Raw genomic sequence first — 113,318 nt, forward strand, 5'->3', positions numbered from 1 at the left:
CCAGTGGCTATTCCTTAGATCTGGGCATATTCCCACGCGTTACTAACCCGTCCGCCGCTCCCCCGAAAGGGCGCTCGACTTGCATGTGTTAGGCCTGCCGCCAGCGTTCGTTCTGAGCCAGGATCAAACTCTCAAGTTGAAATGATGTTGCCATCATATCCTTGACGTTCGAACCTCTGCACATCTTTAGTGCGCTACCGCCTATTCGGCTACTTGAGCGCGAATAAGCTTCCTCCAACCCGGCTAGGCCAGAGAACGCACCAAAAGTCATCTGTTTGATGTACACAGATTTCCTAAGAAATCAGTGAACCACTCAAACAGTGAAGCTGACACTCTATCATCGAGGCGAACCCCTAAGAGCGCGATATACAGACATTCAATCCGTCGAAACGAACCAAACCGCCCACATATCTCTTCAGTTATCCATCAATGTCAAAGAACAAAAACACCCAGAGCCAAAAATCAGACCGTTGCGCCAATAACCTCAGCGCGCCCGCCTAAACCCTAACCTCAGATGCCCCCGGTCTCTCCCGAGCGTCACCGCCGCTTCCGCAGCGTCCCAGCGCCTCAGCAGCGCCGGTGAAGGGGGTTCTAAGGTTTACTCCCAAAACCCGCAACCCAAAAAAACAAAAATCCAAAAGTTTTTTTAAACCAAACAAATAATAAAACAAAATCAAAAGGTTAGTCGATAATAAAGACAGAAGATGGGGCCGAAGCTCGCTTGCGACACCCCAAAACTCGCAGCACCGCACCCTTGTACAAACAGTTACCCACAGACTCGCTTCCGAGTCAGGCTGAATCGGCCGTCTTTGATCCGGAAACGAGTCGCGGCATCGGTAAGCGCAGGGCAAGAAGTGCGAGAATGATCGTCAGATAGACCAGCGGCTCGATCTGGAACCCTTTGGCCAACATCACGTAGTGCAAGGCACCCAATAGCGCGATTGGGTACACCAGACGGTGGAGCTTGCGCCAACGCGGCCCTAACCTGCGCACCGACCAATTGTTGGATGTCACCGCCAGCGGCACCAAAAGAAGGAAGGCCGCCATTCCAACCGTGATGTAGGGACGCTTGAGAATGTCCGCCCAGATCTGACTGGGAAGCTGTACATCCAAGATCAGCCAAACCAAAAGATGCAGGCTTACATAAGAAAATGTCAGCACTCCGATCGCACGCCGGAACTTCATAAGGTTCAAACCAGTGAACCGGCGCAGTGGCGTGATTGCCAGACCAGCGATCAGAAGTTGCAGGGCCAGTTCGCCATAGCGATGCTCCAACGCTTCGATCGGGTCGATGCCCAACCCCCCGGTCAGTCCCAGATAGAACAGCCAGGGCGCAGGTAGCGCCCCAAGCAGGTAAATGGCCCATACCGGAATACGGCGGAATATCTGGTTCACGGCCTGCATGGTCTTAGTAGTTTTTGGCCAGATCCAAGCCTTCATACAGGCTGGCGACCTCTTCCTCATAACCGTTGAACATCAGAGTGGGGATTCGCTTGGCAAACAGGCCGCCCCCAATGCGACGCTCGGACGCCTGAGACCAACGCGGGTGATCTACATTTGGATTCACATTGCTGTAAAATCCGTATTCACGCGGGTTGGACATGTTCCAGCTTGTGGGCGGCTCTACGTCGGTCAGAGTGATGCGTACAATCGACTTGATCGACTTGAACCCATATTTCCATGGAACCACCAAACGCAAAGGCGCGCCATTCTGGTTCGGAATTGTTTTCCCGTAAATTCCTGTGGCCATGATCGTCAGCGGGTGCATCGCCTCATCCAGGCGCAACCCCTCACGATACGGCCATTCGAGAATTGGGAAGCGGGTTCCGGGCATTTCATCAGGGCGGTATGCAGTTTCGAAAGCCACATATTTCGCGCCTTCCTGAACACCGGCCATATTCAGCAAGTCGGCAAGCTCGAACCCGTTCCACGGAATGACCATGGACCAGGCTTCGACGCATCGGAAACGGTATATCCGCTCTTCGACGGTCATCTCTGACAGAATGTCCTTGAAGTCATACTCGCCCGGGCGATCCACCAAACCGTCTATCTTGACGCTCCAGGGCTCAGTCACCAGAGATCCGGCATATTTGGCAGGATCGTCTTTACCGGTCCCGAACTCATAATAGTTGTTGTAGGTGGTGATCTCTTCCCATGTGTTCGGTTCCAGCGCGTCTTGCGCCGCAGCCGGGCGCGCCATCGCGGTCAGTCCGACACCCGCCAGCCCGGCCATTACCTGCCGCCGGTTCAGGAACGCCACCTGCGGGGTGACGTCGGCTTGTGTCAAAGTATTGGTCCAGCGATGCGCCATATGGGTCTCCGTTAGGTACTTATGTCTGTGTTGACGTAATGCGCTGATAGCATAGCGCCAGCGAAACAGGCGTAACGATTGAGCGAAGTGACTGTAACGTTCTCAAATCGGACACCTCGCAAAGACCGGAGTATTCTGCCTGTACAGCTGTTCTTAACGACTGCTTTGGCCGAACTGTTTTCCGGAAACCTTTACAAAAGCGCCTACCAGACTGCACTCTGTCACGCAGGTATCGCACGCGATCCTGCGCGTTGCTTGCCTGCCATTGCAGCCGTATCGCTGCAGAAAGGGAGGAAGAATTATGTGTGACATCTGTGTAATGAGCGCCGTCAAAGAGAGGATGCTGTCTCGGCGTGGGTTCTTCAAAGCTGCGGCTGCAACAAGCGTTGCCGCCGTCGCAACCGGTGGCACGGCCCCTGCAGCTCTGGCCGCAGGACATGGCAGTGTCCAGGACATGACCCACACGCTCAGCCCGGAGTTTCCGACATGGGGCGGGGATCCCGGTATTTCGGCTGAACAGCCTTTCAACTTTGCAGATCACGGTTTCAACCTGTTCAACCTTTCGATCAATGAACAAACCGGCACCCATATCGACGCTCCGCTTCACTTTTCGGCGGATGGCACCTCGGTTGATGAGATCCCTGTCAACGATCTGGTGGCCCCATTGTGCGTCGTGGATATCGCCGCCCGCGCGGCAGACGATGCAGACACACGTGTCACACCAGACGATCTGAAAGCGTGGATCGCAGCAAATGGAGACATCCCCGATGGGGCCTGCGTAGCGATGCATTCAGGTTGGGGCAGCAAGACCGCTACAGACGGATTCCGCAACTTCGATGGCGAAGCGCAGCACTATCCCGGCTTTCATGTCGAAGCGGCGCAGATGCTGATGGAGGACACCGGCGCGCGATCGATTGCTGTGGATACCCTGTCGCTGGATCATGGCATGTCAGCAGATTTTGCCACCCATTATGCGTGGCTGCCTTCAGGTCGGTTTGGGATTGAATGCCTGGCCAATCTGGATCGGGTGCCGGCATCCGGCGCGACACTTGTTATTGGCGCACCAAAACATGCAGGTGGCACAGGAGGCCCAGCGCGGATCTTTGCGTTGGTTTGAACTCACTGAATGATGACTGAAAGAACTCCACCATCCTGGTGGTGTTCTTGCCCTCATGGACGGCATTTGGACCTAACCGCACGCACGGTGACTGCGGATTGATACTGATCCTCAACAGAACCTGCTTCCAGATTAAACGCCCTCAGCTCTGCCAGCGCATCCGCCATTGGCGCCAAAGTCTCGCAGGGCTCCCCTAGCCAGGCTTCGTTAATCAGACGCACCTGCAACATTTTTTCCTGCATCAGAAACTGGCTGCCCGATCGTTCGATTTCTTCAACAAGCGGAACAGCCTCTCGCAGGTGCTGCCGCGCGGCTTCTATGTCCTGAGCAGGGCCTTGCGCAAATTGAATCCGCGCCTTGAGTATCTGTTGGTCAATCGCGTCGATCGGTTTCAAATCATCCACCGCGACTGTACTGGCAACCCGCAACGCGTCATCAGTCCGACTCTGCACCAACAATGCCTCTGCCAACGCATTGAGGTCGTGACGCTTCAGCATCTCGGGCTGTTCAACCCAGGTCAGATAAACAGTGTCGGTCAAACGCGCGATCTGACCGCGTTTCGCTTCGATCAGCGCAAAGGCGACATTTTCATCACCCTGAGTCTGAAGCTGATAAATCTCGCTGTTGATATCCTGTAGCTGGTCCAGTCGCGATATAGCCGTATTACGCTTTTCCTCGAGCCGGATGTTCTCGCGGCTGAGATAGAACTTGTCGAATTCCAGATAGGTTGTGAACAGCAGGGCCGGGATACCGATGATGTAGATGGCGTCTCGAATTTTGTCGGTGGAAAGCCGATCCCAAAAGGTCTTTGGTTTGGGCGTGGATAGTTTCGTAAGCAGGACGATTGCGTCTTCAATCTTGTCCAATCTCTGGTTCGCGTCTTCCTGAGACATAAGAAAATTCACTCGCAAAAAAGGTTCAAACAGTATTAGTTGCGCGCGCCCTAGCCGAATAATGCGGACGGCTAAGTCAGAATAACAAAAAACCCGCCGGAATGGCGGGTTTTCTGAGTTGGGAAATTAATGCACCACGGCATCATCAGGACGGGGTCGGTCTGACGTCCCAAGCCGGTCGCCTATGATCAGCCCGTCTGGACCCGCGGTGACGGGAACGGTCTCGCCATCCTTGATCTCACCAGCCAGCAGCGCTTCGGCCAGCGGGTTCTGAAGCGCGCGCTGGATCACGCGCTTCAACGGTCGGGCACCAAAGACCGGATCATAGCCTTCATTGGCCAGCCACTCCTTGGCACCGTCGTCCAGCACCAGCTCGATCTTGCGGGCGGCCAGACGTTTTTGCAGACGTGCCATCTGGATTTCGACGATGCCATCCATATCACCCCGCTTGAGGCGGTCGAAGATGATCGTCTCGTCCAGACGGTTCAGGAACTCGGGCCGGAAATGGGCCCGGACCGCATCCATCACATCCCGTCGTGCTTGCGCGCTGTCCGCACCTTCGGGCAACTGGCTGAGCGCCTGAGACCCAAGATTCGACGTTAGGATGATCAGCGTCTGCTTGAAATCCACGGTGCGGCCCTGACCATCGGTCAGCACGCCATCGTCGAGAACCTGCAAAAGGACGTTGAACACATCCGGGTGCGCTTTTTCGACCTCATCAAACAGCACAACCTGATAGGGCCTGCGCCGTACGGCTTCGGTCAGCACACCGCCTTCGTCATAGCCGACATAGCCCGGAGGGGCACCGATCAGACGGGCAACGGCATGCTTCTCCATGAACTCGGACATGTCGATACGGACCATCGCATTGTCGTCGTCGAACAGGAAGTTCGCTACGGCCTTGGTCAGCTCTGTCTTACCCACACCGGTCGGGCCGAGGAACAGGAACGAGCCCAGCGGGCGACCTTCGTCGTTCAGGCCCGCACGCGCGCGACGTACGGCATTGGCGACAGCGGTCACCGCAGCATCCTGACCGATCACGCGGGAATGCAGATCGTCTTCCATCCGCAGCAACTTTTCACGCTCACCTTCCAGCATTTTCGAGGTCGGAATACCCGTCCAGCGTTCGACCACAGCAGCGATCTGCGTCGGGCGCACCGTTTCCTCGGCCATCATCGCATTGCTTTCGGCGTTTTCGGCCTCGGTCAACTTCTTCTCAAGCTCTGGGATGACGCCATAGGACAGTTCCCCGGCTTTTGCGAGATTGCCTTCGCGCTTGGCGATTTCCAGATCAGCGCGCGCCTTGTCGAGCTGTTCCTTCAGATCACGGGCACCGGCCAGCTTGTCGCGTTCGGCCTGCCATTGGGCCGTCATCTCGGCGGATTTCTCCTGCAGATCGGCCAGATCCTTTTGCAAGGTTTCCAGGCGATCTTTCGATGCCGCGTCATCTTCAAGCTTCAGCGCCTCTTCCTCGATCTGCATCTGCAGGATCTGGCGATCCAGCTGATCGAGTTCCTCGGGCTTACTATCCACCTCCATCCGCAGTCGCGACGCTGCCTCATCAACAAGGTCGATGGCTTTATCTGGCAGGAATCGGTCAGTGATATAGCGATGCGAGAGCGTCGCCGCCGACACCAGCGCCGAGTCCGAGATGCGCACACCGTGGTGCAGCTCGTACTTTTCCTTGATTCCGCGCAGGATGCTGATCGTATCCTCGACGGTTGGCTCAGTCACCATTACAGGCTGGAATCGGCGCGCCAAGGCCGCGTCTTTTTCAACATATTTGCGGTACTCATCCAGCGTGGTCGCGCCGATACAATGCAACTCACCCCGGGCAAGCGCAGGCTTAATCAGGTTTGCAGCGTCCATCGCACCGTCGGACTTCCCGGCCCCAACCAGCGTGTGCATTTCGTCGATGAACAGGATGATCTCACCAGCGGCCTCGGTCACTTCGGTCAAAACGGCCTTGAGGCGTTCTTCGAACTCACCACGGTATTTTGCACCAGCGATCAGCGCGCCCATGTCGAGCGCCAGCAGCTTCTTGTCTTTCAGCGATTCCGGCACGTCACCGTTGACGATGCGCAGGGCCATGCCCTCGGCAATCGCGGTTTTACCCACGCCAGGTTCCCCGATCAGAACCGGGTTGTTCTTGGTACGGCGCGACAGAACCTGCATCGAGCGGCGGATTTCCTCATCCCGCCCGATGATCGGGTCAATCTTACCTTCAGCCGCAGCTTCAGTCAGATCGCGCGCGTATTTCTTGAGCGCGTCATAGCCCTCTTCCGCCGACGCTGTGTCAGCAGTGCGACCCTTGCGGATGTCATTGATCGCCTCATTGAGTTTCTGGGCGGATACAGCCCCGGCCTCCAAAGCGTCCTTGGCTTTGGATTTCACCATACACAGCGCCATCAGCACCCGTTCGACCGGCACAAAGCTGTCGCCCGCCTTGGTGGCAATCTTGGCAGCCTCGTCCAGAACTTTGGCGGTTTGGCCGTCCATGTAGATCTGGCTCGCGTCGCCGCTGACCTTCGGGATCTTACCCATGGCCGCGTCCAGCGCTTCAACCACGCGATTTGGCGCGCCGCCTGCGCGTGTGATCAGGTTGCTGGCCAGCCCCTGATCGTCATCCATTAATGCTTTGAGTATATGCGTGGGCTCCAGCCTCTGGTGCCCCTCACGCAGCGCAATGGTCTGCGCAGCCTGCACGAATCCCCGTGCCCGCTCGGTGAACTTGTTCAAGTCCATGATATTCTCCTTTTCCAAGCGCCCCGTTTTGACATGCCCGCTTGGCGGCACATATCGGTCGAAGCCTCACATTCAATCTGGGAAATATCTTTGCCGGTTCAAGAGGCTAAGACACAGAAATCACCGCTATTCGCGCTGTATGGTGTAAACGGTGTAACCCCCGGTCTCGGCGACTTGAACCGCACCCAGATCATCCACCAAAGACTGCGCCGCCGCACTTCCCGTCGGGCACGACACCAGATCGGCCGTGTGATCCAGGAAATTTCCAGTAAAGGCTGTTTCGCCCGTAAGCTGGCACCAATCATCCTCGGACCTGTAGCCACCCACAAGACGCAGATCATCATTCGTCGGTGCAGGAGCAGCCCCGGTTTCCGGTGTTTCGGGCGGGGTTTCGTCACATGCAGCCAGCGCAACCAATACGCCCAGCACAACCAGCTTTTTCATTTTCTGTCCCTTACTCTGAAATCAAGTGCTCAATGCCCGGCACGATAGCACAAAATGAACGTGTCCGCGCCCAGCTTCGAAGATGGACAGAACCGCCCGAACCCGTTAGGACGCAGACGTTTGCCAAAAAGGAGCGCCCCATGTCCGATGACCGTCTGATCGTAGCCCTCGATGTCCCCAATGCCCTGCAAGGTCTGGCCATGGCTGAACGGTTGGGCGACAGCGTGTCTTTTTATAAAATTGGTTTGGGTATGCTGACCGGTGGTGGTTTGGCTTTGGCCAACGAACTGAAACAAGACCACGGCAAACGCATCTTTCTGGACATGAAACTGTTCGACATCGGCAATACGGTGGAAAACGCCGTACGAGGGCTGGCGCAGTTCGATCTGGATTTTCTGACCGTGCATGGCGACCCGCATGTGGTGCGCGCCGCAAAAGAGGGTGCTTCGGGCAAGGACCTTAAAATCCTCGCTGTGACGATCCTGACTTCGCTGAACCGCGATGATCTGGACGCCAGCCTTCTGAAAGACGGCGACGTGCAGGATTTGGTTGTCGAACGCGCCGCCAAGGCGCTGGAAGCCGGAGCAGATGGCGTCATCGCCAGCCCGCAGGAGGCCGCCCTGATCCGCTCGCTACCCCAAGCCGAAGGTCGCCTGATTGTCACCCCCGGTGTGCGCCCCGCCGGTGCTGCGCTGGGTGATCAGAAACGTGTGGCTACGCCAGCCAGTGCGATTCTGGATGGTGCAGATCATATCGTCGTTGGCCGACCGATTTATCAGGCACAGGATCCAAAAGCGGCCGCCGAAGCCGTTCTGGCAGAGCTAAATTCTTTGAAAGTTCACTGACTGAACCAGATCAATTCGTCAGGTTTGCACGTTCGGTTTGCCAGATAACAAGTTGACCTTGCGTCACTTTGTGGGGAAACCGCGCCAAATCGTCCCTGTGCCGGAAAACACACATTCAAATTATGAGTTTTTGCGAAACCGTCATCGGCCTATCGAAACTTGGGAAATTCAGCGATTCTGAGGGCAATACTCCCCAACGAACCGCTTCTTCCTGAGGTTCGTTACTTCCCCCCGCCACGCAGCGGGGGGCTTCTTTTCAGAAAGCCCTGCCGCAAAACCGGAGCTTTGATCCAGCGCCGAAGCTGGTATAAGTGACGTCCTAGCCAACTGCGGAACGCATGAGGGCGCAGATGCCCGGTCTTTGCCGAGATTGCCTGACACCTTTGACAAACGAACGGCGCTGTCCGGCCTGCGGCAGCCCCAGGGTCAAGTTGCACCCCGAGCTCTTTGACCTGTCCATCGCTCATATGGATTGCGACGCCTTCTATGCATCGGTTGAAAAGCGCGACAATCCCGAGCTTGCGGACAAGCCTGTCGTCATTGGTGGCGGGAAACGGGGTGTGGTTTCAACGGCGTGTTACGTGGCCCGGATCCGGGGGGTGCGTTCCGCGATGCCCATGTTCAAAGCGCTGCAACTCTGCCCGGACGCGGTGGTAATCAAACCACGCATGTCCGTTTACGCCGAAGTGTCGCGCCACATCCGCGCCATGATGGATGAGTTGACGCCGGTCGTGGAACCACTGTCTCTGGACGAAGCGTTCATGGATCTGTCAGGCACTGAACGCCTGCACGGCGCGCCGCCCGCCGTCATGCTGGCGCGCCTGGTCAAACGCATGAAGGAGGAGCTGGGCGTGACAGGGTCCATCGGGCTGAGCCACAACAAGTTCCTCGCCAAGGTTGCGTCAGACCTCGACAAACCGCGTGGTTTTTCGGTGATCGGCAAGGCCGAGACGGCAACGTTCCTGAACGACAAACCCGTGCGGCTGATCTGGGGTATTGGCCCAGCGGCCCAAGAATCGCTGGACCGGGCGGGGATACGAACCTTCAACGATTTGCTGCGCTGGGATCAAGAGGCGCTGACGGAACGCTTCGGCGCGATGGGGTATCGCCTGTGGCATCTGGCCCGGGGGCAGGACAAACGGCGTGTCTCGGCTCATGAGCCTATGAAATCCATCAGCAACGAGACCACATTTTTTGAAGATACGGCCAACCCCGAGATCCTGGACGGGCATTTGTGGCGTATGGCACTGAAAGTTTCGGATCGGGCCAAGGCCAAAGATCTGGCCGGACGGGTTGTCACGCTCAAACTGAAGAAGGCCAATCACAAAACCCTGACCCGACGCGTGTCACTTCGCGATGCGACCCAGATCGCCGATAGGATCTATCGTACAGCAAAAGGGTTGTTTGATCAGGTGGGCGATCAGGGGCCTTACCGGCTTTTGGGATGTGGTTTGTCTGATCTGTGCTCGGCGGATCAGGCCGACATCTCGGGCGATCTGCTTGATCCGGGCGCTGCGCGCAGATCGCAGGCGGAACGGGCCACCGACGAGATCCGACAAAGGTTTGGCTCGGATGCCATCGTCAAAGGCCGCGCGCTGCGCTGAGGTTATTCGGCCGCCAAACGAACCGGTTCCGACCCGATGCTGGAGATTTCGCGCACCACCTGCCGCAAGAGCTTCGAAAATGCCATAAAATTGGCATTTGGCGTGATCTTCTCTTCGTTCATATAGAGTGCGCGGTCGATCTCAATCTGAATGGCGTGCTGATGGCGCCCCGGACGGCCATAGGTCTGGGTAACATAGGCCCCGGCAAACGGCGCGTTTCGCGCCACGTTCAATCCCGCCGCCGCAAAGGCCGATTCAACAAGGTCCACGATTTCCGAAGACGCAGACGCGCCAAACCGATCGCCAAGTACAATATCCGGACGTTTGCTGCGCGCCGTACCGGCCATTGAGACCGCCTCGTGCGGCATCGAATGGCAATCCACCAATATTGCCTGACCAAATTTCTCATGCGATTCGGCCAGCAGGGATTTCAATCGTGCGTGATAGGGACGCCAGTAGGTATCGATACGCAACCGTGCTTCATCCATAGTCAGCTTTCCGCTGTAGATTGCCCGACCGTTGGCCACGACGCGGGGAATCACCCCTAACCCAGAAGCGACTCGCGGGTTGTGCCCATGTCTACGCGCACCGCTGATCAGGGCGGGGTCCAGTTCATCCAGACTGCGATTCAAATCCAGATACGCACGCGGCATGGCAGCCTTGATCAAGGGTGCACCGTATTCAGCAGCAGGGGCAAACAGTTGATCCACAAAGGCATCTTCCGACGATCGAATCACGTTTTGATTCAGCACCGAACGTTTCAGAAAAGCCTCAGGATACTCTCGCCCGCTGTGAGGGGATGAAAAAACCACGCATGAACTGCGGTTTTCAGGCATATCCAATACAAAGGCTGCGTTCTGCATGATCACTCCATGTTCGTAATCAACATAGACTGGAAAATTGTTCTTCCAAACCCCTTGAACCCCTGAACGACTCCTTTTATAGACCCCGCTACCGGCGCGGTGATCCGCGCCCCATTTCGTTGTGGGGCTGGGCACGCAAAGGAAAAGTGGGCGGTTAGCTCAGCGGTAGAGCACTTCGTTGACATCGAAGGGGTCACAAGTTCGATCCTTGTACCGCCCACCATCTATTCACTGTTCCGGGCTTCCGGGGCACCCGACTAACCCAGGCGCTGGCCACGTCTTTGATGAAGGCGCCGCAGATTGGAGACAGACCATGAAGGTCAAGAACTCGCTCCGCTCGCTCAAGAACCGGCACCGTGATTGCCGTATTGTGCGTCGCAAAGGCCGCGTCTACGTGATCAACAAGACGCAGCGCAAGTTCAAAGCTCGTCAGGGCTAAGAACTGCTTAAATAGCTTTTAAAGAACCGCGCCTTTCAGCGCGGTTTTTTTGTGCCTGACAACAATCTGCGAATGGCGAGCCTGCCCAAACATGCGCTGCCGCTGTAATTCGCTCGCCAAAAGCGGCGAAGTCTTAACCTGACATTTCTCATTGTTATAAGTCGTTCTCGTGTTAACGTTTGATTGATTTATGATGTCAGGAGGTCTGATTTGGCCAACGATGACCCTCATGCAGTATTTGGTACAACTCTGACGGACATGGTTGCCGATATCGGCAAAAGCGTTGCCCAGGCCGCGGAACAACTGAGCAGAGACCAGTTGGAAGCACTTTAGAACTATCCGCAGGAACTGCGTGACATGGGCATACCGCCTGTCTTTTATCATATGCAAGATGTCGACGTTGAACTGAAAGTGGTCATGGAAATGTCCAGCGAGCAAGGGGAAGAAGACAGGCTGTTCAGCTTTCTTTGGGGGCCAAAGCTGACGCAGACCGATACGCTCGACTCAAAAAGCGCGTCCACCATGCGCATGCGTTTTGTCCCCGGACCCGTTCACGAGGATGAGAGCGGCAGGCCCGAAGATGGCTGATTCTGATCGAAAGCAACCGATAGAAGTTCGGGTTACCGAAATGCCCGAAGCGTTTACGCTTTTGCTCAAATCTCTTTCGGACAGGCTGACCGCCATGGAGACACGTGAAAACGAACTAAGGCAGACCATCTCGGACCTGGAAGACAGGATCGATGAGTTGGAGGATGGCGGTGAAATGATGGTCGGGGCCGGTTTGCCACCGGTGACGAACCCATTGGCCAGTGCTGCCGCCGAGGTGATGGCAGACGATAAAGACACGCAGATCGTCGACGCGCAGAAATTCTCGTAAGCACTGGGAGAACAGATTCTGGCCGGATCTAACGACAGCGACGATTTCACCATCGATAACGTAAAAGTCGAAGCCTTTGTTGGATTGGGCCAGGATGGTTAAACGGCCCAGATTGCGAACAACGCAAAGAAGCAAGTGATCAGCCAGAACGCTTCAAAAGTTACATTTTCCGTCAGGAGGCGGTCCCCCACTAAAATTATCAAGTAGACTGCATTTGGAACAGGAGTTCGAAGATGAGTATCGGGCAGGAATTGCTAAACGTCCCCTTTAGGGAAATGGTTCAAAAACTGGCCCTTTCCGTCGCCGAGTCGCAATCAGAACTGGATCGTCATTCGACCGATGTTGCCAAATACATGGCCGATCAGAAGATTATGCTGCCCGACCTTTCCAACCCAAGTGGACCCGGCAAAGAATTCAGCCTTGTTTCGATGGGTTTTCTTCCCGCGTTTTTTGCCGTTCAGGAAGCTGAGATCGAAGTGAAAATGGCGATCTCGATGACGAAACAAAAGGAAAAGTCAGGCAGTGCATCCGTCAAAGGCGGCTGGGGTCCGGTGGCCGCACAGGTCAATGCCAGTTATTCCTCTCGCTACGCATACAGCCAGGAAGGCGCGAGCAGGTTGACCATCAAACTGGCACCTGCGGCCCCCCCCCCTATTCTGCTTCAGAAATATATGGAGGCCGTGACGGCGGCGATGCTTGCCGAAAACCCGGTCATGGGTGAAGACCCCGACCCAGAGCCTGAGCCGGCCCCAAAGCCTCGCCAGGCTGGAAAACAGTCAAAGAAACGACAGTAACCTAGACGTGGACAGTTCAGATTGTCAGAAAGCGGGTGGCGCGTCGCAAAGGCGGCAATTTCGCGTCCGGCATGACACAGCGCCAGCTCCACGAACATCGGCGGCTAGACCCGAAAAAAGATGTAGGGAACTGCGCCGTTTGGCGGGGGTTACCTGCGCCCGGCGCTTTTTAGAACGTGACCCCGGCGTGAATCAGAATCCCGATCACCATCAAGATGTTCAGAACCATTGAGATTCCATTGCCGACATAGATCGGCAGCTTCCCAACAATCAAACCGTAAGCGAACCACAGGAACGAAACAGCAGCATAAAGCGACCATGACACCAAAGATTGGCCAGTCGCGTGTTCTGTATGCGTAAAATATAGCTTCATAAGTTGCGGCAGGGTCGCAAATGGTCCGACGACGCCTACAAAAACCATGAAGCTTTCGTAGCGCGCCATCCAATGTCCAAGGTTTGATTTTTCCAGTTTTTCCGCAAGTGTTTCGGGCATCAACTGATCCTTTTCGTGCACTACTCAATCCGACTCTGCCTGTCGCAGAAAAGCTGTAACCCCAAACTAACTCGCTCGGCCCCTGCGGCCAATACGTGCAAAAAAGTGTTTCAGGTTTCACCCAATACCTCTTTCTGACATTTACCCAACTATTTTCGTCGGATTTCCTTGCATCCCGCCGGGAATCGTATAATTGATCAAATCAGTCGGATTAATGTCCACTCTCTGAATTCAAAAATGGGACGCAACATGCTGAACTCCTCCACCTGCATCGTCGCCGCACTGTCGGCATTGATTGCCACCTCCGCCGTCGCTGAAGGGGAACTGAACCTTTATTCGTCGCGCCACTATGACACCGATGAGCGTCTGTATACCGATTTCGAAGACGCAACCGGTATCAAGATCAATCGCATCGAAGGCAAAGCCGACGAATTGATCGCGCGGATGGAAGCCGAAGGCGCAAACTCGCCCGCAGACGTGATGCTGACCGTTGATACTTCGCGCCTGGCTCGCGCCAAAGACGCAGGCATCTTGCAGGCCATCGAAAGCGCAACCCTGGAAGAACGTATCCCCGCGAATCTGCAAGACAGCGACAACCAATGGTTCGGCTTTTCGCAGCGCGGTCGGATTATCTTTTACAACAAAGAAAACGTCACCAACCCGCCGGCCACTTATGCCGATTTGGCCAAGCCAGAGTATAAGGGCCTGATCTGCATCCGCTCGTCGACCAACACGTACAACCAGACCCTGTTGGCCTCGATCATCACCCACGAGGGCGCCGACGCAGCGAAATCCTGGGCCGAAGGCATTGTCGCCAACATGGCGCGTGATCCACAGGGCGGCGACACCGACCAGCTGCGCGGCATCGTATCGGGTGAATGTGACATCGCAGTCTCGAACACCTATTACTTTGCGCGCGCGATCCGCAAAGATGTCAAAGGCCTGTCTGCTGACCGTGACATGATCGGCTGGGTCTTCCCGAACCAGGAAGGTTATGGAGCCCACATGAATCTGTCAGGCGGCGGCGTTGCGGCAAACGCGCCGAACAAAGAAAACGCGATCCTCTTCCTTGAGTATCTGGCAGGCGATCAGGCGCAGCAATATTTCTCGGCAGGTAATGACGAATACCCGGCTGTACCTAGTGTCGCGCTGGCCGAGTCTGTCGCTACCTTGGGCGAGTTCAAGGCTGACGAAGTGAACCTATCCGAAGTTGCCAAGAACATTCCCGAAGCGCAAAAGATCTTTAACGAGGTTGGCTGGAAGTAACCTTCCAATTCGACGCAAACCACAAAGGGTGCGAGGTTTCCGCACCCTTTTTTCATTTACAGTTTATTTGTTTTGGAATATCTTTCTCATATCTGGAATTTTTTCTATTATATGATTTATGCTCGACACGCTCTCGAACCGCCTTGCCAGCCGATTGAATGAACTCCGCCGCGGGCGTGGATGGTCTCTGGACCAATTGTCTGAGCACAGTGGCATCAGTCGCGCCACCTTGTCTCGGATGGAGAAGGGCGACGTCAGCCCTACGGCAGAAAACCTTGGTCGTTTATGTGCCGCATACGATTTACCGATGTCACGCCTGTTGATGATGGTCGAAGACAGTTTTGACCCCAAGGTTCCGTTTGAACATCAGACGGAATGGAGCGATCCCGAAACGGGATACACCCGCCGCGCCGTGTCTCCTCCTGCGAACGGTCTGAACGCTGAGGTCGTGGAGGGCCACCTGCCGCGTAACACCGTGATCACGTACGAGACGCCGCCCAAGTCGGGGCAAGAACATCACCTGATCCTGATCGATGGCGCGCTGACGTTGACGGTTGACGGAACGCCACACGATCTGAGCGCAGGGGATTGTCTGCGTTATCATCTATCTGGTCCGACCCGGTTTGAAACAGGCGCTGAACGAGGCGCACGGTATCTACTGGTGCTGGTATGATCACACGTCTGATTTGTTCAGAATTCGATGCCGCCTTAGATGATCTGGCAGAGATTTTGCACGCCTGTGTCCATGACGGGGCCAGTATTGGGTTTATCCTGCCCTTTGCGCAGGAAGACGCGCGAAACTATTGGCAGCAGAACGTGCGGCCGGGATTAAACGCGGGCGCTTTAGAGATCTTCGCGGCCTATGACGGCGCGCGCGTTTTAGGTACCGTGCAACTTGTCTCGGCAGCCATGCCCAACCAACCTCACCGTGCGGATGTCGCAAAGCTGCTGGTTCATCCAAACGCGCGGCGTCGCGGGTATGGCCGCGCTTTGATGGCGGCGCTTTTTCAACACGCCCGCAGCTTGCACCGCACGATGCTGGTGCTGGATACGCGCAGCAGCGATCCCTCACGGATGCTGTACCAAAGCCTCGGGTTTCAAATTGCAGGGGAAATACCGAATTATTGCCGCAATCCGTTCGAACCCAGTTTGGAACCGACCACGTACATGTACAAAGACCTGTCCGTCTGAAGATGGGCGACGCGGCTATTCTGCTGCCGTAACCTTTTCCGGAAACTTGTTTGGCAACAACCCCAGACGACGCGCGTGCCGGACATCGGCCAACAGGTCCCGCTCGGCAGCTTCGAACAAATCCTCTGGGTCGTCGAGCACAAAATACCCCATCTGGTGCATGTCGATCCGATAAGGCGTGCGCAGAATTGTCAGGATGTCAAACGCGTCGCGATCCGGGATGTCACTGGTTACGGCATAAACCAGTTCAGTCGGCGACGACGCCAGCCCCGATCCCAAAGCCTTGATCTGACCGTCCTGTCGGCGAAGCCCAAATTCGATGGAAAACCAGTATAGCCTGATCAGCCAGGCGTAATCTGCATCCGTCGCCTGCTGGCCTGCCTTGCCGATGGCGTGGCTGAACGCGGCAAAACGTGGGTCACTGAGCAGCGGGGTGTGGCCGAAGATCTCATGAAAAATATCCGGCTCTTCGATATAGTCGAAGTCCTCGCGCGACCGAATGAACGAGGCTGCCGGAAACACGCGATCCGCGAGCATACCAAAGAACGTCTTGAAGCCGATCAGGGCCGGAACCGGCTGCACCCGCCACCCCGTCAGGTCCAGAAGCCGATCCGAGATATCAGCGCAAGACGGCACCTTGGTCTTTGGCAACTCAAGACGCGCCAGCCCGTCCAGATATTCGCGTGCCATATAGCGCTGAACATTATCCTCCTGCGCTGCGTATAGATCGGCCCAAACGGCGTTTTCTTCATCCGTATAGGCGATATGGCCACGCGCGTCGGCGACTTTGGCGACGTATTTGGTCGATTTTGGCATCCGCTTCCTCCTGCTGAGGAACAGGATACCGCGTCACACGTGGGAGATTTGTTTTGATTACTGACTATTTCTCGCTAATTTGATTGAAATAGATCGGAAAACTTAAGTTTGCGAAACATATGCTTCATCCTGCTGACATCGATATCCTGCGCGAGCTTCAGATCAGTGGACGTCTGTCTATGCAGGAGCTGGCGGACCGAACCGGGTTATCGGCCTCGCAATGCTGGCGGCGTGTTCGCGATCTTGAAGCGTCCGGAGTTGTTACAGGCTATCGCGCGCAAGTGCCCGCCAAGGCCGTTGGGCTAAACGCCATCGCGTATGTCCATGTTGCGCTTAAGGATCACCAGGAAAAGAGCATTGCAGATTTCCTGCGTTTGGTCGAAACCGAACCGCAGATTGTTGAATGTGCATCGATCACCGGGGATCACGATTTCATACTGAAAGTCTATGCGAAAACGCCCGAAGATCTGGAGGTCTTCATCATGCAACGACTCTTGAAGTCCGGGCTGGTCCGCGACACGCGCAGCAATTTTGTACTTCGCCAAACCAAGACCCGTGGACCGTTGCCTATTCTTTGAATGCGGATCGCCTTTTCGGCAAACGCAACCGCAGCTTGAATTCAACGAATGAAAACGCCCGGTCACCTGCAGGGTGCCCGGGCGAAGTATTCTCAGCGTCGACGGCGGCGTTTAGAAGTGCGCTGACTTCGTGCCCGCTGGCTTTTCAGTCGAAGGCGCGAATTTGGTCAAGTCGATGCCTTCAACAGCGGTCTTGTACTCGTCGATATTTGGGGTGCGGCCCAAGATAGCCGACAGCACGACAACCGGGGTCGAGGCCAGCAGACTTTCACCCTTCTTGTCTGGCGCATCCGCCACGACACGGCCCTGGAACAGGCGGGTCGAGGTGGCCAGAACCGTATCCCCCTTGGCGGCTTTTTCCTGGTTGCCCATGCACAGGTTACAACCCGGACGTTCCAAGTAGAGGATGTTTTCGTACTCGGTGCGGGCATTCTGTTTCGGGAAAAGATCGTCGAATTCGAAGCCCGAGTATTTCTCAAGCACTTCCCAGTCACCCTCTTCTTTCAACTCGTCGATGATGTTGTAGGTTGGGGCCGCGACGACCAGCGGCGCCTTGAATTCGACCTTACCGGCTTCCTTCTCAAGGTTCTTCAACATCTGGGCGACAATCTTGATGTCCCCCTTATGCACCATGCACGAACCAACAAAGCCCAGATCGACATGCTTTTCGGCTTTGTAGTACGAGATCGGGCGGATCGTGTCGTGGGTATAGCGCTTGGAAACATCGGCATTGTGAACATCCGGGTCGGCGATCATCGGTTCAACAATCTGATCCAGATCGACGACGACTTCAGCGAAGTATTTCGCGTTGTCATCCGGCTGCAGCGCGGGTTTTTCACCCGATTTGATCTCGGCGATGCGCGCGTCCGCGATGTTGATCAGCTTTTGCAGCATGCCGTTTTCATGCTCCATGCCCTTGTCGATCATGATCTGGATGCGCGACTTGGCCAATTCCAGCGAACCGATCAGGGTCTCATCATTCGAGATACAGACCGATGCCTTGGCCTTCATCTCGGCTGTCCAGTCGGTGAAGGTGAAGGCCTGATCCGCCAGCAGCGTGCCAATATGCACTTCGATCACACGACCCTGGAACACGTTGTCGCCGTGCTGGTCCAGCATTTGCGCCTGGGTTGCATGCACCACATCGCGGAAGTCCATGTGATCGGCCATTTTGCCTTTGAAGGTCACCTTGACCGACTCCGGGATCGGCATCGAGGCTTCACCGGTCGCCAGTGCCAGCGCAACAGTGCCCGAGTCCGCGCCAAAGGCGACGCCTTTGGACATGCGGGTGTGGCTGTCACCGCCGATGATGACCGACCAGTCATCCACGGTGATGTCGTTCAGCACCTTGTGGATCACGTCGGTCATCGAATGATAGACGCCTTTGGGGTCACGTCCGGTGACAAGTCCGAAGTCATTCATGAACTTCATCAGGCGTGGCGTGTTGGCCTGCGCCTTGGCATCCCAGACCGATGCAGTGTGGCAGCCGGACTGATAAGCCCCATCAACGCTGGGCGCCACAACGGTCGCGGCCATCGCCTCAAGTTCCTGCATGGTCATCAGACCGGTGGTGTCTTGCGAGCCGACAATGTTGACCTTCACGCGAACGTCCGAACCCGCGTGCAGGGTTTTGCCCGGCGTGGTGCCCAATGCGTTCTTGTTAAAGATCTTCTCGACTGCGGTCAGGCCCTGGCCTTCGTGGCTGATTTCCTTGGACGGGGCAAAGACCAAAGGTGCTTCGACACCCAGCGTCTCGGCCGCAAATGTTTGCAGCTTCTTTCCAAAGACAATGGCGTAAGAGCCCCCGGCCTTCATGAATTCCACTTTTTGCGGGGTAAAGGACGAGGATACGTCGACCAACTCATCGCCATCTTCGCTCAGCAGTTTGTGGTCTTTGGTGTTGATCTTCAGAACCGTGCCTGTGGCGACCGAGTACTTCTCTTCCAAGATCGGGTTGCCGTCATTGTTCAGGATCGCATTGCCGTACTCGTCCACCTTTTTAACCCAGTTCTTCAGGTCCAGACCGATGCCACCGGTTACACCGACGGTGGTCAGGAAGATCGGAGAGATGCCATTCGTACCCGCGACGATTGGGGCAAAGTTGACAAACGGCACATAGGGGCTGGCTTGCTTACCGGTCCAAAGCGCCACATTGTTTACGCCGGACATACGTGAAGAACCAACACCCATGGTTCCTTTTTCAGCGATCAGCATGACACGTTTGCCGGGGTGCTGAAGCTTCAGATCCTGAATTTCCTGCTGCGCCTTTTCCGAGATCAGGCACTTGCCGTGCAGTTCGCGGTCGGCGCGCGAGTGTGCCTGATTGCCCGGCGACAGAAGGTCTGTGGAAATGTCACCTTCGGCAGCAACATATGTGACGATTTCGATTTCCTCGTCGATGTCGGGCAGCTTGGTGAAAAACTCGGCCTTGGCATAGCTTTCCAAGATATCCCGCGCGACGGTGTTGCCGCCCTTGAGCGCGGCCTTCAGTCGGTCGGTGTCGGCGTCGTACAGGAAGACTTGTGTTTTCAGCACTTCCGCCGCTTTGCCAGCAACTGCGGCGTCATCGCCCAGCGCAAGGTCCAGAAGAACCTCGACCGAGGGGCCACCTTTCATATGCGACAACAGATCGAACGCAAAGTCCTGCGAGATTTCTTCGACGTCAGCTTCGCCCAGAATGACCTCTTTCAGAAAGCTGGCCTTTTCGCCAGCCGCGCTGGTTGTGCCGGGCAGCGTATTGTAGATGAAATAGTTCAGCGAGTCTGCGCGATGTTCGTTCTGGGGATCACGGATCTGATCAATGATTTCCTTCGCCAAAGCCCCATCATCGATGGGTTTTGGGCTCAGGCCCTGCTCTTTGCGGGTTTCGATTTCATTCAGGTAATCAGTATAGAGGCTCATGACGGGTCCGACCATTTAGCTGGGTGTACCGGCAGTCAAAAGGCCGGCACTTTCAATTTGTATGCGGCGGTATACTAAAACTGCGCCACATGCAAGTCCCAGACCTGCGACCCGGTGTCCTGAGCCGGTTGCAGCCTGCCAAAGTCGCTACCCTTGCAGGAGCGGGATGAAGAGGTCAGTTAAGACGGATCGTCCCCAAAGGCTGTAATCAACGCTTGCGCCAACGGCAAGGAAGAGTAACCCAACCGAGACGGGGTCAATCCCATCCGCAAAACGATCATGTCATGAGACGGGAACACACCGATGAACTGGCCGTCATGCCCCTGTAGCCAGTATGCGTCTTCAAAGGGCGGAAAATCTCCTGGAGATTCCAGCCAAAGGTGCCCCTTGGCATAGCGCCCGTTTGAGGCAGCCACCGGTTCGACCATCCAGTCCACAAAGCCTTCCGGCAGGACCCGGGTATTGTTCCAAACACCCTTTTGCAACAAAAGCTGGCCAAACCGGGCCCAATCGCGGGCCGTGGCATACATATAACTGGACCCGATAAACGTATCGTTGGCATCCGTCTCAAGGATCGCTGAGGTCATGCCCAGCGGCTCAAACAGCGCAGTTTGCGGATAGGTCAGCCCGCCATCCGGCAACTGGTCCTGCCAAACACGGGACAAAACAGTGGTTGTTCCAGAAGAATAATTGAAATCCGTACCGGTTTCGGCTTCAGGCGCTCGATCCGCCGCAAAGCCAGCCATATCATTGCTGAGATACAGCATTCGGGTCACATCAGAGACATCGCCATATTCTTCATCCCAGTTCAATCCGCTGGTCATGGACAGCATTTCAGCCAAGGAAATGTCACGACGAGAGTCCTCGGCCCAGTCCGGAAAGCTATCTACCAGATTGTCCGTTATGCTCATCTGACCTGTTTCAACTAAAGTTCCAATCAACCCGGTCGTAACGGTTTTGGTCATGGACCACCCCAGCAAAGGGGTTTGCGCGTCAAACCCTTCAGCATAGCGTTCGGCAACAATGCGCCCGTTTCGAACCACCACGACCGCGCGGTATCCTTCACCAAGCAAGCTTTCATCAGACATGACGGTCTGAACCTTTGCATCCTGCGAAAGAGCTACATCGTTGCCTTTTGGCCAAAGGCCCGCAGGCAAAGGATCGAGCGCCATAAGCGTTTCTGCGCTTAGAGCAACGTCATGAACGTTGGTGCAACCAAGCCCGTCGCGGTACTGTGAGGTTGCGGGGGCAAAAAACCGAAAAAGCCGGGCGTGCACTGTTTGCGCCTCTTGATCGACCTCGATCGACACGTGTTTCAGCAGCGGATGTCCCGGCGCTTGAACGTCTGCGGCCAGCACCTCATCGGGATCACGTCCTACAATGAAAACGTTCGAACAGACAATTTTGGCCGAGTAATTTGTACCAACCTTCAGCAGATCGGGTGGCGCAATCAGCAGGTAACTTACCAGCCCCACGCCACCCACGATCACTAAACCGCCAATTGATTTCGCTACTTTCCCGAACATCCGACTGCACCGCCCCTATTGTCATTGTGCCCTGTGACGTTAGAGGCAACGTGGCTGAGTTTGCCACACTTCCGTTACGTAGAAGTCAGGTACTTAAAATCAGATCCAATGCGTTGCGCGTCACCCTAGGGGTGCCACTTCAGAACTGACCCAAGCGACTAAATCTCGCGGGACTTGGGGTTTCAATGACATGGCCATTCTGCCGGGTTAGGTAATCCTCAAAAACAAAGTCGCCATTACGCTCAATGCAAATCGAGTTTCACTTCAGCACGCGGCGACCAAAGAACGTCGCAAAGTGACGTGACCCGTTTGCTGGCACGTGTTAGTGGCCCCATGAAAGGGCACCTCATGACAGCAGACGTAAAGCTGCAAAACCCAACAGCAGGTATTGCATTCATTCTGATAGGAATTTTGGCGATTTCTATCAACGATATGCTGATCAAGTTCCTGTCTGGCGGTTACCCCCTGCATCAAATGGTATTCACCAGATCACTGATCGGAATCGGGTTCAGCCTGGCTTTGGTGCAGATGGAAGGCGGTTGGCGCATCTTGAAAACCGATCAACCCGGGCTTCATCTTTTGCGCGGCGTTCTCATCGTTGTTGCCAATCTGACATTCTTTACGGCATTGGCTGTCATGCCTCTGGCCGAAGCAACCGCAGTATTCTTCGTTGCGCCACTGATGATCACTTTGCTCAGCATTCCCTTGCTTGGGGAAAAAGTTGGCCCCATGCGCATCGGCGCGGTGATTGTGGGTTTCCTCGGCGTGGCAATTATGACCCGCCCATGGGAAGCTGGTGGCGCGCGCGACGTCAGTCTTTTGATGTATGCCCTGCCCGTAGTGGCAGCATTCACCTATGCCCTCAACAACGTGCTCACCCGCTTGCTTGGTGCCAAATCCAAAGCATCAGCGATGGCTGTCTATATTCAGGCGTGTTTTATCGTTGTCAGCTTGCTGTTCTGGTCTGTGGCAGGGGACGGGCGCTTTGCCGATGCATTCGAAAATGAAAGCTTGATCTTCTTGCTAAGGGCTTGGGTTTGGCCAGAAGGCACTGATCGATGGTTGTTTGTCGGGCTGGGGTTCAATTCGGCAATCATTGGGTATTGTCTGGGTCAGGCTTACCGTATGGCCGACGCCGCCACGGTGGCACCGTTCGAATATGTCGGTCTTCCTTTGGCAGTGTTTTGGGGATGGGCGATTTGGGGCGAACTGCCAAATCTGCCTGTCGCGACTGGTATCGTGCTGATCTTGGGATCTGGTTTGTTTGTCTTTTTGCGCGAGCGCCAGAAAGAGAAGAACGTGATTACTCGAAAAAGAGTGCATCGTCGTTATTAGGCATCACCACTGGCAGATACGGCGACGGTAGCCGCCCATGACGGGTTTTCTGCCTTTCTCTGACGACCCAGAAAAAAGCGTTTTCCCACAGAAATCGAGCTCACATCCGGTATGATCCCGGTGTCCGGTTTGTCCACTTTCGGAACGCTCTGTGGAAATTCGCAGGGGCCGAAAAGCCCGTGTCAAAGGCGATTTGATCGATACTGTCCGTGCTTTGCTGTAGTGCACGGATCGCGATGTCACGGCGCAGGGCATCCTTGATGTCCTGAAAGGATGTTCCTTCGACTTTCAAGCGTCTGTTCAATGTCCGAGGCGTCATTTTCAACGCTCGGGCTGCATCCGTAAGCTGGCAAGACTGCCATGTTGCTCCGTAAAGAAAAGCCCGGACGCGAAGGCTGTTTGTATGCACCCGGGAGCCCGTGAATATCCAATCCAGCGGCGCGCGCTCAAGAAACACCGACGCCTCCTCAGGGCTGCGGGTGATCGGGCGGGTGAATTGGCGAGGGTCAAAACGAATGCTGGTTTGCGGGGCGTCGAATTCGACAGGACACGGGAAGACAACCGAATAGTCCGCAGCGAATTCCGGGCGGGGAAAGGCAAAGCAAACCAATTGAACTGGCGTTTCCGACCCGCTGAGCCAGGACAACAAACCGTGCGCCAGTTTCAGAATCAACATGTGGCCAAAGCGCTGCGGCTGGGTTTCGCCCAAGTAAGGCACCAAAGCCAGTTTCACCTCATTTGGCCTGCTGCGCAGGTCAAAACAAAAGTCATCCAAAAGCAGATTCCAGAACGTCGAGAAACGATAAAGGGCCGAGGTCAGGCTGCTTGCTCCGCGCTGCACCGTCACAAGATGCTGCAGGGCGCGGGGCCGGATCGGGCGGCTCCAAAGCCCCATCATTTCGTCCCCGGTTTCAGGCGCAGCAAGCTGGTAAAGCTGCGCAATTTCATTGAGGGTAACACGATGATTTGGTGCCATTGGACCGGCCTGAAGACCAGCGCGCTCTAGCAGTGAAGTCATTTCTTCCGGGGTGCAACGGGACCTAAGTGCGTCCAGCCAATCCTGAATGAATTCTGCTGAGACGGTCGTCAGCGAGATAGGGTCATGACGGGTCACAGGAACCTCAGAGTGGCGTGATCGGATAGTATTTTGGCAAAATATGAGCTTATCGGCAAATCGGTCGACAGGTAAATGACGTAAACCCATAGTTTCCGACAGAGAGCCTGGAATGTCCTATCAGCCGCCCGTTCAGGATTTGATGTTTTGCGTCGAGCATTTGTCTCATTGGGAACAGGTGTCTTCCTTCGCAGTGTATTCAGACTATGACCTGGCCGATATTGGCGCTGTACTGGAAGGCTATGCCCGGTTCTGCAGCGAGCAGATCGCACCCTTGTCACATATCGGCGACACGCTGGGGGCCCGGTTTGACAACGGGCGCGTGACCATGCCTGAAGGCGATGCCCAGGCTTACGCTCAGTTTGTCGAAATGGGATGGCAAGCCCTGACTCACCCAGTGGAATATGGTGGCATGGGGTTGCCGAAGACCGTCGGCGCGGCCGCGGTCGAGATGCTGAATGCCGCCGATATGAGCTTTGGCCTCTGCCCTTTGCTGACCGACGGGGCCATTGAGGCATTGCTGCTGACCGGGTCTGACGAACAGAAAGCCACTTATCTTGAGCCGCTGATTGCAGGCCGTTGGTCTGGCACGATGAACCTGACTGAACCGCAAGCGGGCAGCGATCTGGGCCGGGTGGCAACAAAGGCGGTGCAGCGTGAGGATGGCAGCTATGACGTGTCGGGCACCAAGATTTTCATCACCTATGGTGCCCATAACCTGACCGAGAACATCATCCATTTGGTGTTGGCCCGCACGCCTGACGCACCTGCCGGGCCAAAAGGTTTGAGCCTGTTTATCGTACCGCAGAAACTGGTCGACGCAGATGGAACGGTCGGGACCGAAAACACAGTCAACTGCGTGAGCATTGAGCACAAGCTGGGCGTTCGCGCCAGCCCGACGGCTGTTTTGGAGTACAAACAGGCCACTGGATTCTTGATCGGCGAAGAAAATCGCGGGCTAGAATACATGTTCATCATGATGAACGCTGCGCGATTTTCCGTTGGTGTACAGGGTATTGCGACGTCAGAGCGGGCCTATCAACGTGCGCTTACCTATGCGCGTGAGCGCGTGCAAAGCCGCCCTGTCAACGGTCAGACCAAAGATGCTGTCGCCATCATCGAACACCCGGACGTGCGCCGCATGCTGATGCGGATGCGCGGCCTGACCGAAGGTGGGCGCGCAATGGCGGCGGCGACTGCGGGGTTGCTGGACATCGCACACCATCAGGACAATCCAGAGATGGCTGCTCTGGCCGAATTCATGGTTCCGCTGGTCAAAGGCTTTTGTTCAGAGCGCGCAGTCGAGGTTGCCTCGTTAGGTGTTCAGATCCACGGTGGTATGGGTTTTATCGAGGAAACCGGTGCCGCGCAGCACTATCGCGATGCCCGTATTCTACCGATTTACGAAGGCACCACCGCCATTCAAGCCAACGACCTTTTAGGGCGCAAGGTGATGCGCGACGGTGGCGAAACCGCCCGTCTCTTTGCTGCCCGGATTGCTGAAACCGAAGCACAACTGGCGAGAGGTGACGCAAATGCTCAAGCGATAGGTGCAAGCCTTGCGCAAGCACGCGAAGCGTTTGAATCGGCGCTGAACTGGTTGTTGGAAAACAGCCGCAAGGACATCGACGCAGCATTTGCCGGCTCTGTCCCCTTTCTTATGCTTGCAGGAACCCTGGCGGCAGGTTGGAAACTGGCAAAGGGCGCTTTGGCTGCGCAATCATCACTGGACGCCGAGCAGGACGCTCAATTCATGGCTCAGAAAATCGCGACTGCGCTTTTCTTTGCACAACACATTCTGCCCGAATGCACCACAGAACACAGCCGTATCCTGCTGGGCGCGCGCAGCCTGCTTGACGCGCATTTCCCCGAATAACTCCTCCAAAGGACCCGACCCATGAATCACGTCGTGAACCCCGACACATATGAGAACCTGGCGATTTCAGAGCGCGAGAACGGCTTGTATATCGTTACATTGAACCGTCCTTCAAAGCGCAACGCGCTGGATGTGGCCACTATCGAAGAGCTGATCCGCTTTTTCAGTGGTGCCCGTATGGCCGGTGTCAAAGCTGTGGTGCTTGCTGGTGAAGGTGACCACTTCTGCGCGGGTCTTGATCTGGTCGAGCATTGGAAGGCCGACCGCAGCCCGGATGACTTCATGCATGTTTGCCTGCGCTGGCATGAAGCGTTCAACAAGATGGAGTATGGCGGTGTGCCGATCATCGCTGCACTAAAAGGTGCGGTCGTGGGCGGAGGGCTGGAACTTGCCAGTGCGGCGCATATCCGGGTCATTGACCCCGGCACCTATTTCGCCTTGCCTGAAGGCCAACGTGGGATTTTCACCGGTGGTGGCGCGACAATCCGAGTGTCCGACATGATCGGCAAGTATCGCATGATCGACATGATCCTGACGGGTCGCGTTTACCAGGGGCAAGAGGCCGTCGATCTGGGGCTGGCGCAATACATCACCGAAGACGGCGGCAGCATGGCCAAGGCGATGGAGCTGGCAGAACAAATCGCGCAGAACCTGCCGCTGACCAATTTTGCAATCTGCTCGGCGATCAGCCACTTGAACAACATGTCAGGCATGGACGCAGCCTATGCCGAGGCTGTGGTAGGCGGAGTGGTCAACACCCAACCCGCCGCTCGGGCGCGCCTTGAAGCCTTTGCAAATAAAACTGCCGCCCGTGTGCGGCCAAACAGCTAAGTCAGGCGGAATCGGGATGCGCCATCATTTCGAGGCTCTTCAGAAGACGCGGGCGAACCATGTCCCCTTGTCACCATTGTCCTTCCTGAACCGCGCCGAAAGCTTACACGGTGCGCGAACAGCAGTGATTTATGGCGATATCCATAGAACATGGGCCGAAACTGCAAACCGCATTCGCGCAGTTGCCGGTGGGCTGGTCGAACTTGGCGTGCAGAAAGGCGACACTGTTTCGGTGCTCAGCCCGAACATCCCAGAGCTCTTTGAGTTGCACTTTGCCCTGCCTTTGACCGGCGCAGTGCTCAACACGCTGAACACGCGTCTGGAACCGGAAACCATCGCCTACATCCTGGATCACGCGGACACCAAGCTGGTGATCGTGGACCGGGAGCTTGTGCCGCTTCTGTCCAAAGCTTTCGACCTGCTCGGTCGAACTCTGCCGGTGGTCGAAATCGCTGATCCTGCTGTTACAGGAGAGAGCCTTGGTGGTCAGACCTATGAAGCGCTGACCAAAGCCGCGCCCCTGTCGATCGAATTACCGGAAGATGAGTGGGATGCCATTGCGTTGAACTACACGTCCGGCACATCCGGGCGCCCAAAAGGCGTGGTTTATCACCATCGCGGCGCTTATCTGATGGCTCTTGGCACCGGGACGGCATGGCAGATGCCCCCCTATCCCGTCTATCTGTCGGTGGTGCCGATGTTCCACTGCAATGGCTGGGGACACCCTTGGTTGATGGCTATGCTTGGGGCAAAAGTTGTGTTCACGCGCGCTCCAGCCGCTGACCGCATTCTGGGCGCGATCCGCACCCATGGCGTAACGCATTTCGGTGCCGCGCCTATCGTGCTGCAGATGCTGGCCGAAGCCGAAAGTTGCGCGACCCCATTTGATCCTGCAATCCGTGTGTTGACCGCGGGTGCACCACCACCACCTTCAGTGCTGGAAAAGACCAGTGCAATGGGGTTTGACGTCATGCAGGTTTATGGGCTGACAGAGACCTACGGCCACATCTCTCAGTGTCTTTGGCAGGACGACTGGGATGAACTCAGCCCGGCTGAACAAGCGGAATTGCAGGCACAGCAAGGTATTGCCTTTCCAATGGTCGAACAGGTCACAGTGATCGACCGCGAAACCGGAGAACCGGTTGCGCGTGACGGTTCGACCCAAGGCGAGATCGCCATTCGCGGCAACACGGTGATGGCAGGCTATTACAAGGACCCAGCGGCCACCACGACAGCTTTCGAAGACGGTTGGTTCTGGTCCGGCGACGGCGCGGTCATTCACCAAAACGGCTATATTCAAATACGCGACCGCCTGAAGGACGTGATCATTTCGGGCGGCGAGAATATCTCGTCCGTCGAGGTCGAAGCCGTATTGTACCGTCATGAAGCAGTTCAGGCCGCAGCGGTTGTGGCGATGCCCCACGAGAAGTGGGGAGAAGTCCCCTGCGCTTTTGTCGAACTGCGCGAAGGTTCCGAAACAACGTCTGACGAGATCATCGCCTTCTGCCGTGACCATCTGGCGGGGTTCAAAGCGCCCAAAGCCGTTGTCTTCGAGTCCCTTCTCAAAACTTCCACAGGCAAAATCCAGAAGTTCCAACTTCGGGACCGCGCCAAAGCAATGGACCTTTGAAATGCGTCTGCTGTCCCAATCCCGCCGCCTGCGCCAAACACCTTTTTCCGAAGGGGTCGAGGATAAAGGCGTTACTGCCTACACCGTCTATAACCGGATGCTGCTGCCCACAATGTTCGAGAGCGTCGAGGCCGATTACCGGCACCTCAAATCTCATGTGCAGGTCTGGGATGTGTCTTGTGAGCGGCAGATCGAGCTGAATGGGCCGGATGCAGGTCGTCTGATGCGGCGGTTGACCCCCCGCAACCTGGAAAAAATGCAGGAAGATCAATGTTACTACGTTCCAATTGTCGATGAAAACGGCGGCATGCTGAACGATCCGGTGGCGATCAAACACAGCGCGGATCGCTGGTGGATCTCAATCGCCGACAGCGACCTGTTGCTGTGGGTCAAGGGCCTTGCAGTCGGCGCGGACATGGATGTGCGGGTTTTTGAGCCAGACGTTTCACCGCTGGCCGTTCAAGGGCCAAAGTCGGATGATCTGATGGCCCACGTCTTTGGAGACGAAGTGCGCGACATTCGCTTTTTCCGTTACAAACGGATGGTTTTTCAGGACACGTCTTTTTTGGTCGCACGCTCTGGTTACTCGAAACAGGGTGGGTTTGAGATCTATGTCGAAAACGGTGCCTACGGGATGCCGCTGTGGAATGCGCTGTTCGAAGCCGGAATGGATCTGAACGTTCGTCCGGGATGTCCAAACCTGATCGAACGGATCGAAGGCGGGCTGTTGAGCTATGGTAACGATATGACCATGGAAAACTCCCCGCTGGAGTGTGGTTTGGGCAAATTCTGCAAACCGGGCGAAGACAGTGACCACATAGGCAAGCAAGCACTTGCGCGCGAGGCCGCATCCGGTCTGGCCCGACAGATCCGCGCAATTTCAATTCCCGGTGATCCCGTATCACCTGCCCGCTCAGCTTGGCCACTGCTCAAGGATGGAAAACGGGTTGGTCAGGTCACGTCCGCTGCCTGGTCACCGGATTTTAAAACCAATGTCGCTATTGGCATGGTCGATGCCGGACACTGGGATGCTGGTTCTGTTCTGACGGTCCTAACCCCAACCGGTGACCGACAGGCCACGGTCAAGGAAACGTTCTGGATATAACCCAGGCCAAGGCAACGCCCGCGTCCGGTGTTTTGGTTAAGCGACGCCGCTGTCATCAGGCACGCATTCCCCAGCGCTTCGACGCATTTGGGTTCTGCCGGGGAACGATTGAGACGGTGTTGCGTTAAGTCGCGAACCAATAACTTGGCAGTTGAGGGTTGTGCGAAACCAACGCTGACGACCCAAACAACCTCAGGCTTCAAAGAACACTCTTGCAATCGCGTGCGCTGGCATAGTCACCTAGGCCATAGGAGGTCGGAGGAAGCCTATGGCGCGTTGGAAGTTTGCGATTTGTGTTTGGAGCGCGCTGGTACTTGCCGCTTGTGCTCCTAAAACCCGCACTTACGAAAAGACGGTATCAGCTGCATTGCCCGCCTATTCGGGCACGGCTCTGAGTCAGTTGACCAATCGCCTGGGGGATCCCAAAGACGGCCGGTCAGGTGTCAAGCTGATCAGTGATGGCGAAGAAGCGCTTGCCTCACGGCTGTTGATGGCCGCCGCCGCCGAAAGAACGTTAGACGCTCAGTACTACCTTCTGCATGACGACCCGACAGGACATCTTTTTGCAGCCAGTCTGTTGCAGGCCGCAGATCGGGGGGTTCGTGTCCGGCTGTTGTTGGATGACATGGATACGTCCAGCTACGACGCGATGACCGCCGCATTGGACCATCACAAAAACATTGAGATCAGGCTGTTCAATCCGTTCTGGCGGGACCAAAGCCTGCTGGTCGCTGGACTGACGGACTTCAAGCGCATCAATCGCAGAATGCACAACAAATCCATGACAGCTGACAACGTGTTTACGATTGTGGGTGGAAGGAATATCGGTGCCGAGTATTTTCTTGCGCGGAAAGAAATGAACTACGCCGATCTGGACGTGTTGGCCGCTGGACCTGTTGTGCGTGAAGTTTCACAGAGCTTCGACGCATATTGGAACAGCGAATTCGCAGTCCCCGCCCGCGTGGTTGTGGGAGAGCCCGAAGATTTTGACCTGAGCGATGCGCGAAGCAGGTTGAATGAACTGGTCGAGGAAGCAAAGCAAACACAGTATGGCGTGGCCCTTAGAAAGTCAGCACAAGAGAACTTCGCAGATGGGGCCTTTTCACTGGATTGGCTGCCCGCGAAGCTTTATGCCGATCCGCCTTCAAAAGCGGCCGGACTTGAAGCTTCAGACCCCATTCTTGCATCGCAATTGCTTCCGTATTTTGAGAATGCCAGCAGTGAGGTGAATATCGTTTCTGCCTATTTCGTACCACGCAACAACGGTGTGAAATGGCTGACCGAACTTGAACGTCGTGGTGTCGAGGTAAAGGTGGTAACCAATTCGCTGGCCTCCAACGACGTTGCACCCGTTTACGCGCATTATGCCAAAAAACGCCGAGCGCTTTTGCGCGGAGGAGTGGAACTCTACGAGTTGCGACCCGACGCCTATCAAGTCCAGCGTCGTGGCATAAACTGGGCTCAGTCCAGATCCGGCTTACACTCCAAGGCATTCGCCGTTGATGACCGGTACTTGTTCGTGGGATCGTTCAATTGGGATCCGAGGTCAGTCAAAATCAACACAGAGATGGGAATTCTGATAGACTCGCCCGCATTGACCACACAAACCATGGGTGCGTTGGACGACGCGCTACCCGCATACACTTACAGTGTAACCCTTGAGCAAGCTGGTCAGCTTAAATGGACGACACGAAGCAATGATGGCGAAGTTCTTGAATATCAATCCGAGCCGACGGGATCAGCCTGGGACCACATAGTTGCCGGTTTTTTGAGTATTTTGCCAATCGGGTCTCAGCTTTAGGTTTATTGAGAAATAGTTCGACGACGTGTCGTGGGTAAGAGGGTTTTGGTGTCCTGCTCGCCCAATTGGGACGATGTATCTGCGGAAAGATCACCGTTTCGAACCTTACGCATCGCCACCGATTCCGGCGTGTTCTGCGAATGGCGTGGTGGGCTAGGGCGCTAGCAACTTTAAAGCGGACCTCTGACAGCAAGCTGTGCAACTTCAACTTTACGGACTGAAGCTTCCTCTTTAGACGACAACATTGATGGTCGCTTCAGTTCCAGTCGCGCCCAGAGAAAATTCCATAGACACTGCAGCGGCCTCTGCCCTGGACATGCGGTTGAATAACCCATCGCGGGAATTGTTCGGATGACCTTTAATGTAAAACTGCGTCGTCAACAGCTCGCGACTTCCGTCAAACACCTTTACATGAATATGTGGTGTACGTCCTGGGTAAATCGTGGGTTTTATCGTACGAAACACATAGTTCCCGCCGTTGTCGGTTACGTCATGGCCAAAGCCCTGGAAAGCCTGATCAAAATTGACACTGCGACGGTCGCGCGGATGCATATAGTTGCCATCCATGTCGCATTGCCAGATTTCGATGCGATGTCTGGCAAGGGGTTGTCCATTGGTCCGCATAAGCTTCCCACGCAGTGTAAAGACTTCGCCGCCGGCGTCTTCGACACGTCCTCTGATCTTAACGAGGTCATTGTCTGTATCGGGCGTCCGCATGGCTGGCGTTGGATAATACGGCCCTTCTGCGGCGCTTGGTGTTAGCACAGCCGCAGCGGCCCTTGCACCTATCGAACCGACACCCATTAATCCTACTATGCCGCCTAAAAGTTTACGGCGGGACTTGGTATTTTGTTTCATAGCATGTCCTTTCCCGCGGGGGATAGCGCCCTTAATCCATCAAAACTACCCACCTTGCAGCGCACGTCACGTTGAGGTCTACCTTCGCAACCAAAGACGCCGCTATGCATATGGATCTATAAACGCAACTTTTGGGTGGGCATTCAATTGTCTCTTGATTGAATCAATGTCACCCAAAACCCAGAGACTCCCGATTTTTTGTTCCCGTATTGTGAAGAACGCCGCCCCGGACCATTCGATCCGTTGCTGCGTTCCGTCTACCCCGAAGAATACACCATGGTGCGTGCCGACGAAGGATATTCGCGCAGCGGCTTTTTCTTCGGCATCGACGATTTCAACGATATTGCATTGAAAATCCGGAAGAGCCTCTCGAACTTCTTCCGTGTAACGAATGAACTCATCCGGACCCGAGCGTTTCGGCCCAAGGCTCCCACGAAAATCGAACTCCGGGTGTATGATTTCTCGGGCGCAGTCGGTGTCCGCCGCGTTCCATACTTCGTGGTAAAGTCGCTTAATTTGATCAGATAGCGTCATGAAGTTGTCTCGGCATTGATGATAGGCTCAACATATCACGGCGCGAGTTTGGGTGTTAAGGGTTCGGAGTGATCACTCGTAGCCTATGACATAAGCGGTAGAGGTGTTCCCAGACATTTAGGCCTGTGCCTTCGGAGATGCGTAACGCTGTGCTATGATTTCTGTGATCTAGCGACAGATGTACACTTATGATGCGACCTGAAACGCGCGATCGCATTTTGACGCTCGGTATTGCCATTGTTCTGACTGCTGCGAAGCCGAACGCTGCCCATGCTTCTTACGGAGAGTGTGGCGTGCCAGATGCGCCTTGCAAACTGGAAAGCGGTGAGTACTACGTGGCCATGCCAGAGGTTCTAGATGATCCGCCCGCTGTTATTTGGCTGCACGGTTATGGACGGTCTGGTAAGGCGATGATCCAGAATGCCGCCTATGTCGACCCTTTCATCCGGCGCGGCTACGCTGTGATTATGCCGAGCGGGCAGCCCAGTATTAATGTCAAAGACCTCGATTGGGGCGTAGCTGACGGGTATGACCTGGAGCGCGATGATGTCGCCTTCATCAACGCCGTGCGCGCCGACGCGGTGGAGCGCTTTGGTATTGACCCGTCGCGAATACTGATCGCAGGCTTCTCCCGCGGCGGCTCGATGGCCTGGGACATTGCATGCCAAGCGCCAGAGATGGCAAGAGGCTTTGCCGCTGCGGCTGGGGCGTTCTGGGAGCCTATGACCACTGAGTGCGATGCGCCAGTTCACCTGTTTCACGTACATGGCTTCAAAGACAGAATGGTGCCGTTCGAAGGCCGAGAGCTGACATGGGAGGGTGTCGATTTTCACCAGGGTAACGTCATGAAGGGCTTGGATGTCTGGCGCCGCGAAAACGCCTGCTTGGGAAGCGCGGAAAACAGCTTTGGCGACGATGGCTCGATGCAGAAGGATTGGATGGACTGCGCTGCCGGCTCCATCCGGTTTAAAGTCACCAAAGGTGGGCACGGAGTTCCAGAGGGCTGGCGAGACGCGGTGCTCGACTGGTTCGAAGCGCTTCCTTAGACGCTCATCCATAATCAAAAGTTCACTCCGGCCGAAAAATTTCATCCCTAGTCAGAGGTAAACAGTTCTAAGGCAATTTTGAGAGACCAGTTGTCCAAGATAACGTCGAGCGCCTTACCTGAACCGATCTTATTACCCTTGCTAGTACCGCATACTCATTGTCGAGCATCCGAAGTTGACGGCACCAAGGTAGGTTGTCTGCCATCGAAGCTGAAGCTTCGATTTCCCGCTCTTCCTTGTAGGAAGACGCAACTACGAATGAACAGCCGTTTTGGGTTTTAGCCATCACCGCAAACGCTGCCCGGCTCTGCTAACTCCTCAAGTCGTGCTGCGACATTGACACCGTCACCGTAAAGATCATCGCCGTCGATCATCACGTCGCCAAGATTTATGCCGATCCTCAGTTCAAGTCGCTTTTCGGGCGGCAGGTCCTCGTTTCGCTTCGCCAGCTTCGCTTAGATATCAGTCGCGAAATTCACTGAATCAATGACCGAAGCAAACTCAACGAGCGTTCCGTCACCCATTAGCTTAACGATGCGACCATGATGTTTCTCGACCTGCGGATCGAACAGCTCCGAACGAAGTGCTTTTAGAGCGTTCAAGACGCCAATCTCGTCTGCGCCCATCAAGCGTGAGTATCCGCATGAGAAGGGTCTTGGTAGCAGTTTGAGAACACTTGCTGTGGATCAAATCCAGGATAGGTTTCTTGAAGTTCCCGGACAGTTTTTTCTGCTTCTGACCTGTTTCCCAACTTGGCATAGGCAGCAGCGACAAAGACCAGAGTTGGCGCGCTTACCGCCTCCGCCTCCGAACCAGATGGTGCGTATGCGCCTGAGTGATTCCTGAGCGCCATCGACAGTCTACGAGCCCATCGTTGTAACTGGTCAAATCAGGATCGAGCCGACGCAGAAGGAAATGCTGGTTGTTGATGGTCCCGTCCTCATGAAGGCTGCGTTTACTTTAGAGGTCGATGACGTTCAGACTTTTGGACCAACCCAAACTTCCAAAGGGGCTACTACCAATAGGGCAAGCGTACTGATGGGAAGAATAAAAGCGACTGACGGGGCTATCAAAGACGAATAGTGACACGGCCCAGTTGCCTTAGCTATGGTTCAGAACCGGCGTTCGACTTGATAGGTTGGACATCTGCTTTTGAGAGACTGAACGGCGAAAGCGGCGATAGGGGAGCGCATGAGGGTTTGGCTATTTAGAATAATTGGGCTTGTCGCATTACTCGCATTCGCAGCAGTCGCTTTTGTTTGGTTGTTGCTTGCGTCTCCGATGTTCTCGGACATGCGCCGCAACCTTGTTGAAAGAGTTCTTTCGGAACAAATTGGTCGTCCCCTTTTGGTGAACGATGATGTAAGCGTCGCGCCTGGCCGCATTAGTCACATATATGTCGGTGGGGTGGTCATCCCGAGCCTGACAATGCCGGAGTCACCTCTTGTAGAATTGAACCTGTTGGAATTGGAGTTGGATATTGTCGCCTTGACCAACGGGCGTCTGCATTTTGACAATCTCGCCGTAGAAGGGCTCCAAGCAAATCTTCTGACAGCAGAAGACGGCACAACAAGCTGGCGAAAAGACGGGCCAACACCCGAGCCAGCTTCCGAGGAAACAGTATCGGCGGATGATCAAAAAGACGTCGCGAGCGCTGATAGTATCGATGAGATCGACACCGAAAGCAGTGGAATCCTGAACTTTCTGAGCGACAAGAACGTCAGCTTTAAGTCGATCGGGCTAAACATCGACGACAAGGTCTCAGGCTTCTCGTTTGTGTTTGACCTACAGTCACTCGCTCTTGAACAAGCGGATCATGGAAAAAGAACGAAGGTCTCTGGTTCCGGCTCCGTCAACGGTCAGGGTTTCCAAATCGAAGGCGATTACCCCCATGACGCGCCATTTACGACGCGGGCCAGTTTCGGAGAAATGACCGTAAGCTACGATGGTGAGCCTTTCTCGGAAGACGAAGGTGGCGGTTATCGCGCAATCTTGGAGATGGACACCGGGGAATTCGGTGATTTTCTAGATGTCATCGGGCTGGAACGCGTTTTAGAAGGCAATGGTCAGTTACAGGCTGAACTCGTGTCTCAGGACGTTCTGAAAATCGAAGCGTTTACAACCACCGTAAGCCTGGAGGATGGGCAGAAACTCGAAGCTGAAGGTTCAATAGATGACCTCTACACTGCCCAGGGCGTCGATCTGCTTTTCAACGCGCGGCTTCATCCGGAAGGACAGCCGCCGCCAGCAGCAAAAAGTATACAGGAACTGAAGTTCACGGGCTTTGAAATGCATATGGTTGGATCTTTGGTTTCCTTCGAATTCGAGAAGTTGCTGTTCCAAACCAATGCATTTGACCAGGGGTTGGACGTAATCGGCCCAGCATCCATCGAAAGTATTCGCCGCATGCCAGACGGACGGCTCGCCATGCTGGGCATTGCGCTGCAAGCCGGGCCAATTGAAGAGCCTGTCCTGAAAGCCGAAGGTGAAATCCTTGATCTGCTTCAGCTTCAGGACGTAACATTCGATGGTGTGCTGAACGGGCCCGCTAAGTTGATTTTGCCCAACCTCGATGACGACTATGTTGACCAATTCGGCGGCATCATGGCCGATTTCAACATATCCAATGCGGGCGGGCCGGTTTCACTCAACAGGTTTAACGCGGCTACTTACGACACTGATCTCTGGGCGCTTGATCTTGCGCTATCTGTCAACGAGCTAAAAGGGCTAGCCGGTCTCGATTTCGACGTGAAACTGGATGTCGACGAAGGTGCCCAGTTTCTGACCGCGCTCAAGCTGCAACCTGTCGAAATCGGAGCACTCGCTATCGATGCTGAAACCTCCAGGCAGGGTGAAGACTTTGATGCCGCAATCAAGTTCGAAGCCGGGTCTTCTGATCTTCTTGCTGCTTTGGATGCGCGGTTTCCCGAAGGTTCGCCCGTCGTCCGTGGCAACATTAACAGCGAGAGGCTCGATCTCAACGACCTGAAGAACCTGACTGCCGTGCTGGACCAACTGAAAAGCTTGGTAGGCGAGGCATCAAAAGAACCTGAAACCGAAGTTCAGCCTTTGGTTTTGCCGAAAGAGACAGACGTCCAGCCCTTGGTGTTGCCAAAGGAAAAAGGGAAGCCTGCCGATCTTCTGGATGTGCAGCGCGTGCTGCGAGAAGCTGACGTCGAGGTACAAATCGATTTCAAAGAGATTGTAGGCCAGCAAGGCGTAACTTCTGTTTCAAGCCAACTGTCTGCAAAAGACGGAACCGTGGATTTCGGCCCTCTCCAGATGGCTTATGGCGGCGGAAACTTCAGCCTGCGTGCGGTCATGGACCTGATTGACTCACCTGATTGGCTTTCATTGTCGGGATCAACTTCGGGATGGGAATTCGGTGAGATCCTTGATGAGTTGGGAATTGGTATTGATGCCTATGGACGTTTGAGCGGTAAGTTCAACGTTTCTGGCAGTACCGCCTCGGGCAAGGCCTTCATCAACTCCATGCGCGGTAATGCGTCTTTGTCGATGTCGCAGGGTTACATCAGTACCAGCCTATTGGAACTGGCGGGGCTGGGCATTTTCCCTTGGCTGTTTTCAGAAGAGTTCAGACAGGGCTACACCGACATCACTTGCGTGGTTGCTCCGGTTGAAATTCAGGCCGGGCGAGTCAGTTCAAACTCCATCGTCATTGAAACGGGGTCAGTTCAATTGGTGGCCAGAGGACAAGTGGACTGGCTGAACGATAGCATAGCGCTCAGAGCGGAGCCTCGGCGCGTTGGCAAACCCCTGTCCCGAAGCGCTTGGCCCTTTGATGTGACGGGCCAGCTTTCGTCGCCAAAGTTCAAGCTGGATGTGGGCGGGTCCAGAAACAAGGCCCCGGAAGGCGCTGATGCTATGCCTGCCGACAGGCAACCCTGTGTGCCGGACATCAATCAATTGCAGTAGTCGGACGCCACCTAGTTCTTCAGTGGTTCCGGCTGTTCGGCCTGACACGCCAGAACGGCTTCAATGGCTTTTGCAGACCCGCTTAGATCGAGTTCAACCTCAGCCCCGCTTTCGCCAATGATCGTAACACTCTGGCGTTTTCCAAACTCGGTTACAAACGCCGGGTTGTCGAAAAAGGCGTAGCCGCCGGGCACGCCATTCTTGAAGACTCCAACCGCCTCGCCTTCGAATCTTGCATCACCAAAATCGAACTGTACGATCCCGGTCGCCCCGTCCTCGATCTGCACCCAGGCCGGATTATAGGCTGCAAAAAAGCCGCCAGCCTGATTGGGTGCCGCGCCGATTTCAACAGTCATTTCATTTTCAAAAGGTTTCCAAGCAAGACAGCCATTTCCCTTTTCGGGATCAATCAGGATTGTCCAGTCCCCGGATTCACCCCACCGTTCCATCCCAGCGGCATGAAGAACGGTTGCACAACACAAAGCCAATGTTGTCAGCACATTCTTGTTCATTTTCGACTCCGGATTAGTTTTGAAGGATTACCCATCCTAACGATCAAGCAAAATCAATCAAACGATGCAGAAGAAGCTTCATCGGTACCCAAGTTGTCGGGGCGCAACCGTGAAATCCGCTTCCTGCTCATAGCCGCATAAGCTGCTATTGGAAGGAATGCCCGGTTTGAGCAGTCTGCTGCACTTTGCAAAGTCTGCTATCTGCGCGTCGCAGACCTTCGCGAGAATCCAAGGTTCCTTAGGGTGGCCCTTTGCGGGACAGAGCAACGCAAAGCGCCATAACCGCAACGACTAAGCCATATACTAATTGAATTCATCGCTAAGGCAGACAATCGCGCAGCGCAAAACTATGGGCGAACTACGCAAACTTATGGGGTGCGCGAAGTCTTATGCGCAAACCTACAACTCGATGTAGGTGCGCTCCTAGCGCAGCATTCCCAACATTGATTTCATTGAAGAAAATGTTGAAAGCTTGCGCATAACTTTGCACGATTTGCCCATAAGTTTGCGTCCCACAAGGAACCCATCGAACAAACCAGCTCCTATGGCTTATCTGCAATTCTCAAATGCAACTTATTCCCAATCGCCAGCAGACGAGCGCCACGTCTTAGCGTCCGCATCCCAAACACTGGCGGTGACGCAAGGCGTCGGGTTTATTCCGTCGCAATTGGATCCATGAATATCTGCCACAACAACGCGTTGACGCCCAAAATCAACGACCGTCCAGCCTTGGTTAAGCAAGGAGTGCACCTCTTCACTAATCCAAAAGTGCGACATGCATCCGCCAGTTCCGCAATAAAGAGATGCGGCGCTTGAACACGCGAAACCAGACTCATTCAGAACCCAGTCGCGTTGTAGATCTCCGTCGAGATCGACCCTCTCAACCGCACCCCAATCTAAGTCAAACTGACCGTCGTTGAACTCAGCGCAGGTTCGTGCCGCCAGATCAACCTTCGCCTGCAAACCGGGCGGAAGTTGCGAAACATCAGCCGCAACAGCCGGTGAGGTCCAAACAAGGCCCGAAGCAAGCACAATCCCGGCGACCAAACATTTCATCTGACGCGCTATTTGGGAAGCTGGTTGGTAGGAGGTATCAATTGCATTGATCATACCTGTAGTCCCCATATTCTAGCCAGTTTGCCGAACCTTCGCTAAAAATCAGAAACTCGGACCTGTCCTCCCCAAGCAGGGCGACGATAAATCCGGCGGGCGGCACAGAGTTTCCGAAGTAACTGTAGGCCGTCATGGCTCTGATCGACTCACCGTTGACTGTTACTCGCGCGTCCCACTCTCCCTCCGGGTTGTCCAATATTACGGGTTCGATCACGCGTGTTATCGCCCCGCCACCACAATAGACGATGCCATCGGGTGCTTCATATGAGGCCTCTTGGCTAGCATCCGAGTTGCACGCAGAACGAAGGGATCGAATTGCTGCGCTGGAACCTTTCAAGTCAAAGATCCCATAGCTGACATCTTGATCAATCATGGACAGATTAACCGATGCATCGGCTGCAAGCTGGTCCAGAACAAAATCATAGTCCTGCTGACTATTGAAACTGACCTCGACGGGATAGTTGTCGACGATCTGCACGGCAGCGTTTTCTGCGCCAACCTGAAATGCCCCAACTTCGGTGGTGCCGTTCTTTAAAAATCGAATGGAAAGCCCTTGCTTCTCCACAATGTCCTGGCTGTCCTCATATCCAGCCGGAGCGAAGCGGATACGGTTACACTGAAGTTCCAGGGTCATGTTTCCGGTCTGAATAAATGCATTGGGATTAGGCCCGGAGTTGAACGACCACTCCGCTGATGCTGTGGTCGCTCCTGCCATCAGTAGCATTCCAATGGAAATGGTTTTGAAGCTCATTTTTTCTCTCCATTGAGTTACGGTTCGCACTGTCGTTCAGCAGAAGTTCCAGCCAATTGCCCGGACAGCCAGATCAGGAAACAGGTTCGCCGTATTCGTTTGCGCCTTCTTGGGAAGGTCGTGTCAGCCACCAGATCATCAGAATGGACAGAACCAATTGAAGAATTGAGACAACAACAATGCCGGTCACGCCCAGGACGGCCGCAGGTCCTCGCAATGCATCGGGGTTTTCGGTCCCTTGCTCCAATACCGAGAAGAACGCCACCCCACCCAGCATAACAAAAAGAGTTACAATGCTGAGCGCCATCGGCAGTAGCAAGTACCAGCCAGGTCGTCCTGTATCGTGCAGCCTCCGCCAACCGGCGGCCAGCATAGGTATGAGAACGGCCAGTTGGAAAACAGAGGACAGAACCTGAGATCCCTGCCCCGTTTCAGGGTTGGTCCCGAATAGGATCGTATCCAGCACAGCTAAAGCCGCACTCACGAGAACCACAAACAAGAAGAACCACCAGTATTCTGAGCGTATAGCCCGACCGGAAAACTGGAAGTATTTCGAGAAACACGTTTTAACTGCTTCCACAAATCCCATTTTCAACCCTTTCTAAGTTTCTGTGTGGCCTCAGAACGCCTTGCTACCTAAAAGAACAAACTTGCCCTTCTGGGTTTTCCCACCTTCCTTTTGTGTTTGAACGCCAAAAAACTATCCTATGAAAAGGTAGCGAAGTTTACGCGCGGAAAAAATGTTGATTTTTTAAAAATTAGATTCAAACATGCGAATTCGACGCAACTTTCATTTTACCTCCGTTGTTGTCGTTGCTGCTCGCTTTGCCGAGCCCTTCCGGTCGCTGGAGTGAGTGCTGGCAGCCGGAAGGCACTTTACACGGATCAGTCTTTGGGAGAGCGCGATGCTTAGACTTAACGTACTCGCCCTCTTTCCAGAGTTTGCTCTAGCTTTTGCCAGTGATTTCATTCGGCCATCCCACGTTGTTGGAGGTCTTGGCAGTCAACGTAATAGTGATCTGCCCGCCAAGCCTCCCTTGGCAAGTTTTGGGAAAGGTCGTCACAGGAACGTTGTGTGTTCTGTCGGTGCCCAAACGCGAGAGCCTCAAACAAGCGTATCCAATTTCGTTAATTTCAACAGACTCAGAGGGAGAAGAAAATGACCAACAAGATGGTGATGATTGCGGGCGCAACTTGTTTCACACTGCTAGCGGCCTGCGACGACACGGGTACATCCAGTGCGTCCGCCGAACTCACACCCGCTCAGCAGGCGTGTTTGCGAGATGTAGCCAGCACGACGAACAATTCACAAGTCGTGGTGCTCTCATCCGCATTTAGCGAAGCTGGAACACAAGTCACTGTCGGTGTTGGTGAGGATCGTGCTCCTTGGAATTGCATTGCTTACACTGATGGCGCGACGGCTGGTATCGAGTTCCTGGGCGACGAAGGCGCACTGTGAGTAGTCTGCCGCGTAGCCGAAATCGGCTGCGCAGCACCGGCTTGATCTGCTGAGGCTCGACTTGGCCTGTCGTATACGCCTTTCAGAGCGCAGCGTGGGCATCCGTCTCGGATCACCGGATGCCCCAAAAACCGATTAGGATTTGCGAAAAAAGCGAAACCTCTACGAGAAGGAGTCCCCCATGAGTGCTAGACTAGTCCTTCTGCTTGCTGCCGTCGGCCTCGTGCCAATTGCGTTATCATATGGCCTGATGCCCGGCAGTTCGATCCCAGTTTTGCTAGGATTTCCGGTGGAAGGGACGAACCAAACCCACGTGTTCCGAGCAATTATGGGTCTTTACCTGGCAAACGCGTTGTTTTGGTTGGCGGCCGCTTCGAAACCAGAATTACAACGTCCCGCGCTGTGGGTTCTTTTTTTATTTATGTCGGGACTGGCCGTTGGACGCATACTAAGCATTCTTATCGATGGAGTTCCGAACGGGCTACTTCTGTTTTACCTAGCGGCCGAGATAGCTTTTGCGGCTCTGGCCGCGGTTTCCCTGAAAAAAAGTACGATAAAAACGGAAGTGGTAAAATGGTGAGGTTAGGCTTTGTTTTCTCGATGATTGCAACTATAACAGTTTCGACATCCGCTCTGGCACAATCGTCATCTGTCCAGACCGCGGTGGACGACAACCTCTTAGAGCTAGAGACTGCCGTTGACGAAGCGGGAGCTACTCCAATCGCATCGATAGATCATTCGCGTCTGGCCAAAGCCGAAGGCGTAGAAATGCCAGCGTCTCGTGTACTCATTTTCTCTGATCCGGAGATAAACACACCTGTACTGGAAGAGAACGTACGAGCAGGTCTGGACCTTCCGTTTCGCGTTCTTTCATTCGATCAGGATGGTCGCCCGCAGATCGTCTACACAGACTCTCAGTTTATCAAAGTTCGGCATGATCTGAATAACACCCAGGCGTTGAATTCGTTTCAGAGCAAGTTGCTCGAAGTTCTTAAGGACTCAGATGCAGCACCAGCGCCGACCAACGGATTGAATACTAACTATGGCATCATCGAACTGCGATCTCAGCTCAGCGTAACAGAGGCAGTGAAACGTCTCAGGGCGACCGTGATGGAGCAGAACGATACGGTCTGGTTTGGGGAGATTGATTTTGCGACCGAAGCGTCCCTACTAGGGGTGGAGCTGCCGGATACGGTTCTCTTGCTGTTCGGAGGCCCCGCGCCCGGTGGCGTAGCAATGGCGGGGTTTCCGGCAATTGGTTTGGATGCCTTTTGTCAAAAACTATTGGTTTACGCGCATGAAGAAGGTGGCTCGGTAGTCATTTTCAATGACATCGCTGCTTTGGCGGAGTTGCACTACGGTTCTTCAGCCGAACCCCATCACGGTTTGAACAAACGGCTGACCGCAACATTTCGCACGGCAATTGAGTAGCCGCTGTTTGGAAAACGCAATAGATACCAATTATCGATTGGCCATCTTTTCGTCGTCCGCTTTGGGCTCGGAGCAGCTGTTCTGCACTCTATCGCTTCGTCTGGAGTCGCTGAGACAATGCATGTGAAAACCACTGTGACCTACCGGGAGCGGATCGCTCTTCCACCTCATGCCGTATTGGAAGTTGAACTCCTGGATACTTCGCGTGCAGATACACCTTCGGTTCGGCTGTCTTCCCAGAGGTTCAAACTTGCGGGTGTCCCCAGAACAGTTGAAATTGCCTTCGACACAGATCTCATCGATGAGCGCCATAACTACACAGTGGCTGCCAGGATCATTTCCGACGATCACGTGATGTTTCGTTCAACGACAGCGACACCTGTGCTGACCCGTGGCGAACCAGATTCTGCTGAACTCGTTTTAGAGATGATGCCCAGGAGAGCCGCGGGCAACGACCCAGACCAATCGATCTACGATACCGCTTGGGAAATTTACGAGATCGCAGGGCGTATGCTCATTGCTGAGAACCCTCCTTCATTGACAGTTGAACAAGATGGCCAGTTTGGCCTGTACGGTGGGTGTAACCGGTTTACAGGAACCCTTGACGCAGCCAATGGTAAGTTCAGCATGCTGGACAACTTCGCAGGAACGAAGATGGCGTGCCCTGAGGAGCGGGAAAAGCTTGAGGCAGATACGATCAAAGCCTTGTCCGCGGCAGTGGGCTACGTGACAAACGGAACAAACCTGGCGCTCAGGAACGCATCGGATGTGACGGTTCTGCGCCTGCGCAAAAAAACAGAATAAGCACTGCGCCTATCGGAGCGAGCTGGGACAATCGTCCGACTTGTTCTACCGACGATCAACGAGAATCGAAGGTCGAAACTCCAAGTGGATCATAGATGTTAGACCGCGTCGTTTGCGAGTGATCGTGGTAGTGGGCCTTACTGCGTGCGTGGCGTAGTGACGCCATCAGTACACGTTCCGGATTATTGATGCGTTGGCTTGAATCGGCTTCGTCAAGGTCTGCATCTGCTGCGGGAGGAGCGGGCTGAAGACGGCCTTCAAGCACAGTGCCCCACACTTTGATATCGGCCAGCTTCAAAGGATCCACAGTTAGCGGGTTTTCCTCGAGGATTGTGAAGTTGGCTAGTTTGCCGGGCTCAATGGAACCGATCTCATCCTCCAATTGCAGGGAATAGGCTGCGCCGATGGTGATACCTTCCAAAGCGTCTTCGGCACTGATGCGCTGGTCCGGACCGACGACGCGACCGCTCGTGGATATCCGATTGACAGCAGCCCACATGTATTTCAACGGCTCCGCAGGAGCCATCGGCATGTCCGAGTGCATCGAGAAGGGGATACCTGCTCGAATGGCATCGCCTAAAGGCACCATGCGCTCTGTACGCTCGCTACCGACGCTGCCTGCGGCATAGCGATCTGCGAGCGTCGGCGTATAAACGGAATTGCCGCTGACAATCGCGCCAAGACGTTTAATGCGTGCGATCTGATCAGGTTGAGCGTAGCCAAAGTGCACGACGACGGTGCGATGGTCATATCGCGGATTGCGCTGCATGGCTGCTTCGAGGGCATCCAGAAGAATGTCTAGGCCGCCGTCTCCCAGATTGTGAACATGGACCTGAAAGCCTGCGTCCCAAAAAAGGTCGAAAACCTGTTTGAAGAAATCGGGCGTCATAATCCATTGACCTTCATGCCCGTCCAGGTAGCCGTCGCGCATGATCATTAATTCACTGAAGATCGCTCCATCCAACAGCAGCTTGACCTGCTTAGGTAGGAACTGGGTTCGGCCTTCGCTCCACGCCAGCATGGCTTCGGTTTCGGCTAGTACTTTTTCGGGGCCCTCTGTGTTCAGAAACAAACCGCCAAGCGTCCGACCGTCCGGAATAAAGTAAAAGTTGAAAGGTGTGTCGTCTGGCCCGAACGCTTCTGCTACGAGTGCTTGGGCGTTCTGATCCACAGGGCCAGCAGGCTCTGCAAGGGTCGTGATCCCGCTGCGATGATAATAGTCCTCTGTGAACTCCAGCGCCTCCATGACCCTGTCGATAGACGCATAGGCCGGAGCAAACTTCTCAAAGAACACATGCTCCCAGAATGCGGCTTCAAGGAAGAGGCCTTGTTCAAGGTTGGCTTGAGACCTAGCCAACTCGCTCGACCAGCTGGCAATGTATTCTTCGGTGATTTCCAGTTGTTCGAGGGCCACGGAGTTGAAGTACATCTCGTGGGTGGAGCGTTGCCATACAGCCAGCGGAATGTCGGGGGCTAGTTCGTCCAAAATCGCGCGACTCATGTCGCCATGCCATGACGCATGATACCCCCAGACCATCAACGGCCGCCCGCTGCTGGGATCATATGTGTTGATTACCTCGGACAGGCGCGCGCGAAATTCCTCTTCGCTATTGGCAAGAGGCGCAAATCCGGCCGGCGATTGCCAGTCCTCAATGGAAATGATGGCATCCGACATCATCGCAAGCGCGCCCAGAAGCGGGTGTAAATGCTGTTCAATGAACCCAGGCACAATGACTTTGTCTTCAAAACTGCGCTCAATTGCATAGCTACCTTCAGGTAGGCGGCCCTCGATTTCCTCCAGGGTTCCGACGTCAGTAATTCGACCGTTTCTGACAGCCACTGCCTCGGCCAACGGGGCGTCCGGGTTCATTGTGAGAACTTCTCCACCGACGTAGACAGTTGTGCCGGGAAACTCAGGAAAACGGTCGAAGGCGTCTTGCAATGAGGGGGACTGTGCAGCGCTATGAAGCGGCATGAATGCGAAAACGAATACTGTGAGAGACTTAAAGAACTTCATTGATGCCTCCGAATGGGATTACGGACATGAATAAATTGCTTCGATCAGAGCAGGCCGGTCTGTGATGTGTCAACCTAAGCCGTCAATCACTCAATACTGACTGAGCAACATAAACTTGAAGGCGACTTACGTTGCCCGCTGTAGTCTCGTGGCAGACGTTCGCCCAAATTCACAGAATGACTGTAATGCGAACAAAGTGTATATTTCACCAGGCAACGGAGAACGGCATTAATTGTCGAATTCCCGATAAATCGGACTATGCTTTGCCGGGCAAAACTACGGTGTTCAGTTCTTTGAAAATCAGATTTTGATAAGCCGTCCGCGGCCGTACTTCAGTTGCAACTCATTTGGAGCGATACTGCCATGCCAAACACTTCATTACTTTCAAAGTCCAATTTTCCAGTTTTTGCGCTTATTGGAGGTTTGATTATGCAAAGCCTTGGAACATCTCCTGCACATGCTGAAGACGACCCATACGCGACGCCGCGAGAAGACTTTTCCATCCGTAATCTGCGAAATGGTTACACAGCCGAGCAAGCCTACGACCTGAGTTCTGAATGGAATTTGCAGAAGTTTCTCGACATCACCGAAGCCGGGGCGTTTTCATACATGAACCTCGCCGAGTTCCTGCCGAGTTCGGTTATTCGCCGCGATGGGGCCGTCGCGATGCTTGCGACAAACCTTAACGATGCCATAGGCACGACGAGCGTCCCGGGCGCTGACGGCAATGCTGTCTCGCTCGACGAGATGATTAATGCCGACGATTCCACAGTGCAGGGCGTTATGGTTCTTCACAACGGCGAAATAGCTTACGAGGCCTACCCAGGAATGCGCCGGACGGACAACCACGTTTGGATGTCCAATGCAAAGATTCTCTCGAGCTTGCTGATCGGTCAATTGGAAGATGAGGGTAAAATCGACGTTCAGAAAACTGTTGGCGATTTTGTAGATGGCACCAAGGGAACAGCTTGGGAGAACATAAAGGTCATCGACGTCCTGAACATGCAGTCTGGTTTAGATCTGGAAGAGAACCCCCTCTCACGCAGAGGCGATACACCATATGGGCGCTTTGTCAGGGCTGAGGTTGGTGTTCCGAACGAAGAAGGCGTTCTGCAAACTCATAACGACGCCCTGTTTGCTATACCCAAACTGCGGGAACCGGCTGAGGCTTTCGAATACTCCTCTGCAAACACACAAATGCTTGGTCTTGTCATTGAAGCCGTTACGAACCAGCGACTTGGTGAAGCGATCACGGAGCGGGTCTGGAGCAAAGCTGGAATGACTGGCGATGCCACCCTGGCGTTGTCACCTCAAGGAAACGGCATAATACACGGCCTGATCAGCAGCCGATTGATCGACATGGCAAAGATTGGTCTGCTCTACACGCCAAGCTGGGACAAGACAGCGTCAGACCGCGTTGTATCTGAAAAGATGAACGACACGATCCAAACAGCGGGTGTCGCCGAAAACTACATGAAGGGAACACTTGGCCCACACCTTTCTGACGCATTCCGTGAACAACCGATGGCAAACGCATACCAATGGGATGCCGTTTTTGCCGATGGCGATTTCTACAAAAGTGGGATGAATGGCCAAGGAATTTATGTCTCGCCAGGAAAAGATGCCGTCATGGTTTGGTACGCAACCGGAGGTGCCAGTATCGACATGGAAGCCTACGCTAGGGCCATTGTGACTTCTCTGTAAGTCGGATCAAGCACTGGCATCTCTGGCCGCAGGTCAATGGATTGTCGGTCGTTTGGTGACTAGAGCATCCATTCGACCGGCAGCCACCTGACCACGGCCGTCAGGGCACGCTGTAAATTGTTGGTTTCTGGATCCGCGGTATGAATGGTGACTGTCCCATCCTGCTCTACTTGCAGCCAGATCATCTCGCCGCTGTCGTTAAGTTCGACGCGATAAGAAAACTCAGGCCGGTTCAATTGCTCCGCAAGCGCCTTAGTTATAGTTGGGCTTTCGATCATAAGACCCATTTCTGTATTCAGCCGCGCGGACCTGGGGTCGAGGTTGTAAGAGCCTATAAAGATCCGTTCTCCATCCGATCCAAAGACTTTTGCGTGTAGCCCGGACGCCGATCCAGCCAGCATCTCGGGCAGGCTGCGCTCGCGATGCTCACGCCGCAAAGCTCGAAGCTCAAGTAGTTCTACACCACTGTTGAGCAAGTCTTCCCTGTAACGCATATAGGCCGCATGAACGGGCATTACATCCGTGGCATCCAGTGAATTGGTTAAGACGCGGACCTTCACTCCGGACTTTGCCAACCCTTCCAGAACCTCCGCCCCTCGTTCCCCCGGAATGAAATACGCAGAGACCAAGTCCAATGAGATTTGAGAGGTTTTGGCGAACTCGATAAGTTGTTCGACAATCAGGTCTTCTCTTTCGACTTCGCCCAACCCTTTTGACGGGTCGTCGACAAAAAGCGTGACTTCGCTCCACTCGAACTTCAGATCATGTGCCGCTATCCGGTCGGCCAGTTCATTATCCTGAATTGCCCTTTGATAACCTGCGCCAACCGCAGTCTGGCGCGCGGCGTCTGCCTTTGCTTTCAGACTTTGCTCCACATGAGGTGCCAAAAAGAGCTCGGCGTCGTACGAGGAGGCACTGTTCCAATATGCGTCGAAGGATTGCGATACCTCATCCACAATCGGGCCGATGGCTATCGCGTCTACATCTAGGTAGTGCGTTCCCGCCCCGTAATCGAAATAGATGTCACCAATGTTGCGTCCCCCAACTATCGTGGCGACCCCGTCAACAGTCATTGACTTGTTGTGCATCCGCCGGTTCAGGCGACCAAAGTCAAATGCATAGGACAGAAGTTTTGGGTTCCTCAAAGTGAACGGATTGAAAATGCGTACATTTGCATGTGGCAAGGCGTCCAGTTCGGCAAGAAAACCATCCAACCCGGAAATGCCGTTATCGTCGACCAGCAATCTGACGCGCACGCCGCGTTCTGCTGCTGCCCTAAGCTCTTCCAGAAGCATCAGGCCGGTAACGTCATCTTGCCAGATGTAGTACTGAGCATCGATTGAGGATGTTGCTTCTCTCGCGAGGATCGCTCGGGCCGCAAAAGCTGCGCGTCCATTGCCCAAAGGCCTTACACCGTCGAGCCCAGGGTTACGTTCAAGTGCATTTTTAATTGTTGCACCAAGTGGCCCGTCCCAATCGGCATCTTGCTTAAACGTTGGCTCAGAAAAATTTTCATCAGGAAGTGGAAAGGTCCACTTTAACCCGGCTATGGCCACGGCCATCATCGCCACCAAAATCAAACATATTCTGATTAGCCGCATTCAGGGTTCCATAAATGGCGCTTCGGATTATCCTTGCAGCTGAGATTGGCCTATCCACAGATTGTTTTTCAAGAGTTTGGATCGGAGCAATAGACTGAGCACCAAAGTTTGTTCGCTTTGGGCTCAAGGCAGACGTTCGCTCAATTCCGCTCAATGATTGCAATGCGGACAAAGCAGTCATTCGTAGAATCTCTAAAGACGAAGATGCAAATGCGTGATAGCTCCAGGTTATGGCCACGACATCTGCGCGAAATCGAACGCCCATACCTTACGCATTTGCGGTTATTGGTGTTCTTTTTGCTTCAATCTGTTTCGGGCTGGTTCCCTACTTCAGCCGCAGCCTGACCGATCAGGGCGTTGCACCCTATGCGGTCGCATTCTACCGATACATTGTTGCGGCTCTTCTTCTGCTTCCTGTTCTCATTGTGCATCGAAAAGAATGGCGAGAGATCATTTGGGGTCTCTCCGCCGGAGCCGTAATGGGGCTTGGCTGGATCGGATATGTAACGGCGCTGGAGACGCTGCCCGCATCGACAGTAGGTGTGCTCTACATGACCTATCCGGTGTTCACCTTAGTTATTGCTTGGGCTGTGTTTGGCGATGCACCCACGCGACGCGCCATGTTGGCCGCTGGTCTGATTGTGGTGGCAGCCGTTATTGCTGGCTCGCCTGCGTCATTGGCTGCGGAACACCTACCAAAACTGCTGCTATCCCTTGCCGCCCCATTTGGGTTTGGCTTCGGAATTTGCGTCCTGGTCCACAGGTTGTCACGGATTACGCCGTTGGCACGTATCGCGTCAGTTTCTCTCGGGTCTGTACTGGGCCTCGCACCGCTCATCCTTGGTGCTGAGGTTGGAGAACTTCTCCCAAGGGAACAATCCGATTGGCTTTTCATTGTTGGTATTGGTCTGGTGACCGCTTTCGTGCCCCAGCTTATCTACACGATATGCTCACCTGTTATTGGGGCTTCCCAAACTGCGGTCGTCGGAAGCATCGAATTACCCACGATGTTTGCAGTGGGATGTCTTGCCTTTGGCGAAGCCATCTCCTTTTCTCAGGCTTTTGCATGTGCCTTAGTGCTGGGCGCAATCGCGATCACAAGGAGTAGAAAGACGCGCACCGTATCTACCGTGCTCGCAAAATCACCAAGGCGGTGGTACTGGGCTCGGTGCTGCCGTTCTCTGAGGTGAGCATCACTGGCTGCTTGCGGCTCGAAGCGGGTAGCGAACGTTATGTGCTAAAGGACCGACGTTGACCGGGGGAAGATGTCGGTCCATTTTGTTGTAGTGAACTTTCGTTTAGCAAAGGACCTCCGGCTTATGAGGCACTTTTTGATCGTTGCAAGCATTGGCATTTCTTCGGTTGCAACGGTATCTACGGCCGATAAGTTTTCGGATCTTGGCAAAGACCTCTTTGTTGAGCATTGCGCCAGATGTCACGGATTCGATGCAACAGGAAAAGGGTCTGACGCCAATGAATTGAAAACACAGCCTGCTGATTTAACAAAGATTTCCGAACGCAGGGGGGGCGTGTGGCCCATGTTGGAGGTCATGTCGATCTTGGACGGTTATTTGAAAGTTCAAGAACCTCGCGATGACATGCCCATAATCACTAAGTTGAATGACGGCCCTACTGTCGAATTCGATACGGGGAATGGTTTGGTTACGCGTATTCCTTCCAGACTTATCGAAGTTGCTGAGTATTTGGAGAGTATTCAGTCTCCGAAGCCGGAACGTTATGTTCCGTGAAGTTCTGATCAGCATTTGAGTACGCTAAAGAACACTGCACTGGGCTGCGTTGGGCAGGTGCCGACATTACCAAGAAACAACGAATAACCGCTCTAAGTCCAAGGCGGACTACACCAATGCTCTTAGGATCAGGATGCATAGATTTTCGCTGCGCGGCGTGATTCACGGCTCCAAAAACGGAGTGATGACATGAGCGACCTTTATTGGCTTGTCTGACGTCAGCACCAATGGGACAGTTTAGGTCGATTTGATAAGAGAGGGTTTCTGGCTCATCGTAAACGCCAAGGAGTGCAGATGAGATAGGTCAAAGCGTTAAGCATTTGATCCAGTGGATCAAATGTAGCGCATGACCGGAACCAAGCAGAGCCACGGCGATAAAGTTGTCAAAGACATCCGCCGCGCGACGCGCAAGCAATATACAGCTGAAGAGAAGATCAGGATCGTGCTGGACGGTCTGAAGGGCGAGGACAGCATTGCGGAGCTGTGCCGTCGAGAGGGCATCGCCCAGAGTCTGTACTACAGCTGGTCCAAGGATTTTCTGGAAGCCGGCAAGAAACGTCTGGCAGGCGACACGGCACGTGCTGCGACATCGACCGAGGTCAAAGGCCTGCGCCGTGTGGCCCGCGATCTGAAAGAAGTTGTGGCAGAACAGGCCCTGGAACTGCGCCTGCTCAAAAAAAGCATGATCGCGGATGGGGGCGACGACGAATGAGGTATACCGCATCCGAAAAACTGGAGATCATCCGCCTCGTCGAAGGTTCGCATCTCCCGACCAAGCGCACTTTGGAAAAGCTGAGCATCCCGAAGTCAACCTTCTATCGCTGGTACGACCGGTATCTGTCGGGTGGTCCTGAGGCACTTGAGGATCGTAGTCCCAAGCCATCACGGGTCTGGAACCGCATTCCCGCGCCAGTGCGCGAGAAGATCAAGGATCTGGCCTTGAAGGAAAGTGAGCTTTCCCCGCGTGAGTTGGCTGTTCGCTTCTCCGACACAGAAAAGTACTTTGTGTCAGAGGCTTCGGTCTATCGCATCCTCAAGTCTTACGACCTGATCACCAGCCCGGCCTATGTGGTTCTATCGGCGGCCGACGAGTTCCGGGACAAAACTACTCGGCCGAACCAACTCTGGCAGACCGACTTCACTTACCTGAAGGTCATCGGCTGGGGCTGGTTCTATCTATCGACCATCCTCGATGATTACAGCCGCTACATCATCGCCTGGAAGCTCTGCACGACGATGAAGGCCGGTGATGTCACCGATACGCTGGACCTGGCTTTGCAGGCTTCGGGCTGTGCCCAGGCGACCGTCTTCCACAAGCCACGGCTGCTCAGTGATAACGGATCCAGTTATATCTCTGGTGAACTTGCTGAATGGCTGGAAGATCAGGAAATGGATCATGTCTGAGGGGCACCATACCATCCGCAAACTCAGGGAAAGATCGAGCGCTGGCACCAGACCTTGAAGAACCGCATCTTGCTGGAAAACTACTACCTGCCCGGTGATCTCAGGCAGCAGATCGATGCTTTCGTCGATCACTATAACCACCGGCGCTATCACGAGAGCCTGCAAAACCTCACCCCGGCCGATGTCTACTTCGAGCGCGGCCACACCATTTTGAAACAACGAGAAAGGATCAAACGGAAGACAATCGAAACCCGGCGCTTGCTCCACCGCAAATCCGCCGCATAATCAAACCAAACAGATGCGCCAGATCCTCTCTTAGCTCAGGCGGCCATCTGTCCCAAAATCCCTGACGACGGACACGCCCATGAAGCCGACAATGCCGAGGCAATCTATAGTCACGCTAAGAATGGAGGGTTTTCCGCCGACTTGGTGGTCGAGATAAAAAACATCTTTGGACCCGAGACCGCCGCCGCAAAGAAACCAATCTGAACTGGGGCTGACAGAAGTAAGCCTCTTAAAGCGCCCGCTGACAACATACACTTGCGCCTCTAAATTGCGATAGCTTTGGCGAAGCCCGCAGGTCCACTTGGGGCTCCGTGCTGCCGTTCTCTGCGGTAGTCAAAATTGGCCACCCGAAGCCCAAAGTAGACCTTTTAGTCCAAGCGTGGTGACCTGCGATATGCGGGCATTGTTGCCGTTCTTCGCATCGTTTCGAATGCCCGCTGTGCCCATAGTTCGCGATACGTGAGGAAATGAAAAAGCTGAACGCCACTTTACTAAACAACCTTCAAACTGTGCTGTATCAAAGAACTCAATGTGGTTTTAATTGGCAGAGAGAAAACGAAGAGGCGTCGAGCTGTTCAATGGGAAAGTCCAATGCATCAATGCTGAGCCCCAGCGCTTTCACGTAGTCTCCGATGCGCGCGCTACCATAAAGGTGTTCGAGCACAGAAAAGCCCTGCTCAGTAGCAAAGTCGGATACCTCTTCGGGGGCCACATTGAACAGGAACGGTTCTCCCGCACCCGCAACAGCATTTCCGATGTCGTCGCTTTCGCCCATCGACTGGGAAACACTTGCGGTAAACGCAAAACTTGTCAGAAACCGGGTCGCACGCGACCGGTTGGATCTCACCATCTGATAGACTTCAGCGACCTCAGCAGGCGGGACATACTCCAGTGAGACTTCCGCGATAAATACGGTTCCGGCGTTGTGGTCATAGCCGAGTTCCAAAAGTTTTTTCAGTGTCGTCTCACGTGCAAAATCAACTGCGGTATAGCGGATATTCGGCGGAACACCGAAGTTTTGAGAAATCAGCATGCGTTTAGCGTCTATCGTTTCAGGCCGATCAACTTCAAACACAGGGACTTGGCTATAGCTGCCGAACAAGCGCAGGCCAATTGTGTCAAGTCCGGAACCAAGGACCACGATTTGTTGAGCACCGTCGGCCATAGCTTGTTCGGCCCGGCTCTGCATGAAAGTCTTGCGCCACAAAACGGAGGCTATAAGTCGTCGAGCTATACCCTTTTCGTCTGCGAAAGTGAGCACGGATGGCCAGTCGGTCAATCCGTCTAGAATGCGCTGACCATGGACCGCCCCCTCGGCAAAAAGCCGCTCCGCAAAAGGATCGTAAAAGACATCGCGATAGGCCGGATTTCTATTCACCATCGCGCAAAAGGCACAGACGCCGAGGGCCGTTCGGCTCAAGCCGCGTTGGGTTGTTTCTGGAACATAGAACACAGTGGTTTCCCCACGACTTTAGTATCAAGGGTTTTAGAGGTCATCTATTTTTGTCCAAGTCAAAGATGGGGGCGTCCAATCTCGCATAAGCGATGAGATGATACGGGTTACGTATACGGCCAAGGTCAAAGTGGTAGTATTGTAGAACCATCAACCCTTTTTGCGCACCACGACGATAAATTGGGTCATCGAAAAGAAGAAGCGCCCAACTTTTGCAAGGCTGTGTTGCTCGTCGAACCACGATTGCGCAACAGTGGGATCAACATGGTCATTTGCAACAGCGTATTGCTGGATAAGGTGCATCATCATGATTGCGAGGCCATCAGGCTTCAATTGGTGATCCGTCATTGTGAACGACAAAACATCTTCCACATGGTCACCGCGAGCCTTTATCAGTGCAGGCAGTCTTTCCGGGACGGAACCACTCACAAAGTGCTGGTTCCAGGATGTCAGCATCTTTTGCATTCTGTCGGGCTCATCGCTGAACCAGATCAAGCTGCCAAAGTGTAGATCGCTGATTACAAGCCGCCCGCCGGGTTTGACGCACCGCAGCGTGTCAGCCAACGCACCGTCTACGTCTTCGATGTACTCAAAGACCTGTACCGAGACGGCCTTGTCAGCACTCTCATCCTCAATGGGCAAGCTATTTGCGGCACCAGCACGAAACTCCACGTTTGCGTAGTCGCTGCCCCGTTCTCTAGCAGCTGCCGTCATGTCAGCGCTTGGGTCGATCCCGATGATATAGCCATCCGAGCCAACTGCCCGGGCCAACTCAACTGTTAACATCCCGTTGCCACAACCGATGTCCAAAATAGTTTCACCAGGAGCCGGGCACAGCGCATCAAATGAAGCCTGTCTTCGCCGCGTCAGTTCTGCGCCTTGATAGGCGATTTCAAGTAATTTCGTCGTTTCAGCGTCAAATTTAAGCAACTCTCCACCCTTACAAAGCCCACATGCCCCCAAAACCTTATCAGAAATTGAGTTATCTACGAAAAGCAGGATGGATCGTTTAGGCTTGAACATGGATCCACCAACAATAATTCACTGCGCCGACTTGATCCGACGAATGATTTAACCCCGAGAGCGAAGGATGCATCTGCCGCTCTATCGGACCAGCTTTTCGTGGCGTTTCGAACGTTAGAACAACATCAATTCAAGGGATGTCGAGGCCGTTCTCTCGTCCGAAATCGGTATAGAAGCTGTCACTGCGGCATCGGTTTAAAGTGGCTTCGTCCGCTTCTCTTGGGTCGGTGCCAGCGCTTTGGACACCTGTTCCTTCTATGAAGCGGTTCACGAGATTAAAGACACCGCAAACTTGGATAGCATCGAACAGCGCACTCTCCGACCAGCCTGCCGCGTAGACTGCTCTAGCGTCGGCTTCTGTCATTCGGGATGGCGAGACAGTGAGCTTTTCAATGTATGCCAGCAACGGTTTGAGGTGATCCTCGACGGGCGCCGTATCGCGGTCTTCCATCAGTGCGTCGATTGTCTCGACTTCAATACCGTAGGCTTTGGCGAAAACGATGTGCGCCCCATGGCAATACGCACAAGCATTCAATCCCGAGACATAGGCCGCAATGTGTTCACGTTCAGCAACCGAGAGGTCGCTCTCGCCCCTCATCACAAGGCTTTCGTACACACAAAGTGGAGAAAGTTTGTCTGGAAAGGCTTGATAGACACTTCCCAGTGTCGCGTTCTCCGGCAGAGATGGAAACAGGCGTTTCATTCAATTCTCTTTCAATCTTGCTTTGGAAATCCTCGTCTCCCGTGAGGAACCAACGGTGTTTACGCAACCTTAAAGCAATTCCGGGTTCCGCACAGAGATTCTGCTGGAAGCCTGCAAACAGCAGGTTTGCCTGACGACACCGCAGGATGTTCGTCGATTGGTGAAAGGCAATTTCATTTGAGCCGTTCTCGTAAGTCTGCAATGTCCGGGTTAGTTCCAAACCGGAGCTTCACATCCAAGCGTGGTGATTTCCGTGTTGCGGGCGAAGCCGCCGCTACAACTGATCATATGTATGACCGTTTCCGCTTCCAGTCTCACTCCGTGCCTCTTACGAGGCTATTGGATTGCAAATGCAGCCCTCACTAAGCATGGTCTTTGGACGCCCTGTCGAGAACTCGTGCCAAAAGTGCTTTTGGGAGGAATTGATTTATGTCGGAAAGGTCATTGTTTGAGAGTTTGACCCACCAAAATGGGAGAACACGCGTGAGCAAGCACATCAGATTGTGGATGTCGCTATTGACCATACACGAGACGTTCGAGATCGTCCCGTTTGGTCTGAAATACCGGAAGGGGTGCGTACAAGATTTCTGACCACTTTTCCTGTAGAACCGACGCCATTGGCTGACGTGTTAGATGAAGTCAAAAAACGGTTCTTAAGTACCCCATGGGCAATATCCATGATGTCAGCAGTCAGATTGGACTTTTCCGCCAACTAACACTTTTGGGGCCTAGCAGCGTCGTGCGACAGCTTCCGTTTTAAGTGGCGTTGAAAACATGTAACTAGCGCACATTGCGGGCGTCAAATACACGGGCACGCTACCCTTCTAGCGTGGCAACTGCATGGTCGTGAGAGGTATGCGGTCGATGCATGTTGAGGATACGTCGAGCTTCATTCGATTGTCCCGATATTGCCAGCGCATGCGCCAATGAAAACTCAAAAATGTCGCGTTGCGCCCGGCTACCACCAAGGCGTTCGTGCTCAGACATGACACTTACGAATTTCTCAATCGCTTCGTCCGCATTTCCATCCGCCAACGCACGGAATGCGCCTGCTACCAAAGCAACGGTGGGGCCTGCGGGTCCCTTTGCGCCTTCAATGGTTGCTTCCAGACGCTCTCTGTTTCCAGCCATCGCATGCGCAAGAGCAGCGTGAACATCCGCAAAAGCCAAGCCAGGTGAAGGAAAGAACTGAACAGCATAGTCGCTGAGTTGTTGCCAACGCTCCTGAGGAATTTGCTCGCCAGCCAAAAAGGCGCGGTGAACTATTGCCACACTATCAGTCAAAACGTTAAGTGGCGGCGCAGGAGGTCGGTCGGGGGAAACATAATCATCGAACAGCTTCCACATACCTGCCACATCGCCGCTCTCAAGCGCCCACAGAGCGACGTGCCAACTGAGATGGCAGTGCAGATACGCCGTGAAGGGATAGTCTTGCCAGAATTCGCGCAGATAAGCGTAGCCAGCGTCCGTCTCCCCGTTCTCATAGTAGAGATGGGCCCTGACATGTGCACTGTGTGCGCTGTCTGGCTTCAACTCAAGCGCGCGCTCGATGTTTTCCGCGGCCGGGCCGATCTGTCCGGCCTCCATCTGGGCAAATGCATGCTGGCAGAGAAACCACCAGTCGTCGCCATAGTGCGGCTTCAACATGGTTGTGTACGCAAGCTGCTCCGCCTCGCGTCCAGCCTGACCCGAAAACCCTATTAAGCCAAATACGCTGGTACATGTCTGAGCAAGCAAAATATCTCGCGGATGGTCTGTGACGTGATCTCGGATGCGCCTGTAGGCCTGCGGTGCACGCCCCTCAATGAGATCGCTGATAATGTCGATCTGCGCGGCTTCGCGCGGGCTGACGCCATGCGACAGTTCCTTTGCGACGGCTATTTCACGCTTTGCATCTTGTGCACGCCCGACAGTAACAAGGTAGCGCGCAAGCCCGACATGGGGCATGGCAAAGCTATCATCTGCCTGCATTGCAGAACGGTAAGCTTCTTCAACATCATCAAAAGCACCCAGAAATCGGTCGATGCCTTCAACGTAGGCGTCTCGCGCAGTTTGTGATGTGGTCGTTAGCGGGCTTCCGTACCGATCTTCAAGCATCCAAACCTTCCACTTTCTGTACCAAACCTGTCCGTCAGTGAGCTATATGAGCATGCCTACCCATAAACGAGTCAAAGGAAATCGACGTTACGAGGCGCCATGATTTCAGCATCCGTTTCTTTCAGAAGTCTCATGAAATCATCAACATGCCGTTTAAATCATATTTACTTTATCAAATCCCGATTTTCCAAAATTGGACTCCGAAAGCAATTTTGGGGATTATTCCGTACGGCTCGCCCCGCGTCCGGTTAGAGGAGAAAGTAGGTATGACAACCCAAACTCGCCCGCTCATTGATACGGCTTGGTTGGCAGATAACCTGACTAACCCGAAACTACGCATCATTGATGTTCGCTGGAAGTTTAGGGAGGAAAACGGCAAGGGCGTAGCCTATGACGATAGGAGCGAGTTCCAGGCCGAGCACATTCCTGGCGCCGTGTATGTTGGCATGTCGACGGAGCTTGCAGACAGCACTCAGAACACTCCCGACATGATGCTCGGCCCAGAGGACTTCGGGGAAAGGATGCGTGAGTTGGGTGTTTCCGACGACAGTCATGTCGTGGTCTACGATGACTCCGGGCTTCCATTGGCGTCTGCGCGTCTTTGGTGGGCACTCTCGCACTATGGCCATAAAAACGTGCAGGTCTTGGACGGCGGCTTGCAGCAATGGAAACTCGAAGGTCGACCCACTGAAACTGGCGATCTAACCGTTGAGCATGGTGACTTTGAACCAACAGTGCAGAGCAATTGGATTGCCCGCAAAGCTGATGTCTTGGATGCGATGGGTAAGCCCGGAGTCAGAATTGTGGACTTTCTACCAAACAACCTCTTCCGAGGCGACGGAGTTCACACATGGGGAGGTCGCTCGGGACATATTCCCAGTGCCGTCAACATACCGGCGATATCGAACATCGATCCGGATTTGGCACACATACCCATTGCCGAACGTGCAGCTAAACTAAAGGAACGTGGTTCATTCAAGTTGGCGGATCATTCCAAGCTCCTCAAGCACTATCAGGACAAGGGAATTCAAACTGACGATGAGGTCATCGCCTATTGCGGCCGTGGCATAGCTGCTTCTTGTGGGCTCCTTGCGTTGCGCCAAATGGGGTTCGAAAAGTCCCGCCTGTACGATGGTTCATGGGCTGAGTGGAGCGCCGATGAGAGCCTTCCGGTTGAAACCTCGTGAGATTACGATTTTGGGTCACTTTGGGTGGTCCAATTATTGACGCGTTGCTAGGAGGATATTTTGATGACGGACAATTTCCGGCTGACCAAAGAGGCTGCGCAGAAGTACAATAACCATAGTGTGCCTGCGATGTTCGGCCCATTGGCTGAAGCAACAATGCAGAAGGTTCAGCTTCGAAGCGGCACTTGTGTTATCGACATCGCATGCGGCACCGGGGCTTTGACGCGAGAGATTGCAAGGAAACTGACGGGCAAAGGCCGGGTTGTTGGCGTAGATCTGAACGAAACTATGATTGAAGTCGCGCAGTCCAATCAGCCGGATTGTCGTCATGTGCTCGAGTGGTATGCAGCAGATGTAACCGAGTTACCTTTCGAAAATGCTACGTTTGACTATGCCTTCATACAACAGGGGCTTCAGTTCTTCCCCGACAAATCCACCGCTTTGCAGGAAGTTCATAGGATCTTACGCAATGACGGTCAGCTATTTTTGACATGTTGGCGCGCAGTGTCGCCCTTCAATGGAGCGCTTGCAAAAGCTCTCGAACGGCATGTTGGAACAGATGCCGCAGTAAAAGCCAGAGCGCCTTTTTCGTTTCGAGATGGGGACCTCATTTCGAACTTGTTGGTTGACGCAGGCTTCAAGATAGCTCGTCACGAGCCATTGGTACTTGAGCGAAGATTTATTAATCTTCGCGCGCAAATCATGGCGCTGCCAATCGAAACCGATCTTAGGGATGCAGGTGCTGACGTCACCAACAAGGTCGTGGAAGAGGTTGCAGACGCTTTGTCTAGATATGACAAAGAAGGCGTATTGCACGTACCGCAAGAAGCGCACCTCTTTGTCGCCGCGGCATAGGTCAGCGACCACTGACTCAGTTCTCCATTGCGATCTTTACCATGGTCAAGTGACAATGCGGCATTAGTGGCGGCCCAGCGTGGCTCCGAGTTGACGCTTGAGTCTGCATCAAACTATACTTTTGCCATGGCCAGCGGAAAATACATCGACGACTTGTCGGTTGGCGAAACCTTCGAAACCGGAGGTGTTACGCTGACCGAGGGAGCGATTATTGACTTCGCACTGGTTCATGACCCGCAGCCCTTCCACGTTAACAAAGTGGCTGCCACAGAGTCGAGTTTTGGCGGTCTCATAGCCAGTGGATTTCAGACAATAGCGCTTACTTTCAGGTTGTTCCGCGACACTGGTGTACTTACCGGCACCAACCTGGGTGGACATGGTATGGACGAGGTACGGTGGCTGGCCCCGGTGTATTCAGGCGACACGATCAGCGTGCGCGTCACGGTTGAGGCGATTACACCATCACGTTCGAAGCCAGACCGGGGAACGGTCAAATTCCGATACCTGACATTTAACCAGAACGATGTTGAAGTTCTTAACCTGGTTATGCACCACGTGATGGCATATCGGAGTTAAGGCAGTTTGCAGCGACTTGGGCGCGGCGATCAATTTGAACTCCTATTGTCATCTTCAAGTGTATCCTTGGGCTTGCTACATAAGGCTTCTATTCGCAATTGCGGTCGTGGCGTACATGCAAAAGAGCGTACCCGCAGCCCTTATGCCTTAACCATTACTTGTAGATTGCCGCATAGCGAGGTGCGAAGAACTTGACGAAGGCTCTAACCTCTGGCCGACGATAAGCTTCTGGCGAAATGAGCATTAGGTGCGGCACCGCAAGTTCGGGGATTTCGTCGAAACATCGGATAAAAGACGTGTCTGTTTCAACCAGCTTGACATTGCTGATCCCAAGGCCTTGCCCTGACCTGATCGCCGCATGCATTAGTTCCAGTTCAGTGAAAGACATGACGATCTGGTCCAGCTCTACGTGATTGGTCAACCATTCGTGGAATACATTCGGTACATCGTCCCGCTGAAAGGTAACAAACTGATGCCCGGCCAGATCATTCGTTGACCTCGGTAAGCCAAACTTGTCCGCGTAATTTCTACCGCCGAACAAAGACCAGCGAGCCGTGCTGATTTTCCGGCAGATAAGATCGGGATCAGGATCGGTTCTTGCAAGGCGCAAAGCAATGTCGGCCTCTCCGGCCGTCAGGTCCAGCGCTCGAACGCTGGATAAAAACTCGAATGCGACATCCTGATTGTCGGCGGAAAACTCGTTTACGATTTTGATCATGCGTGCGGAGAAATTTGCCGAATAAGCGGTGATACGGATGGGTTGTGTCGACGTCAAAACTTTCGCGCAATCGGCAAATTCAAGGACTGAAGCCTCGATTGCTTCGGCGAGAGGAACGAGGCGAAGGGCTTCTGGGGTTGGTTTGAACCCGTGCGTACCGCGCTCAAAAAGCATTAAGCCTGTTTCTCTTTCGAGAACATCAATGCGTCGGGCAACCGTTGGTTGGGAGACCTTTAGCTTTCTAGAGGCCGCAAGCGTCGACCCTTCTCTGAAGACAGAGAGGAACACACGAATATCCGACCAATTTCGGAACCCGTTCTTCATTTTTGTAGAACAGCACAATTTTGTGCCGGATACCAGAAAAACAGGTGAAAAGTTACTGTTGTTGCGACACCGCAAGTAACTCGGAAAGGACCATGAGATGGCTTCCCATACAATGTCACCCAGCATCTGGACCGTATTTGATGGACTGTTCGGTTGGACCAAAAGAGCCTGCCCCGAAACCCGTAAGCCGCAGCCTACAGCCAACGATCTTCACGCGGAACGCGACTATATTAATGACGTGATCTGGAGTGATCCCGCTGCGTTTTCGAGTGAACTGGACGTGCAGACCATGATGAGTCTGTATCCAGGAAGGTTCTGACGACACTTGGTGACAATCGGCCGAATAAGGCGATTAGATCCCGCCAAATGCAGCTGCAAGCTGGAAGTGGCAGTCACGCACCTGTGTTGTAGCCATTGAGTTATTTCCAACACGAGACCTTCTCGTGCAACCTGGCGCCTTGTTTGACGATATTGAAGTGAGCCACCTGCTGGTAAAGTTCATTGCCCTCACCTCCGCATGTTCGTTGTTTGGTGAAAGGCAATTTCCTTTGATCCGTTCTTGTAAATTTGCAAAGGCCGCTATCTGGGCTGCAAGCGCAGAAACTAAAAGACGTCTCTGGATCGCAGATCGAACTTTGCAAAGCCTGCTGCAAACGCATCGCAGACCTTCGCGAGAATCCAAGCTAATGGGCCGAACCCAAGGTTCCTCAGGGAGGCTCTTTGCGGGGTTGAGCGCCGTAAAGCGCCATAAACGCAACGATTACGCCAAAACTGATTGAATTCCTCGCTTTTGCAGCCAAATGCGCAGCGCAAAACTTTTGGCGAACAACGCAAACTTATGAGGTGCGCATAACGCTACGCTTCTGCTATTGATTTCATTTATGAAATTCAAGTGTGCTCGCCCATAACTTTGTGCAACGTTTGCGCATAATTTTGCACGATTTTCCCAAAAGTTTGCACACACCCCCAGGGTGACCAATTACATCCTTCCGAAAGTATCTTTGAGTTCTGCGGCTTGAGCTACATCCAGCATTCGGGTTGGCATACCTCGCAGTGCCAAGAGTAACTTGGCTGTTTCTTCCAGCTCTTCTGCTGCACAGACCGCTGAGAACAGATCCTTCCCTGAAACGACAGGCCCGTGATTGGCCAACAGAACCGCACTAAATTTCCCACCCAGTTCGCGGATCAAATCACCGGACTTCGGATCACCCGGCTTAACGTATGGAACAAGTTTGACCGTGCCTACACGCATGACCACGTATGGTGTAAGCGGTGGAATACAGTCATTGGGATCGGTGTCTTCCAGGCAGGACAGAGCAGTGGCCCAAGTCGAATGCAGATGAACCACGGCGCCCGCTTCTGGCCGCGTCTCATAGAAGGCTTGGTGCAGAAAGACCTCCTTGGTCGGCTTGTCGCCGGAGACGTGGTGCCCATCCAAATCAATCTTGGCGATGCGCTCGGGATCGATATTCCCCAAGGTGGAGTTGGTTGGTGTCATGAGGATCCCGTCATCAAGATGTGCCGAGACATTGCCCGCAGTGCCGACGGAAAATCCACGCACAAACAGCGAGGCGCATAGCTCTGACATCTGCTGCCGCAAAGCCGATTCATCCGAACTCATTTGCCTGCCTCCATCATTCTGAGCGCCTTCGCGAAAAAGTCCGGAGCGCCAAAGTTTCCAGATTTTAGAGCCAGCGCAATGGGTTCAGTTTTTCCGACGCTCAGGACAGGTACGCCCGGGTCGATCTCTGGACCAATTGACATGGCAGGAGACCCCAGTGCCTCAGATACGACCTTGGCGACAGCTCCCGACGTCTCCCCTCCGGCAACGACAAGGCGCTTATAGCCCGTTTGGACAAGTTCTCGGGCAGTTTCAGCAAAGAGATTGTCCAGCTTTTCCGCCACAGCTTCCTGACCGAATTGACTTTGGATCGCGCGCACCTCTTCCGGGCTTCCTGATGAGTAAGCGAGGGGGGTCTCACCTGAATGCTTTTCAAAGAAATCCAGAAGCGTTTGCGTGTTCACATCCCCGGACATGACGGCTGGAACATCAATGGCGAAGGTTGGATTGAATTCCGCATGAACATTGATCTGCCCGCGTGTCGCACCTGAACATGATCCTGCAAGTATCGCGGCAGACCCTGCGATACCAGAGATTGCATCGCCAGTATTTTGGGACGAAGTCTCTCTCAGGACGTTTCTGGGTAGCCCCAGTGCTATCCCAGATCCTCCGGTAATCAGTTTGGCATCCTTTAGAGCTTCGCCCCAGGCCAACAAATCTTCATCCGAAATCGCGTCGCCGATCACAAAGCGTTCGTCGGCGTTCTGCAAAGCAGCAGTAATCGCCTCCGATCCTTGCTTCACGGTGTCAACTGGCACCAACCCAACTTCTTCTTCGGTCTGATGCTGCAACCATCGCCTGATGTTGGCATCCGTCATCGGAGTAAGTGGGTGGTTTTCCATCCCGGACTCGTTCAACGGCTTGCCGAGCACAAAAAGATGGCCGTGATAAACAGTGCGACCCGTGGTCGGAAAGGTCGGGCAGAAAATCACTTTTTGCGCGCCCAGTTCTTTGGCCAACGCTTCCGCAACGGGACCGATATTTCCCTCCATCGTGGAATCAAAGGTGGAGCAATACTTGAAGATGAACTGCTTGCATCCTTGATCCTTAAGCCACCGCAGGGCCCGCAAGCTGTCCGCTACCGCTTCCTCAGTCGGTGCGGTGCGGCTCTTGAGTGAGATCACACCCGCTTCGATCTCATCGTCGGCTGGGGTCGTTGGAATACTTGGGAACTGTGCCGTTCGTAATCCACCCTCCGGCTCAACGCCCTTCGCCAAGGTGTTCGCAATATCACTCGCACCAGTGAAGTCGTCCGCTATGACACCGATTTTCATAGTTCAATGTCCCGCATCGGCCCTGGATCCAGCCTATGGATGTGCGGTGCAGCACCGACGGGAAAAATCTCACGCACAAGTGGATCATGGCCGGGCACGATAAGTCGAGGATGCGAAGCCAACCTCTCGAGTGTCTCGAAACCATCCATCATGTCCTGCAAATCGACGACGATGGGAAAGGCTTTGCGCGCCATGAAATTCTCGTAGTAATGCGAGGCATCAGAGGCGAGCACCATCCACCCGGCTGCCGTTCTTACGCGAACACATTGCAACCCGCGCGAATGCCCACCGATGCAGTGTACCGTAACCCCATCTGCAATCTCGGCTTCTCCGTCGTAGAATATGACCTGGCCTGAATAGAGACGCTTTACGACCTCGCAGACATGGTCAGCCGTGAAAGGTGCACGCAGATGGTCATGGCACATGCAGGGACCTGTAGCGAAGGCCATTTCCGCCGATTGCATGTGCAACTTAGCATTCGGGAACATGTGCAGCCCCCCTGCATGGTCATAATGAAGGTGGGTCACGATGACCTCAGTCACCGCTTCCGGCGCGATGTCTAGAGGCCGCAAAGCTTCGCGAGGGTCCATCGCGATTGGGCGGCCACGAGCGGCGGCCTCATCGGAGTCGTAACCGGTATCGACCAGAATGACTTTGTTGCCGCGTTTGAGCACCCAAACGAAATAATCCATCGCATGAGGCGCGTCATGATTATCATCGATAATGAAACTATCAGCGCGCGTCCGGGCGTTGCGATCCGCGTATTTCACAGCGTGGATTTCCCAATCGTTCATCGAATAACCTTGGAATACTGGTGAACCACCTTGGTGGCGATCATATCAGCCACTGCCGTATCAAAGGACTGAAAATGCGCGCTTTCTAGGTGGGCAGAGAACGCCATGCTGTCATCATAAACCTCATAGAGAAAAACTGTCTCGGGATCGTCGCCGAGGCAAACGTCAAACTGCTGGCACCCGGGTTCTCCACGCAAAGAAGTTGAAGCGTTTTCTACCATCAGCGGCAAGAAAGCGCTTCTCCTACCGGGTTTGAGAGTGAAAGTGACAGTGACTACAAACATCAGACAGAAAGTCCTTTCAGACGTGAGAAAGCGCGCTTTGCGACAGGCAGTTGGCTGAGGATCAGACCAATGTTGAGCACCAGCAGAATGGCCGCACCAGGTCGTGAAAAAAAGACCGAAAGATCCCCGTCCGACAAGAACAGCGACCGACGGAAGGTTTCGTCAAACAGGCTGCCCAGAATAACCCCGATCACCAACGGCGCGATTGGGTACTTCATCAGGTTCATGAAATAGGCAACGGCACCGACGCCGAGCATCAGGTAGAGATCATTGATGCCCCCGCCAACGCTGAAAGATCCAATTGTTGTCAGAACCATAACGACGGGCAAAAAGATGGTCTGGGGGATGGCAAGGATTTTGATAAATACCCGAGCGGTGAAAAGCCCCATCAGGAACATCGTGAGCGAGGCCAGAACCAGGATCGCAACCACGCGCAGAATGATCTCGGGATCAATCGTCGGGCCGGGAATCACGTTGTTGATTTTGAAAGCTCCCATCAAAGCGGCCGCAGGTGGTGAGCCGGGAATACCCAACACCAAAAGTGGGATTAGCGCTCCGCCAATACAGGCGTTATTTGCAGTCTCGGAGCACAGCAGGCCTTCCAATGACCCTTTGCCAAACTTGTTGCCCTCGGCAGAGACAGTCTTACCGACACCGTAGCTGACCCAACCGGCGACATCTTCGCCAACTCCGGGAAGTGCTCCTACCCCTGTCCCGATAACGCCTGACCGGCCAATGGTCGGCAGGTAGCGCCGAATAGACCGAAGGTTCGGAAGAATGCGGCCTTTCAGGGCCAGAACTTTCCCGGCCTCAACGTGCCTCAAACCGTCGATAATTTGGGGAATGGCAAAGGCTCCCATCAGGACTGGCACGACCTGAAACCCGCTCATCAAGTAAGACCAGCCGAAAGTATAGCGCGGTTCAGACAAAAGAGGGTCGAGCCCGACCATGGACATCGCAAGCCCGATTAGACCGGCGATCCATCCCTTAATCACCAGGTCTTCGCTCATCAAAGTGCCAGAAAGCAGAATGCCGAACAGGGCCAGTAAGGCTTTCTCCGGGCTTGCGATGTTCTTTGAAACCAAAAGCAGCGCCCAGACAAAAATCAAAAGCGTGATGGTTCCGATAACTGTGCCAATGAAACTGGCCGTCGTGGTCAGCCCAAGTGCTTCGCCCCCTCTGCCCGCTTTGGCCAGAGGGTAACCATCCATGGCTGTTGCCGCGCTGGCTGCTGTGCCCGGAATGTTCAGTAGAATAGACGGGTAAGACCCCCCGTAAATCGCGCCGACATAGGCCCCGAGCAAAGCGATGAGCGAATAGTCGAGCGGGATTTTGTTGCCGAAGAAACCCGTCAGGATCGTCACCGCCAGCGTTGCCGTAAGGCCGGGCAATGCGCCGAACGTGATGCCCAGGAACACGGATGCGATCAAATACAGATAGGTCAGCGGGTCCACTGCCAGGCCCACGAATGCGGTCCCAAACCCAGCCAGTTGCGAAAGGATAAAGTCCATCCGGTCAGTCTTTCCATAACGGACGAAGCGTCACGTAGTAGTGGTATTCGATTTGCTTGAAGATCAGCCCGCCGCGCGCGGGCACGTTCTGCCGGAAAACAAAGGCCATCGCGCAAACAAGGATGAGCGGGGCAAGTATTGCCACCAATGGAACGTACCGCAAAACGCGTTCAGTAGTCGCATTGGCCAGCACCAACAGCGTCAATGCGACCCACAGGATCAGTGTGAACCAATCATCCCGGTGTGCGTTCCAGTCCGCCTGCGTGGGAAAAACAGCAAACGCAAATAGTCCAGCAGTGACAACTGCGATACAGGCCACCAAAGCGCGTCGAGCATGGCCACCGTAGTAGCCGTACGTCAAAGCTGTAATTAGCAACCCGGAACACAGAATGAAGTCCACTCTGGGGACCAGTCCGACGACATATGCAAGAAGGATAAGGCCGATTGTTGAAGCTCGAAAGGCTTCCGACTTGTTCCATCCGATACCCAAAGCACTAAGCGCGTTTTGGGCTCCACCTGAGCGGATCGAAATGGCTAGTAAGACGAAGGACAACACAAGCAATCCACCGAAGATGAACAGCGGTACAATTGCAGCCGAGTTGTACCAATCGGATCCACTCACACCTGCGCGGTTTTCACCCCAAAGCGGGATGTCCGACGTCTTCCAAAGGAAAAAGGTGGAAATTGCTATCAGACCAATCGATGCCCAGAAATCGCGCGCGCGCATGATCAGTGTTTCGTCAGGTTTTTCCATTACCTGCCTCCTTTGGGAAAGGGCGCGATCAGGCGCGCCCTTTCAAAAGTGATCGGATTATGGCTTCTCGATACCCAGCGACGCCGGATCGACAGTGGCAGCGCCCAAATCTTGCAAGGTATAGGCAAAGGTAGCTTCGAGGTTCGCAAACAGCTCTTGAGCTTCTTCGCCGTGTTGACCACCGACATCATAATTGTTTGCAGAGGCCCATTCCGCGACGGTGTCGGAGGCAATCGCTTGCTCGAAGGCATAACCAAGCGCGGCCTTTACGTCGTCCCCGGCTGAACTGTGAACTGCAAAACCGATGGCCTGTTTGAGCGGCAAATATTGGTCGAGACCGTCATAGATGCCAAAGGCAGATGGCACCGTAACTCCTGCAATCTGCGCATCTTCGGGCGTCAACATCGCGAGCGGTTTAAGTTGACCGCCTTCGATCAACGGGGCCTGTTCAGCTAGAGAAGTCACAACCAACGCAACTTCACCCGCTATCGCTGCTTCCTGCCCTGGCGCTGAGCCTTTGTATGGAACAAACTTGAACTCTGCACCGGACCCTTTTTCGATGGCCAGAAGGTTCAAGTGGTGGATCGAACCTGCGCCGGAAGCCGCCGCTGGAATAGTGCCAGGAGCAGCTTTCGCAGCGTCGACCAGTTCTTCCAGAGTATTGTAAGGACTCTCCGCCGGAACCGAGATCAGATCAGGTGATCCGCCAACGATGAACGGATACCAAAAATCAAATTTCTTATCCCAACCACCTTGCACAGCAGCGGTGACGTTCGACTCTGACAGACCAACCAGTGTATAACCATCGTCTGGTTGATTCATGACATAGACCATCCCGTTGGAGCCTGCGACACCACCTGTTTGATTGATCACATTGATCGAAACCGGAAGGTGTTTTTCCATCTCGGCCATGATCATTCGGTTGATCGTATCTGTGCCACCTCCGGCCCCCCAGACCACAGCTGTAGTGATATCGCGATAGGGATAATCCTGCGCAGCAGCTGCGCCTGCAATCCCAGTCGCCATCACGGCTGCGGCCGCCAACCGCCCTAGCTTTAGTTTCATTTCCAAGTCCTCCCAAACAGCTTTGCGTTTATTATTGCATTTATTTGCGTATACATTAAAGAATGCATTGTCAACGGACTGTAGTGAAAGCTGCTATCGCGCTATGAATGCGAAACGGGAAGGAAGCGGGCTAAGATGAAAAAGAATTATGATGTGGCAGTTTTCCACGGCGACGGGATCGGCCCTGAAATTATGGCCCCTACGCTTGAAATCCTGCGTCAGCTCTCGCGCGGCAGTCCTTCCTACGAACTGGTGTTTACAGACGCTCCGGCAGGCGCAGGCCACTACGCCAAAACTGGAGAATCGTTTCCGGTTGGATCACTCGAAACTGCGCGCAACGCTGACGCGATTTTGCTGTCTGCAATGGGCTTGCCGGATGTTCGATATCCTGACGGAACCGAGATTTCACCGCAGATTGATCTGCGAAAGCAGCTGGGACTTTTCGCTGGTGTACGTCCAGTAAAGGTAAGAAGCGGACAAATGACCCCCTTGGCGCTGCCTCCCGGAAAAGAGGTCGACTTTGTCTTGATACGCGAAAGCACAGAAGGACTGTTCTTCACTCAAGGCGCTGGAGAAGTTACCGAACACGAAGCACGTGAAACTCTGCTGATTACTCGTGAGGTGTCCGAAAAACTGTTCCGTTTCGCGTTTGAACTCGCCCAGAACCGCAAAAGAACCGGGCGCGGTCAGGGTCGAGTTACATGTGTCGACAAAGCCAATGTATTCCGCGCCTTTGCATTCTTCAGATCGATGTTTGATGCAGAAGCCGCCCACCATCCCGATTTGCAGGCAGACCATGCTTATGTTGATGCCACCGCACTGTGGATGGTCCAAAAACCTTGGGAGTTTGATGTCTTGGTGACCGAGAACATGTTCGGAGACATCCTCTCCGACCTTGGTGCAGGTCTTATGGGCGGTCTTGGACTGGCTCCGTCAGCGGATATCGGGTTGAATCACGCTGTATTCCAACCCTGCCATGGTTCCGCTCCAGACATTGCAGGACAGGGTGTAGCCAATCCTTTTGCGATGATCCTGTCCGCAGCAATGATGCTTGAATGGTTGGGGTTGACCCATGATCACCCAGGCCTGTCCAAAGACGGCGAACGGTTGCGTGAAGCCGTGGAAAAGGTGACTGCAAACGGACAGAACCTGACGCGTGACCTAGGTGGCACCGCCGGAACGCAGGACGCAGCCTCATCGGTATTGGAAGCATTTCGGGCATGAATACTCGAAAAACCATCAGAGTCGCGTGTGTGGGTGCAGGGTATTTCAGCAAGTTTCACTACGAAAGCTGGTCCCGAATGCCCGGAGCGGTTCCGATTGCATCCTGCAACCGTGATATCAACAAGGCGAAAGAAACAGGACTGACGGCTTACGACGATTTGTCGAAAATGTTGGAGATCGAAGAACCTGATCTCGTGGACATCATCCTACCACCAGTGGCGCAGGCCGACGCCATCCGAACAGCACTGCGCTCCGGAATAAAGTGCTTGATCTGCCAAAAGCCATTTTGCCTGTCTCTAGACGAAGCGGAGAAGATCGTCTCCGAGGCTGAATTGGAAGGCGCAACTATTGTCGTGCATGAGAATTTTCGCTTTCAGCCCTGGTATCGCGCAATCAAACAGGCGATGGTCGAGGGTCGAATTGGGACACCGCTACAAGCGACTTTCCGGCTTCGGCCCGGCGACGGACAGGGACCACGAGCCTACCTTGACCGGCAGCCGTACTTTCAGGAAATGCCGCGTTTCCTCGTTCATGAAACAGCGGTTCACTGGGTCGACACATTCCGATTTTTATTCGATGCGCCCAGTGCAGTTTATGCGGACTTGCGCCAAGTTAACCCCGTTATCTCGGGCGAGGATGCAGGTTACATCCTGTTTGACCACCCCAACGGTTTGAAAGCTCTGTTCGATGGCAACAGATGCCTTGACCACAGTGCCGAAAACCTGCGCCAAACCATGGGCGAAGCTCTCATCGAAGGAACGGAAGGATCACTAGTTCTTTACGGCGACGGCTCAGTAGAACTCCGCGGTTTTGGAAAACAGGAGCGACAGCAGATTCTACCTCCAAGCGATCATGATGGTTTTGGAGGAGACTGCGTCCACGCCTTGCAAAGTCACGTCGTTTCAGGCCTTGTAAAGGGTACGCCGCTGGAAAACACGGCTCGAAACTATTTGGACGTGATCCGCATCGAAGAGAGCATCTATCTCTCGGCTGCGGAGGGACGAAAGATCAACCTGGAGACGCCGTGAAGGATCAGGACGCAAAAACTCTTTCCAATACGCAACGCGCTGTTAGGGATTTGCGACAGATGATCCTGTCCGGCGAACTTGCAGCCGGAACTGACCATCTGGAATCGGAACTCGCGGAAACCCTTGGAATGTCCCGCACCCCGATACGGGAAGCTGCGCTGATGTTGGAAAGTAAGGGCTTGCTTGAAATGCGGCCCCGAAAGGGCGTGCGAATACTGCCTGTTTCATCAGATGATATGCGTGAAATCTACGACATACTGACGGAACTCGAGAGTCTCGCAGCACAGCGCGCTGCCGAAGCGGGCTATTCCGAAGATGAACTGGCGGTCCTTGCTGGATCAATTGCAAAGATGGATCAAGCCATCGAAGCCGAAGACCTTGAAGCCTGGGCCGAGGCCGACGAGTTGTTTCATCAGGAACTCGTTCGGTTGGGCGGCAACAAACGGGTCGAAGCGATTGTTGCAATGATGAGCGACCAGGTGCGCCGCGCACGCGCAACGACGTTGTTCATCAGGCCCCTACCCGTCAAATCCAATGAAGATCACCGGGTTGTTTTTCAAGCGATTAGTGAAGGTCGACCGGGTGTTGCCCGTGAACGTCATCGAGAGCACAGGCTGCAAGCGCAGGCTATGCTTTGCGGGATACTCGAGAAGCACCGACTCAACAGCCTCTGATCTTCTCGCATCCAGTCGTTAATCAACTAAAATAACTGCTTCTTTTCGGCACCAAAGGCGCTCCGAGTACTTGTCCACCGCGGTAATCGGCGGTTGCGTCCGGCGGCTCTAATATTCTTTTTTCATGGTCACTCAACCAATCACTGCATCAATTGGGGTTGTAATAGTACGATTTCGAATTAATTTAGTTCGATATCGTACTAGCGGAGACTCAAGATGCCAAATCGAAGACGTTTTCTCAAGATTCTAGGCGGAGGCACAATTCTGGCGGCAACGGGCGCGGTCGCGTTCCTCGCTACACGCACGCCGCATGAAGCGTTGGCTCCGTGGACGCCAAAACCGTATAACGACCCACGCAAGGCTGCTTTGTCCTACGCGATTCTCGCCCCCAATCCACACAACTTGCAACCTTGGCTGGTCGAGTTCGTTGGGCAAGACAAGGTGCGCATCCACCGTGATCCTGATCGCGAGCTTCCGGAAACCGATCCTTACCACCGCCAGCTCTATATTGGTCTCGGTGCATTTGTTGAGACGATGGTACTGGCAGCAGGTGCGCAGGGATTTGATACCGAGGTCACGTTACTGCCCGATGGAGATGACGGACCCATCGCAGAAGCAGTGTTCGTTCCTGGCGGAGCACCCGATCCACTCTCAGATCAAATCCTCAACCGACATTCAAACAAGGAACCGTACACTGAACAGCGGCTGTCCGAGACGGAAGTGTCGGTCCTTGAAAACTACGCCACCCTGATTACCGATGAAGATTTGGTGACCCGTATTCGAGACCTCACGAAACGCGCTTTCGAAATCGAAATGCGAACCCCGCAGACCTTGAAAGAATCCGTCGACCTGATGCGGATCGGGAAAGCAGAAATCAACGCCAACCCGGACGGGATTGAATTACGCGATCCCATGCTGGAAACGTTGCGACTTACCGGCCTATTGGACAATGAAACCCTGATGAACGTTGACCACCCAGGCACTCAGTCACACATGCGAGGCTACTTCGCCATGCTCGACGCGACGCCGCAATACGCAGTCCTCACGACAGCCACAAACACGCGAAGCGATCAACTTGATGCCGGTCGTCAATTGATGCGGTTTTACTTGAAGACAACCGAAATGGGCCTGGGCGTACATCCGGTCAGTCAGGCCCTTCAGGAGTATCCTGAGATGGCCGATGAATACGTTCTCGCGCATGAGCTTCTTGCGTCACCGGGCCACACGGTGCAAATGTTGTTGCGTTTGGGGTATGGGCCTGAACCGATTGCCACACCCCGCTGGCCGCTGGAGACACGAATTCTGAATGAAGCCTGAAGATGAGACCAACGAAGTCTACCGGTTCTTCACCGAGGTCGGGATCATCAATCAGTTGATCTCGACCAAGCTTGAGGCGTTCTTACCTGGAAGAATGACCGCAACCCAATTTGGTATATTGGGCCACCTGGTCCGGCGTCCCGAAGGCGAAACCCCACTGCAACTCTCAAACGCGTTTCAGGTGCCCAAGACTTCGATGACGCATATGCTCGCCAGCCTTGAAAATCATACCTTGATTACTCTTGAGACCAACCCAAAGGACAAGCGTTCGAAAATTGTCCGGTCGACGCCGCATGGCGCAGAGTTTCTGAAAACTTGTATGGATCGGATGTCGACAGCTCTTGGTCCGGTTTTGTCCGAACTCGGGCCTGAACCGTTCCATGAATCGCTGCCTAATCTGACGCTCATACGCGAAACCTTGGACAGTGAGCGCGACTAGCGGAAACCTGCGTCGGCCCAAGCAAACAGAAAAGCTCTCAGAACATCATACAATCCGCGCCCGGCGGCAGCGGCGGTGATCCTTCTGGCAAGGTGGGCGTGTAGTCAAATGTCACAATCTTTGCGCCACCATCAAATGCCACGAACAGTTGGTTGGATCCCGGCCTAATGGCGATGCCTTCTGGGTCGGTTCCGAATTCCAACAAGCTTTGCTGGGCGAGAAGTTGGCCACCTGCCGTGAACTCATACAGGCTGTTTGACCCTTCCCAGTCGTCAACTATCAGCATGTGGCCGGTACGCGGGTCAATCGCGATGCCCTGCGCCTCGCTCAAGGGCGGAGAGAGCTTCATGGTATCCAACCTCGCCGTCAAAGCACCCTCTGAAGTGAACCACGACAACCGTTCCGGGTCATCTTCTACGGTCACGATCTGCCCCTGGGCATTGATCGCGATGCCTTCGGTATCCGCGAACCCACCTTCCAACTCGAAAGGCGCTCCTAGGCGTGATCCATCCTTGGTGACACGTTGAAGACTGCCGAGACCATCACCCAGCAACAAGTGATCCCCTTCAACAGCAATTGCTTTGATCCGAAAGAGATCGCTGGATATTCGGCGCAATTCATCGCCTTGCAATGTAACGAGAATTGCTTCGGGCCCCTCATTTGCGATCCACAAACCGCAAAACGTTGGATCATAGTCAAGGCTTGCGGGTTGGTTGAGCTCGTAGCGCCCAGTTTCGCGAAGCTGTAATGCAATAGCCGGAACAGTCCCAGCGAAAATCAGGAATGCTATGGTTCTTGCAAACACTCTGGATGCTCCCGGAAAGGTATGATGTTTCAAAAAACTATACCTGATTATTGCGCCCCTTCTGTGAGAAAGAACAGCTCGATAGGCTGAGCAAGGCCACGTATTTCGTGATCCCCACAGCTAACGAACATGTTCGGTGCAGCACTTGCAATGGCTACCGTCGCCAACACTCTCTGACCAATTGATTTTGTTAAGTTTTCAATTCGGCTTGCGACGTTCACCGCACCGCCCAAAACCGTAAAATCAAGCCTGCCGGGGCTGCCGATGTTACCGTAGCTGACCTGCCCAACGTTGATCCCAATTCCAATGTCCAAGGGCGGTTTTTGGAACTCGTCTCGTCTAGTGTTGAGAACTTCCAAACCACTCAGCACACTCTGCGCTGCAAGAGCCGCCATTCTGCAACGGTCGGCATGGTTTTTTTGAGCTTCAACAGTGAAGATCGACAGGATGCCATCACCCATGAACTTGAGGACGTCTCCACCGTTGTCTTCTACGGCTTTGACCACCAGATCAAAATAGTCGCTGAGCGTGTTGAAGACTTCTTCTTCCGAAGAGGTTTCGGAAAGTGCCGTAAAGCCTCGCAGATCAGAGAACATAACCACGGCATCCAGAGTTGTTCGCTCACCGCGCTTGATGTTTCCGCTCCAGACTGCCTCGGAAGGTCCATCTCCTAAATAGGTTCGAAGTAGACCTTTAGACGATTTTCGCATCGTCACAGGTTCCAGAGCGGAAGAAAGGGCAGGTAACACCGCTTCAATCAGCCTTAGATGCTCCGGCGAGAACCCATCCGGCGCCTGTGTAATGAACGTGCAACCATGCAGCGATCCATCTCCGTAATAAAGCAAAGTAGCGTAGTAGTCGGTGCCGCCTTGCTCTGCAAATTCCAAATAGGATGAATGCTCTGTTTCTGAGTCCAGTTGCCGAAGACTTTTGTGAAGCGGCTTTCTATTCGCCAGAATATACTCAAATGAGCTCCCAACATAACCATCCGTCAACGTCGTCTCATGGGTGACATCGTAGCTGTCGGTGCCGTTGGGCGTCCAAACCACGCCCCAAGCAATAAGCAGTGGATTGGCAAAGCGCTGGCCAATGTTTACTCGCCACAGCGGAACTCCGGCTTCGACCAAGGAGGAACAAAACTGTGACACCACCTTTACGGGATCGCCGGAGCGACGACCTTCTGTAATCATCCATTTGGTTAGTCGAGTGACTTCTTCCATGTACCCAAGTTAATCGCTTGCAAAGGATGAGCAAAGACTATTGGAATTGCATTGTCGCTTACATTTTTTGAGCCGCCTGATCTGATTGGTTGAACAGAAAATTGCAGCCCCTCGCTTGGGCGAACTTCAGTAGAATCCAATCTCGCTGACGTCTACGCTGGCCTCGTGATCGTGCCCGTAGGCTACAACTCCAACTGAGGTGATTGCGTCTGCAGCGGGAGTAGCGCGTAACATGGCACCTGAAGCCTTGAAGCCTGACAGAGGCAAATAGATTTCTGTCCATTCGTTAGAAGTTGCAAACGCGGCCTGATAGTATTGCCACGGAAGCACCGTGCCACGTGTTCTAAGGTGGACGAAGTATTGCTCGCCGTTCCCCCGGACCAATAGCCTGACGCCTGATACACCCGTACCTGGCCGATCAGGCAACTTGCGTCGGAACTGGATGAAGCCGCCGTTGTTTACTGTACTCACAGTTCCGGTCAGCCGCGCGAATGCAACATTACCTTCCGAACGAAACTGCACCTGCCCTGAAGAAACTCCTCCCATGACGGTGTCGGCAACGTAGTCCCAACGCATCTCTGGAGACTTGGAGAAGTCTTCAGTCAGTTTTACATCAGCCTGCGCCATCATGCATCCGATGATAACAAAACCTGAAACAAGCCCAATGAAGTTGGCACGCATATCGATCCTTCTCAATTCAGTATCGCAATGGAAAGGTTCAGTGCCGTGGCAAATGCGACCCATGCAAAATACGGCAGGAAGGCCAGTGCGGAAACCCGATCTGAAGTCCTGACCTGAGCTATGAACATGACGATGACAGCCAACAACGCGACAATGACGACAAAGGCAAACCATGGCAGTTGCAGTACGAAAAAGGTTGGGGACCACAAAAAGTTCAGACCCATCTGCGCCCACCACAGCTTCATGGCGGTCGAGCTCCGGTCTGTTTCAAACTGATGCCAACCAACCAAAGCGATCAAAACATATAGCACCGTCCAAACCGGTCCAAAAATCCAATTTGGTGGATTGAAAGCCGGCTTAGAAAGCTGCGCGTACCATTCGCCAGGTGCAGTCAGTGTCCCGATCAGGATGCCGCCGCCCACCACAAGCGCAAGGAATGCTATGCGGATCAACCAGTTCGACATTGTAGGATAGCTTTCAGCAGTCCTTGGTCGTTACGTTAACAAGCGCTTCAGAAGAAAAGGTCGCCGTGCTGGTCTTATCCGCATCAGTATAAGACACCGTGGCGCCTTCGATCTCCGACCCAGTTACGGTGATTTCCCGTTGCCCGATAGTGTCATCTACATCGATGGTAAAGGCGAGTTTGTCACCTGCTGCGAGGGAGGCAATCTCAAGTTCAATTGTATCTTGCCCATCCACGACCGCAGGAATTTGCCGCAGAGCATCCGCACCCTCAACGAATTCAAGCGGTTGGAAGACCTCGACACCAGCGCCCTTTTCGGAAACGTCGAAAATCAGACGCCCGGCAGATTGCGACAAGTCAATTTTGAGGGTCGAGGCTTCTACTTCGCAAGCTCCGACATTTGTCAAAACAAAACGGTCTTTGGGCGCGCCTTCTATAAAGCGAATTTGTACTCCAGCTTGAAGCGAAGTGGCTGCAAACAATCCAAGGGTCGCCGCAATAATACTCTTCGGGAGCATATCTATCTCTTTCCTAATGGGTTCTTGATAGATACGCGTCGGCGGGTTTCTTGGATCAGACTTATGCCCTTTGACTATCGTGGTTTAGCCGTCAGGACCTTTCGAAGTTCCATGCACCGCTGTCAGAACGGTTAAGTCAAAACATGCCGTTTTCATTCTCGCCGTTTGCTGGAACTTCCTGAAGAACGTCCCAGTGCTCGACGACCTTCCCGTCGCATCCAGGCGAAAAATATCTATCCCTGCGCACTTGAGACCATCAGGCCAGATTTGGTGGCAATGCAGAATAACGTGATCTTCTTCAACCGGTGTAGGCGCGCTCATAACGCTGCGCTCCTGCTATTGATTTCATTCAGGAAATTCGTGTGTGCTCGCCTATAATTTTGCGCGGTGTTTGCGCATAAGATTGCACGATTTGCCCATAACTTTGCACTGTTGAAAAAGCTCGTTCAATTTTTGGTAGTTGTCGTGCAAACCAGTCAACTAAAAGCATCATTCCTCAATCAAAAGTGCACTTCGATCAAAAAAATTCAACCCCAATAAGAAGGATGCAAGGTTACTGGCAACTACTTGGGATTAGTTCACCGATCTTCTTACCAAGCATCAAGAGCACTGTTTGGTACAACTTGTCATGAACTCAGGAACCTCGACCAGCATTGGCTACAAGATGGTCAGGCCCGCGCTTTCACCAAATTCCTATAAGCTGACGGGGACATTCCAGACCATTTTCGGAAGGCCCTCGAAAACGCGGTGGAGTCTGCATAGCCAAGCCGCAGTGCAGTCTCACCAACGGACTTCCCTGCCGGACCCAGCAGCTTCTTAGCTTCTTCCAGTTTGACACCAGATACGACCTGAGAGGCTGATTGCCCATATGGGGCCAGCCGCTTGTTCAATGTCTCCCGGTGGAAACCGCATAGGCGCGCCAGTTCGTCTACACCAAATCCCGGCTCACCAAGATGAATCCGGATCAGGCCCTGAAGCCCGGCTAAGAAATCTTGAGGCGCATGCTGGTCGAGGGTAACGCTTGTCAGGTCTGACGGGTTTTCCAACGTTTCCGAAAGCAACTTATGGCTCAGCCAGGTTGAAGGAAACCGGATCGAAAAGCCCTGAGGGCTACACTTGATGGCTTGAACACCATGAAAATGCTTGGGCAGCACGTCAGGTTCGCTGACCCGTAAAATGATCTGGCTCGGGTCCCACCTAAAATCCAGAACCCGGTGCAGTAATGATATCCAAATGCTCGCTAGAAATGCGTCGGTCTGTCCCGGCGAAACTGAAAACTTGAAATTCCGCTTGGCACTGAAATAAGCGTGCTCGCCTTCCACAAGCATAGACTGTGTGACCGCGTTGGATTCTTTCGAGACGGCTTGAGTGTAGCGCGTAAAGAAGTCACCCAGCGTCAACGCCTCGGCCAACATGTCACCAAGAGGCAAAAACCGAACAAGGTCGATTGATTGACCAACTTGCGCGCAGAAGTCCGGTGATGTTGCGTCAGCAGCGGCTTGATGGATTTTATAAATCGTTTCGTGCGGCAGGAAATTCTGGCGATCCATCACCTGAACTTCGCTCACGCCAAGAGGGTCCAGAACGAAGGCTGGTTCAACACCGGCGCCACGCAAAGCAGCTACCACCGGTGCAGCAACCGATGCCCGAACCAACGGCAAGGCCTTCTTGGTGTTTTGGTCAAAGGCGTCCATGCAGCCCTCAAATATCATGAAGGTAACGACAGAAAGACAGAAAACAAACAAAAAGGTGCCAAAAGCATGCAGAATGCCAAATCAATTTGGCGCAGCCTGCCATACTGTCAGGCAAAATCCGGCAATCACTCTAAAATCATATTCAGAAACATACATCTGTGATTCGTATTTGGAGGGCCTCAATGACACCGAAATTCAAACACCTGGTGGCCACGACAGCCTTTTCTGCAAGCCTGGCATTCGCGGGCCAAGGTTTGGCGCAGGAAGAAAGCTTTCCGATCCTCTTTACCAATGTGCACGTATTTAACGGTGTCGATGAACAACGACTTGAGAACGCAAACGTTCTGGTCGTGGACAACCTGATCGCAGACGTATCAGCGGAACCGCTGGCCGTCGCCAATGCCCAGATCATTGACGGTGGTGGTCGAACCCTGATGCCGGGCCTGATCGACGCACATGTGCATATGACGGTCACTGAACCGGTGGCGGACCTGCGCGATAACTTCGACTGGATGTACTGGGGTGCAGTATCAACAATTGAAGCTGAGAAAATGCTGCTACGGGGTTTCACCACAGTTCGGGATGCGGGCGGCCCGGCAATTGGTCTTCAAAAAGCGATTGATCGGGGTAAGGCCGTTGGCCCGCGTATCTACGCCTCTGGTCCTGTGATCTCGCAAACCTCGGGGCATGGAGAACATCGCGTCTACACCGAACCCCATCCCAATTTCATGGGGGCGCAACCATCCTTCTTTAACCAGCACCTGGAGTTCCTGGCCGATGGCGTGCCGGAAACGCTGCGCGCGACCCGCGAAGCCCTGCGCCTTGGCGCTGTCCAGATCAAGGTGATGGCTGGCGGAGGGGTCTCCTCTCAGGTTGATCCGTTACACACCGTTCAAGGTCTGCCGGAAGAGCTGGAAGCGTCGGTTCGGGCCGCTGCCGATTGGGGAACCTATGTCATGGTTCACGCCTATACAGACGAATCCATCGTGCGCTCGATTGAGGCGGGTGTGATCAGCATTGAACATGGACAACTGATGACCGAAGTCGGGGCTCAAGCGATCAAGGACGCAGATGCTTGGATCGTTCCGTTCTACTCTCTTTTGGGGCTGGACGAACAAACCGTTATTTCCGCGCTTGGGCCAGGGGCCGCAGAAAAGTTCCTCAGCGTGCAAGCGGGTGCACGAAATCAGATGCAATTGATCAAAGACTTTGGGATCGAGAACGTGGCTTTCTCAACCGACATTATCGGCGATCCCGTCGCACTGACCAAGCAAAACGATGAGTTCAAATATCGGCTGGAGGCGTGGAATTCGTACGAAATCCTGCAACAAGCCACGTCCAAATCGGCCGCACTTCTGGCACTGTCTGGAAAACTCAATCCCTACACAGCAGGCCCGCTGGGCGTGATCCAACAAGGCGCATACGCCGACCTGCTGCTTGTGGAAGGGAACCCGGTCGAGGATGCCGAGATCCTGGTCGACTACACCAACAACATCGATCTGATCATGAAAGATGGCGTGATCTACAAGAATACACTCGATTGAGTGTCGCGCGGGGTGAATTTACCTCGACATCCCGCGCCCCCTTAGTTTGACAAATGGGAGTACTGACACGTGAAAACACTGGCCTCACTGACAGCAATCGCTGGATTTGTTTCCTTGGCAGCAAGCGGCGCGTTGGCGCAGGACGCGCTCCCGCAAACCTTGTTCACCAATGTGCATATCTTTGACGGAATTAGTGAAGAGCGGATCGAAAACGCGAATGTTCTGGTTGAAGGCAATCTCATAAAGACAGTCTCGACCGACGGTATTGATGCGCCCGACGCAACGCTTGTTGACGGGGGTGGTCGCACGCTGATGCCAGGGTTGATTGACAGTCACGTGCATCTCTACGCTACAGGGCTCGTGCAATCCTTCTCGGGTCTTCAGGCCGCCAAATGGGATCAGATCGGGGCCACCGCGGCTGAAAATGCCCGCGACTATCTCTACGATGGTTACACCACGGTGCGGGATACCGGTGGAATGGGATCAGGTCTGCGTGAACTGATAGACAAAGGGATTGTAGACGGCCCGCGCATCTATGCGTCAGGTGCGGCCATCGGCCCGACATCCGGGCACGGTGACTGGCGAAACCCCGAGCAGCGAACCTTCAACATGGGATCGGACGACGTCGCCAATACGTTCAACCTGTCCTATATTGCTGATGGTGCCGAGGAAATCCGGAAGGCATCGCGGCTTAACTTCGCGCACGGGGCGAGTTTCCTGAAACTGATGGCCGGTGGCGGCGTGTCATCCGAACTCGATCCGCTTTGGTCCGTTGCCTACAACGTTGATGAGATTGCGACAGCAGTCGAGGCTGCGTCCTTCTTTGATACATATGTGACTGTCCACGCCTATACGGACGAAACGGTCACAATGGCTCTGGACGCGGGCGTCAAGTCACTGGAGCACGCTCAGATGGTGAGCGAGGAGACCGTCAAACGCATTGCGGATGAAGGTATCTTCTGGGCCCTGAATGTGGCCGGAATGGACCCGGCGCTGCTCGACCATCCCAATTTCTCGATGCCGACGGTGAAACCAAAACTGGAAGAATATCTGGTCGGGTCAGAAAACGTCATTGAGTACATCAAAAAGTACAAGCCCAAGATCGTGCATAACGTCGACACCGTGCTGTCCACCATTGGGTTTGGCCGCGCACACCGGGACTTTGAAAAATACTACTTCGCTGAATTGCTGGGTAACCATGCTTTCCTGGTTGCAGCGACCTCGACTGGTGGTGAACTCGCCCAACTGACAGGGCGTCGGAACCCTTATCCCAACAAACTGGGCGTGATCGAAGAAGGGGCCTATGCAGACATCCTGATTGTCGATGGAAATCCGCTGGAGGACCTGTCGGTTCTTGGCGCAAATCCGAAGTGGTTTGATGCACCCGCGCGTGATCGAGGGTTTGAGACCATTCGCGTGATCATGAAAGACGGCGTCTTCTACAAGAATACACTCGAATGAGCAGAGTATGCGGAAAATTGGCCGCTGCGCCTAGCGCCGTCGATCCTGAACAGAGGAGCGATCAATGAACAGGGCAATCGCAGTAACTCTTTGTGTATTTGGAATAGGCGTTGCCGGAGCATCAGCAGAAGAAACCCACAGCCGATACTACCTGGGGATCGGGGAACCAAACCCTGATGCCTGGCAAATCATGATCGACAATCCGACCGACCGGGAAAAGGACATGGGCGCTGCCCTCGCCGCAATGGGTGGTGAGATGATCAGCTATTTCTGGGGACTGGCAGATGGAAAGAACTACATCACCGTCCGTTTCCCAGACGATCCGGGCATGGTGCAGGCCATGTATATTTCGCGTCTGAGCCAAGGGGTTCTGAAAGACTACACGTTCATCGAACTGATGACGAGCAGGGACATGGTCGAAGCCCTTAAGCGCGTGCCGGAATTTTCAACGCCGGTCGAATGAAGTTGGGAAGCAAAGGAACAATCTATGAAGATCGCATACGGAATTCTCGCAGCCTTAGCAGTTGTGTTTTTCATCCTTGGAGGCGGCGATGCCCATGCCAAAGACAACAAGGGTAAAAAGCCGAACAAGGGGGGCAAGAACGGTGATGTCAGCATTCAGATAGAAGACAAACCCGGCAAAGGCCCAAAGGCTGTGCCGCCTGGTCAGATCAAGCGCTACACGCGCGGTGCCAAGCTCCCATCTGATCTGGAGTTCGAGGATATTGGGGACCTTTCCAAATGGAAGCTGAAGGAGCCGGGCAATGGAAACCGCTACATTCAGGTCGATGGTGAAGTCCTCGAAGTTACGAATGACCTGTCTACCGTTGTTGATGCGGTCGGCATCGTCGGCGATCTTCTCAACTAGACCAAAGTACGATGTTTCAGGGCAAGAACTACCTCGTTTGTCCTGACGCTGGCCGGGGCGATCATTTTGTGAACCCCGGCCCAAGTTCAAAACCCGGACACCAGGCCTAGCGATGGATAAGCCCTTCTTGTACTTTTTGCGCTTGCTACCCTTTCGTGAGCACGCGTCCTGCTCGCGCAGGAATCCGGTGCAACTGAATGATGACCCGTCAGAGCCAGTGGCAATGGGCGCTGTTCTGATGAAACTTTGGAGCATATGATAATGCGTCTTTCCTGTGCAGTAATAGCCGCGTGCTTTCTGGCTTTGCCGGTTCATTCGGAAGGCACACGTGTTGAGTGGTCAGACCTGATCGATGAATCCGCTCAGAACTACGAAGATCCATTCGTCGAATTGACGGGCAAACAGCTTAACGCGCTTCGCAAATTGGCCCGGTTGCGCGCGCAGCAAGAAAAAGGCGGGTCGACGCCAGAACAGCTGGACCAGATTCAAGAGGATCTCGAAGCGACCGAAGCAACTCTTGCTGAGGAAGGCGTTGATGCTGACTGGCTGATTTCCCAACGCTGGGTTGTGATGGAACGACGTGAGAAGGCGGGCACGGCCGCCAACGTCGACATCGATGGCGTGACCGTTTCATTGGGCGGGTTTGTGATCCCGGCACCCCCCAACGAAGATGGCACCCAAACTGCATATATTGTACCGGAACGTGGAATGTGCAGCCACGTACCGCCTCCGCCACCAAACCAGATGGTGCGCTTGCGCTTGAGTGATTCCTGGAGGCCCTCGACGGTCTACGAACCCATCGTTGTGACCGGTCAAATCAGGATTGAGCAAACGCAGAAGGAAATGCTGGTTGTTGACGGACCCGTCCTCATGAAGGCTGCGTTTACTTTAGAGGTCGATGACGTTCAGACTTTTGGACCAATCCAGATTTCCGAAGAGGCTGCAACCAATAGGGCAAGTGTGCTGATGGGAAGGATCAAGGCGACTGGCGGGGCTACCAGAGACGATGATTAACGCAATCCTCGCTGGATTTGTTGCTAGGTGCCGGGTGTCTGCGGTCGCCCACTGCAAAAATCCCGCCCAGCCGAAATTGTGAAACAGGGCGCACTTCGGGTGGCCACGAAATTCATCCACGGAGCATTCAAAATGAACCGGAACCCCCGAAATCAGATCATGCATCTTTGCCTTTGCGCATTGCTGTTTATCTTTCCATTCATTGCGTTTGGCCAGGAAACGGATGAAGTATCCGCTGCGGAAACTGAGTTCTTCGCCTTGGCAGTTGATGAAAACACGACCGTTGATGAACTCGAAATACTGGTCGTGCCATTAACCGCCGAAGAATTGTCCGATGCATCAGCTGCTTGGCAGACTCATGTTCGCAATCAGGCCGAAGAATTTGCCCAGATAAATCTGAACTTGCAGAAAGCAAATAAGGAAAACGAAGACAAACTGAGATTAGAACTGTCAGCTTTTGTCGCGACCTCAAATGCGACGCTCGAAAAATATAGGACTGTTCTCGAGGCTTGGTCAAAAAAAGGAGCAGCCCCTGAGGATCTCAAACCCCATCTTGATTACCTTTCGGCGCTTCAAACCAGTGCGATAACGTCGGTTGATTTCACGACGCTGGTGCAGAGCGCCTTCGCATGGCTGGTCGCATTCGACGGGGGGATGCGAATTGTCCTTGGGGTATTGGGCGTTCTGGTTGCTGTCTGGACGATGATGTTTGTTGCCCGCTTCGTGCGCAGGATGGCACAGCGCGGTCTTGATAGAGTTCCGACACTGTCTCGAATGTTAAAGAGGTTTCTGGCCACCGCAGTTTTTTGGGCGGTTTTTGTGCTGGGTATCCTGATTGTCCTGGCCTTGTTCGGCGTGAACGTAACACCGTTATTCGCGGTATTCGGCGGCTTGTCGTTCATTTTGGGTTTCGCGTTGCAGGAAACTCTGGGCAACCTTGCAAGCGGCCTGATGATAATGGTCCTCAAGCCCTTCGATACCGGCGATTATATCGAAGTCGGCGGATCATCCGGGTTTGTGGATGAGATGTCCGTTGTTTCCACAAAGATCCGTACATTCGACAATCAGATCATCGTTGTTCCAAACAGCAAAATCTGGGGGGACGTGATTACCAATGTAAGCGCATCAGACGAGCGGCGTGTCGATCTCGTGTTTGGCATTGCATATTCTGACAATGCCGCTCATGCCATTGCCGTTTTGAAGGAACTGGTCAAAAACCACGATCTTTGCCTCAGTTCGCCAAAAGCCGAGGTATTTGTTGGAGAATTGGGGGACAACTCGGTCAACATATTCTGCCGTCCGTGGTCTAAATCCGATGACTATTGGACGGTGTACTGGGACCTAACGGGGCAAGCAAAGGAACGTTTTGATCAGGAAGGCATATCCATTCCGTTCCCGCAACGCGATGTTCACCTGATACCAGCGGAAGGGGTCTAATCTTGAAGACGTTAGCAATCTGGATTCTGCCAAATCTGCGCATCTGCGGTGTCGCGCTGGGTCAATCAAATACCACTGTTCAAACATCGAGGAAGAGAACCCAAGGCTATCACACGCTCAACGCGCAAAAGTGCGTGGCTTTGGCGACTTGCATGTGTAGAGTCGGCTTTCCAGCCGGTTAGAATTTGCCAGAGTTGTTCCAAGTCTCTTTCGGGCCGATCTGTTCCTGAACATCCCAATGTTCGACGATCTTTCCGCCCTTGAGCCGGAACAAGTCAAAGACGGCCCAAACGTTCTCGTCTTGTTTTACATGGCTATAAGCAACCACAAGATTTCCTTGGCCGAGTAGTCGGTGAACTTTGACGTATTGCGCGGTTTTTCCGCCACTTGTCATCTCTCCAAGATGCATGGAGAAAGCTTCCAATCCGTCTTCTATTTCTGGGTTGTGCTGAACGTATTGCTCGGTCGATATGTAGTCATTCACAAGATCGGTACGCCCTGCCATCAGGACATTGTCGATGAACCCTTGCACCACGGTCTTGTTGGCCTCGGTGAAATCGAAATCTTCGATTTCGGTTGGGCCGTCCACCATGCTGCGGCCCGAGACGGTTGGCCATTTATAGGCGGCAATCACATCCCAATGCTCGACGATTTTACCTTCTTCGTCGGTATCAAAGATATCGGCCGTCACCCACTGCGCTTCACCACCGTTGAGGCTTTGATACACATGTACGAATACGAAGTTTCCATCCTCGATAGTACGCAGAACCTGGATGTCGCGCACCGGATTCCGCTTAAAAAAAGGCGTGAAAAACTCGATGAAACCTTCTTTACCGTCGCGTACACCCGTTGAGTGTTGCGTGTAGCGATCCCCGGTAAATTTATCGAGCGCCTCGGCCATTTTGCCGTCACGAATGCCTTCCAGATAAAGGCCCTTGGCATTTGCCACGCGGATACTGTCAGTCACAACATGCACTCCTGTGTCATAGAAATGGTTTTAGCTAATACCAACAATGCTCAGCACCGTTTCACGGCCAGACCAAACTACGAAAGCGGACAAGGTGCCTGTGACCATGGCGGGAACGCCTTCTTTCCAGGTATCCCAGATCAGATGACAACCAATTGCACCGATAGACGTTCCAAGAATAGCCAACGCGCCTAAAGTTCCGACCCAGGATCCCTGAAACCAGATCGCGACTGCGCCCAACAATTCAACCACGCCGACCAAGGCCATGATCTGCCGGTTCAACCCATACTTGATGAACATCGCCAGTTGGGTTTCGAAAATGAACTTCTGCCAGCCGAAGATCTTGATCGAGCTTGCGAAGAGGAAGAAGACGGACAGCAGTCCGACGAAAACGGTGATCATATTCATTCCGCAGCCTCCTGAACCGGGAAGGAAAAATCGGCGCCGAGAGCGTTCTGAAACCTCTCCTGCTTGGTGGCTACGGCAGCATTCATTGCGCTGGCCAGAGCGCCAATGTCCGACGGGTCAACAATAGTTCTCAACGGTCTTTTGCCGTAGGACAGGTTCAACAAATCGGCGATGGCATCGGCAACCATTGCAGGGGGTGCCTCAACAAAGCTTTTTTGCGCCAACCCCGTGAAGCGTCCGGACATCGCTTGTGCTTTTTCCAACGTTGGGCCGTATCCAGCCATGCGTTCCGGTTCATCCGTTGGCGGCGATTTCTGCATTATACCAGTATCAAATACTCCGGGTTGAACGATAAGGGATTCCAGTCCCAAAGGGGCGAGTTCAAGAGCATAGGTCTCGGCGACCAGCTCAAGTGCCGCCTTACTGGCCGTGTAATAACCGCTCATCGGCAAAGCAAACCTGGACATGTCGCTGGTGATGCTGATCACTGTGCCAAAGCCCTGGGCGCGCATATTGGGAAGGACGGCGCGTAGAATGCGAACCGGTCCCAGAACGTTCACATTCAGCATGTTCTGAAACCGAGCCGCAGAAATGGTCTCGTTGAGCCCTCCAACATAGATCCCTGCGTTGTTAATGACGACATCAAGTGGGCCATTCAGCTTTAACATCAGATCGGCGATTGCGCTGTCTACGCTGCCATCACTGCCAACATCCAGTTCAATGGATGAAATCCACGCAGATGTCGCCTCTAGGCTGGTCGCCACGTCGGCGTTTCGCCCCTTCAAAGCACGCATTCCGGCGAATACAGAATGACCTTCATCTGCAAGTCTGATGGCCATTTCTTTTCCGAAGCCGCTGCTGGCCCCAGTGATCAGAATATTCATCTGTCTGTTCCTCTTGTGGTCGAGAGGAAAATGGCAATCGATAGACATAATTGGAAATTATCATTATTTCTTCCTAGTATGAATGAAATTGATGGAATTGATCTTAATCTACTGAAATCCCTGCAAGCGCTCATTTCGGAACGGCATGTTGGACGTGCTGCGCAGCGAATGAACGTAACGCAGCCTGCCATGAGCCACACGCTTGCAAGATTGCGACGCCTGTTTGACGACCCGCTGTTCGTCAAGCAAGGGCGCGAAATGGTGCCAACAGCGCGCACTCTGGACCTTGCGGCGCGGTTGAAAACGATCCTTTCTGAGATCGGCGTGCTCACTGCGCCGGTGACGTTCTCACCTGAAAACGCGAGCGCAACTATTCGAATTCATGCCCATGATTTCATTGCCACCAGTTTCCTTGCAAACGCAATTCGGCGTATTCGAAAGCAAGCACCAGGGGTCGCGTTCGAAATTCACAGCTATTCGGATCACAGCTACCAGATGCTCGATTCCGGCGATGCCGATTTGATCGTTGGCGCTGGACTTCAGGCAAATCCGAAGTTCCTTCAAAGACTGCTACTGCGCGAGCGCCTTGTGTGCCTATTAGACCGAACCCACCCAGCGTTGAACAGCTGGAATGCTGAAACGGTCTTTCTATATCCACATGTCAGGCTGAGCCTCATGACCAAACAAGATGACCCAGTTCACCTTTATGGCAAGGATCAGGGCTTGCCCCCACGCCAGGTTGGGCTGGTGACAGATAGTCTGCATCTGCAACCGGCTTTCCTGGAAGGAACAAGTCTTATCGCTTTTGTGCCGGAGACGCTCGCCCAAGCTGCTACCAACAACAAAAACCTAGTCACGCGCGATTGCCCTTTTCCCCTGCCGGAATTGGGAATCCGTGCAATTTGGCATGAGCGAGACGCACGATCCCCCCTTCTCAGCTGGATCCGCAGCCAGCTGGATGTTTAGCGGCCAGAGAACTGGAGAAATTTTTCGCGTCGGCTCACAGCGCATCGCTCATGCTGGTGTGATACTTGGCTGGCGGTTTCTTGTGACTCACTAACTACTGAAATTGGCGTTTTACATTGGACTGAGCGCATCCCCTGCACTCGAAGTTAGGAACGGCAGTTTTGTTTAGCCAAGCGACCACTCGCAATATTCCAGGAAATGCGCACATCAAGCCCGTCTCAAGAGAGCCATAACAGCCCGTAGGAAATTGCGATGGGTTGGTTCGACACTCATCTGGCCGGACATCAATACCAATGTATGATATAGTTCCATTATGAGCACCGAAACCTTAATCAGCCTTACCCTGTCATTTGTTCTCACCAGCCTATGTATTTGGTTGGTGCGTCACGTCGTAAAACACAGCGGTCGAGACAGAACAGTAGACCCAGAGGCCGTGAAAGAACTAATGCGCACCATCGACTGGTCGCAGCTCGATAGAGTCTTGGATCGGCCCCGGTGACAAGTGGCCCAACGCGGAATGCTGTTAGCGGCTGCCTCAGGGATCGCTTTGCGTTGAAATGATTTTGCGCAAATTTGAAAGCCGCCCACAAACAATGAAAATAAAGTGCTGAACCGTAGCGCTTATCTGCCGGTCACCCCGATAGCTTCGGATGACGACAACCATCGTAACCATCGTTAAGAGCATTTGTGTAGTCCGCCTTGGACTTTGAGCGGCTATTCGTTGATTCTTGGTAAAAACGGCACCCGCCCAACGCAGCACAGTGCAGCGCTCTTTAGCGCACTCAGCTGCGGATCAGAGCTTCACGGAACATATCGTTCCGGCTTCGGAGACTGAATACTCTCCAAATACTCAGCAATTTCGATAAGTCTGGAAGGAATACTCGTAACCAAGCCGTTGCCCGTATCGAATTCGACAGCAGGGCCGTCATTCAATTCGGTGATTATCGGCATGTCATCGCGAGGTTCTTGTACTTTCAAATAACCGTCCAAGATCGACATGACCTCCAACATGGGCCACACGCCTCCCCTACGGTCGGAAATCTTTGTTAAATCAGCAGGATCAGTTTTCAAATCAGCTGCGTCAGGTCCTTTTCCAGACGCATCGATTCCGTGACATCTGGCGCAATGCTCAACAAAGAGGTCTTTCCCAAGGTCCGAAAACTCATCGGCCGCAGATGTCGTTGCAACCGAACTAATGCCCATGCTTGCAACGATCATAAAGTGCCTCATAAGCCGGAGGTCCTTTGCAATACGAGAGTTTACTACAACAGAAATGGACCGACATCTTCCCTCGGTCAACGTCGGTCCTTTACCATATAACATTTACTATCCTGTGGCCCAAAACCGATTGATGGGGACAGGCAGCAACGAGCTCAGAACAGCTTCACTATTTAACATTCGAAATTTAGCATGTGAAGGCGCTCGACTCTTTGACATAAATCATATGTCAACTCGCAGTCTGCCAGAATTGGACTCGACACGCCAATTCGGCCAAATGATTTTGAGTGACTGCTTACGCCTAGCAGAACACGGCGCTTCACAATGCTAGGCCTGCAATTGTCACCGGGTCAAAAAAGGTGCAAGTCCAGAACACGGGCAAACGATCAATTACTGACCTAACGCCAAGAACTCCAATCTACTGTTGGATGCCTTCTAAGAAAAACAATAACCCTGCTAACTCGCGCGGGGTGGGCGTCAAGACACCCTCGATTTCAACCGGAACCAGGTCTTCCGCCATTTCCCCGCCAAATTCCGGCATAACCCGAGCAAGATGGCTGTTTCCTGGGTCGCCATAGATGTAGCTTAGGGCCCGTGCTTGAGGGAAAGTGCCTCCGTTCTTCGCGCTCAATGTTGTCAAATCTGTTGGCTCAACGGAAAGACCGCTGCTTGCCGGGCCACCGCCTCTACCATCCACACCATGACAAGAAGTACAGTTTTCTGAGAAAAAGGCTGCCCCATCAGCGCGAGTGGGCATGACGTCGGCGTCAGGATACAGATCTGTACACGACGCTGTGGCCAAAGCAATAAATCCAACCGATAATATAACCCACCTTTTATCATGCATGCTCAACCCCGGCTTTTAATCCAGCCTACGGTCTATTGTAGCACCTGGCAATGACAGCAACTGGGGTTAAAAATCAGGAAGGGTCAACTTTACAGACTCTTATAAGAACTTGGACATTGCCGCTCACCAAGGGAGGGGTGAAAGCTATTCCTAGACCTTCTATGTCTGCGGGCATTTCACTTTTGAGAATCTAAGCAGAGTATTCGACAATCAGGATTGGGAGATTCAAACATGCTGGAAGCTTCGTCCCGAATAGTTTGGCTCGAAGCGATAGGGGCTGTCCTAATGATCGTACTTGGGTCCGGGCTGCACTTTGCATTTGTTTTGCTTGGAAGTTGGACGCCAATGGCGCTTGTGGCAGCTGTCAACGAGTCAATTTGGGAACACTTAAAACTGGCTTTTTGGCCAGGCTTGTTTTGGGCCTGCCTAATGCCGCTTCCACCCCGACTTACAAGAAGGGACGTATTTAGTGCTAAAGGAGTTAGCCTCGCAATTACTGCTATTTTGATTGTAATAGTATTCACAGCATACACAGCGATACTTGAGCGCAACTTTTTGTTGATTGATATTGGAATATTTGTTGCAGCAATTTGCATCGGCCAGATCGTGTCAATTCTGCTGCTTGCTTACGAAGATCAAATACCTGCACTCATTCATGTATTCGGCTTGTTTCTCCTTGGGGTTCAAGTCGTCGCCTATAGTACCCTAACATTTTTCCCTCTTAATCACTGGCTGTTCATTGAAGCACAATCTGGCACGATAGGTATTCCTGCCCGTTAGATGGACAGTCGGTCCTATTGGTGACGCATGCTTGCATCCCCATGAATTTCAAAGACGATTTTCCCAAGCTTGACGGGCCCTAAACAGGGCGTTTGAGTAGAGGCATGGACCGTTGGATTTCGGATTCGATTGCCAAGATCAATGCAGATGCTCACCGCTCTGCCGATACGCACCTTTTCAAGCTTCCCGTTCGGGGGCTGAAGGCCGTAGACATCTATCTCAAGGATGAAAGTACACATCCCACTGGCAGCCTCAAGCACAGGCTGGCACGCTCGCTTTTCCTTTATGCGCTTGTAAACGGGAAAATAAGGGAAGAGACACGTGTAATAGAAGCCTCGTCTGGCAGCACCGCCGTTTCAGAAGCTTACTTCGCCCGTATGATCGGAGTGCCTTTTACCGCGGTTCTCCCAAAATCTACCGCCAAGAGCAAAATCGACCTAATCCGGTTCCAAGGTGGGGAAATCCACTTCGTCGATGCGGCGCCGGACATGCACCAGGCCTCGGTTGAACTGGCAGCTGAAGTCGGCGGCTACTTCATGGATCAGTTCACTTACGCCGAGCGGGCGACGGATTGGAGAGGCAACAACAACATTGCAGAAAGCCTTTTCCGTCAGATGGAACGAGAGCCACATCCAATTCCATCGGTTATTGTGATGAGCGCGGGCACTGGCGGAACTTCAGCAACTTTGGGGCGGTACATTCGCTACAAGGGCTATAACTGTGAATTGGTTGTTGTGGACCCAGAAAACTCAGTGTTTTTTGATAGCTTTCGAACTGGAGACAGGACCCTGACCCGCCCCTGTTCAAGTCGTATTGAAGGTATCGGACGTCCCAGGGTGGAAAAGTCATTTTTGGCAGATGTAATCGACCGGATGATCCAAGTGCCCGATGCGGCAAGCATTGCGACTATGCTCTGGCTTGAAGATCGGATCAGGCGGCGAGCGGGCCCATCAACAGGCACAAACCTTTGGGGGGCTTTGCAAATTGCGCAAGAGATGGAGGCTGCCGGACGATCTGGCTCCATTGTCACTATTCTGTGTGACGACGGAGACCGTTATCTCGACACCTATTACGATCCGGAATGGGTGATGGAAAACTTCGGCGAAACCGCCTCTTACAAAGCTACTTTGGCGGGATATCACTGAATTCAAACGATGAGGACAGCATGAAAAGAGTGAAATCTTTGTTTGCAGCGCTTCTGGCATCAATGGTCGCCGCGATGTTTTGCGCCACAACAGTTTTCGCCGCCTCCCAGGAAGCACAACAGATCATCGAAAGCGCGGCTGCTGATTGCAAAGACTTCGAGAATGGAGAGTTTGATCAGGGTGACGCTGTGACCGAGATCGAGCTGCGCTCACAGTTTAGCACGGCTAAGGCTGAACTCGTAGATGGAAGTCAGTATTCCTGCTCTTCTGCTGCCTCTATGTACTGCGGAACAGGGGGTTGCATGCTCAGTCTTATCGTCGACGGTGAGATCATGTCGTGGCAGGCAACGGGTTGGCGTCTTATTGACTGGGGGCCTGACCGTATACTGCTTATTGGACGAGACGGTGGTTGGTGCGGAGGCGCAGGAGCCGAGGTTTGTTACGAGGCGCTAGTTTGGAGCAATGGGAAGATTTTAACCGTTGGTTCGGCGCCAGAGTAAGCCCGCGCAGCGCTAGCGGGTGTTTTACGCGCCTGGCCTAGGGTGCAACGCCCTGTTCGGTTAGGCTGCGGCTGAAGTAGGGAACCAGGCCGAAACAGATTGAAGCAGAAAGAACACAAAAAATGGCAAATGTGTAAGGAATGGATGGTCGATTTCGCGCAGATGTCGTTGCCATAATCTGGAGCTATCACGCATTTGCATCTTCGTCTTTAGAGGTTCTACGAATGACTGCTTTGTCCACACAGCAGACGTTCGCCCAAATTCTACGAGCGACCGCTTCGAGCTCGAAGCGGCCCTTCCAATTCGGCTTGATGCACGTTTTTTTTCTCACCAGAGAAATTAGTGCACATTTCGATATTCCCAGCGAAAAAAAGCATCATGGGAGATATGCAGTGTTCAACAAATCCCTTCTACCAGCGGCCTTTGGAGCGCTCCTTGTAGCGATGACTCCGTCCACTTTTGCCCCGATCGTCGATCCAGATAATGCGGCGCTGCGCAACATGGTGGAGCAATCCTTCCAGTACGTCGCGATGTGCAAAGTGAACAATAAGATTGCGGCGGATCATGGCGGCTTCAACACGGTACAGGCGGACACGACCCTAAAGGACGAAAACACAGCGCGGCCGAACAACGACACGCTCTACATCGACGCCTTGCTCGATCTGCGGCATGAACCGATGGTCCTCGAGATGCCCGCCTTCGGCTCCAACGAAGTCTCGCTCGTGGTGACAGGCTATGATCACTACGTGAACATTCCGCTTTTAACTACACGGGGAGAGTTTCCCTCGAAACGCATAGGTTGTAGCCTTCTTCGACAAGTTATTTAGATGTCGCAGAGACACGTTTCATGGAGTGGGAATGCGCAAAGCAAAAGGACATCCCTATACAGAGGTACTGGCCGGTTTGCATCGACGGATGAAGCCGAACTGGTATTTGGAAATAGGAACGCAGACTGGACGTAGCCTTACACTGTCTCAAACAAACTCAGTGGCGGTTGATCCAGAATTTCGACTGAAACGCAATGTATTGAAGGGAAAAGAACAACTGTTCCTCATGCAACAAACCAGTGACGATTTTTTTTCGTCAAGTTTCATTGCAAATACAGGTGCCAGATTCGACCTCGCATTTTTGGACGGCATGCATCTATTTGAAGTTCTGTTGCGCGACTTCATGAATTCCGAGCGACTAATGGCACCTGAGGGCAGAATCGTCATGAAGAACTTTCTGCCTTGGACGACAAACATGGCGAATCGCGACCGGAGCACAGTTGAAACACGTGACTGGACAGGTGATGTCTGGAAGATTGTTCCCATCCTTCGGGAATATCGCCCAGATCTAAAATTGGAACTTTATGACGCGGCACCAACCGGCATAATTGTAGTGGAAAAACTAGATCCTACGAATAGAGTTTTGCAGGAAAAATACAATGAAATCTGCAGTGTATACGGCGATAGATCTGACTGTGAAGCAACAGTTAACAGCTTTGAGCTTACTCCAACTTCCAAATGTCCGTGGATCAACAATAACGAGAGTTTTAACTTGGCAATAAAACTGCCAGTCCCACGGCCTCGGGTTCAGAACCGCTGGGGCGATTACCATTTTGGAGTTGCTCTGATGGAGGCTCTACAACGCGCAGGACATCGCGCCCGTGTTCAGACGAGAAAACACTGGGATGTAGTTGAAACGCCCGACGAGATTGATTTGGTGTTGAGGGGAGGCGCGAAATATGCGCCCGTACCGGGTCGGCGAACGCTTTTTTGGCTGATGTCCAAACCAGGACTAAGCAAAAGAGAGATAGCCGGGGGAGATCATTTCTTCGTAGCTGGGAAACCTGCGCTGGACGATGTCGCATCTCACGTCGAGTTGGAGAGAACTTCGCTGCTCCCTCAAGCCTTCGACCCTAAAAGGATGGTGCCACCAAAGACAGTGACGGATCGCGGATCCGCCGTTTTCGTCGGTATCGCCCGAAGCGGCCGCCCAATGGTTCGATACGCACTAGAAACTCAATGTGATATCCGATTGTGGGGAAACGGTTGGGAACATACTGACGCCTCCAAACTGCTTGTGGGCGCAAGGGTACCGAACGAAGACCTACCAAGTGTTTATCGCTCTGCATCCGCGGTTCTAAACGATCACACACCAACTATGTGTTCCGCTGGTATACCATCAAATAGAATATTTGATGCGCTTGCGTGCGCAACTCCGGTTATAACGGACGACGTAGGCTGGTTTCCTGAGGACATCAAACCTTATCTATACATCGTCCGGGACAAGACCGATTTCGCGGAAGCTATTGTAGCCGCACGGGATGAAAGAATTGACCGTCGCATCGAAAGGATCGCCTTTGCTCATCAAATGCGCCATAGACACTCTTTTGATGCAAGAGCGGCTACAATTATTGAACGAATAAACGCACTTTGAGCACGTTGGATTGGCTGCATGTTCAAACAATTGTTAATGCAACAGGCTACCTTTCGGTTCAAAGCCAATTTCTCTCCGTAATTCCATGGGTTAGTAATCTAGTTCGCAAGGCAGCCTATAAGACTTTTTAAGCAGTGTGAAATAATGCGAACAACCCAGAGCCCCTTAACTTGCGTTTCGAAATCCTTGTAGAAATTATTCCCTAGCGAGTATGATAAGGGAAGCAAAACAGCTCTGGCTTATTTCATTGAACGAGTAACCAAGTCTTGCCGTCGACCTTGGGGCCGTCGTTCGAACACGACCATACTATCGTAAAAAGTTATGCTATCGGTTTGGCGTGTAAAGGCTGTCGTTTCGAAATCGCCTCGAACATGTTGAGCGTTCAACTCATCAATCTTTGATTTCGCATACTCAATGAAAGTACCTTCCTTTCCCAACCCGCCTCCAAATCTTGGCCAATACGACGTGTGCATGTCTTCCACCATGTATGTCCCATGAGCCGAAACACGCTCGTAAAGGGTTCCAAACGTCGTAATAACGTGGGAGTTTACGTGGCTGCCATCGTCAAGAACAACATCGAAACCTCCATACTTATCAGATACTTCCTCGAGAAATTTCTTGTCGTCTTGGCTCCCTATATGAATATCTATGTTATTGGCGGCATGCTTCTCGCATTCGGGGTTGATGTCGATACCAACTATTTGTGATTCGTTGTGAAAATAGTCGCGCCACATCTCTAGCGAACCGCCACCGTGAACGCCAATTTCGAGCATCCGTATGGGGCGACTACGGAATTTCTCAAAGTGTTTTTCATATATGTCGAAGTAGTGCACCCACTTGTGCAGGCGTTTGTCGCCATTATTCAGAAAGTATCGATGCAGGTAGCCGTCGCCCATTTTTACCTCGAGTTATTGTCATTTTCGAGAATGGACGATGCCACCGTTGGTACTGAAATACCAATGGAAAAGCACTTCGGGTCTCTAAAGGTCGCCAGTTTCGTTTGGAGTGCCGCAACCTTACGAACCGACCAATAGCTGATCGGTAGCTTCGCCCGTGTAGCGGTCGCTCGCGACATTTCGGCGAATGGCCGCACCGAGCTCCAAAGCCGACAATCGGATTCCGTGTTTAAGACCAGTAGGCAAGGCCAGGGTTCCAAGTTGTTTAGTTCGTAGGGCTGACCGCGTGCAGTCTCCAAGAATTTGGAACGCCCTTCAACTCGTGCTCACCGCAGTCTTGAAACTCGAACGGCGCACCAAGCATCAGTTGCCGCGTGAGATCGGATGCCAGAACCTGTCCTTCCTGGGCTTGGCCCATCACTCGAGCGGCTATGACCACGCCAAGGCCGCTGATATCCTCGCCGCGAATTTCAATCTCACCTGTGTGAGCGCCGAAGCGTGCGTTAAGGTCGATTGCAGACAACGCTTCACGTAACGAACCAGCGCAGGCCAGCGCACTTGTAGGAGAACTGAACGTCGCCAGCACACCGTCGCCGGTGAATTTCACCAGTTGACCACCGTGTCGAGAGATCTGGTTTGCGCAGACGTCATCGTGGCGGTTCATAAGGTCGCGCCAATTCTCATCACCGATACGTGCTTGTTGTGAGGTGGACGCGACGAGATCTGAGAACAGAACGGTAGCAAGGGTGCGCTTGGGTTGGATCGTCGCCGATGCTTCGCCGGTGACAAACTCGACGAGTGCGGCCGCATAGCTGTCCACGTCGCCTTCCCATGGCACATGCTCGTGGCCGGGTATGGTTTTGTATTCAGTGGATGGCATCAAACGCAGAAAATCCTTGGCGCAATCAGCCCCGTTGGGTTCTTCAAATTCGCGATGTATAACCAAAGTGGGTTGTGAAATAGAAGGCAGCAATTCCCGGATATCTATCCGGGCAGCCAATTCGAACAGGTTGGCGACTGTAATAGGGGTCGCGCTCATCCTTTGGAAATGCGCCCATGCTTCCTGAGCTTCAACATCGTCCTCACTTGGGCCAAAAGCCGAGAATGGGTGAGGTTTATAGAGCTTCCCCCAATTCTCGCGAAACTGCTTCAACGCGATTTTAAGGCTTTCGGGGGTCAGGTAACCGCGAGTAAGACGGCCTTGAGCGTACCCGCCGCACAAAGCCAGACGTTCGACGCGCTCGGGGCGCATCGCGGCATAGACACAGGCAAGTGAAGCCCCCTCGGAGAAAGCAATGACCGTGGCTGAGGTCATTTCAGTGACATCCATCACAGCCTCTATATCCATGACGCGCTCTTCAAGGGTTGGTGTCCCCTGAATGCGGTCTGACATGCCGTTGCCGCGTTTGTCGAAGGTCACCAATCTTCCCACCGAGCTGAGCGCTGTCATCCACTGCAGGTAGCCCGGATTTTCCATGGACGCTTCCAGATGCGAAATCATTCCGGGGACCAACACAAGATTGCGCGGCCCATCGCCCCAAACTTGATAGGCGATGGATAGCCCGTCGCTTTCGGTGAAAAGGGTCTCCACATTGGCAGTCATGCGCCCCTCCCAGTCGTTCTCTGGCCAATCCTCCGCCCATAATTTCAATGTGGTTCGCGACGGAGCCAGCGCATGATCATATTGAAGTTCGTTTGGCCTATCGGTCAATGATCTCTTTGGTTGAGCGCAACTTGCGTCATGTAAGGATTATAATTATCATGTAAAAACTGGAGGTCTGCATTTCCGGCGAAGCAGCCGCTCATGCCGAGTGCAGTCGATGACCGCATCGAGCCCCAAAGTTACCGGGTGCTGCAGCCCGCGCTAACGACAGCAAAGCGCAGAAACCAGACTTTGCAGAGTTCAGCGTGCTGCCCATAGCAGAAATTGAACCTTGCTTCGAACAACGAGGGATTTGAAACATACCACCTCGCAAAGCGAAGTAGTCTCAATCCTCATTCTGCTACAAGCGTGACAATTGCTTCTTGAGGCTGGGAATGTTGATTGTTTGCCTCAAGCGGTTTGTTGAGCTTGCCACGATACATCAACGCAAACACGGGTGGGGTGAAATAGAAGGATACAACAGTCGACAACAGTACGCCCCCGGCGATTGCAACGGCGAATGGCGGCCAAAATGCTCCTCCAGCTATGATCAGGGGTAGGAAGCCGCCAAAGGTTGTGATTGTTGTCGAGATGATGTGCCGACTTGAACCAGTCACAACGCGCGCCATGGCCGCTCGGTCACCTTGGCTTGCGTCAGCGTCTTGTTGCAACCCGGTCAGAATGATTATCGCCGCGTTGATCGAAACCCCGATCGATCCGATGACCCCGATGATCGCCGTAATTCCGAACGGGAATTGCATAACGGCCAGCGACAGCATTGAAAGGCCTGCAGACAACACGCACACGACCAAGGTCACAAGGGTCAGCCGGAACGAGTTAAAGGTCAGAACGATGGTCGCGATGGAGAGTGTCACAATCAAACCAACAGAGGCAAGCAGATTGCCAACGGTGTTAGATCGGGCATCACTGTCGCCGCCTAAGGACATCGAATAGCCTTGCGGCAACACAAACCCGGACGCATCAAGTGCTTCTAGTACGTCCTGCAACGCCTCTTCGGGCAAAATACCGGGTACAACAAACGCCTGAATAGTGTTTTCGCGCGTACCGTCCGTTCGAGTTATTACGCTTTCTGCCGGTTCAATCACGGGCTTGGCCAATTCCGACAGCGGTACCGCTGGGAAGGCTCCAGTCGCAGATATCGCAGCTGCATTTGGCAGTAGGATAGGCATACTGAAAATCGCGCTTAGATCTGACCGCACCTCGTCACCTAAGCGAACGCGCACCGGCAACTGTTCAGTCCCTTCGATCAGTGATCCACCGGTGATGCCAACAAGCGCCGTGTCCAGCTGACCAGCTATATCCGCAACGTCCAGTCCCAGCAGACGCGCTTTGACCTCATCAATCTCGAACCGGATTTGAGGGTTGCCTCCGTTCACGCTGGCGCGCGCCTGGGTTACCAGATCGAGATTGGCCATGACTGAACGCACCTCGTCGCCCAGATCACGCAATACCGTGATGTCCTGCCCCTGAATTTTGACTTCAACCGGTGCGTCGACCGGAGGGCCCTGAACAAGACTGCGAACGATGATCTGCGCGTCAGGAAAGCCAGTATCCAGACGACTCTGCAACGTTCCAACAAGGCGGGCGGCGTCGTCGGCCGTGTCGGTCGTAATCATAGCTTGTGCGAACCCAGGCTCGCGTGAGCGGTTTCCAACGATGTTGTAGTAGAATGCCGGGCCGGACTCTCCGACGGTCCAGTAGACACTTTTGACGCCGTCGTCAGCCAGCAGCATTTCATCGATCTGGCGGGCGGTTGCTTCGGTGGTGGCAATTGACGTTCCACCCGGCATATCGACTTCGATATAGAATTGGTTGCGGTCGACGCCTGGGAAGAATTGCGCGGTCAGCGTTGGAAAGGCCGCAAAGCCAAGCACCGGCAAGATCAATGCCAACGCGATGGATCGCACAGGATTAGCAACAGACAATCGAATTGAGGCCTCGAACATACGGGCAAGTGGCGGGATACTGATACCGCGGCTCAGCATTCCTGCGTCTGGGCGATCGGACAGTAGCCAGCCCGCAATCGCCGGAGTCACAGTCAAGGCCACAACCAGGGACCAGACAAGCATAAGAACCACGGCGATAGCGATGGCGCCGACAAAATCGCCTGCGGGTCCCGGCAGCAATATCATCGGCGTGAAGGCAAGCGCCGTTGTCACGGTCGATGCCAGCAGTGGCGCGGCCAACCTGCGAACAGCATCTCGTACGGCTGCAAGTCGCTCCATCCCATCCTGCAGACGACGTCGGATTTCATCGGTCATCACGATGGCTGCGTCAACGAGCAGTCCGAGGGCAACAATCAGTCCGGTCACAGACATCTGATGAATTGGCAATCCAATCATGTTCATCGTCGCCAGGGTCGCCAATGAGACAACCGGCAAAACCAAAGCCACAATCGCGGCTGCCCGAACCCCTAAAGTAACAAACAAAACTGCCACGACCAGAGCCACGCCAATGGCCATGTTGACCCCAACCTCTGACAAACGATCCGCCGTGTACTGGCTTTGATCAAATAGCAGTATTTCCTGCATGCCCAAAGGTACCGACGCGGCGCCGGCATCAAGCTCATCCCGAAGGAAGCCTGTCCAACGGTCGATCTGTACGCCGTCCTGCGCCAGAATCCCGACCAAAACGGAGGGCTTTCCGTTGGCAAACGCGATTGAGGACTGCGGTTCGCGTGCGCCACGGTCTACGCTTGCAATATCTCCGAGCTTCACCACGGCACCGCCTGCGTTTTCACGCAGGACGATGCTCCGAATGCGATCCAAACTCTCAATTTCTCCGCTGACGCCGATGGTCAGGTCGACATCAGATTGCAACCGCCCAGACTGAACCTTTCCGTCTGCTTCGGCGATCCGCTGGGAAATCTCGGCAGCGCCAAGCCCAAGCGCAGCGGCCTTGTCCATATCCACACTTACGAGCACCTCTTCTTTCGGCTGACCGAAATAGTCCACTGCTCGCGTAGCAGGTATCGCACGCAATCTGTCGCCCAGTGCTTCAGCATGACGTGACAGCAAAGTTAACGGAAAGTCTGGATCCTCGGCCGCAACTGCAATGACCGCAGAATAGGCAGAAATGCCCTCGGCATCGAATTCCGGCGGCAAAACTCCTGCCGGAAAGTTCTGGCGCGCATCTTCGACGGCATCCCGAGCCTCGGCCCAAACCTGCTCAATGGTGGCTTCGTCTAGCGTTTCCAGCAATTCTACCGAAACGACCGACACACCCGAGCGGGAGACTGAACTGATCTCATCCACCTCGGCGATTTTACGCAGTTCTTCTTCGATTTCTGCAGTGACCAGCGCTTCAACCCGTTCTGGATCTGCACCCGGGAACTGTGTCTTTACAGTTGCGAAGAGGTTGGTGATCGTAGGGTCTTCTTGTCGCCCAAGAGACAGGAACGAAGACAGACCTGCGGATACAAGCACTAAAACGATTAGGGCAACCAGCCTGGGGTGGCGAAAGGTAAGGGTTTCCATCAGATCGCTCCGTTACTCGCCAGTGTTGAAGGCAACGCGTTGACCAACGCTGACTCGCTGCGGCCCCTGATCGATCAGGACGGTGCCGTCCGGAAACGCGCCACGCACAAAGACGCGGTCGTCTTCGGCATGCAGCACTTCGACCGCCGCTAGCCGCACAGTTTTTTGCGCGTCGGCAACGAGCAATGTCCATTGCCCGCGCGTTCCTTCCTTCAGAGATGTTGTAGGCACCCAGGTCCCCGCACTTTGGACGGGATCGAGTACATGCACACGTGCGGTTTGTCCGAAAGCAACGTCCGGCGCGTTCTTCAAACCGAACAGCGCGGTGCGGGTTCGGGTCACCGGGTCAATATCGGGCCGTAAAGTTGCAAGCTCAGCCTGATAGCTTTGACCTGCAATTTCGATTTCAACGTCAGTCAGCAGCGCCGGATCAATATCGAGAGGGATACCTATCCGAACCTGCGGCGACACGACCTCGACCATACCCAGAACCAACTCGCCCGAGCGCAAAGTTTCACCGCCATCCACGTGTCGCGCGGTTATTTGACCGGCAAACGGAGCCTCGATACTGGATTTCTCGATCCGAACGGTCACATCACGCAAGGCCGCATCTAACTCGCCAATCCTGGATAGCAATTCATCCTGCTGAGAAACGGCCTCGTCCAAACGGGCTTGGCTGGTAAAGCCTTGTTCAATTAGTTTCGCGTTTCGCTCGACCGTTTTCTTTGCAAATGAAAGTTGGGCTGCAATGGCGTCACGTGATGCTGTCAGACGGTCGCGTTCGACCTCCAGCAGTGCGATGTCCAGTGTCGCAAGAAGTTGACCCTTGGCAACCTCATCACCTTCATCGACCAGAATTTGATCCAGCGTCCCGTTCAGTTCGAAAGAGATATCTGCCGAACGCTGAGGTTCGACCTGCCCGATGAATACACGGTCGACTGTGTAAGCGCTCTCGGACGTGATCGGTGTCACGGACACGGGTGTCACAGCGGCGGCATCCGGTGCGGGTACAGCGTCCGCTCTACGGGTGAGCTCGGATGCGCCAAAATAAACGGCGGCCGCTGCAACAGCTATAAAACTGACGGTCACTCCCAGGCGCACAGTGCCGCGCAACACACGTGCAAGTGGGCTCGGTTTGGTCGCTTCAGTAGATGAATTTGCAGGATTCGGCATTTGGGGACCTCATCAAGTTAGCGTCTCTAACATATGTTAGAAGTTCTCACTTTGACAAGAGATACGTGATCTGGCACATGTTGGATCATGAGCAGCACCGAAAAAAATCGTCCGACAAACAAACAAGCGGCTGGTCTTTCCGTCAGCAAGAAAGCCTATCATCACGGCGATCTCCGCGCTGCACTGATCGAAGCAACCCGACAGTTGGTTGAAGAAAAAGGTCCGGACAGTTTTTCTGTATCCGAGGCGTGCAGACGCGCGGGCGTATCAACCGCGGCACCTTACAAGCACTTCAAAGACAAGACAGAAATGCTGGTTGCCACTGTCCTTGAAGGAATGGATCGGCACCGAGACAAAATGCTTGCCGCGCTGGAAGGTGTTCCTGAAGGATCTCCCGAGCGCCTTACTGCCATAGGAATGGAGTATATTGCCTTCGCGTTAAATGAGCCCGGAATCTTCAGACTGAAATTTGGCGGCTTCACAGACCGTATTGCGGACCCCCGACTGGAGGAAGGCGGCCAGCAAAGCTTCGGGATTCTTTTGACTGAAGTAGCAAAGTGTCTCGGTGAACCGGGAATCACAGACGAAGTTCGCCGCCGTGGTTTTTTGTTGTGGAGTTTCGTGCACGGGCTGTCGTTCATTCTGCATGACAAAGGGCTTGCGGAAAAAGGCGAAGAGTTCGATCTTCATGCCCTTCTTGAGGACGTTTCGGAAAGAATGCTGAGTTGAGCGTTCTCACGCCAAAACGAACTCAACCAAGCACTGATAGCAGACGATCTATGCCGCTATCGCGCCTGCGCCTAAACGATTGCTTTGGTTCACGTAGAAGACATTTTTGGAAAGCGCCGCGAATGTCCGCTATCCAGAAGCGCAAGGTCTCGTCGTGAATGTCGGCTTCGGGTTGAGCCAGTATTACAAGGTAAGGTGTACGGCAGAGGCTTTGTACCAAAGCCTCCGTTTCGTAACCCGGAGCTATGCACGCGCGTTCGTTAGCTGGGAACGTCCGCTGGCGCCAGGATTGTCATTCCCACTCGGTCCGCTACGGCCATGATCGCCGGAATGTCTGGTGGTCCATCTGGCGCTGGGATATCGGTCGTGCCATCAGGCATTGTTTCACCGGCTTCAGTAAAGAAAGTGTCATGCATCGCGCCGGGGGCGTTGATGCAAAGTAGCCGGCCAGGCCGCTCTCCGGTGCATGTAAAGGCGTGCACTGCGCCGTCTGGAACCTTAACGAAGTCACCACATTTGACGTTGACTGTCTCACCATTCAAAAAGAACTCGAATTCACCATCGAGCACATAGAAGCTCTCATCTTCGCCAGCATGATGATTGGGTGGTGCACCGGCACCAGGTGCCGTCTTTATCTCAACAATTGTGCAACGATCTCCTGTCTCATTGGGAAAGGCATGAAAGGTCAAAAGGTTCCCAAGAAGATGATAAATTCGCGGGCGAGATTCAGTCATTACTGCGACTCCCTTTACTTGAAACATACCTCTCTTATGATACATATATCTACTTATGAGACAAGTGTATCACAAAAGGCTTGAAATTGGCGCCTCGTACAAATCAAATCAACCGAACGCGAGAAGTACTTCTTTCGGCTGCACGTGACCTGATGTCGGAAGGCAAGGAAGTCACGCTGGCAAAAGTCGCTGAACGCGCCAAAATCAGCCGTGCGACGGTCTATCGCTACTTTTCTGACCCGAGTGTCTTAGCCTTAGATGCGACGCTGGATCTTGACGTCACGCCTACGTCGGAACTTCTTGAGGGACTGGATGACGTTAGGAGCCGTGTACATGTGGTCGCGCGTTACTATCTGGAATTTTCTCGGATTCATGAGGCGCACTTCCGGCAGTTTCTGGCGGAATCACTCAAGGCATCTCTTGAAGATGGAACGGTCAAAATGCGTGGTGCTAGAAGAGTGGCGGCTTTTTCGGAAGCACTTGCGCCAGTTCACCCATTGATGGAGCCGAAGGAAATCGATGACCTGTCGAAGCGATTGTCCATGACGACGGGCATGGAACAACTTGTCATTCTTGAAGATATTTTGCGTGTGGACGAAGCAACTGGTTACCAGCTTCAGGAAGGGTTGGTCGACGCTCTGTTGGATCGGTACTTGCCAAAAAACTGAGGCAGGATTCAGACGCCTACTTTAACTTAAAACTACTGGCAAATAGACACCCGTTTAACGTCCGTTTCAGGGCTAACTGCGGTCCTTTGGAGAAAAAATGCGGATGTCCGCAAAGTCCGCAAAGCGGACATGCATCGCGATTTTGCGAACGTCTGCCTCGAGCCCTAAAGCAGACATCACACTTGGTGATGGTTTACGATCATAGACATCGCCTGAATGCTATAGATTTGGTGCCAATCAGTGCGACATGCTAGCATTCACAAGAGATCAAGGTTTGAGGTGAGCCGGACAGGGGGGCACCATGTCAAAGACGCTATATGAACGTCTGGGAGGAACGGATGGCATTCGGCGAATAGTCGACGTTCTGGTAGACAATCACTCCAAAAACCTAGTTGTCGCTGCACGATTTGCGGGAACTGATATGGAACACCTCAAACAAATGGCAGGAGACTTCTTCATAACTGGTTCTGGCGGGCCTGAGATATACACAGGCAAGGATATGGTTACAGCGCATCAGTACATGAACATCAGCGGAGATGAGTTTGTCGCTGTTCTGGACGACGCCATGAACGCCCTAAAGGCCAACGACGTCGGCCAACGGGAACAAGAAGAGGTCTTATACATTCTATATTGCCTCAAGGACCAAGTTGTCGGTATCTGAGTTTCGCCATAACCGGGTAGAGTCGGCAATATTCATTTCATTAGATCAGAACAGGGCGATTAGATCACGCCAAATACAGCTGCAAGCTGGAAGTGACAGCCACGCACCTGTGTTGTCGCCATTGAGTAAGTACCAATACGAGACCTTCTGTCATCACGCCTATCGCTGCGGTCGTTCGAACGTCTGATCAATGCCTGCACGTCTGGCACTTCCTTGGGACTTCACCGACGACAATTAAGTATGGACAAAAGATTTGCAGCACCTGTTGGGGCGCCTGTGACACCAATGGGGGTCTCTTGAACCGCGACTTTCATGAAGCCCGCGAAAGAACCTAGGCCGATTTACTTAGCTCAATCACCCCTTTTTGCGCACCACGACGACAAATTGGGTCATCGAAAAGAAGAAGCGTCCGGTCCTTGCAAGGCTGAGCTGCTCATCAAACCACGATTGCGCAACTGCGGGATCAACAACTGCTTGTAGGTGCGCTCATAACGCTGCATTCCCAAAATTGATTTCATTGAAGAAAATCTTGAAAGATTGCCCATAACTCTGCGCGGTATTTGCGCATAGCTATGCACAATTTTCCCTTAAGTTTACATGCTACAGAGAACCCATCGAACAAACCAGCTCCTATGGCTTATCTGCAATTCTCAAATGCAACTTATTCCCAATCGCCAGCAGACGAGCGCCACGTCTTAGCGTCCGCATCCCAAACACTGGCGGTGACGCAAGGCGTCGGGTTTATTCCGTCGCAATTGGATCCATGAATATCTGCCACAACAACGCGTTGACGCCCAAAATCAACGACCGTCCAGCCTTGGTTAAGCAAGGAGTGCACCTCTTCACTAATCCAAAAGTGCGACATGCATCCGCCAGTTCCGCAATAAAGAGATGCGGCGCTTGAACACGCGAAACCAGACTCATTCAGAACCCAGTCGCGTTGTAGATCTCCGTCGAGATCGACCCTCTCAACCGCACCCCAATCTAAGTCAAACTGACCGTCGTTGAACTCAGCGCAGGTTCGTGCCGCCAGATCAACCTTCGCCTGCAAACCGGGCGGAAGTTGCGAAACATCAGCCGCAACAGCCGGTGAGGTCCAAACAAGGCCCGAAGCAAGCACAATCCCGGCGACCAAACATTTCATCTGACGCGCTATTTGGGAAGCTGGTTGGTAGGAGGTATCAATTGCATTGATCATACCTGTAGTCCCCATATTCTAGCCAGTTTGCCGAACCTTCGCTAAAAATCAGAAACTCGGACCTGTCCTCCCCAAGCAGGGCGACGATAAATCCGGCGGGCGGCACAGAGTTTCCGAAGTAACTGTAGGCCGTCATGGCTCTGATCGACTCACCGTTGACTGTTACTCGCGCGTCCCACTCTCCCTCCGGGTTGTCCAATATTACGGGTTCGATCACGCGTGTTATCGCCCCGCCACCACAATAGACGATGCCATCGGGTGCTTCATATGAGGCCTCTTGGCTAGCATCCGAGTTGCACGCAGAACGAAGGGATCGAATTGCTGCGCTGGAACCTTTCAAGTCAAAGATCCCATAGCTGACATCTTGATCAATCATGGACAGATTAACCGATGCATCGGCTGCAAGCTGGTCCAGAACAAAATCATAGTCCTGCTGACTATTGAAACTGACCTCGACGGGATAGTTGTCGACGATCTGCACGGCAGCGTTTTCTGCGCCAACCTGAAATGCCCCAACTTCGGTGGTGCCGTTCTTTAAAAATCGAATGGAAAGCCCTTGCTTCTCCACAATGTCCTGGCTGTCCTCATATCCAGCCGGAGCGAAGCGGATACGGTTACACTGAAGTTCCAGGGTCATGTTTCCGGTCTGAATAAATGCATTGGGATTAGGCCCGGAGTTGAACGACCACTCCGCTGATGCTGTGGTCGCTCCTGCCATCAGTAGCATTCCAATGGAAATGGTTTTGAAGCTCATTTTTTCTCTCCATTGAGTTACGGTTCGCACTGTCGTTCAGCAGAAGTTCCAGCCAATTGCCCGGACAGCCAGATCAGGAAACAGGTTCGCCGTATTCGTTTGCGCCTTCTTGGGAAGGTCGTGTCAGCCACCAGATCATCAGAATGGACAGAACCAATTGAAGAATTGAGACAACAACAATGCCGGTCACGCCCAGGACGGCCGCAGGTCCTCGCAATGCATCGGGGTTTTCGGTCCCTTGCTCCAATACCGAGAAGAACGCCACCCCACCCAGCATAACAAAAAGAGTTACAATGCTGAGCGCCATCGGCAGTAGCAAGTACCAGCCAGGTCGTCCTGTATCGTGCAGCCTCCGCCAACCGGCGGCCAGCATAGGTATGAGAACGGCCAGTTGGAAAACAGAGGACAGAACCTGAGATCCCTGCCCCGTTTCAGGGTTGGTCCCGAATAGGATCGTATCCAGCACAGCTAAAGCCGCACTCACGAGAACCACAAACAAGAAGAACCACCAGTATTCTGAGCGTATAGCCCGACCGGAAAACTGGAAGTATTTCGAGAAACACGTTTTAACTGCTTCCACAAATCCCATTTTCAACCCTTTCTAAGTTTCTGTGTGGCCTCAGAACGCCTTGCTACCTAAAAGAACAAACTTGCCCTTCTGGGTTTTCCCACCTTCCTTTTGTGTTTGAACGCCAAAAAACTATCCTATGAAAAGGTAGCGAAGTTTACGCGCGGAAAAAATGTTGATTTTTTAAAAATTAGATTCAAACATGCGAATTCGACGCAACTTTCATTTTACCTCCGTTGTTGTCGTTGCTGCTCGCTTTGCCGAGCCCTTCCGGTCGCTGGAGTGAGTGCTGGCAGCCGGAAGGCACTTTACACGGATCAGTCTTTGGGAGAGCGCGATGCTTAGACTTAACGTACTCGCCCTCTTTCCAGAGTTTGCTCTAGCTTTTGCCAGTGATTTCATTCGGCCATCCCACGTTGTTGGAGGTCTTGGCAGTCAACGTAATAGTGATCTGCCCGCCAAGCCTCCCTTGGCAAGTTTTGGGAAAGGTCGTCACAGGAACGTTGTGTGTTCTGTCGGTGCCCAAACGCGAGAGCCTCAAACAAGCGTATCCAATTTCGTTAATTTCAACAGACTCAGAGGGAGAAGAAAATGACCAACAAGATGGTGATGATTGCGGGCGCAACTTGTTTCACACTGCTAGCGGCCTGCGACGACACGGGTACATCCAGTGCGTCCGCCGAACTCACACCCGCTCAGCAGGCGTGTTTGCGAGATGTAGCCAGCACGACGAACAATTCACAAGTCGTGGTGCTCTCATCCGCATTTAGCGAAGCTGGAACACAAGTCACTGTCGGTGTTGGTGAGGATCGTGCTCCTTGGAATTGCATTGCTTACACTGATGGCGCGACGGCTGGTATCGAGTTCCTGGGCGACGAAGGCGCACTGTGAGTAGTCTGCCGCGTAGCCGAAATCGGCTGCGCAGCACCGGCTTGATCTGCTGAGGCTCGACTTGGTTTGTAGAACCACCATCATCGTATTCGCGGTCCTGTACCTGTTGGCGTTGGTTGCATTCTTGACAGGCACATTTGGCTGGTTGGGACAGGAACGAGACCCTTTGTCCGGAGTGTACCTACTGCCGTTGGGACTACCTTGGATACTTGTAGCGGACTTAATTTCGGAGTCCGCCAAGCCGTGGTTTGCAGCGATTGCTCCGATGCTCAACATTTTGGCGCTGGTTTTCATTTGCAGATGGGCTCGCAGTTTACACCAGAAATGAAGGTGGAGCTCTGTCTCACCAAAAGGGAGGAAAACATGGGAAAAGTGATCTTGGGAATTGTGATCGGGCTCGTCCTCGGCGTCGTTGGGGCGATGACCTTGGGTGGTGGGGCCGCGATGGGTGTCGGCGTTGCGACAGGCTTGTCCGCCGGTGTCTGCACCACATTGAAAGGAGCACAAGCTGAGAACCTTATCACCGCCGAGCAAGCGGATCAGATCCTCAACCGCGTAAATTCCGAAATGGCGTCACTGCAAGGAATTGAAACGACGGGCGAGATCGTCGGCAGCGCACAGGCATGCGATGAATTTCTGTCAAAGTTACGAGAAGCGAAGTGAGGTTCCGCTTTGTAAGGAACAAATCTCTAAGGACAAGCCAACAGGGAACCATCTGATGAAACTCGTTTTATTCAAACTCCTCACACCCATGTTCGCAATCGCGGGCGCAGCTGCCTTTGCAATGTCAGAAGCCGACGACGCGTGTATCGACCATTTGCGGCAGGTTGGTGGACCAGACGGTCAGTCCGGTACGATTGAAAGCTCAGAGTTCTCAGAAGCGGGCACGCTCGTCATGCTGCGAGATGCAGGTGGAACACTTTGGCGCTGCATCGCGTACAAGGATGGAAGCATCGGCGAGATGTCGGTTGTCGAAGCGATGGATGATGGCGGTGGAGCCATGGCAGGCGCCGCCGGGTCTACTGGTAGCCAACGTGTCAAATTTGATTCTGGTTCCACTGGCGCAGAACTTGTTGGTGAACTCGCGCCCGGAGCGTCGCAGCAATACGTTCTGGGTGCCAAAAACGAACAGTTCCTCTACGTTCGCGTTGCTCCGCGAAATGGCTCCTTGGACTACGTTATTCGCAACCCCGATGGTTCTGAACTGTTGGGATTGATGTCGGCGGACAAGGAGTATCGAGGACAGCTTTGGCAATCTGGTGATCATGTTGTGGAGGTCATCAATCGCAGCAACTCTTCCGTCGGCTACAACGTAATTTTCGGAATTGAATAGGTGATCAATCAGAGACCCTGGAACGCAAGTCCAAAAAGCGAAGGAAAAACAGATGAAACCCAAGGTCCTATTGGTGATCGGCACAGCGTGTATTTCTGCGCTTGCAGCATGCGACGACAGTGGTGGATCAGTGGATGCAAGTGCACCAACTGTGGGCAGCTCTAGCGATCTTTCGTCATTTGAAGGGGCAAAAGCGGGCCAAGCTGAAATGGGCATCCAGAGTCTCGGATTTGAACTCGTCCGCAGCGAAGGGCTGACCTCGTACTGGTTTAACAAGGATACAGGTGCATGTGCTCGGATCACGACGTCTGAGGGAAGGTACTCAGATGTAACTATGCTGCCATCAGGTGACTGCTGACACATTTTTCATCAATCAAATATCTGCAATAGGGAGCTTTAGTTTGCATTTCGACTTGGCACATGCGGCGGTTACCATCGTCGCTCTAATTGTGACAAACCTGGCATTGAAATCGGCCGGCGTGATAAACGAAGAAAACAAACACCAATTGAACTGGAAAGTTTTTCTGGCCTACTTCGTGGTCGTCTTTATCATCAATCTGGTGTGGCCGATTTAAAGCTTCACGTCGGAAAGTCTATCGCGCACTTGATAAGGCTGCTGAGATTGAGCCGCTCCAATAGATTTCCAAGTGGGAAGAGTGTGAGCATAACAGGCTGAAAAATAGAAAGGAGCTGGCATGCGGTTTTTGACGTCCCTCATATTCATTGGTGTTCTCGCAACCGCTGCGAATTCTGACGTGACCAGTCGAAATGGCGGTCCAAGCAACAGTCAAATGCTCTCAAAAGGTAGCGACGGAGGCGTTGACGGCGTTGCTTTCTTTCGCCCAGTCTTAAGCGGAGTATTGTATCGCTCTGGTTTCAAAGGTGGCGATAAGGATCGAACGGGCCTGAGTGAAGGTCAACGCGAAACTCTGTGCGGTGAAGGGTTTTCAACCGGGTTTTATGCCGACTTTGGCAAAAACACTGAATACGGTCGCACCAGTTGTGGAAACGGATCCTTTGACTATCAGAGCGCCAGATCCTCCCGTCCCAGTGCCGTCATGGCGTCCATACATGAGGTGATTGAAAACCCTAGAAAGGGTCCTGTTCTGGTGCACTGCATGTGGGGCGTTCATTCCTCGGGAGCATTGTCGGCAATGGCGCTCGTTCAGTTTTGCGGTTGGACGGAAGAAAGGGCCAAGGATTATTGGAATGAGGCCCGTAACGGTGCCCCATGTTCAGGCGGGTGTGACCAGTGGATTGACTCAAAGTTCTCCAAATTCAGTGTCGACCCCAATTTGACGATCTCTACCGAACAACAGGCAGCGATTTGCCCCAAATGATATCGGGAGGAGTATCCAAATGAGGTTCAATCTTCTGGGGTCACTGGCTTTCATTGCACCCACTGCCTTGTGGGCGAGCGACGATGTCCTCGGTGAAGCCACGACATTTGAGAGTCCCAACGGCGTTACGGAACGCTGCATTCGGATCGAAAAAGTTCCAACGGGCGCGTATCAAAAAAGCGATCTTGAGGAAGAGACAGCCTATTGCGAGATCGATTTCTATGCCTCCGAAATTGCTATTTGCCCGAAAACCTGGAGCACCAGCCCAGGAATGGCCGTCTACGATATTTCGGAAGGACCCTACACGGGGAACCGTTCTGAGTTCGAGAGAAACGCTTGCAAAGAGGGGAAGGCGGCGAAAGATCTGGCCAAGGACAGGGTGGCCAAATTCAAATCCACCATGAACCAAAAGGGCACCAGTGGAACCTTTTCCACCTCGTCGCTGCTTTACTATCATTTCTCCAGATATTTCGACACGACTGTAAAAATTCCAGTCGCCGTTTGGCGTAGCATGGACACCCAGGCGCATTTTTCCGAGGTCGCCGAGCCTGGCCTTGCAATTTCTGGTGGCTCTCATGGCGGACGCATGAACCATGAAGGCTGGCGGGTCTTCGCAGCTGCGGATGCTGACCCAGCCTCATACCAGCCAACCGACGATTTATTCACTTCGGATCGAACGCAAATATACGGTGTACTGCTTGATAGTCCTGGGCATAGATACGGCTCGGAAATCAACGGCACACGCAAATCTGGATGGGGGAAAGGTCAGAACCGCGATTTTCAGGAAACCCCCGCTTTCTTAGCTTTGCGTTCTTCGAAACCCATGCCAGAGGCCATTGCAGAGGGCGTTAAAGAAGGCCGTAAAGACCGGATGATCAACAAGGATCTCGGTCCCGATGTCAGTGACCAACAGATGACCTTTTGGATGCAAGAGCTTACCGAGATTGTTCTCCTTGATTTTATCTTTAGCCAGCAGGACCGCGTGGGAAACATAGACTTCACACCCTATTGGTATTGGGTCGAAGACGGAAAACTGAAGCATAAGAAAGCCAAGCACCATGAACCAAACGATGGAGACGTTCCCGCCGACGCGTTATTGATCCGTCGCAGCAATCTAAACGACAACGATGCTGGTGGGCGTGTCGAGTATGCCAACTTCGCGAAATCTACTCAAATGCTGGAGAAAATTCGCCACTTCTCTCCAAGCACATATCGACGCCTGGTTGCATTGAATAGTGACCTTCAAACCCAAGGCCCGATCCATGACTGGCTATCGCAAAGCTTTGGTTTGTCAGACAGTCAGATTGCACAAGTTGTCAAAAATACTGCGCTGGCAACGTCCATCCTCCAGAGCAATTGTTCAAATGGCGATTTGATGTTCGACTTGGATCCTGTCGCATTCTTTTTGAGAAACGACACCGAGGTAGGGGCCTTGGACTGTAATGACCCGTAGGTGTTCTGCTCTTATTGCGGTGTTCATTTGGACCGCTCTGCTCGCCTGCAAAGCGGCGGCATTGGATGTTATCGTCATATCGGATCTGAACGGAAGCTATGGTTCGGTAAGATACGATGCCCGCGTCGACAAAGCGATTAAGCGGATAGTCGAGATTGATCCAGATCTGGTTATTTCGACCGGAGATATGGTTGCGGGACAGCGCATTCCCAACGTGTCCGACAAACAGGTCAGGGATATGTGGAAGGCGTTTCACGAGGCCGTATCAGATCCTTTAGAGGCTGCCGGCATTCCATTTGCGGTCACGCCAGGAAACCATGATGCCTCTGCGTACCGTGGGTTCGAGCGTGAAAGAAAAATATACGCAGAGGAATGGATACCACGAAAACCAGACGTCGATTTTCTGGTTTCGGATGACTAC

General features: G+C 53.5%; 110 protein-coding genes, 1 tRNA gene, 1 rRNA gene and 1 pseudogene (2 of these 113 only partly in view). 60 read left to right on the forward strand and 53 right to left on the reverse strand.

Annotation, left to right across the window (positions count from 1 at the left end; all coding sequences use genetic code 11):
• From ACR3EH_RS09255 to msrP, 3 genes are all read right to left on the reverse strand, one after another.
• A 16S ribosomal RNA gene (locus tag ACR3EH_RS09255) occupies window positions 1–139 on the reverse strand; it reaches 1,321 nt to the left of the window's first position.
• A 650-nt stretch (window positions 140–789) separates the two neighbouring features.
• Window positions 790–1,404 (reverse strand): protein-methionine-sulfoxide reductase heme-binding subunit MsrQ, encoded by a 615-nt coding sequence (gene msrQ, locus ACR3EH_RS09260; protein ID WP_171188207.1) that lies wholly within the window; start codon window positions 1,402–1,404, stop codon window positions 790–792.
• 4 nt (window positions 1,405–1,408) lie between these two features.
• Window positions 1,409–2,311, reverse strand: a complete 903-nt coding sequence (gene msrP / locus ACR3EH_RS09265; RefSeq protein WP_171648800.1) for a protein-methionine-sulfoxide reductase catalytic subunit MsrP — start codon at window positions 2,309–2,311, stop codon at window positions 1,409–1,411.
• Window positions 2,312–2,612: 301 nt separating this feature from the next.
• Between msrP and ACR3EH_RS09270 the strand changes: the two genes are divergently transcribed.
• Entirely contained in the window at window positions 2,613–3,428 is an 816-nt protein-coding gene (locus ACR3EH_RS09270) for a cyclase family protein (RefSeq protein ID WP_171676853.1), read from the forward strand.
• A 53-nt stretch (window positions 3,429–3,481) separates the two neighbouring features.
• On the opposite strand, the gene ACR3EH_RS09275 is transcribed toward ACR3EH_RS09270, so the two are convergent.
• The 3 genes from ACR3EH_RS09275 to ACR3EH_RS09285 all read right to left on the reverse strand — a co-directional run bounded on the left by ACR3EH_RS09275 (window position 3,482) and on the right by ACR3EH_RS09285 (window position 7,510).
• Window positions 3,482–4,321, reverse strand: coding sequence for a hypothetical protein (locus ACR3EH_RS09275; RefSeq protein ID WP_171187887.1), 840 nt, complete (start codon window positions 4,319–4,321; stop codon window positions 3,482–3,484).
• 126 nt (window positions 4,322–4,447) lie between these two features.
• On the reverse strand, window positions 4,448–7,066 hold the full coding sequence (gene clpB, locus ACR3EH_RS09280; RefSeq protein ID WP_171676851.1) for an ATP-dependent chaperone ClpB: 2,619 nt from the start codon (window positions 7,064–7,066) through the stop codon (window positions 4,448–4,450).
• Window positions 7,067–7,192: 126 nt separating this feature from the next.
• Window positions 7,193–7,510 carry a hypothetical protein gene (locus ACR3EH_RS09285; protein WP_171096685.1) on the reverse strand — a complete coding sequence of 106 codons (318 nt, stop codon included), beginning with the start codon at window positions 7,508–7,510 and terminating at the stop codon, window positions 7,193–7,195.
• Window positions 7,511–7,650: 140 nt separating this feature from the next.
• On the opposite strand from ACR3EH_RS09285, the gene pyrF reads away from it, so the two are divergent.
• Together pyrF and ACR3EH_RS09295 are read left to right on the forward strand one after the other, a co-directional pair.
• Window positions 7,651–8,355, forward strand: a complete 705-nt coding sequence (pyrF, locus tag ACR3EH_RS09290; protein WP_171096687.1) for an orotidine-5'-phosphate decarboxylase — start codon at window positions 7,651–7,653, stop codon at window positions 8,353–8,355.
• 350 nt (window positions 8,356–8,705) lie between these two features.
• Window positions 8,706–9,959, forward strand: a complete 1,254-nt coding sequence (locus tag ACR3EH_RS09295) for a DNA polymerase IV (RefSeq protein WP_171676849.1) — start codon at window positions 8,706–8,708, stop codon at window positions 9,957–9,959.
• Window positions 9,960–9,961: 2 nt separating this feature from the next.
• On the opposite strand, the gene ACR3EH_RS09300 is transcribed toward ACR3EH_RS09295, so the two are convergent.
• Window positions 9,962–10,822 carry an N-formylglutamate amidohydrolase gene (locus ACR3EH_RS09300; protein ID WP_171676847.1) on the reverse strand — a complete coding sequence of 287 codons (861 nt, stop codon included), beginning with the start codon at window positions 10,820–10,822 and terminating at the stop codon, window positions 9,962–9,964.
• Between the two features lie 148 nt (window positions 10,823–10,970).
• On the opposite strand from ACR3EH_RS09300, the gene ACR3EH_RS09305 reads away from it, so the two are divergent.
• The 6 genes from ACR3EH_RS09305 to ACR3EH_RS09330 all read left to right on the forward strand — a co-directional run bounded on the left by ACR3EH_RS09305 (window position 10,971) and on the right by ACR3EH_RS09330 (window position 12,932).
• Window positions 10,971–11,045 (forward strand) — tRNA-Val (locus tag ACR3EH_RS09305).
• 90 nt (window positions 11,046–11,135) lie between these two features.
• Window positions 11,136–11,261: a type B 50S ribosomal protein L36 gene (gene ykgO, locus ACR3EH_RS09310; RefSeq protein WP_008755722.1), complete on the forward strand. Its 126-nt coding sequence runs from the start codon at window positions 11,136–11,138 to the stop codon at window positions 11,259–11,261.
• Between the two features lie 210 nt (window positions 11,262–11,471).
• Window positions 11,472–11,594: a hypothetical protein gene (locus ACR3EH_RS09315; protein ID WP_256368755.1), complete on the forward strand. Its 123-nt coding sequence runs from the start codon at window positions 11,472–11,474 to the stop codon at window positions 11,592–11,594.
• 24 nt (window positions 11,595–11,618) lie between these two features.
• Complete coding sequence (locus tag ACR3EH_RS09320) at window positions 11,619–11,849, forward strand: hypothetical protein (protein WP_171676845.1); 231 nt, start codon at window positions 11,619–11,621, stop codon at window positions 11,847–11,849.
• Window positions 11,842–12,138, forward strand: coding sequence for a hypothetical protein (locus ACR3EH_RS09325; RefSeq protein WP_171676843.1), 297 nt, complete (start codon window positions 11,842–11,844; stop codon window positions 12,136–12,138). The genes ACR3EH_RS09320 and ACR3EH_RS09325 overlap by 8 nt, the downstream gene beginning before the upstream one ends.
• A 233-nt stretch (window positions 12,139–12,371) precedes the next feature.
• Window positions 12,372–12,932 (forward strand): hypothetical protein, encoded by a 561-nt coding sequence (locus ACR3EH_RS09330; RefSeq protein ID WP_171676841.1) that lies wholly within the window; start codon window positions 12,372–12,374, stop codon window positions 12,930–12,932.
• A gap of 169 nt (window positions 12,933–13,101) precedes the next feature.
• Here ACR3EH_RS09330 and ACR3EH_RS09335 read toward each other — a convergent pair whose 3' ends face one another.
• The gene (locus ACR3EH_RS09335; protein ID WP_171096698.1) at window positions 13,102–13,425 is read right to left on the reverse strand and encodes a SemiSWEET transporter; all 324 of its coding nucleotides are present in this window, start codon (window positions 13,423–13,425) and stop codon (window positions 13,102–13,104) included.
• Window positions 13,426–13,674: 249 nt separating this feature from the next.
• On the opposite strand from ACR3EH_RS09335, the gene ACR3EH_RS09340 reads away from it, so the two are divergent.
• The 3 genes from ACR3EH_RS09340 (at window position 13,675) to ACR3EH_RS09350 (ending at window position 15,882) form a co-directional block, all read left to right on the forward strand.
• Window positions 13,675–14,691: a Fe(3+) ABC transporter substrate-binding protein gene (locus ACR3EH_RS09340; RefSeq protein ID WP_171676839.1), complete on the forward strand. Its 1,017-nt coding sequence runs from the start codon at window positions 13,675–13,677 to the stop codon at window positions 14,689–14,691.
• A gap of 118 nt (window positions 14,692–14,809) precedes the next feature.
• Window positions 14,810–15,364 (forward strand): helix-turn-helix domain-containing protein, encoded by a 555-nt coding sequence (locus tag ACR3EH_RS09345; protein ID WP_171648796.1) that lies wholly within the window; start codon window positions 14,810–14,812, stop codon window positions 15,362–15,364.
• Complete coding sequence (locus ACR3EH_RS09350; RefSeq protein WP_171676837.1) at window positions 15,361–15,882, forward strand: GNAT family N-acetyltransferase; 522 nt, start codon at window positions 15,361–15,363, stop codon at window positions 15,880–15,882. Before ACR3EH_RS09345 ends, ACR3EH_RS09350 begins: the two co-directional genes overlap by 4 nt.
• Window positions 15,883–15,897: 15 nt before the next feature.
• Here ACR3EH_RS09350 and phhA read toward each other — a convergent pair whose 3' ends face one another.
• The gene (phhA, locus tag ACR3EH_RS09355) at window positions 15,898–16,698 is read right to left on the reverse strand and encodes a phenylalanine 4-monooxygenase (protein WP_171648792.1); all 801 of its coding nucleotides are present in this window, start codon (window positions 16,696–16,698) and stop codon (window positions 15,898–15,900) included.
• A 119-nt stretch (window positions 16,699–16,817) separates the two neighbouring features.
• On the opposite strand from phhA, the gene ACR3EH_RS09360 reads away from it, so the two are divergent.
• Window positions 16,818–17,276: an Lrp/AsnC family transcriptional regulator gene (locus tag ACR3EH_RS09360; RefSeq protein WP_171096703.1), complete on the forward strand. Its 459-nt coding sequence runs from the start codon at window positions 16,818–16,820 to the stop codon at window positions 17,274–17,276.
• A gap of 111 nt (window positions 17,277–17,387) precedes the next feature.
• Here the strand turns inward: ACR3EH_RS09360 and ACR3EH_RS09365 are convergent, their stop codons facing one another.
• Window positions 17,388–20,177 carry a bifunctional aconitate hydratase 2/2-methylisocitrate dehydratase gene (locus ACR3EH_RS09365; RefSeq protein WP_171648790.1) on the reverse strand — a complete coding sequence of 930 codons (2,790 nt, stop codon included), beginning with the start codon at window positions 20,175–20,177 and terminating at the stop codon, window positions 17,388–17,390.
• A gap of 179 nt (window positions 20,178–20,356) precedes the next feature.
• Window positions 20,357–21,703 carry a serine hydrolase domain-containing protein gene (locus tag ACR3EH_RS09370; protein ID WP_171187910.1) on the reverse strand — a complete coding sequence of 449 codons (1,347 nt, stop codon included), beginning with the start codon at window positions 21,701–21,703 and terminating at the stop codon, window positions 20,357–20,359.
• 348 nt (window positions 21,704–22,051) lie between these two features.
• On the opposite strand from ACR3EH_RS09370, the gene ACR3EH_RS09375 reads away from it, so the two are divergent.
• On the forward strand, window positions 22,052–23,038 hold the full coding sequence (locus ACR3EH_RS09375; protein WP_171096706.1) for a DMT family transporter: 987 nt from the start codon (window positions 22,052–22,054) through the stop codon (window positions 23,036–23,038).
• A 100-nt stretch (window positions 23,039–23,138) separates the two neighbouring features.
• Here ACR3EH_RS09375 and ACR3EH_RS09380 read toward each other — a convergent pair whose 3' ends face one another.
• A complete protein-coding gene (locus ACR3EH_RS09380) occupies window positions 23,139–24,152 on the reverse strand; it encodes an AraC family transcriptional regulator (RefSeq protein ID WP_371732003.1) in 1,014 nt (337 codons plus the stop codon).
• A gap of 112 nt (window positions 24,153–24,264) precedes the next feature.
• On the opposite strand from ACR3EH_RS09380, the gene ACR3EH_RS09385 reads away from it, so the two are divergent.
• The 5 genes from ACR3EH_RS09385 (at window position 24,265) to ACR3EH_RS09405 (ending at window position 31,395) form a co-directional block, all read left to right on the forward strand.
• Window positions 24,265–26,028, forward strand: a complete 1,764-nt coding sequence (locus ACR3EH_RS09385) for an acyl-CoA dehydrogenase family protein (RefSeq protein ID WP_171187914.1) — start codon at window positions 24,265–24,267, stop codon at window positions 26,026–26,028.
• A 21-nt stretch (window positions 26,029–26,049) separates the two neighbouring features.
• Entirely contained in the window at window positions 26,050–26,859 is an 810-nt protein-coding gene (gene dmdD / locus ACR3EH_RS09390; RefSeq protein ID WP_171187916.1) for a methylthioacryloyl-CoA hydratase, read from the forward strand.
• A gap of 16 nt (window positions 26,860–26,875) precedes the next feature.
• Window positions 26,876–28,489 carry an AMP-binding protein gene (locus tag ACR3EH_RS09395; protein WP_171676835.1) on the forward strand — a complete coding sequence of 538 codons (1,614 nt, stop codon included), beginning with the start codon at window positions 26,876–26,878 and terminating at the stop codon, window positions 28,487–28,489.
• Window position 28,490: 1 nt separating this feature from the next.
• A complete protein-coding gene (locus ACR3EH_RS09400) occupies window positions 28,491–29,594 on the forward strand; it encodes a dimethylsulfoniopropionate demethylase (RefSeq protein ID WP_171187920.1) in 1,104 nt (367 codons plus the stop codon).
• A gap of 268 nt (window positions 29,595–29,862) precedes the next feature.
• Window positions 29,863–31,395, forward strand: coding sequence for a phospholipase D family protein (locus ACR3EH_RS09405; RefSeq protein WP_171648788.1), 1,533 nt, complete (start codon window positions 29,863–29,865; stop codon window positions 31,393–31,395).
• 231 nt (window positions 31,396–31,626) lie between these two features.
• Here the strand turns inward: ACR3EH_RS09405 and ACR3EH_RS09410 are convergent, their stop codons facing one another.
• Together ACR3EH_RS09410 and ACR3EH_RS09415 are read right to left on the reverse strand one after the other, a co-directional pair.
• A complete protein-coding gene (locus ACR3EH_RS09410; RefSeq protein WP_171187924.1) occupies window positions 31,627–32,253 on the reverse strand; it encodes a dioxygenase family protein in 627 nt (208 codons plus the stop codon).
• A 102-nt stretch (window positions 32,254–32,355) separates the two neighbouring features.
• On the reverse strand, window positions 32,356–32,787 hold the full coding sequence (locus ACR3EH_RS09415; RefSeq protein ID WP_171676833.1) for an ester cyclase: 432 nt from the start codon (window positions 32,785–32,787) through the stop codon (window positions 32,356–32,358).
• 188 nt (window positions 32,788–32,975) lie between these two features.
• On the opposite strand from ACR3EH_RS09415, the gene ACR3EH_RS09420 reads away from it, so the two are divergent.
• Window positions 32,976–33,833 (forward strand): CE1 family esterase, encoded by an 858-nt coding sequence (locus ACR3EH_RS09420; RefSeq protein WP_171648786.1) that lies wholly within the window; start codon window positions 32,976–32,978, stop codon window positions 33,831–33,833.
• A gap of 278 nt (window positions 33,834–34,111) precedes the next feature.
• Here the strand turns inward: ACR3EH_RS09420 and ACR3EH_RS09425 are convergent, their stop codons facing one another.
• Together ACR3EH_RS09425 and ACR3EH_RS09430 are read right to left on the reverse strand one after the other, a co-directional pair.
• Complete coding sequence (locus ACR3EH_RS09425) at window positions 34,112–34,282, reverse strand: adenylate/guanylate cyclase domain-containing protein (protein WP_216600520.1); 171 nt, start codon at window positions 34,280–34,282, stop codon at window positions 34,112–34,114.
• Window positions 34,283–34,288: 6 nt separating this feature from the next.
• Window positions 34,289–34,459 (reverse strand): hypothetical protein, encoded by a 171-nt coding sequence (locus tag ACR3EH_RS09430; RefSeq protein ID WP_216600519.1) that lies wholly within the window; start codon window positions 34,457–34,459, stop codon window positions 34,289–34,291.
• Window positions 34,460–35,261: 802 nt separating this feature from the next.
• Between ACR3EH_RS09430 and ACR3EH_RS09435 the strand changes: the two genes are divergently transcribed.
• Window positions 35,262–37,769: an AsmA family protein gene (locus tag ACR3EH_RS09435; protein WP_253762248.1), complete on the forward strand. Its 2,508-nt coding sequence runs from the start codon at window positions 35,262–35,264 to the stop codon at window positions 37,767–37,769.
• An 11-nt stretch (window positions 37,770–37,780) separates the two neighbouring features.
• On the opposite strand, the gene ACR3EH_RS09440 is transcribed toward ACR3EH_RS09435, so the two are convergent.
• The 4 genes from ACR3EH_RS09440 to ACR3EH_RS09455 all read right to left on the reverse strand — a co-directional run bounded on the left by ACR3EH_RS09440 (window position 37,781) and on the right by ACR3EH_RS09455 (window position 40,734).
• Window positions 37,781–38,281, reverse strand: coding sequence for a hypothetical protein (locus ACR3EH_RS09440; RefSeq protein ID WP_171187932.1), 501 nt, complete (start codon window positions 38,279–38,281; stop codon window positions 37,781–37,783).
• A gap of 573 nt (window positions 38,282–38,854) precedes the next feature.
• Window positions 38,855–39,337 carry a hypothetical protein gene (locus ACR3EH_RS09445; protein WP_254448232.1) on the reverse strand — a complete coding sequence of 161 codons (483 nt, stop codon included), beginning with the start codon at window positions 39,335–39,337 and terminating at the stop codon, window positions 38,855–38,857.
• A gap of 37 nt (window positions 39,338–39,374) precedes the next feature.
• Window positions 39,375–40,145, reverse strand: coding sequence for a hypothetical protein (locus tag ACR3EH_RS09450; protein ID WP_171676898.1), 771 nt, complete (start codon window positions 40,143–40,145; stop codon window positions 39,375–39,377).
• Between the two features lie 73 nt (window positions 40,146–40,218).
• Window positions 40,219–40,734 carry a DUF805 domain-containing protein gene (locus ACR3EH_RS09455; RefSeq protein WP_171676900.1) on the reverse strand — a complete coding sequence of 172 codons (516 nt, stop codon included), beginning with the start codon at window positions 40,732–40,734 and terminating at the stop codon, window positions 40,219–40,221.
• A gap of 570 nt (window positions 40,735–41,304) precedes the next feature.
• Between ACR3EH_RS09455 and ACR3EH_RS09460 the strand changes: the two genes are divergently transcribed.
• The 4 genes from ACR3EH_RS09460 (at window position 41,305) to ACR3EH_RS09475 (ending at window position 43,839) form a co-directional block, all read left to right on the forward strand.
• A complete protein-coding gene (locus ACR3EH_RS09460) occupies window positions 41,305–41,604 on the forward strand; it encodes an RFA2 family protein (protein ID WP_171187940.1) in 300 nt (99 codons plus the stop codon).
• 181 nt (window positions 41,605–41,785) lie between these two features.
• Window positions 41,786–42,184 (forward strand): DUF4345 domain-containing protein, encoded by a 399-nt coding sequence (locus tag ACR3EH_RS09465; protein WP_171187942.1) that lies wholly within the window; start codon window positions 41,786–41,788, stop codon window positions 42,182–42,184.
• Window positions 42,178–43,035 carry a DUF302 domain-containing protein gene (locus ACR3EH_RS09470; RefSeq protein ID WP_171648780.1) on the forward strand — a complete coding sequence of 286 codons (858 nt, stop codon included), beginning with the start codon at window positions 42,178–42,180 and terminating at the stop codon, window positions 43,033–43,035. Before ACR3EH_RS09465 ends, ACR3EH_RS09470 begins: the two co-directional genes overlap by 7 nt.
• Window positions 43,036–43,152: 117 nt before the next feature.
• Entirely contained in the window at window positions 43,153–43,839 is a 687-nt protein-coding gene (locus ACR3EH_RS09475) for a YbaY family lipoprotein (protein WP_171187946.1), read from the forward strand.
• Between the two features lie 55 nt (window positions 43,840–43,894).
• Here the strand turns inward: ACR3EH_RS09475 and ACR3EH_RS09480 are convergent, their stop codons facing one another.
• Entirely contained in the window at window positions 43,895–45,856 is a 1,962-nt protein-coding gene (locus ACR3EH_RS09480; RefSeq protein ID WP_480634829.1) for an amidohydrolase, read from the reverse strand.
• 363 nt (window positions 45,857–46,219) lie between these two features.
• On the opposite strand from ACR3EH_RS09480, the gene ACR3EH_RS09485 reads away from it, so the two are divergent.
• Window positions 46,220–47,560 (forward strand): serine hydrolase domain-containing protein, encoded by a 1,341-nt coding sequence (locus tag ACR3EH_RS09485; protein ID WP_171648776.1) that lies wholly within the window; start codon window positions 46,220–46,222, stop codon window positions 47,558–47,560.
• A 59-nt stretch (window positions 47,561–47,619) separates the two neighbouring features.
• On the opposite strand, the gene ACR3EH_RS09490 is transcribed toward ACR3EH_RS09485, so the two are convergent.
• Complete coding sequence (locus ACR3EH_RS09490; protein ID WP_253746787.1) at window positions 47,620–49,122, reverse strand: phospholipase D family protein; 1,503 nt, start codon at window positions 49,120–49,122, stop codon at window positions 47,620–47,622.
• Between the two features lie 269 nt (window positions 49,123–49,391).
• Between ACR3EH_RS09490 and ACR3EH_RS09495 the strand changes: the two genes are divergently transcribed.
• The 3 genes and pseudogenes from ACR3EH_RS09495 to ACR3EH_RS09505 all read left to right on the forward strand — a co-directional run bounded on the left by ACR3EH_RS09495 (window position 49,392) and on the right by ACR3EH_RS09505 (window position 52,598).
• A complete protein-coding gene (locus tag ACR3EH_RS09495) occupies window positions 49,392–50,351 on the forward strand; it encodes a DMT family transporter (protein WP_171187954.1) in 960 nt (319 codons plus the stop codon).
• Between the two features lie 141 nt (window positions 50,352–50,492).
• Window positions 50,493–50,909, forward strand: coding sequence for a c-type cytochrome (locus ACR3EH_RS09500; protein WP_171187956.1), 417 nt, complete (start codon window positions 50,493–50,495; stop codon window positions 50,907–50,909).
• Between the two features lie 346 nt (window positions 50,910–51,255).
• Window positions 51,256–52,598: pseudogene (locus ACR3EH_RS09505) on the forward strand (IS3 family transposase).
• A gap of 526 nt (window positions 52,599–53,124) precedes the next feature.
• Here the strand turns inward: ACR3EH_RS09505 and ACR3EH_RS09510 are convergent.
• The 4 genes from ACR3EH_RS09510 to ACR3EH_RS09525 form a co-directional block, all read right to left on the reverse strand.
• Window positions 53,125–54,051, reverse strand: coding sequence for a class I SAM-dependent methyltransferase (locus tag ACR3EH_RS09510; protein ID WP_171187958.1), 927 nt, complete (start codon window positions 54,049–54,051; stop codon window positions 53,125–53,127).
• A gap of 150 nt (window positions 54,052–54,201) precedes the next feature.
• On the reverse strand, window positions 54,202–55,014 hold the full coding sequence (locus ACR3EH_RS09515; protein WP_480634845.1) for a methyltransferase domain-containing protein: 813 nt from the start codon (window positions 55,012–55,014) through the stop codon (window positions 54,202–54,204).
• 190 nt (window positions 55,015–55,204) lie between these two features.
• On the reverse strand, window positions 55,205–55,777 hold the full coding sequence (locus tag ACR3EH_RS09520) for a carboxymuconolactone decarboxylase family protein (protein ID WP_171187960.1): 573 nt from the start codon (window positions 55,775–55,777) through the stop codon (window positions 55,205–55,207).
• An 816-nt stretch (window positions 55,778–56,593) separates the two neighbouring features.
• Complete coding sequence (locus ACR3EH_RS09525) at window positions 56,594–57,874, reverse strand: tetratricopeptide repeat protein (RefSeq protein ID WP_170703742.1); 1,281 nt, start codon at window positions 57,872–57,874, stop codon at window positions 56,594–56,596.
• Window positions 57,875–58,140: 266 nt separating this feature from the next.
• Here ACR3EH_RS09525 and ACR3EH_RS09530 point away from each other — a divergent pair, with 266 nt between their 5' ends.
• The 3 genes from ACR3EH_RS09530 to ACR3EH_RS09540 all read left to right on the forward strand — a co-directional run bounded on the left by ACR3EH_RS09530 (window position 58,141) and on the right by ACR3EH_RS09540 (window position 60,492).
• The gene (locus ACR3EH_RS09530; RefSeq protein WP_165590777.1) at window positions 58,141–59,061 is read left to right on the forward strand and encodes a sulfurtransferase; all 921 of its coding nucleotides are present in this window, start codon (window positions 58,141–58,143) and stop codon (window positions 59,059–59,061) included.
• Window positions 59,062–59,217: 156 nt separating this feature from the next.
• Window positions 59,218–59,916: a class I SAM-dependent methyltransferase gene (locus ACR3EH_RS09535; RefSeq protein ID WP_171187966.1), complete on the forward strand. Its 699-nt coding sequence runs from the start codon at window positions 59,218–59,220 to the stop codon at window positions 59,914–59,916.
• 66 nt (window positions 59,917–59,982) lie between these two features.
• Complete coding sequence (locus tag ACR3EH_RS09540) at window positions 59,983–60,492, forward strand: MaoC family dehydratase (RefSeq protein WP_371732002.1); 510 nt, start codon at window positions 59,983–59,985, stop codon at window positions 60,490–60,492.
• Between the two features lie 154 nt (window positions 60,493–60,646).
• Here the strand turns inward: ACR3EH_RS09540 and ACR3EH_RS09545 are convergent, their stop codons facing one another.
• Window positions 60,647–61,498: a LysR family transcriptional regulator gene (locus ACR3EH_RS09545; RefSeq protein WP_171187968.1), complete on the reverse strand. Its 852-nt coding sequence runs from the start codon at window positions 61,496–61,498 to the stop codon at window positions 60,647–60,649.
• Window positions 61,499–61,631: 133 nt separating this feature from the next.
• On the opposite strand from ACR3EH_RS09545, the gene ACR3EH_RS09550 reads away from it, so the two are divergent.
• Window positions 61,632–61,853 (forward strand): hypothetical protein, encoded by a 222-nt coding sequence (locus ACR3EH_RS09550; RefSeq protein ID WP_171187970.1) that lies wholly within the window; start codon window positions 61,632–61,634, stop codon window positions 61,851–61,853.
• A 660-nt stretch (window positions 61,854–62,513) separates the two neighbouring features.
• Here the strand turns inward: ACR3EH_RS09550 and otnC are convergent.
• The 7 genes from otnC to ACR3EH_RS09585 are packed head-to-tail and all read right to left on the reverse strand — an operon-like array spanning window position 62,514 to window position 68,837.
• Entirely contained in the window at window positions 62,514–63,155 is a 642-nt protein-coding gene (gene otnC / locus ACR3EH_RS09555; RefSeq protein ID WP_171676661.1) for a 3-oxo-tetronate 4-phosphate decarboxylase, read from the reverse strand.
• Window positions 63,152–64,429, reverse strand: coding sequence for a 3-oxo-tetronate kinase (otnK, locus tag ACR3EH_RS09560; protein WP_171676659.1), 1,278 nt, complete (start codon window positions 64,427–64,429; stop codon window positions 63,152–63,154). The genes otnC and otnK overlap by 4 nt, the downstream gene beginning before the upstream one ends.
• A complete protein-coding gene (locus ACR3EH_RS09565; protein ID WP_171187975.1) occupies window positions 64,426–65,223 on the reverse strand; it encodes an N-acyl homoserine lactonase family protein in 798 nt (265 codons plus the stop codon). Before ACR3EH_RS09565 ends, otnK begins: the two co-directional genes overlap by 4 nt.
• Window positions 65,220–65,507: a putative quinol monooxygenase gene (locus ACR3EH_RS09570; RefSeq protein WP_171187977.1), complete on the reverse strand. Its 288-nt coding sequence runs from the start codon at window positions 65,505–65,507 to the stop codon at window positions 65,220–65,222. The genes ACR3EH_RS09565 and ACR3EH_RS09570 overlap by 4 nt, the downstream gene beginning before the upstream one ends.
• Window positions 65,507–67,018, reverse strand: coding sequence for a tripartite tricarboxylate transporter permease (locus ACR3EH_RS09575; RefSeq protein WP_170804843.1), 1,512 nt, complete (start codon window positions 67,016–67,018; stop codon window positions 65,507–65,509). Before ACR3EH_RS09575 ends, ACR3EH_RS09570 begins: the two co-directional genes overlap by 1 nt.
• A 4-nt stretch (window positions 67,019–67,022) precedes the next feature.
• Window positions 67,023–67,772 carry a hypothetical protein gene (locus ACR3EH_RS09580; RefSeq protein WP_171187979.1) on the reverse strand — a complete coding sequence of 250 codons (750 nt, stop codon included), beginning with the start codon at window positions 67,770–67,772 and terminating at the stop codon, window positions 67,023–67,025.
• Between the two features lie 57 nt (window positions 67,773–67,829).
• The gene (locus ACR3EH_RS09585; RefSeq protein ID WP_171187981.1) at window positions 67,830–68,837 is read right to left on the reverse strand and encodes a Bug family tripartite tricarboxylate transporter substrate binding protein; all 1,008 of its coding nucleotides are present in this window, start codon (window positions 68,835–68,837) and stop codon (window positions 67,830–67,832) included.
• Window positions 68,838–68,972: 135 nt separating this feature from the next.
• Here ACR3EH_RS09585 and ACR3EH_RS09590 point away from each other — a divergent pair, with 135 nt between their 5' ends.
• The 5 genes from ACR3EH_RS09590 to ACR3EH_RS09610 all read left to right on the forward strand — a co-directional run bounded on the left by ACR3EH_RS09590 (window position 68,973) and on the right by ACR3EH_RS09610 (window position 73,519).
• The gene (locus ACR3EH_RS09590) at window positions 68,973–70,061 is read left to right on the forward strand and encodes an isocitrate/isopropylmalate dehydrogenase family protein (protein WP_171187982.1); all 1,089 of its coding nucleotides are present in this window, start codon (window positions 68,973–68,975) and stop codon (window positions 70,059–70,061) included.
• On the forward strand, window positions 70,058–71,089 hold the full coding sequence (locus ACR3EH_RS09595; RefSeq protein WP_171187984.1) for a Gfo/Idh/MocA family protein: 1,032 nt from the start codon (window positions 70,058–70,060) through the stop codon (window positions 71,087–71,089). Before ACR3EH_RS09590 ends, ACR3EH_RS09595 begins: the two co-directional genes overlap by 4 nt.
• The gene (locus ACR3EH_RS09600; RefSeq protein WP_171187986.1) at window positions 71,086–71,763 is read left to right on the forward strand and encodes a GntR family transcriptional regulator; all 678 of its coding nucleotides are present in this window, start codon (window positions 71,086–71,088) and stop codon (window positions 71,761–71,763) included. The genes ACR3EH_RS09595 and ACR3EH_RS09600 overlap by 4 nt, the downstream gene beginning before the upstream one ends.
• 216 nt (window positions 71,764–71,979) lie before the next feature.
• Entirely contained in the window at window positions 71,980–73,080 is a 1,101-nt protein-coding gene (locus ACR3EH_RS09605) for an Acg family FMN-binding oxidoreductase (RefSeq protein WP_171187988.1), read from the forward strand.
• Window positions 73,070–73,519, forward strand: a complete 450-nt coding sequence (locus tag ACR3EH_RS09610) for a MarR family winged helix-turn-helix transcriptional regulator (RefSeq protein ID WP_171187990.1) — start codon at window positions 73,070–73,072, stop codon at window positions 73,517–73,519. Before ACR3EH_RS09605 ends, ACR3EH_RS09610 begins: the two co-directional genes overlap by 11 nt.
• Before the next feature lie 37 nt (window positions 73,520–73,556).
• On the opposite strand, the gene ACR3EH_RS09615 is transcribed toward ACR3EH_RS09610, so the two are convergent.
• From ACR3EH_RS09615 to ACR3EH_RS09640, 6 genes are all read right to left on the reverse strand, one after another.
• The gene (locus ACR3EH_RS09615) at window positions 73,557–74,324 is read right to left on the reverse strand and encodes an SdiA-regulated/phytase-like domain-containing protein (protein ID WP_171187992.1); all 768 of its coding nucleotides are present in this window, start codon (window positions 74,322–74,324) and stop codon (window positions 73,557–73,559) included.
• Between the two features lie 47 nt (window positions 74,325–74,371).
• On the reverse strand, window positions 74,372–75,544 hold the full coding sequence (locus ACR3EH_RS09620) for an adenylate/guanylate cyclase domain-containing protein (RefSeq protein ID WP_171676657.1): 1,173 nt from the start codon (window positions 75,542–75,544) through the stop codon (window positions 74,372–74,374).
• A 126-nt stretch (window positions 75,545–75,670) separates the two neighbouring features.
• Window positions 75,671–76,225, reverse strand: coding sequence for a CIA30 family protein (locus ACR3EH_RS09625; RefSeq protein WP_216600517.1), 555 nt, complete (start codon window positions 76,223–76,225; stop codon window positions 75,671–75,673).
• 11 nt (window positions 76,226–76,236) lie between these two features.
• The gene (locus ACR3EH_RS09630; RefSeq protein WP_171648760.1) at window positions 76,237–76,689 is read right to left on the reverse strand and encodes a TspO/MBR family protein; all 453 of its coding nucleotides are present in this window, start codon (window positions 76,687–76,689) and stop codon (window positions 76,237–76,239) included.
• 13 nt (window positions 76,690–76,702) lie between these two features.
• Window positions 76,703–77,206, reverse strand: coding sequence for an aggregation factor core (locus tag ACR3EH_RS09635; protein WP_171187997.1), 504 nt, complete (start codon window positions 77,204–77,206; stop codon window positions 76,703–76,705).
• 668 nt (window positions 77,207–77,874) lie between these two features.
• Entirely contained in the window at window positions 77,875–78,900 is a 1,026-nt protein-coding gene (locus ACR3EH_RS09640; RefSeq protein WP_171676655.1) for a helix-turn-helix domain-containing protein, read from the reverse strand.
• Window positions 78,901–79,082: 182 nt separating this feature from the next.
• On the opposite strand from ACR3EH_RS09640, the gene ACR3EH_RS09645 reads away from it, so the two are divergent.
• From ACR3EH_RS09645 to ACR3EH_RS09670, 6 genes are all read left to right on the forward strand, one after another.
• Entirely contained in the window at window positions 79,083–80,444 is a 1,362-nt protein-coding gene (locus ACR3EH_RS09645) for a metal-dependent hydrolase family protein (protein WP_171676653.1), read from the forward strand.
• Between the two features lie 69 nt (window positions 80,445–80,513).
• Window positions 80,514–81,905 carry a metal-dependent hydrolase family protein gene (locus tag ACR3EH_RS09650; protein ID WP_171676651.1) on the forward strand — a complete coding sequence of 464 codons (1,392 nt, stop codon included), beginning with the start codon at window positions 80,514–80,516 and terminating at the stop codon, window positions 81,903–81,905.
• A gap of 64 nt (window positions 81,906–81,969) precedes the next feature.
• The gene (locus tag ACR3EH_RS09655; RefSeq protein WP_171676649.1) at window positions 81,970–82,368 is read left to right on the forward strand and encodes a hypothetical protein; all 399 of its coding nucleotides are present in this window, start codon (window positions 81,970–81,972) and stop codon (window positions 82,366–82,368) included.
• A gap of 24 nt (window positions 82,369–82,392) precedes the next feature.
• Window positions 82,393–82,773 (forward strand): hypothetical protein, encoded by a 381-nt coding sequence (locus ACR3EH_RS09660; RefSeq protein ID WP_171676647.1) that lies wholly within the window; start codon window positions 82,393–82,395, stop codon window positions 82,771–82,773.
• A 261-nt stretch (window positions 82,774–83,034) separates the two neighbouring features.
• Window positions 83,035–83,787: a DUF3299 domain-containing protein gene (locus ACR3EH_RS09665; RefSeq protein WP_171676645.1), complete on the forward strand. Its 753-nt coding sequence runs from the start codon at window positions 83,035–83,037 to the stop codon at window positions 83,785–83,787.
• A gap of 132 nt (window positions 83,788–83,919) precedes the next feature.
• Window positions 83,920–85,224 (forward strand): mechanosensitive ion channel family protein, encoded by a 1,305-nt coding sequence (locus ACR3EH_RS09670; protein WP_171676643.1) that lies wholly within the window; start codon window positions 83,920–83,922, stop codon window positions 85,222–85,224.
• 178 nt (window positions 85,225–85,402) lie between these two features.
• Here the strand turns inward: ACR3EH_RS09670 and ACR3EH_RS09675 are convergent, their stop codons facing one another.
• From ACR3EH_RS09675 to ACR3EH_RS09685, 3 genes are read right to left on the reverse strand one after another with little or no spacing between them, the layout of a single operon-like run.
• On the reverse strand, window positions 85,403–86,191 hold the full coding sequence (locus ACR3EH_RS09675) for a nuclear transport factor 2 family protein (RefSeq protein ID WP_171676641.1): 789 nt from the start codon (window positions 86,189–86,191) through the stop codon (window positions 85,403–85,405).
• Between the two features lie 30 nt (window positions 86,192–86,221).
• Window positions 86,222–86,599 (reverse strand): DoxX family protein, encoded by a 378-nt coding sequence (locus ACR3EH_RS09680; protein WP_171676639.1) that lies wholly within the window; start codon window positions 86,597–86,599, stop codon window positions 86,222–86,224.
• Window positions 86,596–87,438 carry an SDR family NAD(P)-dependent oxidoreductase gene (locus ACR3EH_RS09685; RefSeq protein WP_171676636.1) on the reverse strand — a complete coding sequence of 281 codons (843 nt, stop codon included), beginning with the start codon at window positions 87,436–87,438 and terminating at the stop codon, window positions 86,596–86,598. The genes ACR3EH_RS09680 and ACR3EH_RS09685 overlap by 4 nt, the downstream gene beginning before the upstream one ends.
• Between ACR3EH_RS09685 and ACR3EH_RS09690 the strand changes: the two genes are divergently transcribed.
• A complete protein-coding gene (locus ACR3EH_RS09690) occupies window positions 87,409–88,449 on the forward strand; it encodes a LysR family transcriptional regulator (RefSeq protein WP_171676634.1) in 1,041 nt (346 codons plus the stop codon). The genes ACR3EH_RS09685 and ACR3EH_RS09690 overlap by 30 nt on opposite strands.
• A gap of 801 nt (window positions 88,450–89,250) precedes the next feature.
• Here the strand turns inward: ACR3EH_RS09690 and ACR3EH_RS09695 are convergent.
• Complete coding sequence (locus ACR3EH_RS09695; RefSeq protein ID WP_171676632.1) at window positions 89,251–89,667, reverse strand: c-type cytochrome; 417 nt, start codon at window positions 89,665–89,667, stop codon at window positions 89,251–89,253.
• A gap of 418 nt (window positions 89,668–90,085) precedes the next feature.
• Window positions 90,086–90,514: a c-type cytochrome gene (locus ACR3EH_RS09700; RefSeq protein ID WP_480634830.1), complete on the reverse strand. Its 429-nt coding sequence runs from the start codon at window positions 90,512–90,514 to the stop codon at window positions 90,086–90,088.
• A 231-nt stretch (window positions 90,515–90,745) separates the two neighbouring features.
• Between ACR3EH_RS09700 and ACR3EH_RS09705 the strand changes: the two genes are divergently transcribed.
• From ACR3EH_RS09705 to ACR3EH_RS09725, 5 genes are all read left to right on the forward strand, one after another.
• On the forward strand, window positions 90,746–91,294 hold the full coding sequence (locus tag ACR3EH_RS09705; protein WP_171676630.1) for a DUF6512 family protein: 549 nt from the start codon (window positions 90,746–90,748) through the stop codon (window positions 91,292–91,294).
• Window positions 91,295–91,398: 104 nt separating this feature from the next.
• Window positions 91,399–92,439: a PLP-dependent cysteine synthase family protein gene (locus ACR3EH_RS09710; RefSeq protein ID WP_171676628.1), complete on the forward strand. Its 1,041-nt coding sequence runs from the start codon at window positions 91,399–91,401 to the stop codon at window positions 92,437–92,439.
• Between the two features lie 20 nt (window positions 92,440–92,459).
• A complete protein-coding gene (locus ACR3EH_RS09715; RefSeq protein WP_171676626.1) occupies window positions 92,460–92,939 on the forward strand; it encodes a hypothetical protein in 480 nt (159 codons plus the stop codon).
• Between the two features lie 392 nt (window positions 92,940–93,331).
• Window positions 93,332–93,766: a DUF1254 domain-containing protein gene (locus ACR3EH_RS09720; RefSeq protein WP_171188419.1), complete on the forward strand. Its 435-nt coding sequence runs from the start codon at window positions 93,332–93,334 to the stop codon at window positions 93,764–93,766.
• Window positions 93,767–93,797: 31 nt separating this feature from the next.
• Complete coding sequence (locus ACR3EH_RS09725) at window positions 93,798–95,360, forward strand: glycosyltransferase family protein (RefSeq protein WP_171188417.1); 1,563 nt, start codon at window positions 93,798–93,800, stop codon at window positions 95,358–95,360.
• A gap of 239 nt (window positions 95,361–95,599) precedes the next feature.
• Here ACR3EH_RS09725 and ACR3EH_RS09730 read toward each other — a convergent pair whose 3' ends face one another.
• The 4 genes from ACR3EH_RS09730 to ACR3EH_RS09745 form a co-directional block, all read right to left on the reverse strand.
• A complete protein-coding gene (locus ACR3EH_RS09730; protein WP_171188415.1) occupies window positions 95,600–96,256 on the reverse strand; it encodes a class I SAM-dependent methyltransferase in 657 nt (218 codons plus the stop codon).
• A 265-nt stretch (window positions 96,257–96,521) separates the two neighbouring features.
• Window positions 96,522–97,859, reverse strand: coding sequence for an adenylate/guanylate cyclase domain-containing protein (locus tag ACR3EH_RS09735; RefSeq protein ID WP_171647855.1), 1,338 nt, complete (start codon window positions 97,857–97,859; stop codon window positions 96,522–96,524).
• Window positions 97,860–98,251: 392 nt separating this feature from the next.
• Window positions 98,252–101,395 carry an efflux RND transporter permease subunit gene (locus tag ACR3EH_RS09740; RefSeq protein ID WP_171188411.1) on the reverse strand — a complete coding sequence of 1,048 codons (3,144 nt, stop codon included), beginning with the start codon at window positions 101,393–101,395 and terminating at the stop codon, window positions 98,252–98,254.
• A gap of 12 nt (window positions 101,396–101,407) precedes the next feature.
• A complete protein-coding gene (locus tag ACR3EH_RS09745; protein WP_171188409.1) occupies window positions 101,408–102,568 on the reverse strand; it encodes an efflux RND transporter periplasmic adaptor subunit in 1,161 nt (386 codons plus the stop codon).
• Between the two features lie 87 nt (window positions 102,569–102,655).
• Between ACR3EH_RS09745 and ACR3EH_RS09750 the strand changes: the two genes are divergently transcribed.
• The gene (locus ACR3EH_RS09750; protein WP_171188407.1) at window positions 102,656–103,297 is read left to right on the forward strand and encodes a TetR/AcrR family transcriptional regulator; all 642 of its coding nucleotides are present in this window, start codon (window positions 102,656–102,658) and stop codon (window positions 103,295–103,297) included.
• Window positions 103,298–103,557: 260 nt separating this feature from the next.
• Here the strand turns inward: ACR3EH_RS09750 and ACR3EH_RS09755 are convergent, their stop codons facing one another.
• Window positions 103,558–104,031: a cupin domain-containing protein gene (locus ACR3EH_RS09755; protein WP_171093398.1), complete on the reverse strand. Its 474-nt coding sequence runs from the start codon at window positions 104,029–104,031 to the stop codon at window positions 103,558–103,560.
• Window positions 104,032–104,117: 86 nt separating this feature from the next.
• On the opposite strand from ACR3EH_RS09755, the gene ACR3EH_RS09760 reads away from it, so the two are divergent.
• Entirely contained in the window at window positions 104,118–104,699 is a 582-nt protein-coding gene (locus ACR3EH_RS09760) for a TetR/AcrR family transcriptional regulator (RefSeq protein ID WP_256367970.1), read from the forward strand.
• A gap of 301 nt (window positions 104,700–105,000) precedes the next feature.
• Window positions 105,001–105,360 (forward strand): group I truncated hemoglobin, encoded by a 360-nt coding sequence (locus ACR3EH_RS09765; RefSeq protein ID WP_171676624.1) that lies wholly within the window; start codon window positions 105,001–105,003, stop codon window positions 105,358–105,360.
• Window positions 105,361–106,021: 661 nt separating this feature from the next.
• Here the strand turns inward: ACR3EH_RS09765 and ACR3EH_RS09770 are convergent.
• The 3 genes from ACR3EH_RS09770 to ACR3EH_RS09780 all read right to left on the reverse strand — a co-directional run bounded on the left by ACR3EH_RS09770 (window position 106,022) and on the right by ACR3EH_RS09780 (window position 107,901).
• Window positions 106,022–106,504 carry a hypothetical protein gene (locus tag ACR3EH_RS09770; protein WP_254448232.1) on the reverse strand — a complete coding sequence of 161 codons (483 nt, stop codon included), beginning with the start codon at window positions 106,502–106,504 and terminating at the stop codon, window positions 106,022–106,024.
• Between the two features lie 37 nt (window positions 106,505–106,541).
• Window positions 106,542–107,312 (reverse strand): hypothetical protein, encoded by a 771-nt coding sequence (locus ACR3EH_RS09775; RefSeq protein WP_171676898.1) that lies wholly within the window; start codon window positions 107,310–107,312, stop codon window positions 106,542–106,544.
• Between the two features lie 73 nt (window positions 107,313–107,385).
• Window positions 107,386–107,901: a DUF805 domain-containing protein gene (locus tag ACR3EH_RS09780; protein ID WP_171676900.1), complete on the reverse strand. Its 516-nt coding sequence runs from the start codon at window positions 107,899–107,901 to the stop codon at window positions 107,386–107,388.
• 570 nt (window positions 107,902–108,471) lie between these two features.
• On the opposite strand from ACR3EH_RS09780, the gene ACR3EH_RS09785 reads away from it, so the two are divergent.
• The 7 genes from ACR3EH_RS09785 to ACR3EH_RS09815 form a co-directional block, all read left to right on the forward strand.
• On the forward strand, window positions 108,472–108,771 hold the full coding sequence (locus tag ACR3EH_RS09785; protein ID WP_171187940.1) for an RFA2 family protein: 300 nt from the start codon (window positions 108,472–108,474) through the stop codon (window positions 108,769–108,771).
• A gap of 363 nt (window positions 108,772–109,134) precedes the next feature.
• The gene (locus ACR3EH_RS09790; RefSeq protein ID WP_171648752.1) at window positions 109,135–109,434 is read left to right on the forward strand and encodes a hypothetical protein; all 300 of its coding nucleotides are present in this window, start codon (window positions 109,135–109,137) and stop codon (window positions 109,432–109,434) included.
• A gap of 55 nt (window positions 109,435–109,489) precedes the next feature.
• Window positions 109,490–110,104 carry a hypothetical protein gene (locus tag ACR3EH_RS09795; RefSeq protein WP_170568101.1) on the forward strand — a complete coding sequence of 205 codons (615 nt, stop codon included), beginning with the start codon at window positions 109,490–109,492 and terminating at the stop codon, window positions 110,102–110,104.
• A gap of 52 nt (window positions 110,105–110,156) precedes the next feature.
• On the forward strand, window positions 110,157–110,462 hold the full coding sequence (locus tag ACR3EH_RS09800; RefSeq protein WP_171676887.1) for a hypothetical protein: 306 nt from the start codon (window positions 110,157–110,159) through the stop codon (window positions 110,460–110,462).
• Between the two features lie 43 nt (window positions 110,463–110,505).
• Entirely contained in the window at window positions 110,506–110,679 is a 174-nt protein-coding gene (locus ACR3EH_RS09805) for a hypothetical protein (protein ID WP_165590775.1), read from the forward strand.
• 784 nt (window positions 110,680–111,463) lie between these two features.
• Window positions 111,464–112,897 (forward strand): hypothetical protein, encoded by a 1,434-nt coding sequence (locus ACR3EH_RS09810; RefSeq protein WP_058282221.1) that lies wholly within the window; start codon window positions 111,464–111,466, stop codon window positions 112,895–112,897.
• Window positions 112,887–113,318 carry the 5' portion of a metallophosphoesterase family protein gene (locus ACR3EH_RS09815; RefSeq protein WP_171676889.1) on the forward strand. Its footprint extends 510 nt past the window's final position, so only the first 432 of its 942 coding nucleotides appear in the window; its start codon is at window positions 112,887–112,889; its stop codon lies beyond the right edge, outside the window. The genes ACR3EH_RS09810 and ACR3EH_RS09815 overlap by 11 nt, the downstream gene beginning before the upstream one ends.

The organism is Ruegeria sp. BG7, from assembly GCF_056535685.1.

Excerpts from the sequence above, each read along its gene's own strand:
- msrQ (WP_171188207.1), bottom strand. The coding sequence starts at position 1,404 with ATGCAGGCCGTGAACCAGATATTCCGCCGTATTCCGGTATGGGCCATT.
- msrP (WP_171648800.1), bottom strand. The coding sequence starts at position 2,311 with ATGGCGCATCGCTGGACCAATACTTTGACACAAGCCGACGTCACCCCG.
- ACR3EH_RS09270 (WP_171676853.1), top strand. The coding sequence starts at position 2,613 with ATGTGTGACATCTGTGTAATGAGCGCCGTCAAAGAGAGGATGCTGTCT.
- ACR3EH_RS09275 (WP_171187887.1), bottom strand. The coding sequence starts at position 4,321 with ATGTCTCAGGAAGACGCGAACCAGAGATTGGACAAGATTGAAGACGCA.
- clpB (WP_171676851.1), bottom strand. The coding sequence starts at position 7,066 with ATGGACTTGAACAAGTTCACCGAGCGGGCACGGGGATTCGTGCAGGCT.
- ACR3EH_RS09285 (WP_171096685.1), bottom strand. The coding sequence starts at position 7,510 with ATGAAAAAGCTGGTTGTGCTGGGCGTATTGGTTGCGCTGGCTGCATGT.
- pyrF (WP_171096687.1), top strand. The coding sequence starts at position 7,651 with ATGTCCGATGACCGTCTGATCGTAGCCCTCGATGTCCCCAATGCCCTG.
- ACR3EH_RS09295 (WP_171676849.1), top strand. The coding sequence starts at position 8,706 with ATGCCCGGTCTTTGCCGAGATTGCCTGACACCTTTGACAAACGAACGG.
- ACR3EH_RS09300 (WP_171676847.1), bottom strand. The coding sequence starts at position 10,822 with ATGCAGAACGCAGCCTTTGTATTGGATATGCCTGAAAACCGCAGTTCA.
- ykgO (WP_008755722.1), top strand. The coding sequence starts at position 11,136 with ATGAAGGTCAAGAACTCGCTCCGCTCGCTCAAGAACCGGCACCGTGAT.
- ACR3EH_RS09320 (WP_171676845.1), top strand. The coding sequence starts at position 11,619 with ATGGGCATACCGCCTGTCTTTTATCATATGCAAGATGTCGACGTTGAA.
- ACR3EH_RS09325 (WP_171676843.1), top strand. The coding sequence starts at position 11,842 with ATGGCTGATTCTGATCGAAAGCAACCGATAGAAGTTCGGGTTACCGAA.
- ACR3EH_RS09330 (WP_171676841.1), top strand. The coding sequence starts at position 12,372 with ATGAGTATCGGGCAGGAATTGCTAAACGTCCCCTTTAGGGAAATGGTT.
- ACR3EH_RS09335 (WP_171096698.1), bottom strand. The coding sequence starts at position 13,425 with ATGCCCGAAACACTTGCGGAAAAACTGGAAAAATCAAACCTTGGACAT.
- ACR3EH_RS09340 (WP_171676839.1), top strand. The coding sequence starts at position 13,675 with ATGCTGAACTCCTCCACCTGCATCGTCGCCGCACTGTCGGCATTGATT.
- ACR3EH_RS09345 (WP_171648796.1), top strand. The coding sequence starts at position 14,810 with ATGCTCGACACGCTCTCGAACCGCCTTGCCAGCCGATTGAATGAACTC.
- ACR3EH_RS09350 (WP_171676837.1), top strand. The coding sequence starts at position 15,361 with ATGATCACACGTCTGATTTGTTCAGAATTCGATGCCGCCTTAGATGAT.
- phhA (WP_171648792.1), bottom strand. The coding sequence starts at position 16,698 with ATGCCAAAATCGACCAAATACGTCGCCAAAGTCGCCGACGCGCGTGGC.
- ACR3EH_RS09360 (WP_171096703.1), top strand. The coding sequence starts at position 16,818 with ATGCTTCATCCTGCTGACATCGATATCCTGCGCGAGCTTCAGATCAGT.
- ACR3EH_RS09365 (WP_171648790.1), bottom strand. The coding sequence starts at position 20,177 with ATGAGCCTCTATACTGATTACCTGAATGAAATCGAAACCCGCAAAGAG.
- ACR3EH_RS09370 (WP_171187910.1), bottom strand. The coding sequence starts at position 21,703 with ATGTTCGGGAAAGTAGCGAAATCAATTGGCGGTTTAGTGATCGTGGGT.
- ACR3EH_RS09375 (WP_171096706.1), top strand. The coding sequence starts at position 22,052 with ATGACAGCAGACGTAAAGCTGCAAAACCCAACAGCAGGTATTGCATTC.
- ACR3EH_RS09385 (WP_171187914.1), top strand. The coding sequence starts at position 24,265 with ATGTCCTATCAGCCGCCCGTTCAGGATTTGATGTTTTGCGTCGAGCAT.
- dmdD (WP_171187916.1), top strand. The coding sequence starts at position 26,050 with ATGAATCACGTCGTGAACCCCGACACATATGAGAACCTGGCGATTTCA.
- ACR3EH_RS09395 (WP_171676835.1), top strand. The coding sequence starts at position 26,876 with ATGCGCCATCATTTCGAGGCTCTTCAGAAGACGCGGGCGAACCATGTC.
- ACR3EH_RS09400 (WP_171187920.1), top strand. The coding sequence starts at position 28,491 with ATGCGTCTGCTGTCCCAATCCCGCCGCCTGCGCCAAACACCTTTTTCC.
- ACR3EH_RS09405 (WP_171648788.1), top strand. The coding sequence starts at position 29,863 with ATGGCGCGTTGGAAGTTTGCGATTTGTGTTTGGAGCGCGCTGGTACTT.
- ACR3EH_RS09410 (WP_171187924.1), bottom strand. The coding sequence starts at position 32,253 with ATGAAACAAAATACCAAGTCCCGCCGTAAACTTTTAGGCGGCATAGTA.
- ACR3EH_RS09415 (WP_171676833.1), bottom strand. The coding sequence starts at position 32,787 with ATGACGCTATCTGATCAAATTAAGCGACTTTACCACGAAGTATGGAAC.
- ACR3EH_RS09420 (WP_171648786.1), top strand. The coding sequence starts at position 32,976 with ATGATGCGACCTGAAACGCGCGATCGCATTTTGACGCTCGGTATTGCC.
- ACR3EH_RS09430 (WP_216600519.1), bottom strand. The coding sequence starts at position 34,459 with ATGGGCGCAGACGAGATTGGCGTCTTGAACGCTCTAAAAGCACTTCGT.
- ACR3EH_RS09435 (WP_253762248.1), top strand. The coding sequence starts at position 35,262 with ATGCCGGAGTCACCTCTTGTAGAATTGAACCTGTTGGAATTGGAGTTG.
- ACR3EH_RS09440 (WP_171187932.1), bottom strand. The coding sequence starts at position 38,281 with ATGAACAAGAATGTGCTGACAACATTGGCTTTGTGTTGTGCAACCGTT.
- ACR3EH_RS09445 (WP_254448232.1), bottom strand. The coding sequence starts at position 39,337 with ATGAAATGTTTGGTCGCCGGGATTGTGCTTGCTTCGGGCCTTGTTTGG.
- ACR3EH_RS09450 (WP_171676898.1), bottom strand. The coding sequence starts at position 40,145 with ATGAGCTTCAAAACCATTTCCATTGGAATGCTACTGATGGCAGGAGCG.
- ACR3EH_RS09455 (WP_171676900.1), bottom strand. The coding sequence starts at position 40,734 with ATGGGATTTGTGGAAGCAGTTAAAACGTGTTTCTCGAAATACTTCCAG.
- ACR3EH_RS09460 (WP_171187940.1), top strand. The coding sequence starts at position 41,305 with ATGACCAACAAGATGGTGATGATTGCGGGCGCAACTTGTTTCACACTG.
- ACR3EH_RS09465 (WP_171187942.1), top strand. The coding sequence starts at position 41,786 with ATGAGTGCTAGACTAGTCCTTCTGCTTGCTGCCGTCGGCCTCGTGCCA.
- ACR3EH_RS09470 (WP_171648780.1), top strand. The coding sequence starts at position 42,178 with ATGGTGAGGTTAGGCTTTGTTTTCTCGATGATTGCAACTATAACAGTT.
- ACR3EH_RS09475 (WP_171187946.1), top strand. The coding sequence starts at position 43,153 with ATGCATGTGAAAACCACTGTGACCTACCGGGAGCGGATCGCTCTTCCA.
- ACR3EH_RS09480 (WP_480634829.1), bottom strand. The coding sequence starts at position 45,856 with ATGAAGTTCTTTAAGTCTCTCACAGTATTCGTTTTCGCATTCATGCCG.
- ACR3EH_RS09485 (WP_171648776.1), top strand. The coding sequence starts at position 46,220 with ATGCCAAACACTTCATTACTTTCAAAGTCCAATTTTCCAGTTTTTGCG.
- ACR3EH_RS09490 (WP_253746787.1), bottom strand. The coding sequence starts at position 49,122 with ATGGCCGTGGCCATAGCCGGGTTAAAGTGGACCTTTCCACTTCCTGAT.
- ACR3EH_RS09495 (WP_171187954.1), top strand. The coding sequence starts at position 49,392 with ATGGCCACGACATCTGCGCGAAATCGAACGCCCATACCTTACGCATTT.
- ACR3EH_RS09520 (WP_171187960.1), bottom strand. The coding sequence starts at position 55,777 with ATGAAACGCCTGTTTCCATCTCTGCCGGAGAACGCGACACTGGGAAGT.
- ACR3EH_RS09525 (WP_170703742.1), bottom strand. The coding sequence starts at position 57,874 with ATGCTTGAAGATCGGTACGGAAGCCCGCTAACGACCACATCACAAACT.
- ACR3EH_RS09530 (WP_165590777.1), top strand. The coding sequence starts at position 58,141 with ATGACAACCCAAACTCGCCCGCTCATTGATACGGCTTGGTTGGCAGAT.
- ACR3EH_RS09535 (WP_171187966.1), top strand. The coding sequence starts at position 59,218 with ATGCAGAAGGTTCAGCTTCGAAGCGGCACTTGTGTTATCGACATCGCA.
- ACR3EH_RS09550 (WP_171187970.1), top strand. The coding sequence starts at position 61,632 with ATGGCTTCCCATACAATGTCACCCAGCATCTGGACCGTATTTGATGGA.
- otnC (WP_171676661.1), bottom strand. The coding sequence starts at position 63,155 with ATGAGTTCGGATGAATCGGCTTTGCGGCAGCAGATGTCAGAGCTATGC.
- otnK (WP_171676659.1), bottom strand. The coding sequence starts at position 64,429 with ATGAAAATCGGTGTCATAGCGGACGACTTCACTGGTGCGAGTGATATT.
- ACR3EH_RS09565 (WP_171187975.1), bottom strand. The coding sequence starts at position 65,223 with ATGAACGATTGGGAAATCCACGCTGTGAAATACGCGGATCGCAACGCC.
- ACR3EH_RS09570 (WP_171187977.1), bottom strand. The coding sequence starts at position 65,507 with ATGTTTGTAGTCACTGTCACTTTCACTCTCAAACCCGGTAGGAGAAGC.
- ACR3EH_RS09575 (WP_170804843.1), bottom strand. The coding sequence starts at position 67,018 with ATGGACTTTATCCTTTCGCAACTGGCTGGGTTTGGGACCGCATTCGTG.
- ACR3EH_RS09580 (WP_171187979.1), bottom strand. The coding sequence starts at position 67,772 with ATGGAAAAACCTGACGAAACACTGATCATGCGCGCGCGCGATTTCTGG.
- ACR3EH_RS09585 (WP_171187981.1), bottom strand. The coding sequence starts at position 68,837 with ATGAAACTAAAGCTAGGGCGGTTGGCGGCCGCAGCCGTGATGGCGACT.
- ACR3EH_RS09590 (WP_171187982.1), top strand. The coding sequence starts at position 68,973 with ATGAAAAAGAATTATGATGTGGCAGTTTTCCACGGCGACGGGATCGGC.
- ACR3EH_RS09595 (WP_171187984.1), top strand. The coding sequence starts at position 70,058 with ATGAATACTCGAAAAACCATCAGAGTCGCGTGTGTGGGTGCAGGGTAT.
- ACR3EH_RS09605 (WP_171187988.1), top strand. The coding sequence starts at position 71,980 with ATGCCAAATCGAAGACGTTTTCTCAAGATTCTAGGCGGAGGCACAATT.
- ACR3EH_RS09610 (WP_171187990.1), top strand. The coding sequence starts at position 73,070 with ATGAAGCCTGAAGATGAGACCAACGAAGTCTACCGGTTCTTCACCGAG.
- ACR3EH_RS09620 (WP_171676657.1), bottom strand. The coding sequence starts at position 75,544 with ATGGAAGAAGTCACTCGACTAACCAAATGGATGATTACAGAAGGTCGT.
- ACR3EH_RS09625 (WP_216600517.1), bottom strand. The coding sequence starts at position 76,225 with ATGCGTGCCAACTTCATTGGGCTTGTTTCAGGTTTTGTTATCATCGGA.
- ACR3EH_RS09630 (WP_171648760.1), bottom strand. The coding sequence starts at position 76,689 with ATGTCGAACTGGTTGATCCGCATAGCATTCCTTGCGCTTGTGGTGGGC.
- ACR3EH_RS09635 (WP_171187997.1), bottom strand. The coding sequence starts at position 77,206 with ATGCTCCCGAAGAGTATTATTGCGGCGACCCTTGGATTGTTTGCAGCC.
- ACR3EH_RS09640 (WP_171676655.1), bottom strand. The coding sequence starts at position 78,900 with ATGGACGCCTTTGACCAAAACACCAAGAAGGCCTTGCCGTTGGTTCGG.
- ACR3EH_RS09645 (WP_171676653.1), top strand. The coding sequence starts at position 79,083 with ATGACACCGAAATTCAAACACCTGGTGGCCACGACAGCCTTTTCTGCA.
- ACR3EH_RS09655 (WP_171676649.1), top strand. The coding sequence starts at position 81,970 with ATGAACAGGGCAATCGCAGTAACTCTTTGTGTATTTGGAATAGGCGTT.
- ACR3EH_RS09660 (WP_171676647.1), top strand. The coding sequence starts at position 82,393 with ATGAAGATCGCATACGGAATTCTCGCAGCCTTAGCAGTTGTGTTTTTC.
- ACR3EH_RS09665 (WP_171676645.1), top strand. The coding sequence starts at position 83,035 with ATGCGTCTTTCCTGTGCAGTAATAGCCGCGTGCTTTCTGGCTTTGCCG.
- ACR3EH_RS09670 (WP_171676643.1), top strand. The coding sequence starts at position 83,920 with ATGAACCGGAACCCCCGAAATCAGATCATGCATCTTTGCCTTTGCGCA.
- ACR3EH_RS09680 (WP_171676639.1), bottom strand. The coding sequence starts at position 86,599 with ATGAATATGATCACCGTTTTCGTCGGACTGCTGTCCGTCTTCTTCCTC.
- ACR3EH_RS09690 (WP_171676634.1), top strand. The coding sequence starts at position 87,409 with ATGACCTTCATCTGCAAGTCTGATGGCCATTTCTTTTCCGAAGCCGCT.
- ACR3EH_RS09685 (WP_171676636.1), bottom strand. The coding sequence starts at position 87,438 with ATGGCCATCAGACTTGCAGATGAAGGTCATTCTGTATTCGCCGGAATG.
- ACR3EH_RS09695 (WP_171676632.1), bottom strand. The coding sequence starts at position 89,667 with ATGATCGTTGCAAGCATGGGCATTAGTTCGGTTGCAACGACATCTGCG.
- ACR3EH_RS09700 (WP_480634830.1), bottom strand. The coding sequence starts at position 90,514 with ATGCATGATAAAAGGTGGGTTATATTATCGGTTGGATTTATTGCTTTG.
- ACR3EH_RS09705 (WP_171676630.1), top strand. The coding sequence starts at position 90,746 with ATGCTGGAAGCTTCGTCCCGAATAGTTTGGCTCGAAGCGATAGGGGCT.
- ACR3EH_RS09710 (WP_171676628.1), top strand. The coding sequence starts at position 91,399 with ATGGACCGTTGGATTTCGGATTCGATTGCCAAGATCAATGCAGATGCT.
- ACR3EH_RS09715 (WP_171676626.1), top strand. The coding sequence starts at position 92,460 with ATGAAAAGAGTGAAATCTTTGTTTGCAGCGCTTCTGGCATCAATGGTC.
- ACR3EH_RS09725 (WP_171188417.1), top strand. The coding sequence starts at position 93,798 with ATGCGCAAAGCAAAAGGACATCCCTATACAGAGGTACTGGCCGGTTTG.
- ACR3EH_RS09730 (WP_171188415.1), bottom strand. The coding sequence starts at position 96,256 with ATGGGCGACGGCTACCTGCATCGATACTTTCTGAATAATGGCGACAAA.
- ACR3EH_RS09735 (WP_171647855.1), bottom strand. The coding sequence starts at position 97,859 with ATGACTGCCAATGTGGAGACCCTTTTCACCGAAAGCGACGGGCTATCC.
- ACR3EH_RS09740 (WP_171188411.1), bottom strand. The coding sequence starts at position 101,395 with ATGGAAACCCTTACCTTTCGCCACCCCAGGCTGGTTGCCCTAATCGTT.
- ACR3EH_RS09745 (WP_171188409.1), bottom strand. The coding sequence starts at position 102,568 with ATGCCGAATCCTGCAAATTCATCTACTGAAGCGACCAAACCGAGCCCA.
- ACR3EH_RS09750 (WP_171188407.1), top strand. The coding sequence starts at position 102,656 with ATGAGCAGCACCGAAAAAAATCGTCCGACAAACAAACAAGCGGCTGGT.
- ACR3EH_RS09755 (WP_171093398.1), bottom strand. The coding sequence starts at position 104,031 with ATGACTGAATCTCGCCCGCGAATTTATCATCTTCTTGGGAACCTTTTG.
- ACR3EH_RS09765 (WP_171676624.1), top strand. The coding sequence starts at position 105,001 with ATGTCAAAGACGCTATATGAACGTCTGGGAGGAACGGATGGCATTCGG.
- ACR3EH_RS09770 (WP_254448232.1), bottom strand. The coding sequence starts at position 106,504 with ATGAAATGTTTGGTCGCCGGGATTGTGCTTGCTTCGGGCCTTGTTTGG.
- ACR3EH_RS09775 (WP_171676898.1), bottom strand. The coding sequence starts at position 107,312 with ATGAGCTTCAAAACCATTTCCATTGGAATGCTACTGATGGCAGGAGCG.
- ACR3EH_RS09780 (WP_171676900.1), bottom strand. The coding sequence starts at position 107,901 with ATGGGATTTGTGGAAGCAGTTAAAACGTGTTTCTCGAAATACTTCCAG.
- ACR3EH_RS09785 (WP_171187940.1), top strand. The coding sequence starts at position 108,472 with ATGACCAACAAGATGGTGATGATTGCGGGCGCAACTTGTTTCACACTG.
- ACR3EH_RS09790 (WP_171648752.1), top strand. The coding sequence starts at position 109,135 with ATGGGAAAAGTGATCTTGGGAATTGTGATCGGGCTCGTCCTCGGCGTC.
- ACR3EH_RS09795 (WP_170568101.1), top strand. The coding sequence starts at position 109,490 with ATGAAACTCGTTTTATTCAAACTCCTCACACCCATGTTCGCAATCGCG.
- ACR3EH_RS09800 (WP_171676887.1), top strand. The coding sequence starts at position 110,157 with ATGAAACCCAAGGTCCTATTGGTGATCGGCACAGCGTGTATTTCTGCG.
- ACR3EH_RS09810 (WP_058282221.1), top strand. The coding sequence starts at position 111,464 with ATGAGGTTCAATCTTCTGGGGTCACTGGCTTTCATTGCACCCACTGCC.